At 42.0% G+C, this 113152-nt stretch carries 107 protein-coding genes; 43 read left to right on the forward strand and 64 right to left on the reverse strand.

All coding sequences use genetic code 11. From position 1 onward, the window contains the following. Positions 1-242 precede the first annotated feature (242 nt). The 4 genes from BLQ57_RS08950 to BLQ57_RS08965 all read left to right on the forward strand — a co-directional run bounded on the left by BLQ57_RS08950 (position 243) and on the right by BLQ57_RS08965 (position 4947). Entirely contained in the window at positions 243-1040 is a 798-nt protein-coding gene (locus tag BLQ57_RS08950) for a DUF6090 family protein (RefSeq protein WP_087938920.1), read from the forward strand. Positions 1041-1567: 527 nt separating this feature from the next. Next, positions 1568-2059 carry a CIA30 family protein gene (locus tag BLQ57_RS08955; RefSeq protein ID WP_240507774.1) on the forward strand — a complete coding sequence of 164 codons (492 nt, stop codon included), beginning with the start codon at positions 1568-1570 and terminating at the stop codon, positions 2057-2059. A 205-nt stretch (positions 2060-2264) separates the two neighbouring features. Next, the gene (locus BLQ57_RS08960) at positions 2265-3698 is read left to right on the forward strand and encodes an L-lactate permease (RefSeq protein ID WP_087938922.1); all 1434 of its coding nucleotides are present in this window, start codon (positions 2265-2267) and stop codon (positions 3696-3698) included. 145 nt (positions 3699-3843) lie between these two features. Next, complete coding sequence (locus BLQ57_RS08965) at positions 3844-4947, forward strand: hypothetical protein (protein ID WP_087938923.1); 1104 nt, start codon at positions 3844-3846, stop codon at positions 4945-4947. Between the two features lie 40 nt (positions 4948-4987). On the opposite strand, the gene BLQ57_RS08970 is transcribed toward BLQ57_RS08965, so the two are convergent. Then, positions 4988-5389, reverse strand: coding sequence for a hypothetical protein (locus tag BLQ57_RS08970; protein WP_087938924.1), 402 nt, complete (start codon positions 5387-5389; stop codon positions 4988-4990). 153 nt (positions 5390-5542) lie between these two features. Between BLQ57_RS08970 and BLQ57_RS08975 the strand changes: the two genes are divergently transcribed. Then, the gene (locus tag BLQ57_RS08975; RefSeq protein ID WP_175444658.1) at positions 5543-6430 is read left to right on the forward strand and encodes an ATP-grasp domain-containing protein; all 888 of its coding nucleotides are present in this window, start codon (positions 5543-5545) and stop codon (positions 6428-6430) included. Between the two features lie 34 nt (positions 6431-6464). Here BLQ57_RS08975 and BLQ57_RS08980 read toward each other — a convergent pair whose 3' ends face one another. Beyond that, complete coding sequence (locus BLQ57_RS08980; RefSeq protein WP_087938925.1) at positions 6465-7532, reverse strand: acyl-CoA dehydrogenase family protein; 1068 nt, start codon at positions 7530-7532, stop codon at positions 6465-6467. Positions 7533-7614: 82 nt separating this feature from the next. Here BLQ57_RS08980 and BLQ57_RS08985 point away from each other — a divergent pair, with 82 nt between their 5' ends. Next, a complete protein-coding gene (locus BLQ57_RS08985; RefSeq protein WP_087938926.1) occupies positions 7615-7968 on the forward strand; it encodes a DUF805 domain-containing protein in 354 nt (117 codons plus the stop codon). 54 nt (positions 7969-8022) lie between these two features. On the opposite strand, the gene BLQ57_RS08990 is transcribed toward BLQ57_RS08985, so the two are convergent. From BLQ57_RS08990 to lpxK, 6 genes are all read right to left on the reverse strand, one after another. Further along, the gene (locus tag BLQ57_RS08990) at positions 8023-9303 is read right to left on the reverse strand and encodes a prolyl oligopeptidase family serine peptidase (RefSeq protein ID WP_087938927.1); all 1281 of its coding nucleotides are present in this window, start codon (positions 9301-9303) and stop codon (positions 8023-8025) included. 100 nt (positions 9304-9403) lie between these two features. Continuing rightward, on the reverse strand, positions 9404-11095 hold the full coding sequence (locus BLQ57_RS08995; RefSeq protein WP_087938928.1) for a GMC oxidoreductase: 1692 nt from the start codon (positions 11093-11095) through the stop codon (positions 9404-9406). 151 nt (positions 11096-11246) lie between these two features. Next, entirely contained in the window at positions 11247-12491 is a 1245-nt protein-coding gene (locus tag BLQ57_RS09000) for an ABC transporter permease (RefSeq protein ID WP_087938929.1), read from the reverse strand. 128 nt (positions 12492-12619) lie between these two features. Then, the gene (gene miaE / locus BLQ57_RS09005; RefSeq protein ID WP_175444659.1) at positions 12620-13231 is read right to left on the reverse strand and encodes a MiaE family protein; all 612 of its coding nucleotides are present in this window, start codon (positions 13229-13231) and stop codon (positions 12620-12622) included. Between the two features lie 35 nt (positions 13232-13266). Continuing rightward, a complete protein-coding gene (locus BLQ57_RS09010) occupies positions 13267-15228 on the reverse strand; it encodes a putative porin (protein WP_244887417.1) in 1962 nt (653 codons plus the stop codon). Further along, entirely contained in the window at positions 15203-16264 is a 1062-nt protein-coding gene (lpxK, locus tag BLQ57_RS09015) for a tetraacyldisaccharide 4'-kinase (RefSeq protein ID WP_087938930.1), read from the reverse strand. The genes BLQ57_RS09010 and lpxK overlap by 26 nt, the downstream gene beginning before the upstream one ends. Before the next feature lie 41 nt (positions 16265-16305). Here lpxK and BLQ57_RS09020 point away from each other — a divergent pair, with 41 nt between their 5' ends. From BLQ57_RS09020 to BLQ57_RS09030, 3 genes are all read left to right on the forward strand, one after another. Then, on the forward strand, positions 16306-17406 hold the full coding sequence (locus tag BLQ57_RS09020) for a Nif3-like dinuclear metal center hexameric protein (RefSeq protein ID WP_087938931.1): 1101 nt from the start codon (positions 16306-16308) through the stop codon (positions 17404-17406). Between the two features lie 3 nt (positions 17407-17409). Then, on the forward strand, positions 17410-18180 hold the full coding sequence (locus BLQ57_RS09025; protein WP_087938932.1) for a zinc ribbon domain-containing protein: 771 nt from the start codon (positions 17410-17412) through the stop codon (positions 18178-18180). A 111-nt stretch (positions 18181-18291) separates the two neighbouring features. After that, positions 18292-18708 (forward strand): hypothetical protein, encoded by a 417-nt coding sequence (locus tag BLQ57_RS09030; RefSeq protein WP_087938933.1) that lies wholly within the window; start codon positions 18292-18294, stop codon positions 18706-18708. Here the strand turns inward: BLQ57_RS09030 and BLQ57_RS09035 are convergent. Next, entirely contained in the window at positions 18692-19315 is a 624-nt protein-coding gene (locus BLQ57_RS09035) for a histidine phosphatase family protein (protein ID WP_087939017.1), read from the reverse strand. The genes BLQ57_RS09030 and BLQ57_RS09035 overlap by 17 nt on opposite strands. A 51-nt stretch (positions 19316-19366) precedes the next feature. Here BLQ57_RS09035 and BLQ57_RS09040 point away from each other — a divergent pair, with 51 nt between their 5' ends. From BLQ57_RS09040 to menD, 3 genes are read left to right on the forward strand one after another with little or no spacing between them, the layout of a single operon-like run. Then, positions 19367-19789: a hotdog fold thioesterase gene (locus BLQ57_RS09040; RefSeq protein WP_087938934.1), complete on the forward strand. Its 423-nt coding sequence runs from the start codon at positions 19367-19369 to the stop codon at positions 19787-19789. Beyond that, positions 19786-20997, forward strand: coding sequence for a chorismate-binding protein (locus tag BLQ57_RS09045; protein ID WP_087938935.1), 1212 nt, complete (start codon positions 19786-19788; stop codon positions 20995-20997). The genes BLQ57_RS09040 and BLQ57_RS09045 overlap by 4 nt, the downstream gene beginning before the upstream one ends. Then, positions 20994-22700, forward strand: a complete 1707-nt coding sequence (gene menD / locus BLQ57_RS09050; RefSeq protein ID WP_087938936.1) for a 2-succinyl-5-enolpyruvyl-6-hydroxy-3-cyclohexene-1-carboxylic-acid synthase — start codon at positions 20994-20996, stop codon at positions 22698-22700. Before BLQ57_RS09045 ends, menD begins: the two co-directional genes overlap by 4 nt. Here the strand turns inward: menD and BLQ57_RS09055 are convergent. Continuing rightward, positions 22681-23985 carry an MFS transporter gene (locus tag BLQ57_RS09055; RefSeq protein ID WP_087938937.1) on the reverse strand — a complete coding sequence of 435 codons (1305 nt, stop codon included), beginning with the start codon at positions 23983-23985 and terminating at the stop codon, positions 22681-22683. The genes menD and BLQ57_RS09055 overlap by 20 nt on opposite strands. A 185-nt stretch (positions 23986-24170) precedes the next feature. Beyond that, complete coding sequence (locus BLQ57_RS09060; RefSeq protein WP_087938938.1) at positions 24171-25733, reverse strand: sugar porter family MFS transporter; 1563 nt, start codon at positions 25731-25733, stop codon at positions 24171-24173. 349 nt (positions 25734-26082) lie between these two features. On the opposite strand from BLQ57_RS09060, the gene BLQ57_RS09065 reads away from it, so the two are divergent. Next, positions 26083-28965 carry a ligand-binding sensor domain-containing protein gene (locus BLQ57_RS09065; RefSeq protein ID WP_087938939.1) on the forward strand — a complete coding sequence of 961 codons (2883 nt, stop codon included), beginning with the start codon at positions 26083-26085 and terminating at the stop codon, positions 28963-28965. On the opposite strand, the gene BLQ57_RS09070 is transcribed toward BLQ57_RS09065, so the two are convergent. After that, positions 28966-29757 (reverse strand): helix-turn-helix domain-containing protein, encoded by a 792-nt coding sequence (locus BLQ57_RS09070; protein ID WP_087939018.1) that lies wholly within the window; start codon positions 29755-29757, stop codon positions 28966-28968. It abuts the gene before it with no gap. 144 nt (positions 29758-29901) lie between these two features. Next, on the reverse strand, positions 29902-30768 hold the full coding sequence (locus BLQ57_RS09075) for a LysR family transcriptional regulator (protein WP_087938940.1): 867 nt from the start codon (positions 30766-30768) through the stop codon (positions 29902-29904). A gap of 192 nt (positions 30769-30960) precedes the next feature. Here BLQ57_RS09075 and hutH point away from each other — a divergent pair, with 192 nt between their 5' ends. The 3 genes from hutH to BLQ57_RS09090 all read left to right on the forward strand — a co-directional run bounded on the left by hutH (position 30961) and on the right by BLQ57_RS09090 (position 35944). Further along, complete coding sequence (gene hutH, locus BLQ57_RS09080; protein WP_087938941.1) at positions 30961-32526, forward strand: histidine ammonia-lyase; 1566 nt, start codon at positions 30961-30963, stop codon at positions 32524-32526. Between the two features lie 56 nt (positions 32527-32582). After that, positions 32583-33830: an imidazolonepropionase gene (gene hutI / locus BLQ57_RS09085; RefSeq protein WP_087938942.1), complete on the forward strand. Its 1248-nt coding sequence runs from the start codon at positions 32583-32585 to the stop codon at positions 33828-33830. A 110-nt stretch (positions 33831-33940) separates the two neighbouring features. Then, positions 33941-35944 (forward strand): urocanate hydratase, encoded by a 2004-nt coding sequence (locus BLQ57_RS09090; RefSeq protein ID WP_087939019.1) that lies wholly within the window; start codon positions 33941-33943, stop codon positions 35942-35944. A gap of 40 nt (positions 35945-35984) precedes the next feature. Here the strand turns inward: BLQ57_RS09090 and BLQ57_RS09095 are convergent, their stop codons facing one another. Continuing rightward, positions 35985-36602 carry a Uma2 family endonuclease gene (locus BLQ57_RS09095; protein WP_087939020.1) on the reverse strand — a complete coding sequence of 206 codons (618 nt, stop codon included), beginning with the start codon at positions 36600-36602 and terminating at the stop codon, positions 35985-35987. Between the two features lie 85 nt (positions 36603-36687). Here BLQ57_RS09095 and hutG point away from each other — a divergent pair, with 85 nt between their 5' ends. Further along, positions 36688-37644 (forward strand): formimidoylglutamase, encoded by a 957-nt coding sequence (gene hutG / locus BLQ57_RS09100; RefSeq protein ID WP_087938943.1) that lies wholly within the window; start codon positions 36688-36690, stop codon positions 37642-37644. 14 nt (positions 37645-37658) lie between these two features. Here the strand turns inward: hutG and BLQ57_RS09105 are convergent, their stop codons facing one another. From BLQ57_RS09105 to BLQ57_RS09120, 4 genes are all read right to left on the reverse strand, one after another. After that, the gene (locus tag BLQ57_RS09105; RefSeq protein ID WP_087938944.1) at positions 37659-39869 is read right to left on the reverse strand and encodes a tetratricopeptide repeat-containing sensor histidine kinase; all 2211 of its coding nucleotides are present in this window, start codon (positions 39867-39869) and stop codon (positions 37659-37661) included. Positions 39870-39941: 72 nt separating this feature from the next. After that, positions 39942-40361 carry an energy transducer TonB gene (locus tag BLQ57_RS09110; RefSeq protein WP_087938945.1) on the reverse strand — a complete coding sequence of 140 codons (420 nt, stop codon included), beginning with the start codon at positions 40359-40361 and terminating at the stop codon, positions 39942-39944. A gap of 134 nt (positions 40362-40495) precedes the next feature. Continuing rightward, on the reverse strand, positions 40496-41227 hold the full coding sequence (locus BLQ57_RS09115; protein ID WP_087938946.1) for a LytR/AlgR family response regulator transcription factor: 732 nt from the start codon (positions 41225-41227) through the stop codon (positions 40496-40498). A 166-nt stretch (positions 41228-41393) separates the two neighbouring features. Next, entirely contained in the window at positions 41394-44339 is a 2946-nt protein-coding gene (locus BLQ57_RS09120) for an FAD-binding and (Fe-S)-binding domain-containing protein (RefSeq protein ID WP_087938947.1), read from the reverse strand. A gap of 128 nt (positions 44340-44467) precedes the next feature. Here BLQ57_RS09120 and BLQ57_RS09125 point away from each other — a divergent pair, with 128 nt between their 5' ends. Continuing rightward, entirely contained in the window at positions 44468-44779 is a 312-nt protein-coding gene (locus tag BLQ57_RS09125) for a DUF3784 domain-containing protein (protein ID WP_087938948.1), read from the forward strand. On the opposite strand, the gene BLQ57_RS21665 is transcribed toward BLQ57_RS09125, so the two are convergent. After that, positions 44753-44965, reverse strand: coding sequence for a hypothetical protein (locus BLQ57_RS21665; protein ID WP_394331261.1), 213 nt, complete (start codon positions 44963-44965; stop codon positions 44753-44755). The two genes, BLQ57_RS09125 and BLQ57_RS21665, sit on opposite strands and share 27 nt — an antisense overlap. Here BLQ57_RS21665 and BLQ57_RS09135 point away from each other — a divergent pair. Next, positions 44876-45913, forward strand: a complete 1038-nt coding sequence (locus tag BLQ57_RS09135; protein ID WP_317042220.1) for a YdcF family protein — start codon at positions 44876-44878, stop codon at positions 45911-45913. The two genes, BLQ57_RS21665 and BLQ57_RS09135, sit on opposite strands and share 90 nt — an antisense overlap. A 55-nt stretch (positions 45914-45968) precedes the next feature. Here the strand turns inward: BLQ57_RS09135 and BLQ57_RS09140 are convergent, their stop codons facing one another. From BLQ57_RS09140 to tnpA, 5 genes are all read right to left on the reverse strand, one after another. Next, on the reverse strand, positions 45969-47270 hold the full coding sequence (locus tag BLQ57_RS09140; protein WP_087938950.1) for a type II toxin-antitoxin system HipA family toxin: 1302 nt from the start codon (positions 47268-47270) through the stop codon (positions 45969-45971). Beyond that, complete coding sequence (locus BLQ57_RS09145) at positions 47264-47602, reverse strand: helix-turn-helix domain-containing protein (RefSeq protein ID WP_087938951.1); 339 nt, start codon at positions 47600-47602, stop codon at positions 47264-47266. Before BLQ57_RS09145 ends, BLQ57_RS09140 begins: the two co-directional genes overlap by 7 nt. A gap of 323 nt (positions 47603-47925) precedes the next feature. Then, positions 47926-51798 (reverse strand): AAA domain-containing protein, encoded by a 3873-nt coding sequence (locus tag BLQ57_RS09150; protein ID WP_087938952.1) that lies wholly within the window; start codon positions 51796-51798, stop codon positions 47926-47928. 269 nt (positions 51799-52067) lie between these two features. Further along, positions 52068-52880: an SDR family oxidoreductase gene (locus tag BLQ57_RS09160; protein ID WP_087938954.1), complete on the reverse strand. Its 813-nt coding sequence runs from the start codon at positions 52878-52880 to the stop codon at positions 52068-52070. Between the two features lie 568 nt (positions 52881-53448). Next, the gene (gene tnpA / locus BLQ57_RS09165) at positions 53449-53913 is read right to left on the reverse strand and encodes an IS200/IS605 family transposase (RefSeq protein WP_092824061.1); all 465 of its coding nucleotides are present in this window, start codon (positions 53911-53913) and stop codon (positions 53449-53451) included. An 892-nt stretch (positions 53914-54805) separates the two neighbouring features. On the opposite strand from tnpA, the gene rlmD reads away from it, so the two are divergent. Further along, the gene (gene rlmD / locus BLQ57_RS09170) at positions 54806-56212 is read left to right on the forward strand and encodes a 23S rRNA (uracil(1939)-C(5))-methyltransferase RlmD (protein ID WP_087938957.1); all 1407 of its coding nucleotides are present in this window, start codon (positions 54806-54808) and stop codon (positions 56210-56212) included. Further along, positions 56209-56586, forward strand: a complete 378-nt coding sequence (locus tag BLQ57_RS09175) for a hypothetical protein (RefSeq protein WP_087938958.1) — start codon at positions 56209-56211, stop codon at positions 56584-56586. The genes rlmD and BLQ57_RS09175 overlap by 4 nt, the downstream gene beginning before the upstream one ends. 62 nt (positions 56587-56648) lie before the next feature. Here the strand turns inward: BLQ57_RS09175 and BLQ57_RS09180 are convergent, their stop codons facing one another. The 4 genes from BLQ57_RS09180 to mce all read right to left on the reverse strand — a co-directional run bounded on the left by BLQ57_RS09180 (position 56649) and on the right by mce (position 58987). Further along, entirely contained in the window at positions 56649-57023 is a 375-nt protein-coding gene (locus BLQ57_RS09180) for a type II toxin-antitoxin system HicB family antitoxin (protein WP_087938959.1), read from the reverse strand. Beyond that, positions 57020-57277 carry a type II toxin-antitoxin system HicA family toxin gene (locus BLQ57_RS09185; RefSeq protein ID WP_087938960.1) on the reverse strand — a complete coding sequence of 86 codons (258 nt, stop codon included), beginning with the start codon at positions 57275-57277 and terminating at the stop codon, positions 57020-57022. The genes BLQ57_RS09180 and BLQ57_RS09185 overlap by 4 nt, the downstream gene beginning before the upstream one ends. A 72-nt stretch (positions 57278-57349) precedes the next feature. Then, positions 57350-58378 carry a thiamine-phosphate kinase gene (gene thiL, locus BLQ57_RS09190; protein ID WP_087938961.1) on the reverse strand — a complete coding sequence of 343 codons (1029 nt, stop codon included), beginning with the start codon at positions 58376-58378 and terminating at the stop codon, positions 57350-57352. A gap of 207 nt (positions 58379-58585) precedes the next feature. Further along, positions 58586-58987, reverse strand: a complete 402-nt coding sequence (gene mce, locus BLQ57_RS09195) for a methylmalonyl-CoA epimerase (RefSeq protein WP_087938962.1) — start codon at positions 58985-58987, stop codon at positions 58586-58588. Positions 58988-59078: 91 nt separating this feature from the next. Here mce and BLQ57_RS09200 point away from each other — a divergent pair, with 91 nt between their 5' ends. From BLQ57_RS09200 to BLQ57_RS09215, 4 genes are all read left to right on the forward strand, one after another. After that, on the forward strand, positions 59079-59405 hold the full coding sequence (locus BLQ57_RS09200; protein WP_087938963.1) for a HesB/IscA family protein: 327 nt from the start codon (positions 59079-59081) through the stop codon (positions 59403-59405). A gap of 126 nt (positions 59406-59531) precedes the next feature. Continuing rightward, on the forward strand, positions 59532-60626 hold the full coding sequence (gene gcvT / locus BLQ57_RS09205; RefSeq protein ID WP_087938964.1) for a glycine cleavage system aminomethyltransferase GcvT: 1095 nt from the start codon (positions 59532-59534) through the stop codon (positions 60624-60626). Beyond that, entirely contained in the window at positions 60623-61327 is a 705-nt protein-coding gene (locus BLQ57_RS09210; RefSeq protein ID WP_087938965.1) for a 2-phosphosulfolactate phosphatase, read from the forward strand. The genes gcvT and BLQ57_RS09210 overlap by 4 nt, the downstream gene beginning before the upstream one ends. A 77-nt stretch (positions 61328-61404) precedes the next feature. After that, on the forward strand, positions 61405-62949 hold the full coding sequence (locus BLQ57_RS09215; protein ID WP_087938966.1) for a M81 family metallopeptidase: 1545 nt from the start codon (positions 61405-61407) through the stop codon (positions 62947-62949). 38 nt (positions 62950-62987) lie between these two features. Here the strand turns inward: BLQ57_RS09215 and BLQ57_RS09220 are convergent, their stop codons facing one another. Next, positions 62988-63335 (reverse strand): nucleotide pyrophosphohydrolase, encoded by a 348-nt coding sequence (locus tag BLQ57_RS09220; RefSeq protein ID WP_175444661.1) that lies wholly within the window; start codon positions 63333-63335, stop codon positions 62988-62990. Between the two features lie 77 nt (positions 63336-63412). On the opposite strand from BLQ57_RS09220, the gene BLQ57_RS09225 reads away from it, so the two are divergent. Further along, a complete protein-coding gene (locus BLQ57_RS09225) occupies positions 63413-64453 on the forward strand; it encodes a zinc-dependent alcohol dehydrogenase family protein (RefSeq protein ID WP_087938967.1) in 1041 nt (346 codons plus the stop codon). Positions 64454-64718: 265 nt separating this feature from the next. Then, positions 64719-64937 (forward strand): hypothetical protein, encoded by a 219-nt coding sequence (locus BLQ57_RS20895; protein ID WP_139162701.1) that lies wholly within the window; start codon positions 64719-64721, stop codon positions 64935-64937. Here BLQ57_RS20895 and BLQ57_RS09235 read toward each other — a convergent pair. The 8 genes from BLQ57_RS09235 to BLQ57_RS09270 all read right to left on the reverse strand — a co-directional run bounded on the left by BLQ57_RS09235 (position 64934) and on the right by BLQ57_RS09270 (position 72792). Next, positions 64934-67018, reverse strand: a complete 2085-nt coding sequence (locus BLQ57_RS09235; protein WP_087938969.1) for a site-specific recombinase — start codon at positions 67016-67018, stop codon at positions 64934-64936. The two genes, BLQ57_RS20895 and BLQ57_RS09235, sit on opposite strands and share 4 nt — an antisense overlap. Before the next feature lie 69 nt (positions 67019-67087). Next, on the reverse strand, positions 67088-68356 hold the full coding sequence (locus tag BLQ57_RS09240) for an aminotransferase class V-fold PLP-dependent enzyme (protein WP_087938970.1): 1269 nt from the start codon (positions 68354-68356) through the stop codon (positions 67088-67090). Positions 68357-68431: 75 nt separating this feature from the next. Further along, positions 68432-69934: an ATP-binding cassette domain-containing protein gene (locus BLQ57_RS09245; protein ID WP_087938971.1), complete on the reverse strand. Its 1503-nt coding sequence runs from the start codon at positions 69932-69934 to the stop codon at positions 68432-68434. A 71-nt stretch (positions 69935-70005) separates the two neighbouring features. Then, positions 70006-70458 (reverse strand): D-aminoacyl-tRNA deacylase, encoded by a 453-nt coding sequence (gene dtd / locus BLQ57_RS09250; RefSeq protein ID WP_087938972.1) that lies wholly within the window; start codon positions 70456-70458, stop codon positions 70006-70008. A 3-nt stretch (positions 70459-70461) separates the two neighbouring features. Beyond that, entirely contained in the window at positions 70462-71184 is a 723-nt protein-coding gene (locus tag BLQ57_RS09255; RefSeq protein WP_087938973.1) for a Rossmann-fold NAD(P)-binding domain-containing protein, read from the reverse strand. After that, complete coding sequence (locus tag BLQ57_RS09260) at positions 71181-71810, reverse strand: thioredoxin family protein (RefSeq protein ID WP_240507776.1); 630 nt, start codon at positions 71808-71810, stop codon at positions 71181-71183. Before BLQ57_RS09260 ends, BLQ57_RS09255 begins: the two co-directional genes overlap by 4 nt. 32 nt (positions 71811-71842) lie before the next feature. Beyond that, positions 71843-72256 carry a YkvA family protein gene (locus BLQ57_RS09265; RefSeq protein WP_087938974.1) on the reverse strand — a complete coding sequence of 138 codons (414 nt, stop codon included), beginning with the start codon at positions 72254-72256 and terminating at the stop codon, positions 71843-71845. Positions 72257-72267: 11 nt separating this feature from the next. Next, positions 72268-72792 carry a DUF7935 family protein gene (locus tag BLQ57_RS09270; RefSeq protein WP_317042221.1) on the reverse strand — a complete coding sequence of 175 codons (525 nt, stop codon included), beginning with the start codon at positions 72790-72792 and terminating at the stop codon, positions 72268-72270. A gap of 110 nt (positions 72793-72902) precedes the next feature. On the opposite strand from BLQ57_RS09270, the gene BLQ57_RS09275 reads away from it, so the two are divergent. The 3 genes from BLQ57_RS09275 to BLQ57_RS09285 all read left to right on the forward strand — a co-directional run bounded on the left by BLQ57_RS09275 (position 72903) and on the right by BLQ57_RS09285 (position 74401). Further along, positions 72903-73217: a HesB/IscA family protein gene (locus BLQ57_RS09275; RefSeq protein WP_087938975.1), complete on the forward strand. Its 315-nt coding sequence runs from the start codon at positions 72903-72905 to the stop codon at positions 73215-73217. Positions 73218-73248: 31 nt separating this feature from the next. Further along, positions 73249-73746 carry a DUF6265 family protein gene (locus BLQ57_RS09280; RefSeq protein WP_240507777.1) on the forward strand — a complete coding sequence of 166 codons (498 nt, stop codon included), beginning with the start codon at positions 73249-73251 and terminating at the stop codon, positions 73744-73746. A 121-nt stretch (positions 73747-73867) separates the two neighbouring features. Continuing rightward, complete coding sequence (locus BLQ57_RS09285) at positions 73868-74401, forward strand: DUF4136 domain-containing protein (RefSeq protein WP_087938977.1); 534 nt, start codon at positions 73868-73870, stop codon at positions 74399-74401. A 44-nt stretch (positions 74402-74445) separates the two neighbouring features. On the opposite strand, the gene BLQ57_RS09290 is transcribed toward BLQ57_RS09285, so the two are convergent. The 5 genes from BLQ57_RS09290 to BLQ57_RS09310 are packed head-to-tail and all read right to left on the reverse strand — an operon-like array spanning position 74446 to position 78044. Then, complete coding sequence (locus tag BLQ57_RS09290) at positions 74446-74904, reverse strand: DUF4268 domain-containing protein (protein ID WP_087938978.1); 459 nt, start codon at positions 74902-74904, stop codon at positions 74446-74448. Between the two features lie 3 nt (positions 74905-74907). Continuing rightward, on the reverse strand, positions 74908-75771 hold the full coding sequence (locus tag BLQ57_RS09295) for a ChaN family lipoprotein (protein ID WP_087938979.1): 864 nt from the start codon (positions 75769-75771) through the stop codon (positions 74908-74910). After that, on the reverse strand, positions 75764-76129 hold the full coding sequence (gene folB / locus BLQ57_RS09300; RefSeq protein ID WP_087938980.1) for a dihydroneopterin aldolase: 366 nt from the start codon (positions 76127-76129) through the stop codon (positions 75764-75766). The genes BLQ57_RS09295 and folB overlap by 8 nt, the downstream gene beginning before the upstream one ends. After that, positions 76129-77127, reverse strand: coding sequence for a DivIVA domain-containing protein (locus BLQ57_RS09305; RefSeq protein WP_087938981.1), 999 nt, complete (start codon positions 77125-77127; stop codon positions 76129-76131). The genes folB and BLQ57_RS09305 overlap by 1 nt, the downstream gene beginning before the upstream one ends. Continuing rightward, the gene (locus BLQ57_RS09310) at positions 77124-78044 is read right to left on the reverse strand and encodes a WD40 repeat domain-containing protein (protein WP_087938982.1); all 921 of its coding nucleotides are present in this window, start codon (positions 78042-78044) and stop codon (positions 77124-77126) included. Before BLQ57_RS09310 ends, BLQ57_RS09305 begins: the two co-directional genes overlap by 4 nt. Positions 78045-78080: 36 nt before the next feature. Here BLQ57_RS09310 and BLQ57_RS09315 point away from each other — a divergent pair, with 36 nt between their 5' ends. Together BLQ57_RS09315 and BLQ57_RS09320 are read left to right on the forward strand one after the other, a co-directional pair. Then, positions 78081-78710 carry a 4'-phosphopantetheinyl transferase family protein gene (locus BLQ57_RS09315; protein ID WP_087938983.1) on the forward strand — a complete coding sequence of 210 codons (630 nt, stop codon included), beginning with the start codon at positions 78081-78083 and terminating at the stop codon, positions 78708-78710. A gap of 52 nt (positions 78711-78762) precedes the next feature. Then, entirely contained in the window at positions 78763-79338 is a 576-nt protein-coding gene (locus tag BLQ57_RS09320; protein ID WP_087938984.1) for a redoxin domain-containing protein, read from the forward strand. Here BLQ57_RS09320 and BLQ57_RS09325 read toward each other — a convergent pair. The 3 genes from BLQ57_RS09325 to BLQ57_RS09335 form a co-directional block, all read right to left on the reverse strand. Beyond that, positions 79335-80177, reverse strand: coding sequence for a transglutaminase-like domain-containing protein (locus BLQ57_RS09325; protein ID WP_087938985.1), 843 nt, complete (start codon positions 80175-80177; stop codon positions 79335-79337). The genes BLQ57_RS09320 and BLQ57_RS09325 overlap by 4 nt on opposite strands. A gap of 40 nt (positions 80178-80217) precedes the next feature. Continuing rightward, on the reverse strand, positions 80218-81843 hold the full coding sequence (locus BLQ57_RS09330) for an acyl-CoA carboxylase subunit beta (protein ID WP_087938986.1): 1626 nt from the start codon (positions 81841-81843) through the stop codon (positions 80218-80220). A gap of 122 nt (positions 81844-81965) precedes the next feature. Further along, positions 81966-82766, reverse strand: coding sequence for an N-acetylmuramoyl-L-alanine amidase family protein (locus tag BLQ57_RS09335; RefSeq protein ID WP_087938987.1), 801 nt, complete (start codon positions 82764-82766; stop codon positions 81966-81968). Here BLQ57_RS09335 and BLQ57_RS09340 point away from each other — a divergent pair. Then, positions 82765-85551, forward strand: coding sequence for a putative LPS assembly protein LptD (locus tag BLQ57_RS09340; RefSeq protein WP_394331260.1), 2787 nt, complete (start codon positions 82765-82767; stop codon positions 85549-85551). The genes BLQ57_RS09335 and BLQ57_RS09340 overlap by 2 nt on opposite strands. Positions 85552-85583: 32 nt before the next feature. Here BLQ57_RS09340 and BLQ57_RS09345 read toward each other — a convergent pair whose 3' ends face one another. From BLQ57_RS09345 to guaA, 4 genes are all read right to left on the reverse strand, one after another. Further along, positions 85584-85934: a Spx/MgsR family RNA polymerase-binding regulatory protein gene (locus BLQ57_RS09345; protein ID WP_087938988.1), complete on the reverse strand. Its 351-nt coding sequence runs from the start codon at positions 85932-85934 to the stop codon at positions 85584-85586. Between the two features lie 13 nt (positions 85935-85947). Beyond that, complete coding sequence (gene hemL / locus BLQ57_RS09350) at positions 85948-87243, reverse strand: glutamate-1-semialdehyde 2,1-aminomutase (RefSeq protein WP_087938989.1); 1296 nt, start codon at positions 87241-87243, stop codon at positions 85948-85950. Between the two features lie 3 nt (positions 87244-87246). Then, the gene (locus BLQ57_RS09355; RefSeq protein ID WP_087938990.1) at positions 87247-88902 is read right to left on the reverse strand and encodes a type 1 periplasmic-binding domain-containing protein; all 1656 of its coding nucleotides are present in this window, start codon (positions 88900-88902) and stop codon (positions 87247-87249) included. Positions 88903-89039: 137 nt separating this feature from the next. Beyond that, on the reverse strand, positions 89040-90569 hold the full coding sequence (gene guaA / locus BLQ57_RS09360; protein WP_087938991.1) for a glutamine-hydrolyzing GMP synthase: 1530 nt from the start codon (positions 90567-90569) through the stop codon (positions 89040-89042). A 197-nt stretch (positions 90570-90766) separates the two neighbouring features. Here guaA and BLQ57_RS09365 point away from each other — a divergent pair, with 197 nt between their 5' ends. Beyond that, the gene (locus BLQ57_RS09365) at positions 90767-91372 is read left to right on the forward strand and encodes a hypothetical protein (protein WP_139162702.1); all 606 of its coding nucleotides are present in this window, start codon (positions 90767-90769) and stop codon (positions 91370-91372) included. Here BLQ57_RS09365 and BLQ57_RS09370 read toward each other — a convergent pair. The 9 genes from BLQ57_RS09370 to BLQ57_RS09410 all read right to left on the reverse strand — a co-directional run bounded on the left by BLQ57_RS09370 (position 91369) and on the right by BLQ57_RS09410 (position 97970). After that, positions 91369-92388: a phosphotriesterase family protein gene (locus BLQ57_RS09370; protein ID WP_087938993.1), complete on the reverse strand. Its 1020-nt coding sequence runs from the start codon at positions 92386-92388 to the stop codon at positions 91369-91371. The genes BLQ57_RS09365 and BLQ57_RS09370 overlap by 4 nt on opposite strands. Positions 92389-92443: 55 nt before the next feature. Next, positions 92444-93439, reverse strand: coding sequence for a ligase-associated DNA damage response exonuclease (locus tag BLQ57_RS09375; RefSeq protein ID WP_087938994.1), 996 nt, complete (start codon positions 93437-93439; stop codon positions 92444-92446). A gap of 42 nt (positions 93440-93481) precedes the next feature. Then, positions 93482-94618, reverse strand: a complete 1137-nt coding sequence (locus BLQ57_RS09380) for a hypothetical protein (protein ID WP_087938995.1) — start codon at positions 94616-94618, stop codon at positions 93482-93484. A gap of 66 nt (positions 94619-94684) precedes the next feature. After that, positions 94685-95314 carry a flavin reductase family protein gene (locus tag BLQ57_RS09385; RefSeq protein ID WP_087938996.1) on the reverse strand — a complete coding sequence of 210 codons (630 nt, stop codon included), beginning with the start codon at positions 95312-95314 and terminating at the stop codon, positions 94685-94687. Next, positions 95311-95754 (reverse strand): hypothetical protein, encoded by a 444-nt coding sequence (locus tag BLQ57_RS09390; RefSeq protein WP_087938997.1) that lies wholly within the window; start codon positions 95752-95754, stop codon positions 95311-95313. Before BLQ57_RS09390 ends, BLQ57_RS09385 begins: the two co-directional genes overlap by 4 nt. Positions 95755-95769: 15 nt before the next feature. Continuing rightward, complete coding sequence (locus tag BLQ57_RS09395) at positions 95770-96033, reverse strand: hypothetical protein (protein WP_087939026.1); 264 nt, start codon at positions 96031-96033, stop codon at positions 95770-95772. 71 nt (positions 96034-96104) lie between these two features. Continuing rightward, on the reverse strand, positions 96105-96785 hold the full coding sequence (locus tag BLQ57_RS09400; protein ID WP_087938998.1) for an SDR family NAD(P)-dependent oxidoreductase: 681 nt from the start codon (positions 96783-96785) through the stop codon (positions 96105-96107). A 110-nt stretch (positions 96786-96895) separates the two neighbouring features. Then, positions 96896-97600, reverse strand: coding sequence for a GTP cyclohydrolase I FolE (gene folE / locus BLQ57_RS09405; protein WP_087938999.1), 705 nt, complete (start codon positions 97598-97600; stop codon positions 96896-96898). Further along, positions 97560-97970 (reverse strand): 6-pyruvoyl trahydropterin synthase family protein, encoded by a 411-nt coding sequence (locus BLQ57_RS09410; RefSeq protein ID WP_087939027.1) that lies wholly within the window; start codon positions 97968-97970, stop codon positions 97560-97562. The genes folE and BLQ57_RS09410 overlap by 41 nt, the downstream gene beginning before the upstream one ends. A 233-nt stretch (positions 97971-98203) precedes the next feature. On the opposite strand from BLQ57_RS09410, the gene BLQ57_RS09415 reads away from it, so the two are divergent. Beyond that, entirely contained in the window at positions 98204-98899 is a 696-nt protein-coding gene (locus BLQ57_RS09415) for a murein L,D-transpeptidase catalytic domain family protein (protein WP_087939000.1), read from the forward strand. Here the strand turns inward: BLQ57_RS09415 and BLQ57_RS09420 are convergent, their stop codons facing one another. The 4 genes from BLQ57_RS09420 to BLQ57_RS09435 are packed head-to-tail and all read right to left on the reverse strand — an operon-like array spanning position 98900 to position 103451. Next, positions 98900-100501: a L,D-transpeptidase family protein gene (locus BLQ57_RS09420; RefSeq protein WP_087939001.1), complete on the reverse strand. Its 1602-nt coding sequence runs from the start codon at positions 100499-100501 to the stop codon at positions 98900-98902. Between the two features lie 3 nt (positions 100502-100504). Then, a complete protein-coding gene (gene kdsA / locus BLQ57_RS09425) occupies positions 100505-101353 on the reverse strand; it encodes a 3-deoxy-8-phosphooctulonate synthase (RefSeq protein WP_087939002.1) in 849 nt (282 codons plus the stop codon). Positions 101354-101361: 8 nt separating this feature from the next. Further along, positions 101362-101928: a KdsC family phosphatase gene (locus tag BLQ57_RS09430; protein ID WP_087939003.1), complete on the reverse strand. Its 567-nt coding sequence runs from the start codon at positions 101926-101928 to the stop codon at positions 101362-101364. Further along, positions 101910-103451 carry a bifunctional GNAT family N-acetyltransferase/carbon-nitrogen hydrolase family protein gene (locus tag BLQ57_RS09435; protein WP_087939004.1) on the reverse strand — a complete coding sequence of 514 codons (1542 nt, stop codon included), beginning with the start codon at positions 103449-103451 and terminating at the stop codon, positions 101910-101912. The genes BLQ57_RS09430 and BLQ57_RS09435 overlap by 19 nt, the downstream gene beginning before the upstream one ends. A gap of 236 nt (positions 103452-103687) precedes the next feature. On the opposite strand from BLQ57_RS09435, the gene BLQ57_RS09440 reads away from it, so the two are divergent. The 4 genes from BLQ57_RS09440 to BLQ57_RS09455 all read left to right on the forward strand — a co-directional run bounded on the left by BLQ57_RS09440 (position 103688) and on the right by BLQ57_RS09455 (position 109010). Beyond that, positions 103688-104530: a mechanosensitive ion channel family protein gene (locus tag BLQ57_RS09440; protein WP_394331262.1), complete on the forward strand. Its 843-nt coding sequence runs from the start codon at positions 103688-103690 to the stop codon at positions 104528-104530. Between the two features lie 2 nt (positions 104531-104532). After that, a complete protein-coding gene (locus tag BLQ57_RS09445; RefSeq protein WP_087939006.1) occupies positions 104533-105999 on the forward strand; it encodes a potassium/proton antiporter in 1467 nt (488 codons plus the stop codon). A gap of 64 nt (positions 106000-106063) precedes the next feature. After that, on the forward strand, positions 106064-106987 hold the full coding sequence (locus BLQ57_RS09450) for a hypothetical protein (RefSeq protein WP_087939007.1): 924 nt from the start codon (positions 106064-106066) through the stop codon (positions 106985-106987). 358 nt (positions 106988-107345) lie between these two features. Next, positions 107346-109010, forward strand: coding sequence for a Na/Pi cotransporter family protein (locus BLQ57_RS09455; protein ID WP_087939008.1), 1665 nt, complete (start codon positions 107346-107348; stop codon positions 109008-109010). On the opposite strand, the gene BLQ57_RS09460 is transcribed toward BLQ57_RS09455, so the two are convergent. Continuing rightward, positions 109007-109831, reverse strand: coding sequence for a universal stress protein (locus tag BLQ57_RS09460; RefSeq protein WP_087939009.1), 825 nt, complete (start codon positions 109829-109831; stop codon positions 109007-109009). The genes BLQ57_RS09455 and BLQ57_RS09460 overlap by 4 nt on opposite strands. A gap of 278 nt (positions 109832-110109) precedes the next feature. Here BLQ57_RS09460 and BLQ57_RS09465 point away from each other — a divergent pair, with 278 nt between their 5' ends. Both BLQ57_RS09465 and BLQ57_RS09470 read left to right on the forward strand, forming a co-directional pair. Continuing rightward, the gene (locus BLQ57_RS09465) at positions 110110-110760 is read left to right on the forward strand and encodes a glycosyltransferase family 2 protein (RefSeq protein ID WP_087939010.1); all 651 of its coding nucleotides are present in this window, start codon (positions 110110-110112) and stop codon (positions 110758-110760) included. A 2-nt stretch (positions 110761-110762) separates the two neighbouring features. Next, a complete protein-coding gene (locus BLQ57_RS09470) occupies positions 110763-111512 on the forward strand; it encodes a hypothetical protein (RefSeq protein WP_087939011.1) in 750 nt (249 codons plus the stop codon). Positions 111513-111568: 56 nt separating this feature from the next. Here the strand turns inward: BLQ57_RS09470 and BLQ57_RS09475 are convergent, their stop codons facing one another. Further along, positions 111569-112030 carry a GNAT family N-acetyltransferase gene (locus BLQ57_RS09475; RefSeq protein WP_087939012.1) on the reverse strand — a complete coding sequence of 154 codons (462 nt, stop codon included), beginning with the start codon at positions 112028-112030 and terminating at the stop codon, positions 111569-111571. Between the two features lie 70 nt (positions 112031-112100). On the opposite strand from BLQ57_RS09475, the gene BLQ57_RS09480 reads away from it, so the two are divergent. Beyond that, positions 112101-112607 (forward strand): RidA family protein, encoded by a 507-nt coding sequence (locus BLQ57_RS09480; RefSeq protein WP_087939013.1) that lies wholly within the window; start codon positions 112101-112103, stop codon positions 112605-112607. 280 nt (positions 112608-112887) lie between these two features. Further along, positions 112888-113152: transposase (locus BLQ57_RS09490; protein ID WP_092824065.1), on the forward strand; the 265-nt coding region annotated here is incomplete at its 3' end.

Here is a 113152-nt window from a genome sequence, read left to right on the forward strand (position 1 = left end):
ATGCTTCGAGGCGTTACCCCCGCACATAAGGGACTTTCACCCTCTGGAATAATTTGATATCTTCGATACCAGATGCCCATGCTGGGCACACACACGGGTTTGGCAAAAGTGGCGGTTCAGTGCTCCGCAGACACATTTGTGGTTAATCAAAGTTTGGTTCTCCGCATCAACATTTGTGGTGAAAATCGCCACCTTCGCCAAGCCCGAAACCGTTGTGCTTCATTATGACCAACCGCTAACCAATGATAAAATTCTTTAGAAAAATAAGACAAAATCTACTTTCAGAAGGAAACACTGGAAAGCCTGCCTACCGGACAGGCAAGTATTTGAAATATGCAATTGGTGAAATTGTGCTTGTGGTTATTGGAATTTTGATTGCCCTTCAGATTAATAATTGGAATAAGAATCGAAAATTACAAAAAATAGAAGTACAGATTTACACAGAACTAAAAAGTGATTTACTACAAACAAGAAATGATTTAAACGAAACAATTGCTAAACATAAAGAAATATTCAAGTCAAGTCAGCAGCTTATAACCGATATCTATAATAAGAAATCTAATTCTCGAATAATTTATAATTCATTGACCAACTCCAGTGCTGAATTTCAAATTATTCCTAAAACAAGTGCATTTGAAAATTTAAAAAACATTGGATTAAACACCTTATCTAATGATAGTTTACGTGTTGCTATAACCAATTTATTTCAATTAAATTTAAAGCGATTAGATGATGAACTTGGGATGAAACAAGCTGAAATGAATATGTCAAAGCTTATTCAGCCTTTTCTATTCAAATATTTGACTGCAGATTATAGTCAACCAATAAAATATGGGTTTATACATTCTGACTCTATATCTATTTTCAAATTAAAAATAAATAAGTACAATGAATTTTTAAATGACAATGATCTTATTAAGGCTTTGCAGTTAGCACTCTTCAATAGAGGTAAAATAATTGATGAAGAAATAGAAACTATGAAGTTAATAGATAGTGTGATTTACGGTATTGAAGAGGAACTTAAAAAATTGAAAAAATAACGAAAGCACAATATTGTATTCCATCAATGATACATAGTTTATTTTCTCGCTTTTTTTCTTTGTTTAGGCTGTATTTGGATTAATTGTCTGATATCTGGACTGATTGGAAGAAGTCAAGAATGGGCAAAGCGGTGCCTTGCGGGTGGGATGCCCACTCGCCTTGTTTTTAACCCCTGTCTAGGCGTAGGATTTACTCTGCATCAATGAAGTGCAATTGGAAAACATAAATTTTCGTGATTCAAAACGTCGATTTTCGAATGAAGCAATTAACAAATTTGTATTCATATGAAGGTAGGATCGCGCATATGAAAAGGCTTTTGTAAAGATTTTTAGGGAGTGGTCAGGTAGAAGGTAAGTTAAACTACACCTAAGTCGGATTGGATTAAAAGAATTCCAGTACCGAACCTACCAAGCGCAAACTATTTCTGACTCATCCTGTTCACTAAATAAACAAGGTTTGATCAGAACCCTGCAAACTAACCACAACCATGAAAACTTTTCTTTTATTCGCCTTAATCCCCTTTCTTATGAGCACGTTACTGGTTTTTGATTTTGGTTCTACTTCCGATTGGTCTGATTGGGAAATCGAAAACGACACCGTGATGGGCGGGGTATCCTCAAGCAAGCTTACACGAAGTGAAGGTGGGCACGCGGTATTTACCGGTGCTGTTTCCTTGGAAAATAACGGGGGCTTTGCTTCGATGCAATATCATTTTCCACCCAAAAATATCAGCGGCTATACCAAGGCTATTCTCCGTCTCAAGGGTGATGGCAAGGCATATCAATTTCGAATCAAAGCCAATCTCCGAGAGCGGGCAGCCTACATCTACACGTTTAAAACTACCGGAGAATGGCAAACTGTCGAAATCCCTCTGAACAAAATGGAGCCTTCCTTCCGCGGCAATAAACTGAACATTCCCAACTTCAATGCCGATCAGATACAAGAAGTCCGCTTTATGATCGGCAATGGCAAAAACGAAAATTTTCGATTGGAGGTGGAAAAAATCGAGTTGCAGTAGGCTAATTTGGAACTGCCCTTTCACTTCGACAGGATTGTATTACCCTCCTAAACCGTCGCGAAGTGTTCGAGACCTTAGTTTTAAGGTTTTTTGGCACAAAGCCCACTCCTAATTTTAAAAGCTAACATTGAATCTCTATTTTGGATGTAAAATCAAAAATCGATTAGCTCGATTAAGGATTCACCTTTCATTTTACCATCATTTTATGGAACTGTTTTCTACGCTAGGTTCATTAACTTTTCTACTGATTGGCGCTTTTTACCTGAGAAAACTCTGGCTAGGGGCCGTTTTAGCGCTGATCTTTTTGATCAGTTTCAAGCTATTTTCGAATGGGGATCTCGGCTATTTTTCTATTCCTGCCATCAATGGAATAGTCATCAGCATCGAACTCGCCCTATTGCTCTTTGGTGCCTACCTGCTATTCAAACTCCTGCAAGCAAACGACCACTTCAGGACACTCAATCAAATCACCTCGGCCTTTTCTTCCAGACTGACCGTGATTATCTTATTCGCCTATTTTTTGGGAAGCTTTATGGAAGGGGTAGCCGGCTTTGGGATTCCGGCCATGCTGATCACCCCGATGCTGTTTACCTTGGGGTTCAGACCACAAACCTGCATCATTATTCCTCTCGCAGCCAATACGACAGCGGTCACTTTTGGGGCGTTGGGTACACCCTTAAAAATAGGCTTAGGCATTCTCGAACCTGACGCAGCGGTACAGTTTACTGTTTTTCTCAATTTCATTCCCGCCATTTTACTTCCCTTTTTCCTAGCATTTCTCTTTGAAAAAACCGAACAAACCAAAATCAATTGGCGCGAAAACTGGAAAATGCTCTTAGGCGCCGGAGTAATATATGCGGTTTTGTACCTATCGACCGGCTTATTTACGATTGAATACGCCTCGGTCATTTCGGGAATCTTAGGAATGCTACTCTACACTTTCTTTTTTGTTTCCAAAGAAGAAAATCCACCCCTACGTTCCTGGTTCGACACGTTTTATCCCTATTTGATTTTTATCCTCTTGCTCCTTGTGTCCAAATATTTCCTCTCCGACCTGTCTTGGTCCATCGCTGCAGGTACCCGAGCGATATCCCTATATCAGCCCGGAATCATTTTTATCCTAGCAGCTTTGGTCTACCATCTTTACATCAAAGCTAAAGTCAGCTCCCCGCTTTCCTTTGACTATCATTTAAAAAGCACTAGCCAAGTCGTATCCAAGACTGTGCTTACGCTATTTGTATTGGTTAGCTACGCACAATTTATTCGGGTAGATATTGCGCTACTCACTCAAAACCACCTTTCCGATTTGGGTGAAGGGGCCAAACTGATTGTGAGTCCAATTTTAGGAATAGTGGGTACTTTTCTAAGTGGAAGTGCTACGATGAGCAATCTTATTTTTGGAAATACCATCCAATCCGCAGCATTTGCGGTCTCCAACGCATTTTTGCTCTCAGCCTTATTGAATACCGGTAGTGCCATAGGCAATTGTATTTCTTTACAAAATATCCTGATGGTCAAGTCTGTCATCAATGCTCCGGAGGTAAATTACTCAAACATTATGAAATTAAATCTGATTCTGATTGCTCTCTATCTAGTCCTTGTAGTCGGAATGTCCTTTCTGATTGCAGCATGGACTTAAATTCAGAGCAGGTTTCAGAAGGCTACCCCACTCCCATTTACCGCTGCGGTGATTCGCCTTTATTCAATAAGCTATTCTCTCTTTCCTTTGATTTTTTCATAATTTTCAAACCCAATAAGGCATCACATCTTTCTCCATTCTCATCATGAAGGCATTTCGGGTCCTAATCATACTTTTTATCAGTGTCGAAGCTTTTGGTCAAAACGTAAGCTACAATTACCTCCTTGATTCCAGTTCTTCAGAAACACGGGAAGTAATGCAACTTTTTGAAAATTACCTGGCATCCAACCCTCAAGATCAAGGGAAAAATACCTATTGGAGCGCCGAAGAACAGCAACAACACAAAAACTATGACTTTTTGGAAAGTGAGTTTCAGCCCTCACTCTACATGGGGTTTCCTACGCATGTTTTGAGTATCAAATTTCTAGAGGACCATTGCCAAATTAAGGTTCAGTTTTCCTATACCCAAGAAGACGGAAGCCCCTATGTCCTAGCCATCGTAAACTATATTGCCAAAAGAGAAAATGGAGCTTACAAATTGTTTAATGCACTTACAGTTAACCGACAAGAGTGGAATTGCACCACAGTGGGTTGGGTGGATTTTTACTATCCTCCCTACCATGTCTTCGACTATGAAAAGGCCCAAAAACTGAATGATTTTATCCATCAGATTTGTACTAATTTTGGGGTAGAACCGACCGTATTTGACTATTATTTGGCCGATGATTTCGATGAAATCCAACAATTAAAAGGACTTGATTATTACCTCGGGATGGGTGGCACTTCCAAACCTCGCGGTAAAGCAACTGATGACAAGGTGTATTGTGGGGGCTTGGGGGAATATTATCCACATGAAGTTTTTCACGTTCAGATTGATAAGCATTTTCCCAACAACCATTTTTGGGCCTCGGAAGGCATTGCTACTTTTTTAGGGGGTAGTCGAGGGGAAAGTTTGGATTGGCACATCGTAAGAACCAATGCGTATTTAAAAACCCATCCCGAACTCAATTTGAATGAGATGCTGAATTTGTCCAACCTGGATAGCGAAACGTCTTTTCATTACGTTTTAGGCGGGCTAATTGCAAAAAAGCTTTTTGAGAAAGGAGGCTGGAGTTTGCTGAAAGAATTATTAAACAGTGGAAAAAGCGCGGAAGACTACTACCAAGCGATAGAAAAGCACCTTGGAATTAAGCAAACGGAGTTGAATGAATACATAAGAGCTGAATTGGACAGGGAGACGATCAACTAGTAATTAGTGATTTGCTCCACTAGCCCAACTTTCTCTCAAATCATTTTTTAACCTCAATCAGATCCAAACTATCGACCCATCGCCTTGCAGCTTCTAAAGATTTGACCACTTGATAAGGTACGGGCTGATTTTGAAATGAAAAAATCATCGAAAGCACGGCTCGAATCACAGGATTGGGAATCACATAAGCTGTTCCTGCACAATACTTTAGCATCAAGTCTCGATTATCCTTCAGCCATTGAGCCTGCATTTTCTGATGAGAGAGCGCAGGAATACTAGCTTGGGAAGCATCAAAAATAATAGCCAACCGCTTCTCAGACCGATAGCAGGCTTTTGTCTCATCGAGATAGGCCCGAAAGTTTTGATCAGTGCTCTTATTTCCCGTAAACCGGATATGGATGAGGGGAAATTCTGATTCATCGATTATTGCATAGGATTTCATACATCAAAAACCTACAAATGCCGAAAGAGTTCAAATGGAAGCCACCGCCTCCCAAAGCCATAAAACCAGGCCACCATTTAACTTTAAATTGAAAAAATACCCGCTTAAAATTCCGTTCAAAATCTTATTTTCAGGTCTTCAAAACTGAATACAATGCCTCACTGTGCCTTTCTTTCCATTGCCAATACCGACGGCTGGTTTATCGACGATGATTTGGTTCATCCCCACCTCAGACGCTTAGGTTGGGAAGTCCAAAATATCCCATGGAATCAGCCTACGGATTGGAATACATTTGATCTCGTTATCATCCGAAGTCCTTGGGATTATCAGCAGCACCTGGAGGAGTTTCTGGAAGTCTTGGATCAGATCGAACAGTCCCAAGCCACCTTGCTCAATTCCCTTGATTTGGTTCGCTGGAATATCCACAAAGGCTATCTCTTTGAGCTGGAAAGTAAAGGAGTGGAGCTAGTTCCCACCCTTCGTTTTGAGCAATTGAATCAAAAAACACTGAAGGACGCTTTTACCCAGCTTAATTCAGATCAACTCATCGTCAAACCCCTCATCGGCGCCAATGCAGACGATACTTTTTGGATCAAAGAGAGAGAATCCAAGAACTGGGAAAAACCGCTGAAGATTTTTGAAAATAAGGAAGGGATGATTCAGCCCTTTATGAATGCTGTGGTTGAGGAAGGTGAGTTTTCTTTGATGTATTTTGAGGGAAAGCTCAGCCATAGTATTCTCAAAACCGTAGGCCAAGGGGATTTCCGGGTACAAGAGGAGCATGGCGGTGGAGTGATTGCTATCCCAAAGCCGGAAGATGCTCTTTTACAAGCTGCTGAAAAGGCCATGAAAGCACTTCCCGAATCACCTTGCTATGCGAGAGTGGATTTGATCCGAACGCTAGGCAATTCCTTTGCCCTGATGGAATTGGAGCTGATCGAACCCTGCCTTTATTTTCGTTTTGATGAAAATTCACCACGCGTTTTTGCGGAGCAATTGGATCGTTTTTGGAAACAAAAAATCAGCACATCCAGGACCTAAATGATGCTTTTAGAATTGAAAGTTGAGGCGCCTTTCAAAAGGGAAAAATCAACAGCGAATGCTGACTCACCGTATTGAAATCCCTCCATACCCGATTGAGCTCTGTTTCGGTTTTGGCGGCTTCCAAGCCTGCAAAAGGATACAATTCGGCATTCCACTTTCGACATCTTCCAGTCATTTTCCGACTGATTTTGCTGAGCGAATATTGAGTTTTGAAAGAAAGCTCCCGCTTTTCCTCCAGTTCCCTCCAAGCTTTCTCCACTTTTGAATAAAATGTAGCTCTCACCCCAGCCATTTTCTTATCGGATTTTCTGACCAGCTTCTCAAAAAAAGCGATCTGATCAGGAGAGAAGGCCTTTCGCTCTTGTCTTTTCCAAAAAGACTCCTTAATCAATTCCTGCAAATGCAGGCTAATACCCAAAATATTCACTGCCAAAGTAGCTTCTGCAAAAGGCAAAAAAGGGAATTGATAAATGGGATCGGGGAGTTTTGCTTTTGCGGGAAGTATTTCAAATGAACGATGGAGCGGTACTCGCAGCTTATCCGTTCTGAAGGCATGACTGCCCGTAGCGACCATCCCCATGTAATGCCAAGCGTCGAGGATTTGTACCTCTTCCCTTTTTAGGATAAAAGCTTTGATCAGCGGTTCACCGGATTCATTACGAACCAATTTACCATCCTCCCAAATTTCACAATTAGCCGTAAGATGGGTCGCATGAACCGCTCCCGAGGCATAGGTCCAATGCCCGGAAATCAAGTAGGAATCGCCCAAGATTTCGGCCTTCCCCCCTACAAAACCACTGCCTGCCAGACAAACCTTGGGATTAGAAAAAACCTCTTGGCGCAATCCTTCATCCAAAAAGCCCACAAACCAACCTGCACCAGCGCAAAGAGTGACGGTCCAACCCAGACTACCGTCCCATTTGGCTAGTTGCTCTTCCACCCTAAGCGCTTCGGGAAAAGGCAATTCAAGTCCTCCGAGCGCTTTAGGCACAAAAAGCTTGAACCAATTTTCGGAATATATTTTATCCAGCCAGTCCGGAATCAAGCTCCCCTTTTCTTCTGATTTTTTTGCGTTTGATGAAGAAAACAACTTATCCATAGCATTGAAAATGATTTAAGCTGCTAAATATCAGTTTATTGAATTTAGCTAAACAATTCAGGGTTTGCCTTGTTTAATAGTTATGAAATCAATATTTAAACCCGAAGGTAGAATTACAAGACGAAAATATTTGACACTTTTCATGTTTTTTTATTTCGTCAATCTCTTGTGTCTAATGAAAGCTTGGGAGGCCTATCAATTAGAAGCGTGGCCCTCATTCTTTTCCTTCTCGACAATCCTTATTGCATCCATCGTGCTACTAATGATTCAAGCCATACGACGTCTCCACGATATAGGTTTGGATTGGAAATACTCCTTGTATTTATTGATTCCACCACCGGTAAATTTCGTAGGATTCTTATGGCTAGCGTGGAAAGAGGGGGAAGAGGGACCTAATAAATATGGTTTAGATCCCAGAAAAACTGATTTAGTTTAGTTTTTGGTTAAAAGAAAAAGGACAAGCAGAATAATCAGCTTGTCCTTTTATTTTTTATCGTTTTTGCGTTGCTAGCCACTCCATGATAGTTACCGGTTTTCCATTAATCATCACAGGGGATCCATCAAAATCGGTTCGAGCTGTATTGGCATGAGAATAAATCCAAGACCAATGTCCCGGATAATGGTAGTTTTCACCTCCATAAAATCCCGTAATATCCGTCACATGCTCGTAATAGCTGAGAAAAACATTTTTGGCTCCCAATCCTTTTAATTGCTCATAGAGGGGTAGAACGGTATCCTCCGGCTTGGTAGTCGTATCATCGGCTGAGTGCACAAACCACATAGGGACATTTTTGATGGATTTGAGTTGCTCTTCTGATAAATACTCCGCATGATAGGCTAATGCACTGATGTATCCTGCTGCAAAGTAATCGGGATGCTCCAAAATCAATTTGAGAGACATGTATCCTCCGTTAGAGCAGCCTCCCACGTAGATTCTGTCTTGATCGATAGAGGGATTTTTTTGTACATAATCCTCTATCAGTGCAAATAATGCCTCATGATAGATGTCCTCTTGATCTCCTCTTGTATAAGATCCTTCCACGGATTCCATCCAAAAAGACGGCGCCTGAGGAACCAGTACATGAGCACCACCAAAAAGAACCTGTATCTCTTCAGCAGCATAATTTGCAGCTCTGTTCCCCAAAAGCGGAATGGTAGGATCCACTCCACCTTCACCTCCTTCATGTAGCCAGATAATCAATGGCTCTTTCTCCTTTGCTGAGGCTGTAGGTTTAAACGAAGCATAGGAAAGCGTGAGGTCTTCATGCATAAATTTAGGAGTCAAATCGAATTCATCCACCAACGGCATAATTCTACCAGTTTCTTGATTCCAGACTTGTGCAGAGGAAGTGTGAATCACGGTCATTTCATAATTGATCCAGAAATTACCTCCACGATTTCCTACTCTCATGTATTGAATAGGCGAACCCAAGGCTTGGGTCGGGTTGACTTCCAAAACCAAAGTGAGATAAGATCCTCCATCCTTTCGATTCCCATCCTGATCAGAAGGATACGTATAAATCACATCACGTTTACCAGCACGCTGAGTCTCGGGTATTTCTCCCTGATCTGCTGATCGCTTGACATATATCTCAAAATCAGCTGCCGCGGCTTTCTCTAGGGGTTGATCAAGTTCCAATACCACTTTATGAACTGCAGGCCCCCAATCAAAACCAGCGATAATTACTTTATAATTAGAGGGATTAGCTTCCGAAAAAGCGAAAAGTGGTAGAAAAGCCAGTAATAAGGAAAGTTTTAGGAGTGTTTTCATAGGTTAATAGGGTTTGAATGTAAGCCTATACTAGAAAAAATTTCGCAGATCTCTCCTATCAATTATTTCTATGGTTAAAAAGGGATAAGTTTTGAAGGGATTATCTGATTTCTCCTTTTTGAAGCTGCTTCACTGCATAATCTACAGCTCTTGCCGTAAGCGCCATGTAGGTAATCGAAGGGTTTTGAGTTCCCGTAGATGTCATGCAAGCCCCATCAGTAACGAATACGTTGGGAGCTAAATGCATCTGATTAAATCCATTCAAAAGGGAAGTTTTCGGATCTCTACCCATACGAACTCCGCCCATTTCATGAATATCCAGTCCCGGGGCTTGCTTATTGTCAGATTTGTAGATGCCTGTGACTCCTGCTTTGCTGAGCATTTCTTCCCCCTGCTCCAAAAAGTCCCGAAGCAGTTTTTCATCATTTTCATCGTAATCCACACTGACTCTCAGCAATGGAACCCCCCATTCATCCTTTTGATTAGGGTCCAAGCTCACGCTATTGCTTTCTTTGGGTATCGTTTCGCCCTGCATCATCATAAAGATATGCCAAGGTCCTGGCTTGCTGTTTGCCTCCTTGAAGGCCGCTCCAAAAGGCATATCCCGGTTTCCGCCCCATCCGCCACGATTAGCCGAATAAAAGGTCATGTAGCCACGGAGGAAATCCATCTCCTGTTTTTTGACATTCCTGAAATTAGGCAGCATGACTGCAGTAGGTCTACGTCCAAAGTGATTTTTATCCTCGAAACCTTCCACAGCTCCACCTAAGGTGCCTCGATAGTTATGGAAGGCAATGTATTTACCTAAAATCCCCTCATCATTTCCAAGTCCCTGCGGAAAACGAGAAGATTGACTATTGAGCAGGATAAGATTGGTATTCAAAGCGGAGGCATTTAAAAATATCACTGGAGCAAAATATTCTCTAGCTTCATGAGTCAACCGATCAATGACACGAACTCCTGTGACTTTTCCTTTTTCCTCATCCCAAATCACAGAATGCACCACCGAATCGGGACGGATAGTCAGATTTCCGGTTTTGGCCGCATGAGGTAAAGTGGACGAATTGGAACTGAAATAGCCTCCAAATGGGCAACCTCGGTAGCATTGATTTCTAGCCATGCACTGTCCCCTACCCTGTGCCAGATGCTCTTCTTTGGGTTGGGTCAAATGGGCACACCTACCAATAATAAAGCGTCGATCGGCGTAGGCTTTTTGGATTCGGTCACGAATTTCTTTTTCAACACAGTTCATCTCCCAAGCAGGCAAAAACTCCCCATCCGGCAAAGTATCCAACCCTTCATAGCTGCCGCTAATTCCCACAAATCGCTCCACATAACTATACCAGGGCGCAATATCTTCGTATCGAATCGGCCAATCCACTGCAAATCCATCTCTAGCAGGACCTTCAAAATCATATTTGCTCCAGCGTTGGGTTTGCCTCGCCCAAATCAGCGATTTACCTCCTACCTGATAGCCTCGTACCCAGTCAAAAGGCTTGTCCTGCAGGTAAGGGTGCTCTGAATCCTTGACAAAGAAATGTGCGGTATCTTCTTTGTACGCGTAGCATCGATTGACTACCGGATTTTCTAATTTGTCCTGAAGGGGAATTTGATTCCTATGGGGCATCTCCCATGGGTGGGAAGTCATGGTGGGGTAGTCTTTGAGGTGCTGTACATCTCTACCTCGCTCCAAAACCAAGGTTTTCAAGCCTTTTTCACACAGCTCTTTGGCAGCCCAGCCTCCAGAAATCCCTGAGCCTACTACTATGGCATCGAATTGATTGGTCTTCATTTTTGAAAATTAAATAAATGAGCGCAGACTTTTATAAAAATTTCGAATAATTAGAGCAGTATTTGAAGCAATGAAATTCACATCAGAATTTCAATTCAAAAAAAATGTCAAACCGAAATCGATTTGACATTTGATTATCTTTTTGAAATCCTTACTCATATCGAAGTGATTCGATGGGATCTAATTTACTCGCTTTGTACGCAGGAAAATAACCTGAAAGTAGACCCACGACCACACAAATCACAAAGGCTACCAACATCCATAGCCAAGGCACCAAAAATCCTCCCGGACCTATGAGATTGGCAATGACATTTCCTATGGCTATTCCAAGCATCATCCCCACGATACCACCCAAGATGCAAATCATAATTGCCTCCATCAAAAACTGCTGACGAATCCTCAATGGTGTGGCTCCTAAAGCTTTTCTAATTCCTATCTCTCGTGTTCTTTCGGTGACAGAAACCAACATAATATTCATCAGACCGATAGATGCCCCCAACAAAGTGATAAATCCGATCCCAAAGCCTCCTATTCTCAAGTATCCTGCTACCTCTTCCAGACTTTCGGCAACAGACCTACTTTTGGTAAGCTCAAATGAATCCTCCTCCACTACTTTATCTTGTCTGATTTTACGCATCATGCCTATGGCTTGCCCCATTTCATACTCGATCCGCTCGGGTGAAGAAGCCACAGCAGTGACGGTATAATTAAATACTCCCCTTTTATCTAGTCTCGCCGCATTCTCTACAGGGATGATAATCTGTCTGTCAGCGCCTTGGTCATTACCTACTCCGCCTTGTTTTTCAAGCACACCAATCACCGTATATGGTCTTCCGAAAATCGTGATTTTCTCATTGATAGGGTCTTCATTGGCTTCAAAAAGCGTGGTTTTTAATTCTTGACCAATAATCGCTACATTATTTCCATACCTGACTTCCAAATTGGAGAAATTTCTTCCACTTTCTACTTTGATCGCTTTGATACTGAGGTAGTTTTCATCTCCACCTCTCACACGGGTATTGGGATTGGTGGTCTTAGACCCTCTTTTCACTTCCACTGCTCCGGAGACGGAAACAAAAACAGTAGATATGCCGATAGAACTGTAGGTCTGTTTAAACTCCTGTACCTCTCTATAGGTCAATTTTGGATAAGATTTTTCCGTTTTCCCATCCGAAATAGCCCTTCCTCCGCTAAAACCTCGATTTCTCACATCAAAAGAGTTGGCACCCAACCCAGAAAAACTCTCAGATATTTGCGCCTTGATGCCATCAATAGCTGTCAGCATTCCTACCAAAGAAGAAATACCTATCGCAATGATCGCTCCTGTCAAAATGGTTCTTAGAATATTGACCTGAACTGACTTCAGGGCCTCGCGTATATTTTCGATCAGATTCATAAATTGTCCGTATTGGAACAGCTGGTTAAAAATCAACAACTAATGAGCCTCTAGTATACAGAAATCCTCTCAGAACCTCTGCCTATAGCCTCGCAAATCAATTTTATTTTATCTTAATTAACTTTTTATCAATGCATGCGATCCCCTCGAACCTCCAGGGACTTGATCACATCTGCCTCATAGTCTAACCACTCCTGCCATCGTTTGTTGACCAGATCCTCCTCATAGTAATTTCTGGCCAATTCGATGAAAGTCACGTAATGGCCCGCTTCAGAAATCATCAACTCGTAATAAAACTTCTTCAATTCCTCATCTAGAATATGCCTAGAAAGAAGTCTAAATCGCTCACAACTTCGCGCTTCAATCAAGGCGTTGAGCAGAAGGTGCTCAGTCAGTTGCTGCATACGACTGCCTCCCTTTTTGACAAATTCGTTGAGTTTGGCCACATATTCGTCTTTTCGGGGTTTGCCAAAATTCATGTTTCGCTTACGCAACTGCTCCAAAACTCGCTCAAAATGTCCCCACTCCTCTGCCACTATCGGGGTAAGTGTATCCACTAGCTCCGTCAACTCGTTAAATCGCAGAATCATACTGATGCAGGAGGAAGCTGCCTTTTGCTCACAGTAGGCATGGTCTACCAAAATATCCTCGATCTGCATTTCAGCTATTCCTACCCACCTTGGATCGGTGGGCAGTTTCAGATTGAGCATCTTTTCCTTAGTACTTTCTTGCCAACTCATTGATCATTCATTTTTTACTCCACATTGTCACCTGATCAGTCGAATAAATACCAAGTAATTCCTAAATCCAAAAATGATTTATAGCCCGTATAATCCGGTGTGACGAAATATCCCTCATTATTCATAAACCCTGCATTCAGGTGATTATATTTCAGCAGAACTCGAGTTCGATTGATTCGAAAATTCAGAAAAAAGTCAGCTACGGGATAAGCGTAGACATTAAAATCATTTTGCAGATGAAACTGCTGATGACCCGGAAAATAAGCATTGGCGAAATAACTCGACCTAAACCGAATATCTACCCCCAACTGTACAAAGACATTCTCGTCAAATGCCGGGCTATCAAAGTAAAACTTGGTATTGCCAAACCAAGCGGGAATTCTAAAAGCATCTGCTCCCCCTCCTCCCACAGAAGTATAGATCAATTCGGTATCCCAGCGAAATTTCTTACTGACCTGCACATGGGCTTTGATTCCAGGCATTAGCATAAAGACTTCAGCTGAAGATTGCTCAGGCACACGATCGGTATTGAAGAACACAAAATTGTTCACCCTATTGATGGTCAAGGAGGGCCGGAGCTTGACTCTGTCAAAGTCCAATTTTACTGTGCCTTTGACTTGATCGACCCCGATATTATCAAAGTCATTTTCCCATTGAAGATGATTCCCTGCATACAATTGCTGCATGGCAGTAGGTTGATAGAGTGCCTTGGTGTAGTCCACATCCAAAAATGGAGACTGAAAAAGTCCGTGAATTCTAAAAGCTCCCGGCAACAAATACTCACCGTCAGCCTGAAGAGACCATTTCTCCGATAGCTGACCTATCAATTCCCCTCCCAAATAGACTTCATTAAACGAAAAAGTCCGAGTAGCATTGGGATTTCTCAATCTACCATTCCGCAATTTCCCGAAGGCATTGTAGTAAAACCCTCCAAAGGTTCCTTTAAAACCTACCTCATTTCTCCATTCGGCAAAGTCATTATAATTGCGCGTGGTATCAGGATTGAAATTACGGTTGGAGAAAAAGAGGGAGTCTGTAGAACGAAGATTGGCTTCGAAGGTGAGGTCTTGATTTTTCCGGTCAAAAACATGATAGATCTGCAGTCCATCCCTGACTTTGTATTCGTGGTAGATATGATAGTCCTGCCTCAGGTCTCTTGCTTGAGAATTCCGCAGCCACACCTTGGCATCTTCATAGGTGAAATATACTGAAGTGGAGTCTACTTCCGGAGGAATGATCCCTCCTATTTCATTGACGATATGACGCATCCTGGAGAAATTCCCCAGAATCCAATAGCGGCCATTCTCTGAGCGATAATTGGAGTGAAAGGAATAGGAGGTCTGATTGACCATATTATCATCCCTACGCTGCGGGTTGAGTGTTTTTCTGGCACGGATAGTATGGAACTCAAAACCAATGTTCCACCGAGAGTTGACATTTCTAGCAAACTCAATGTCCAGCATATTTCTGCTTCCCCCTCCAAAAAAAGCGGACATATTGGTAAAAGGTGACTTGGTATCGAAATAGCGCCTTTCCTCCGGCTTACGATAATACAGATCGTAGGCATGAAAACCCGAAGTAGTACCGATTAGATCTGGAGTTTGATAGAATACAGGCTGAGCTGCACTTCCGATGTTTCCGAGATCTTGATATTTCCAGCCTCCCTTAGCGAGTGGATCATAATTGTGAAAATTATCCAAAAGGGTATCTTGTGGAAATAGTGTAAGACTATTTCTTTTGATGTCTCTTTCAAAATAAAAAAGTGCCGTCTCCGGTCCGAATACCATTTTGGTACTGTCATCTAGTAGCGTTCTTCGCCCACCTGTCTCCTCTTCTCCTTCTTGAAGGGCTTCTTGCTGTACCCGCTGATTGGGATTTTGTACTTGCCTCCCACGATTGGGAATAGGTCGCTGTGCAAAAAGCATCGACGTACTCATCAAAAACAACAGGAGGGCAATTCCAAAAAGAGATTTATTCACCGAAATGGTCCTTTTCAAAGACTTTTTGTTGGATAAGTTGATTTAACTGATTCGCATCTTCGGGGGAAAACTCCACCTGAATAGGGATGACAAAAATCGGAATTTCTCTGATAAATCCTTCGGGATAAAAGGATTTAACTTTTACAGCATCTTTTTCTGTAGTCAATACCACGGGTTTGGAGCGGGCATGTTTTGCCAGGAGCAGTCCCAACTGCTCAAAATCATCTTTTTTATACTGATGATGATCTGGAAAATACAAGCGGTCAAGCAATTGATAATTTTCCAGCACATAGTCCTCCAAAGCATCCACTTTAGCAATTCCCGTCATTAAAATAACCTGCTTTGTAAATCTCGCCCCTTTACCCCAGGCTTCCGGTTTTCCATAGCCGATGGATGAAAAGAAAATAGCCTGACTTTTCTTAAAGTATTTTGCTGTTTCCTTTTTGATCTGATTTTTTTCTTCAGTGCTGAGATGGGGAGGACATTTGGAAATGACGATGGCATCCGCACGCTTAGCATTGGAGCGAGATTCCCTCAATCGACCCATGGGAAGTAAATAATCCTTGTAAAATGGATCCTGATAGGTCGTCAGAAGGATATTCAAGTGCGACCTTACACTTCGATGCTGGAAAGCATCGTCAAGTAGAATTATCTCAGGTGTGTTTTTTTCATTCTTGATTTTTTGGATAGCAGAGGCTCGATCCTCTCCTACAAAAACCTGAATTTGATTTCCATATTTCTGATAAATCTGATAGGGCTCATCCCCTATACCCTCAGGGCTGACAATAGGATCTGCCTTGAGAAAACCTCTTGTCCTCCGGCCATAGCCCCTAGACAAAGTACCTAGGGCGTAATCTTTTTGGAGAAGGCGAATAAGGTACTCTACCATAGGTGTTTTCCCTGTTCCTCCAACCCGAAGGTTTCCTACAAGAATAGTGGGAAGAGCCGCCATTTGGGATTTTAAATACCCCTGATCATATAGAAAGTTTCTAATCCTGGTGATAAGATCATAAATCAGTGCAAAGGGAAATAAAAGAAAAGCCAAGCGCTGCATTCCTGAGAATTTGTATTTTTGATCAAATAAACCAAAAAAATATGGGATACAAGATTCATGAAGTGATTTCCTTTCTGGAACAAGTAGCGCCACCTTCCTATCAAGAGTCCTACGACAATGCCACTTTGATCACAGGAAATCCAGACGACTCTGTCAGCGGAATCCTCAGTACGCTGGACTGTATCGAAGAAGTCGTAGATGAAGCCATTGCCTTACAAGCCAATCTGATTATCGCGCATCATCCCATTGTTTTCAAGGGTTTGAAAAGTCTCACAGGCCGAAACTACGTAGAGCGAACTATCATCAAGGCCATTCAAAATAACATCGCTATCTACGCTATTCACACCAATCTGGACAATGTCGCACATGGAGTCAATAAAAGAATTTCAGACCGACTGGGCCTTCGCAATACCAAGATTCTAAAGCCCAAAAAAGAAATCCTTCAAAAGCTTGAGTTTTTTGTACCCAAAGATCAGAAAAACGAGGTAGTAGATGCTGTTTTCGCTGCCGGCGCAGGTCAGATCGGTGCCTATAAAAACTGTTCTTTTCAGACCGACGGCATGGGTACCTTTACCCCTTCAGAGGGGGCTAACCCTTTTACGGGGAAGGTAGGCGTACCGCAGTATGAAGCAGAGGTAAGAGTAGAAGTGATTTTGCCAAATCATAAAAGTCGGCAGATCATCCAAGCGATGAAAAAGGCACATCCCTACGAAGAAGTAGCCTACTACCTCAGCAGCATCGAAAATGAAAATCAAGAGGTAGGTTCAGGAATGATAGGAGATCTAGCTCAAGCGATGGAGCCTTTAGCATTTTTGGATTTTGTAAAAGAACGCATGGAACTGCAAGTCCTAAAGCACACTCAACTACTCGGACACAAAGTCGAAAAAATAGCCCTCTGTGGTGGAGCAGGAATATTTTTATTAGGAGATGCCAAAAAGGCAAAAGCAGACGTATTTATCACCTCTGATGTCAAGTATCATGAGTTTTTTGATGCGGATTCTCAAATAATTCTTTGTGATATCGGGCATTTTGAAAGTGAAATTTTTACAAAAGAATTACTTGTCGAACTATTGTCACAAAATTTTCCTAATATTGCACTCTATTTGACAAAAGTAGTTACCAATCCCACATCCTATCGATAGTACATGGAAAGTACAGTAGCACAACGACTAGAGGCAATTCACAACCTTCAACTTATAGATTCAAAACTCGACGCCATACTCAAAGTACGAGGCGCATTGCCTGAAGAAGTTCAGGATCTTGAAGATGAAATAGCCGGCTACGAGACCCGCCTACAGAAATTCAACAGCGAAATCGAATCTTTTGAGGATAACATCAAAGCTCTTAAAGAAAGCATTAAGGATTCTGAAAAACTGATAAAAAAATATCAGGAACAGCAGATGAATGTCCGTAACAACCGGGAATACGATGCCATCACCAAAGAGCTTGAACTTCAAGATCTTGAAATCCAAGTAGCCAAAAAGAAAATAGCTGAAGCAGGTCTGAAAATTGATCAGAAAAAGCATGATCTCAACGAATTGAACGAAATCATGAAAGATCGTCAAAAAGATCTTGATCAGAAAAAAGATGAGCTATCCACCATTGTAGCGGAGAGCGAAAGCGAAGAGGCTAAGCTTAACACAGAACGTGAAAAGGCGGTTAAGAAAATCGAAGAGAGACTTTTGAAGTCTTATGACAAAATTCGAAATAACGCGAAAAACGGTCTTGCAGTAGTAATGGTCAAAAGAGGCGCCTGCGGAGGCTGCTTCAATACGGTGCCACCGCAGAGACAAGCAGATATTCGTGAAAAGAAGAAACTGATTGTCTGTGAGCATTGTGGAAGAATCCTTGCCGGAGTAGAAGATGAGATCGAGGAGGAACCAACTCCAAAGAAAAAAAGAACTGCTAGGTCCTAATCGACCTAGTCTCTAATACATAGACCCCGAAGCATTTTGTTTCGGGGTTTTCTTTTTTTTAAATCCAAACAATCTTGCTTCTCCGTAGATTATTTCTGTATATTGGATGCTATGAGAAAGTACGTTTTACTATTCTTTTGTCTTTTCACCTTCTATTCTCTTGCCGAAGCTAGGCCTGAGACCAAAACTTTTTTGGTTTTATTCAAATCCAAAGAATTAAAAGCAAACGAAACCTCACTGAAATCCATCGAAGCCCAATTTTCTTCTTTTTCTACTCGTTCTTACTCTGGCAATTCAGAGCTTGCTCTGCTGATAGAGATTCCTTCCTGCGATTTTGATGAATGCTTTTTGGGGCAATTCTTAATTGATACGGGGAAAAAGAATAATATTCAACTTCAAGAAGTCGCTTTTCGGCTCTTTGACATGACCCAAAGTAAAAGGGAATTGGAAATGATGCTTCAGGCCTACGATTCGGAAAACTCAAAAAAATCCAAAAAATTAGCCTCAACTGCTATTCCAAGTCTTTGAGATGATCGATATCATTCCCTTTTTTTAAAGTAAAAGTCCCATTGGGTAGCTGCTCTAAAAGATACAGACATAGATTTTTATGTTCAAACTGATCCATGTATCTCAGATCATAATTGAAAATCAAACTCAAAAATATCCGCATTGCCCGACCGTGCATACATACAAGGATAGTTTCTCCCGGACCCTTTAGAATTTTTTCGATTCCTCTTGAAATCCGATCTGCTACCTGATTGGGGTTTTCTCCTCCAGCGATAGCATAGTCCAAATTTCCCTCCTGCCACTGATGAAGCATATGCTTGTAGTACTCGTTTTCCTCGGGGGTCATCGGAGTACCCTCATAATCTCCCCAGGAAATCTCATTCAGTTCAGGCAGAGCAGCGGTAGGCGTTCCTCTAGAAATAAATTCTGCGATCGACTGTTTCGTTCTGATCAGTGCCGTATGATAAATTTGGTCAAAATGGACCTGCTGATACGCATCAAAAAAAGCTTGGGCTTGGGCTCTACCGGTTTGATTGATGGGAGCGTCGATTCCACTTCCTTGCACTACTCCTTTCAGGTTAAAATCTGTCTGCCCATGTCTGACTAAATATATTTTTTTTCTGTTCATTTTAGCTATTTTTGCCCAAGGGTCAAAGAAAAACAAATCCATCCAAAATTCATGGTATTTCTCAAAAAGCCTACCTTAAATGAGCTGAATAACACAAGAAGTCAAACCCTAGTCGATCATCTCGGTATAGAGTTTACGGCTGTAGGAGATGATTTTTTAGAAGCAAAGATGCCTGTGGATCATCGAACCAAACAACCTATGGGCTTGTTACACGGGGGAGCAAACGTAGTACTTGCAGAAACCTTGGGTTCCGTAGCGGCTTCACTGACGATTGACCTTAAAAAATATACGTGCGTAGGGCTAGAGATCAATGCTAATCACCTTAAGGCTGTCCGAGAAGGTTATGTCACAGGAAAAACAAAGCCCATTCATATCGGCAAAAGCACTCAAGTCTGGGAAATAAAAGTTAAAAATGAAGCCGGGCAACTCTGCTGTATTAGTAGGATCACCCTAGCAATTTTGGAAAGAAAATGATCGATTCTCTCGTCACTTCTCAAGTCGCCACCAAAGATGCAATTCGCATGCTTTTGAACGCCGCCTTTTCTTCAGGTAGGCCTTTTGCATTATGGAGAAAACCAAAATCAAATGTTTTGGAGTTGGTTCTAGATGCCGAAGAGAAAATCCGAAAAGTGGGAATGGAAATAGAAGAATTACCCGCAGGATTTATCATTCACCCTTTTGAAGATCAAGAAGACAAAAAGGCTTATTTTATTAAAGCCTCAGAATACTTTAGTCTAGATTTAAGTTTAGAGCCGCAAGAGATTGACTTTCCCGACTGGGTCAAAAACCAGCCTCCCTCCAAAGGACCTTTAGAGCAATTTCTGACAAACAACAACCAATCTACCGAAGAAAGAAAAGTAAACGTCTCAGTCGGCAGCTCCAAAGCACATTTTTTGGAATTAGTTGAACAAAGTATCTCTTGGATCAAGGCTGGCAAACTAGAAAAAGTGGTACCCGCAAGAACCAAAACTATTCCGCTTTCATCCAATTTTGACTTGGTTCAGAGTATCTGGGAGCTCATGAACTCCTATCCTAACTCTTTCGTAAATTTCTTTCACCTGCCAGAAGTAGCCACTTGGCTGGGTGCCAGTCCCGAGACATTGATTGAAACCAAAGGAGATGAGTTTTATACCATGTCTCTGGCGGGTACTCAAAAGGCTCAAGGAGACAATCCGCTAAAGTCTGCAGCATGGACACAAAAAGAAATCGAAGAGCAAGCTCTAGTCAGTAGGTATATCGTGGATTGTTTCAAAAAAATCCGACTCAGGGAGTATGATGAGCATGGCCCAAAGACCGTTTTGGCAGGAGATCTTTTGCACCTAAGATCAGACTTCAGAGTGAATATGAAGAGCACGAATTTCCCTCAATTGGGATCAGTGATGCTTGGCCTCCTCCACCCTACTTCGGCAGTATGTGGTATGCCCAGAAAAGAAGCTCATGAATTTCTCAAGGAGCATGAAGGCTTTGAAAGATGCTTTTTTGCCGGTTTTATAGGACCTGTCAATATAAAAGAAAGTACCGCCATCTATGTCAATCTCCGAACAGCTTCCTTTGGGGATGGAGAGATCACACTTTACGCTGGAGCGGGAGTCACTGAAGATTCTGATCCTGAAAAAGAATGGGAAGAGACCGAAATGAAATGTAGGATTATTGGTAAATTCTTTCAATCAGAAGAATCGTGATCATCCAACCCATCATCGACCTAGTGGCGATCTGTGCCAAGAAAGGTATACATCATGCGATTCTTTCCCCCGGATCCAGATGCGCACCGCTGACCTTGGCATTTGCAAGGCATCCTGATATCCATGCTAGGACTATCTCTGATGAGCGCTCGGCAGCATTCATTGCTTTGGGAATGGCTCAGCAACTCGCCAAACCCGTGGTCTTGGTTTGCACCTCAGGCTCTGCAGCTCTCAATTATTATCCAGCGATAGCAGAAGCCTTTTTTCAGCAAGTACCTCTTGTCATTCTTACCGCTGATCGGCCCCCGGAATGGATAGATCAATGGGACGGACAGACCATCTATCAGCAGGAAGTTTACGGAAAACACGTCAAAAAAAGCTTCCAGTTCCCAGATGATTTTTCTGTTCCAGATAAATCTTGGCATGCCTCCCGCATGATCAACGAAGCCATTAACCTATCCCAGCAATATCCTGCCGGCCCAGTTCATATCAATATCCCTTTAAGAGAGCCATTTTATCCCAAAACTGGGGAGAATTTCCAGTTTCCAGAGGACCCTCCCCAATTTAGTCAATACCAAGGCAGCTTAACCCTTTCGGAAGAAAGTTTGAAAAAACTGAAAAATAGACTTCAGCAGGTTAATCGAATTCTTATCGTACCAGGACAGCAGCGACCAAATCCAAAAATTCAAACCTTGCTCGAAGCTCTTGCCAAGGAAAAAAAGGCAGTAATCGTCTCAGATGTCATCTCCAATTTACAATCTGAAAAAAGTGTTAATTTTCACGATCACTGGCTAGGCAATGAGACTTTGCACGATCAATTAAAGCCAGATTTAATCATCAGTTTTGGAATGTCTATCATCTCCAAATCACTCAAGCTTTTCCTTCGCAAATCAGGAGCTTCCCATTGGCATATTCAAGAGGGAGGAACTGTAAGAGATTCTTATCAACAGCTCTCCCGAATTCTAAACTGCTCACCCACCAACTTCCTTTCTTGGCTTACTCAAAACCTACCTGCTCAAAATCCAACATACCAGAATAAGTGGAATCAACTAGAAGAAAACCTGCGTACCAACCTCCCTTTGATTTTTGAGAACCAAAAGTTCGGTGAGTACCAAGCCCTTTATTTTCTACTAAAAAAGATACCTCCTTTTTCAAAAATTCATTTGGCCAACTCCATGGCGGTACGCTATGTCAATTTTCTAGGAAAGAGAAATCAGGAAATCGTATGCAACAGGGGCACAAGTGGTATCGATGGCTCCAACAGCACGGCAGTTGGATGTACTTTTACTACCAAAGAACCTGTCACGCTGATCACGGGTGACATGGCCTTTTTCTACGATCGAAATGCTTTTTGGCACAACTACTCGATGCCAAATCTCCGGATTATCATTCTAAATAATCACGCAGGAGGAATTTTCAGAATTATCGAAGGACCCTCTTCACAGCCTGAATTGGAGGAGTTTTTTGAGACTCGGCAAAAATTATCCGCCAGAAGTCTGGCAGCAGAATATGGTTTCACCTATTCCAAAGCAGAAAATAGAGCTGAGTTGGAAGAAGGAATGGAAAAATTTTATGCTCAAAGCGTACAACCTAAAATCCTGGAAATCTTCTCCGATAGCAGTTCCAATCTGTCCATCCTTCGCCAAGTCAAAAAAGAAATTCAGTCGCTCCACGCCACTACTTTTACACCTCCCGAAGCCTAGTCGACATCCAGGCTGCCACGAGTAAAAGCCCAGCAAAAAACAAGAGCATACCGTCAGACCCGATCCACTGAGCCAAACCGCCGAGCACAGCTGCTATCAATGTAAAAACGCCAATCATAGTATTGGAAAGGGACACATACAGAGGGCGCTCTTTTTCGGGTGCAAAATCCACCAAATAGGTCTTTCTGCTCAATCTTGCTCCCCCATAAATCATCACATGAAGCAAAAGGATAAATCCAAAACTGTAAATGCTCTGAAAGTTTTCCGACCAAAATGGAAAGGAAAACATCAATAAAATCGAGCCTACCGCCAAGAGCGATACAGTTTGCATCATTTTGCGAGAAGAGCGATCTGCAAACCTGCCCCAAAAAGGAGATGAGATTACCGCTCCTATACCAGCAGCCAAAATCAAAAAACCGAGATTCTTGACAGCTGATCCCAATTCCCTTTGAGCGATTACCACAAAAAAAGGCTGAGCAAGAGGCACAGACATCAAAAGTCCCCGTGTCATAATAAATCTCCTCAAATTAGCATCTGTTTTCCATAGCTGCCAGCCTTTCTTCAGCTCTTTTATAGGAGTTCTTCCTCCTTCAGTAGCTCCCGGCTGCTCAGAAATCCCCGCAAAAAAAGCGGCCGCTATCATCCAACAAGCCGCTCCTCCTATGACCAACCAGAAAAGATAATTTACATCCTCCGACTTCCCTTCTTGCTGAAGGAATAAAAATACTCCTGCCAAAACCGTAAAAACACCTCCTAAAGAACTCCTGAAAGCCAATAACTGACCTCGCTTTCCCTTCTCTACAGTCTTGGCAAGAACATCTTTAAAACTAATACTTGCTATGCCACTAGCCATGCTAAATAAGGCCAGCAAAATCAAAATCCAGAATCCTGCCCAAAACTCCTCAAGAGAATTCACTACCCAAGCCATACCCAGAAGGCACAACCCTTGAAAAACCGATGGAATCACCCAAAACCACTTTCGCCTTGAGTAACTTCGGATTTTTGCCGAAACAAATAGCTGAGGCAATAAAGAACCTGCATCCTTGATTGGAACCAAGGCTCCCACCAAAAAAGAGGGGACATTAAGCGCTGAAAAAATCCAAGGTAAGGTAGTTCCAGTGGAAAACAATTGATTAGCTAGTTTGGAAAACCCTCCACTAGCTACATTCTTTAAAAAATTTCCGGGAACTTCCTTGCAGGCGTTTTCTGAAATCTTCTCGCAAGCCCTTTGCTCTCCCTCATCGGTGATAAAATCATATACTTTTTCGGTCAAATCAGAATTCATGGACAATAGTTTCTCCTTAAAACATGGGATCTAGGGAACAAAAAACGTAGATAATAACATAAAAACATACCAAGGGAAGAAGAGTTTAGCCCATTAATCTGCACTAAAAAATCTTTCCTCAAGAATTTCATTTCTCTTAAACAACTTGAAGCAGCTAGCTGATCGCAATGCAAGGAATATACCCTTTACCTTTTAATTAGGATCGTTTCGAGCTCTTCCAGTGATTTATTCTTCGTCTCAGGAACTATAAACCACACAAATACGAGCCCTAATGCCGCAAATAAACCATAAATCAAAAAAGTGGTACTACTTCCTAAGGTCTCCAATTGCCATGGAAAAAACTGCTGAACAAGATAACTCACCAATGAATTTAGAAAGCCTACAAAAGAGATGGCAGCGCCCTTAATGCGAATAGGGAAAAGCTCAGAAAACAGCACCCACATCACGGGACCTATAGAAATCGCAAAAGAGGCAACAAAGCCAAGAATGCCGAATAATATCAAAGTAGGATTCATATTGATTGCTGCGGTGATCAAATTGGATTCAAAGGCAAGGGCATTTTTTTCACCTAAATTGTTACGTAATGCTTCCTTAAAACTTACATCATCCGCATACACTTGATCAATCATGGGGACTAGCCTATTCCGATCAATTTCTTCAGGAAGCATGTTCAGAGCGTCTTGTGTCAATTCATACCTTGCACTTCCAAACCCATAGGCCAACAAACTCATACAGATTGCAATCCCTGCAAGTCCTACCAACAGAAGAGGCCTTCTGCCCAGTCGGTCAATAAATAAGATAGCCAAAATGGTAAACACCAAATTAATGAGACCAACCAATATCGCTTGTATAAACGAAGCATCCGTTCCAATGCCAGATTGCTCGAAAATCATCGGAGCGTAGAAAAAAACCGAATTGATTCCCGTAATCTGCTGAAGGATCGCAATCACTACCCCTATCAGTAGCATCAATCTATAGGAAGGTTTAAAAAATTCGGTCAACATAATTTTTTCTTTGCCCTTCTCCTCGTGAATACTTCGGATGGCATCATTGATTTGTTTTTGGGCATTTTCCGTTTCGGTAAACTGACTCATGATCAGCAGCGCTTGATCTGTTTGCCCTTTCATGACCAACCACCTAGGGCTTTTAGGGACAAAGAATAAGCCTATAAAAAAGAGCATAGCTGGCAACAGCTCAAGTCCAAGCATCCATCGCCAATTCCATTTTTGAAAACCCAGGCTCAGCGCCCATTCAGATGAGGATTCGGCAAGTTGTAAGATTAGGTAATTAGTGAAAAAGGCTACCGAAATACCGATAACAATATTCAGTTGATTGAAAGAAACCAGCCTCCCTCTCATACTCGGAGGAGCGATTTCGGCAATATACATCGGTGCCAAAATCAGGGAAGCCCCTACTCCAAAACCACCGATCATCCTGGCAATTACCAAAGTCAAAAAATCCAGAGCTACTGCTGAACCAAGCGCACTTACTGCAAACAAAACCGCAGCCACTTGCAAAACCTTCCTTCTCCCAAAACGATCACTCAAGGGCCCTGAGACCATCATGGCCAAGGTAGCAGTTAATGTCAGGGAGGCAACAGACCAACCGAGTTGGAGTTTGGTCAAGTCAAATTCGGTCTCGATAAATTTAACCACACCCGAAATCACAGAAGCGTCAAATCCCATCAAAAATCCACCTAGGGCTACGATTAGCGAGATTCTAATGGTGTAAGAGTTGCTTTTTTCCATTCATTATGCAAGGCTACATGTAAAAAGACTGTGATTCAATACCTTAAGACTTCACAAAATAGCGTTAATCCTGAGGAAAAAATATTTCTGAAGAAAAATCTCTTCCTTTCAATAAAGGTCAAATATTCACACATTGCTTAATTAGAGCAATCTTTTCCACACTCCTTGATATGAAAAATCCCCACAAATGACCACATCAAGACAATTGGTTTTATTTCATAGCAACTCAGTAAAAGCTTATCCAAGAGCTCCATACCTTAATTTTTAGACTTTTTTTATTTCATCTTTTTAGTAAAGCATATACATCAAATTGTTTCTTATATTTAGAAACTAAACCCAAATTAATCCAATGAGGCACAGGCTTATACTATTGATTTTACTGGTCCACTCCTTTTACTCATTTGCCCAAAAACCAGGTCTTCCTTTTTCTAAATTCTATTCCACCAACGAATACCAAGGTGGCATTCAAAATTTCGCCTTTTCACAAAGCGAATCAGGTCTGATCTATGTGGCTAATAATTTTGGATTACTTGAGTATGACGGGACCACTTGGAGAAGGTATTCCCTTCCAAACAGCACCAAAATCAGGGACGTAGCAATCGGAAAGTCTGGGATAATTTATGTGTCTGGACAAGCTGAGTTTGGGTACTTCAAGCCGGATTCAAATGGAAGCCTTACTTATCACTCGCTTCTTGAGGAGCTACCCGAGTCGAAAAGAAACCTTGAAGAAATCTGGAATATTCTTTTCCTAAACGACCGAGTGATTTTCTGTACGTTCAATGAGCTTTTTATTTTCGATAAAGATCATAGGCTAGATTTAATTATTGATGCCAATCAGACATTCGAGAGTTTTCATTTTGCAAATAACACCACTATTGTCAATGACAGGGATCGAGGACTTTTACTCTTAGAAAACGAGGAGTTGATCCCTCTGAATTTCGGAGATTTTTTTTCAGAAAAAATTTTAACCGGTTTCATTCCCCTTTCAAACAACCGGCATCTTGTTTTCACCCGTGATGAAGGGATATTCGAAATTTCTCCTGTTGGAGTAAAACCTTTTGATTCTGATATCCCAGATGGAATCCAACTCAATAGGGCCAAAAGATTAAAGAACGGAACAATTGCTATTGGAAGCCAGCGTAATGGACTTTATGTTATTGACCAAAATGGAAAAATCATACTTCACCTAAACAAGGAAAATGGATTGAGGAATAGCTCGATTCTTTCACTTTTTGAGGACTTGGCAGGTAACCTTTGGGTAGGTCACAACAACGGAATTACGCTATTGGAATTAAGTCTCCCCTTTCGCTTGATTGATCAGTTTTCTGGGCTTCCAGGCACAGGGTATGACGCATATGCAAGAGGAGAAAATCTCATCTATGGGACAAACTATGGACTTTTCACTCAAAAATTTTTCAATGATGACCCTTCTGAAATCCTTCCCATCCCCGGCGGAATAGGACAAGTATACCAGATTACCCAAATCGAAAACCAACTGCTCTCGGCTCAAAATGATGGTGCTTTTGAAATCAAAAACAATCAAGCAAGTCGCATACAAGGAACCCAGGGGATCTGGAATTTTCAACAATTGAAAAACCATCCCAACTATCTGATCAGCGGAACATACAGTGGTCTGGCACTTTTTGAAAAAACGGATTCAGAAATCAAATTTCTAAGAAAGCTAAAAGGATTTGAAGAATCCTCAAGAATTTTGGAACAGGACAGTTACGGTGATATATGGATGGCGCACGGGTATAAGGGGGTCTATAGATTAAAATTAAGTGAAGATTTACAAGAAGTTGACGCGAAATTTTATGGAGTGGAGTCCGGACTTCCTACCAACCTCCTTAATAGCGTCTGGAAAATCAACAATCGATTGGTTTTTTCTACCGAATACGGGCTATATCAGCACAATGCTGAAACGGATCGCTTCGAAAAAGATCCCACTTTTGAGCCCTATTTCGAGCACAATTTTCTTACTACAAGCATGGTAGAGGACCCCTTGGGGAATATATTTTACATAGGAAATGATGAAGTCGGAGTATTAGAGAAAAAAATCAACGGAACTTACCAAAAAAACCATCAAGTCTTTAATAAAATCAAGGCCTTTTTGAATGATGACTTACAGAATATCTCACTGATAGGAGCGAATGAGGTTCTTTTTGCTGCCAATGAAGGGTTCATTTGGTACAAGCTCGACAAAAACTTCAATTCTTCCACTCCATATCCTACCCTAATCCGCTCTGTCTATCTCACAGGGCTTAGTGATTCCTTGATTTCGCAAGGCAATTATTGGGAAAATGAATCCTTAAGATATAGCCAATCGACGAAATCAATACCAAAAATCCCATACCATGCAGCCAATTTGAGGTTTGAGGCAAGTAATCCTATTCCTAACAATGAAAATACGACGCAATACCAGTTTTGGCTGGAAGGTCTAGAGCCTGACTATGGAGGGTGGAGTTTCCGAAAAGACAACGCTTACACTAATCTACGAGAAGGGAAATATACCTTTCACGTGAGAAGCAAAAATATCTATGACCAGATAGCCGAAGAAGACACCTTTTCTTTTGAAGTGCTACCACCCTGGTATAGAAGCGGTTTAGCTTATTTCATCTATGCTATTTTAGCCATTTTGCTACTTTACCTGCTTTTGAAATACTTGGATAGCAAAATGAAAAAAGAGGCAGAGCAAATTAAAGCTGCCCAATCCAAAGTAATACAGCAGAAAGAAACAGACCTAAGGCAATCCCAAGCAGAACTCGAAAAACTCAAAACTGAAAAACTCAAGTCAGAAATTAACAGTAAAAACAAAGAACTCGCATCAGCGACTATGCACCTGATCAATAAAAATGGCTTCATCGTGCACACCAAAACTCATCTGAATAGTATTATCAAAAAAAGTAAAAATCAGGAGGTCAAGAATGAAATCAAAAAAATCATTCAAAGCATAGAGAAAAACATTGCAGGAGATAAGGAATGGGAGCAGTTTGAAATGCATTTCGATCAAGTGCATGGGGATTTCATGACCCGGTTCAAAAACGCCTTCCCAGATCTGAGCCCTCAAGAGATAAAGTTGAGTGCTTATCTACGGATGAACCTCTCCTCCAAAGAAATTGCTAATCTCATGAATATCACCATCCGTGGTGTAGAAATCGCTCGCTATAGACTTCGTAAAAAGATAAAGCTGGAGCGATCTGAGAATCTTCAGGAATTCATTCTCAAATTTTAATCAGGGCTGCAAGGATAAATCGGGAGAATTTTCTCTCCCGATTTCATTAATGCCCCAGATCATCATAGCTAACTGACCCAACTCAAATAAGGTCAACGGAATCAAGCCCAACAGAACTCCGATTCCTGAAAAAATAAGAATACCACTGATCAGACCTAATCCCCCTACTACTTGAGGAATATGTGACCACATGGATTTGTATGCCAAAAATCCAGCTCCCATAAATGCGTAAGCCAATCCAAATACTGACAGCTTTACCAAATAGTAATCTTCTAGTGCCAACCTCTCCGAATAGATCGAAAATATATCTAGGGAATACATGATCAAATTGGCTAAAATCATCACCCAAAGGGCAATTTTTAGAATTGCGTTAGGATAAAATTTGACCCATTCTACCCATCCATAAATAAATATAACGTAGGTGAGAAAAGTAAATACTTTGATCAAGACATAATTCTGAGGATTGGACAATATCCCCTCCTTCAAATAATTTACTTCCATATCAATTTCGAAAAATGCCAAAAAGAAATAGATCAAGCCCATGGCAAAGGCTACGTACAAAATTACCGGTGGCTTTTTTGGAAGATCCTGTACCTTCTCTTCCTCCATCCACTGATAATCCAAAGCCTCAAAAAGCGCCTTTACAGTATAACTTCTCGGAGTCACCTCTCCAGCTTCGATGCGCTGTATAGTACGCACATTGAGATTACATTTTTCCACCAATTCTTCTTGAGTTAGTCCTTTGGACTTTCTCAATGCTGAGATTTTTTTGCCTAGTTCTGGTTGTCGCATTATGATTGTAGATTTTGATTTAACCATGGCAAGATCTTTCTAAAGGATGAAAATTTGAGTGAAAAAGAGGCGGAATTGACCCGACACTTACCCGACATTTCTCAAAAATAGAGCTTCTACCCATTAGATTATCAATTTTGTCCTTCAAATCAACCTTAAAGCTTTTCCCAAAACCGGATTTCTATTTTCAGACTTCCAGATGACCGAAAGTTCCGTGAACTGAGAAATAGCAGGAATTTCCATAAACCGAACCTTCAAATCGTACCCTACCCCCAAGGAAGTGGGAATAATCGCCACACCCAAGCCATTTTCTACTAAGCGAAAAATAGTCAAGGCATGAACAGATTTATGCCGGACTTGCGGCTGAAAACCAGCGTCCCTGCACATGCCTAAGATTTGATCGTAGTAAAAATTGGAATAGTCTGATGAAAAAAGAATAAAGGACTCCTCGGAGAACTGGCCTAAAGAGTTGAAATATTCAGGGCGAATCGGGTGAGAATCTGGTACTACCAATGAAAACGTATCTCTAAGTACCGCCCTCTTCTCCAAACCTACGGGCACGGTCGCTAATCGAACAAAACCTAAATCCAACTCATCTTTAAGAATCATTTCTACTTGATGTTGATTGCTCAATTCCTCCAAACTAGTCACGATTTTGGGAAAGGCAGTATTGAGACGATTGAGCAAATCGGGGAGGATTTGATTGGAAGCAGAGCCTAAGAAACCAACTCTCAACTCCCCCTCTCGCCCTTCAGCTATTTCCCTTAATTGGCTCTTGGTCGTCTCGAGATGATTTAGAATAAAATCGACCTCTCCTTTGAGATACGTTCCTGCAGCTGTTAGGGAGACGTGTTTCTTATCCCTTTCAAAAAGCTGCACACCCAACTCTTCCTCTAGCTGCTTGATCTGTCGACTTAATCCAGGTTGAGAGATAAATAGCCGTTCAGCAGCTTTCCTAAAGTTCAACTCCTCCGCCACCGCTTTGAAATAATTCAAATGTCTAAGCTCCATTGATACCCATAAGTTATTAACTAATCATAAAAATAGTATCAAAAAGCATCAAAAGAAAGGGCTATTTTTGTTCAATAGGAACGATGTACTATTGAAAACCATATTAGTCAATCACTTCCGGCTCTATCTCAGAGACCAGAATCTATAAATTTATTTAGTCAATCCTTGAAATTTATAAAAGGAAACCGCACTATGAAAACCTTCCACTACGGACAAGACAGGCTCACTGCTTCAATAGCGCTCAGACTGGCGAGGAAAGAGATTAAAGGTCAATTAAGCCCCGAAACCATCCATAAAATTCGGGATTCAGCAAAAGCTGTAGAAAAAATAGCAGAGGGAGACAAAGTAGTATATGGAATCAATACAGGTTTTGGTCCGCTTTGTACCAGCAAAATATCCGCTGCTGACACCAAAACCCTTCAGGAAAACTTACTGAAGAGTCATGCTGTAGGAGTGGGAGAACCTGTGGATCTAGAGATTTCCAAACTGATGATGGTACTGAAAATCCACGCATTGGCACAAGGTTTTTCAGGGATACGATTGGAAACTTTAGAAAGAATCCTATGGATGCTAGAAAGGGAGATCATCCCTCTCGTGCCCATTCAGGGCTCAGTTGGTGCTTCAGGAGATTTGGCTCCGCTATCCCACTTATTTTTGCCTTTGATCGGATTGGGAAAGGTGAATTTTGAAGGCAAAACCGAGAAAATGGCAACTGTCTTGGAGAAAACCGGTTTGAATCCGCTCCATTTGGGTCCAAAGGAAGGCTTAGCACTTATCAATGGAACGCAGTTTATGGCCGCCCATGGTGTAATTGTGGTCGCTAAACTTCACAACTTACTCACTCATGCAAGTATAAGCGGTGCAATGATGATCGAAGGGCTAATGGGTTCTGTCAAGCCTTTTTCGGCAGAACTGCATCAGCTTCGCCCCTATTCCGGCAATCAACATGTCGCCCAAACCATACTTAATCTCCTCCATGAATCTGAAATAGTCGCATCTCATCTGCATTGTGCCCGTGTACAGGATCCTTATTCGCTGCGCTGCATGCCTCAGGTCCATGGTGCGAGTTGGAATGCGTTTCTTCATATCAAACAAAGCATCGAAACCGAAATCAATTCGGTTACGGATAATCCGGTGATTTTTGATGAAAATCACAGCATTTCGGGAGGACACTTTCATGGACAGCCCATCGCGTTGCCACTGGACTACGCAACGCTTGCCGCTTCGGAAATCGGAAATATCGCCGATCGCAGGATTTACCTTTCCATCGAAGGGGATACGCCGGGTGTACCCAAATTACTCCTCACAGAAACCGGACTAAACTCAGGACTGATGATTCCCCAATACACCACAGCGGCTTTGGCTTCAGAAAATAAAGGGCTTTGTTTTCCGGCCTCAGCGGATTCTATCCCGACTTCATTAGGCCAGGAGGACCATGTCAGCATGGGAAGCATCGGGGCTAGAAAGGCGCTGCGGGTAATTGATAATGTAGAAAAAATATTGGGAATCGAGCTTTTCTATGCCGCACAAGCCATGGACTACCATGCTCCTTTGAAATCAGGAAAAATCATGACAGCTATTTATCAGCATATTCGAGATAAAATCAATCCAGTAGTTTCTGACCGGATTCTTTACGAAGATATGGAGACAGCCATTGACTTGGTGAAAAGTGGAGAATTGGTCATACTAGCCAAGAAAGTAGCCAATCGGGAAGGATTGGCTTTCGAAACCGAATGGAGTGAAATGTTTGACTATTAAAATCACCCCAAGATCTTCGCGGATTTAACAGCGATGATCAGTGGGAAACAACAAAAATGAAAAAACTAATCGGCCCAATTTCCCAAGTCCTGACATTGGATAAACTTTTCCTAAAAGGAGCCCTGAAAGACGAGCAACTTGAAATCATAGAAGAAGCAGGAATACTCATCAATGGTGATAAAATCCTCGACGTAAAGCCTTGGAAAAAGTTATTGAAAACGGTTCCAGAAGCGGAAAAAATTGAATTAGGTGGGAAGCTTGTAGCTATTCCAGGCTTTGTAGATTGCCATACCCATATCTGTTTTGGAGGTTTGAGAGCAAAAGATTTTGCCCTTCGAAACGCCGGTAAAACCTACTTAGAAATAGCAGAATCGGGAGGAGGAATCTGGGATACAGTTTCAAAAACACGGAAATTGACTCAAAGAGAATTAGCTCAAATCACAGCCAATCACGCAAATAGGCACCTCTCCGATGGAGTAACCACCATCGAAGTAAAAAGTGGCTATGGGCTTTCTGTGGAGGAGGAATTGAAAATGCTCCGTGCCATACAGCAAGCCAACTCAATGACTCACGCTGATCTAATTCCGACCTGCTTGGCTGCTCATTTGAAGCCGAGAGATTTTTTAGGCTCTTCCTCAGACTATCTGAAACTGATAGTAGAAAACCTTTTTCCTGTCCTAAAAGAGGAAAAGCTCAGCAATCGCATAGATGCCTTTGTTGAGAAAAGTGCCTTTTCTCCAGAAGAGATCGATCCTTATTTTAAAAAAGCAAAAGACTTAGGTTTTGATTTGACTGTACATGCGGATCAATTTTCGGTTGGAGGATCAAAAGTAGCAGTAGCTTTTGGTGCGCTATCGGCAGATCATTTGGAGGTTTCAGGTGAAAAAGAAATTTCCCTCCTGTCAAAGTCAAACACCATCGCCGTAGCCTTACCCGGGGCATCCCTAGGACTTGGAGTTGGTTTTACTCCCGGGCGAAAAATCTTGGACCAAGGCGGCAGCTTGGCCATCGCTTCTGATTGGAACCCAGGTTCTGCTCCTATGGGTGATTTGCTTGCTCAGGCATCAATTTTAGCCACGTTTGAGAAATTGAGCACTGCAGAGGTTTTGGCAGGGATTACTTACCGAGCAGCTGCAGCTTTGGGGCTTAAAGATCGTGGGAAATTAGTACAAGGTCAGTTAGCTGATTTTATCCTTTTTCCTACTTCAGACTACCGGGAAATTCTCTACCATCAAGGCAGATTGAAACCTGCGGAAGTGTGGAAGTCTGGGAGCAAGGAGGTTTGGAAGTCCGATGTCAGGTGACCGATGTTCGATGAATATTTACAATCTAGAGCATGAGCAAAAGACCTTCAAAGTCTGGTAAACCTGTGCTTGGCACAGTTGAAGAATTACAATTCAAAATCGTAAATCAAATGAGCTTTCAAGATCAAATCATACAAGGTATCCCTTCCACATTGCCAGCAAAAAAGAAGCGAACCCTTTCCATTTCACATGCCCCAAAGCGAAAAGACATTCTTTCGCTAGAAGAAAAAAAGCTCGCTTTGAAGAATGCATTACGCTATTTTCCCAAAGAGTGGCATAAAGAATTAGCTCTTGAATTTTTGGAAGAATTAAAAGACTATGGTCGGATTTATATGTACCGATTTATGCCGGATTACGCCATGTATGCTCGGCCCATTTCAGAATATCCCGCCCATTCAAAAGCTGCCGCTGCAATCATGCTGATGATCCAAAATAACCTCGATCCGGCAGTCGCACAGCATCCCGAGGAACTCATCACCTACGGTGGAAATGGCGCTGTATTTCAAAATTGGGCGCAATACCTGTTGACCATGAAGTACCTTTCTGAGATGACGGATGAGCAGACTCTCCATATCTACTCCGGTCATCCCATGGGACTTTTTCCTTCTTCTCAAGAGGCTCCTCGGGTCATCGTCACTAATGGCATGATGATCCCCAACTACTCCAAACCGGACGATTGGGAGCGGTTTAATGCGCTTGGTGTCACCCAGTACGGACAAATGACCGCAGGATCCTACATGTACATCGGCCCTCAAGGAATCGTACACGGCACCACCATCACAGTAATGAATGCCTTTAGAAAGAAATTAAAGCCAGAAGAAAGCCCAAAAGGAAAAATCTTCCTCACGGCCGGATTGGGAGGTATGAGCGGTGCACAACCCAAAGCAGGGAATATTGCAGGATGTGTGACTGTCTGTGCAGAGGTCAATCCTGCCGCTGCCCGAAAGCGACACGAGCAAGGATGGGTAGATGAGCTGATCGAGGAAATGGATGAATTAGTGGAAAGGATAAAAAATGCAAAAAAATATAAAGAGATCGTTTCCATAGCCTTTTTAGGTAATGTGGTGGATGTTTGGGAGCGATTTGACCAAGAAGATATCTTCGTGGAACTTGGTTCAGACCAGACTTCTCTCCATAATCCCTGGGCTGGCGGCTATTATCCTGTGGGACTTTCTTTTGAGGAATCCAATCGATTAATGGCTGAAAATCCAGAAGCATTCAAAGCAAAAGTCCAAGAATCCCTCCGCCGTCAAGCTGCCGCCATCAATCGACACGCTGCTAGAGGAACTTACTTTTTTGACTACGGTAATGCCTTTTTGCTCGAGGCTTCACGCGCTGGTGCGGAGGTAATGGCTGAGAATGGAATCGATTTTCGCTATCCAAGTTATGTCCAAGATATTTTGGGTCCCATGTGCTTTGATTATGGTTTTGGTCCGTTTAGATGGGTTTGCACTTCAGGCAAAGCGGAAGATCTGCGAAAAACCGATCGAATCGCTACTCGGGTGTTGAAAGAAATCATGAACAATGCACCCGGATCCGTTTCACAACAAATGCAGGATAACATTAAATGGATCGAGGAAGCTGAGAAAAATAACTTAGTAGTCGGTTCCCAAGCTAGAATTCTATATGCTGATGCGGAAGGCCGATCTAAAATTGCAGCCGCTTTCAATCAAAGTATCTCGAATGGTGAAATTTCCGCTCCGATTGTGCTAGGCAGAGATCACCACGATGTGAGTGGGACTGACTCACCCTATAGAGAAACAAGTAATATCTACGATGGAAGCCGGTATACTGCAGATATGGCTATTCATAATGTAATCGGAGATAGTTTTCGCGGAGCGACCTGGGTTTCGATCCACAATGGTGGTGGCGTTGGCTGGGGTGAAGTGATCAACGGTGGTTTTGGCTTGGTTTTAGACGGAAGCGAAAAGGCAGAAAAAAGTCTTAAATCCATGCTTTTCTATGATGTCAACAATGGCATCGCGCGGAGAGCATGGGCGAGAAACCCCGGTTCTATCGAAGCCATCCAAAGGGAAATGAAGCGAACTCCCGGTTTGAAGGTCAGTGTTCCGAACTTGGTGGATGAGGAGGTTTTAAGAAATATTTTACCTTAAAGGCCAAGATTTCGAACTTTGGAAATGCTTTTAATTCAATTCAACTTTCCTCAAAAACCTCCACCAAGTCCAATTCAAATCCGGGAAGTACAGTAGATGTTACTTTTTGACCCGTAGTAAAAAGCCGAGATGGCTGATAGACCCCGTCCACTAGCACATTTATCTGTAGCGTACTTTCTTCAGGATGAATGATCCAATATTCCTTCACTCCATTCTCTTGATAGAGGTCGTATTTGTTTTGAAGTTCTACTTGGCTATTGCTTGGAGAAAGAATTTCCACAATCAAGTCTGGGGCGCCTAAACAGCCTTTTTCGTCCAATTTGGATTGATCACAGATGACTGAAATATCTGGCTGGACTACGGAATCAATGATTTTAAAATCAGGATCTTTTGAAAATCTGACATCAAAAGGAGCTGCATAAACTTTGCATTTTTGACCAATAAAATAATTACTCAAAATTCGAGATAAAGTCATAGAAACGGCCTGATGTCTCCTATTTGGAGCAGCAGCTTTAGCAAATATCTTTCCCTTGATCAGCTCTACGATTTCCTCAAAATCCCACTTCAAATAATCTGCGTAAGTGTAGCCTGAAAAGGAAGCGTCAGACTCTCGAAAGGTGGTTTGATCAATTTTTTCTTTCTGGGGTATTCGATACATTATCATTCTTATCTCCAAATTGTTGAGATATTCATCAAATTTTGAACAGTAAGTTAGTAATTTGACTTGATAAATCGAAAGTAAAATGGCAATCCATAGCAATCCAAATCCTGAAAACTGGACGGGTAGAAAATCTGAGCATCCTGAATATTGGCATCAGTTTGTCCACTGTGTTTCTGACTTAAACTTTTCCCATAAGGATGGTCGGAAAATCGGGATTTTGGGTTATCCTGTAGAGGAAGGAGTCCGAAGAAATCAAGGAAGGCCAGGCACTAAAGCGGCTCCAACTATCATCCGAAACCTCCTTGCAAGCACTGCTTTTCACCTCGGAGAAAATGTGTCCATTTATGACTATGGCGATATTTCAATCAGAGAAAAGGACTTGGAAGGGACACAGCTAAAAGTCTCTGAAATACTTCAGAAATTAATCCTAAGCAAGCATTTTCCGGTATTGCTTGGCGGGGGGCATGATTTAGCCTATGCTCATGGAAAAGGCCTTATCAGTCATTTCAAATCTAAGGGAGAAAAGCTCGGAATTATCAATTTGGATGCTCATTTTGACCTTCGCCCTTTGGTGAATGGAAAAGGTCATTCGGGTTCACCATTTTATCAACTTTCAGAGGAATTTCCAAACGACTTTCACTATCTCGCTCTTGGCATCCAACGTGCGGCAAACCCCCTTTCACTTTTTCAAAAGGCAAAAGAAGTCAAGGCAAAACACCTAGTAATGGAGCAGTTTCGACTGCAGAATTGGGAGTATATCGAAGAACAAATCATTTGGTTTTTGGACTCAGTCAATAAAATTTACCTGAGCATTGATTTGGATGGATTTTCTTCGGCCTTTGCACCGGGGGTATCGGCGCCATCTCCCATGGGATTTAGCCCGCAAATTGCCTTTAAAGTTTTTGAATTAATTGCAAAAAGCAAAAAGCTAATCAGCTTGGATGTGGTGGAGTTAAATCCACGATTTGATCAGGATCAGGCAACTGCTAGACTTGCCGCTAGGTGTGTAGAGTATGTTTTGAGAAAAGTTCATGCCTGAAAAATCAAAACCTCTTAAGCCGCCAAACTTGACTCCTTGAAATGAATCAAGAAAGTTGTACCTCCCTGACTCTCCACATTCATGGTTCCATTGATTTGACGAGTAAGGCTATTGACCAGCCTCAATCCTAAAGTAGGCGAGCGCTCGATATCAATGTCTTGATCCAAGCCTTTACCCGTATCCGCCACCAAAAGTTCAAACTCGCCAGGCCCCGTCTCTTTCAGTTTAATTTTTATCGTTCCAGTCTCAGCATCTTCAAAGGCATATTTCAAGGCATTACTCAGCAGCTCATTGGTAATCAAACCTAGAGGAATCGCTGTATCGATATCCAGATTGATCTCCTCGCTTTCGATTTCTACTTCAATTTTTTTGTCAGACCGGTAGGTTTGGGTTAGAAAATCACTCAATTGAACCAAGTATTCTCGCATGTTAATCGCTGAAAGATTATCGTATTGGTAGAGTTTCTCATGAATTAAAGCCATGGTTTTGACCCGGCTTTGACTTTCTTTCATCGCATCGATCATCTTCAGGTCATTCATTCTCCTAGTCTGCATACTGAGCAAACTCGATATAATTTGAAGATTATTTTTCACCCGATGATGGATTTCCTTTAAGAGCATTTCCCGCTCTTGATTTTGCTTTTCGATCTTTTGATTCTTTTGGGTCAAAAGTTCATTGGCTTTTTGTTTTACTCGAGAGCGATTGTAGAAAAGGGCCGCTACAACCAGAAACATAAAAATTCCTCCTATTGCCAAGTAAATCTGGGCTTGTTGCCGCTCCGCTTTTAACCCTTGCACTTGACTCTGCTGATTCAATAGCTCGATTTCCTGATCTTTTTTCTCAGTTTCAAAGGCAGTCTGAGTTTCCAAAAGTTGCTTGGTCCTGTTTTCATTTAAGACACTATCACTGTATTGTTTGTAAGCGATCTGTGATTCATAGGCATTCCTGTAATCCCCCTTTCTCTGATACAGGTCTGCCAATGCAAAATACACATCTCTCAGGCCATTAGGCTGACCAAATTCGGTCCGCAGAATCAGCGCTTTTTTTAGAAAATCCTCTGCCAAATCAAACTCTCCTGTTCGCGCATAGGAGGTGCCCAGGTTATGATAAATCGATGCGATTTCTCGGCTTTTATCTGAATTCATTACCGCTAAAGCTTCCTCGTAATCAGCGATGGCACCAGCGAAATTTTCCTGTCTGAAATTTATCCTTCCCCTCAAAATACGACCTCGAGTACCACCCTCCGACTGCTTGCTCTCATCAAAAAAAGCTAAGCCTTTGTCCACATAGAATCGGGCTGAGTCAAATCGCTCCTGATCCAAAAAATAATCAGCCAATTCAAAATCCAACTCAGCTAAAATCAACCGATTTTCTTTCTCAGTCGCAAAATCCCGGGCTTTGTCCAGATAGAGTCGCCAATTATCCCAATCCTCCAAGCGCTCGTAGATTTTGGTCAGATAAAGATGGCCTGCATTGGCCTGACTCCAATCTTCATTTTTTTCTGAAATCCTAAGCCCTTTCAAAACGAAGTGGAGAGCGCTGTCCAAATTCCCAATATTGAGATGAACATTGCTTTTGTTGTAAAACAAATTCGTCCATCTGCTGTCTTCAGGATCGGTTCGGATCGTCAAAACTGAATCTGTTTGGCTTAAATATTCCAAAGCTTTCCTGTACTCCCCTTGATAACTATAGGCCAATCCCAGATTTTCTAAAGCTACTGCCAAACCCGCCAAATCATCCGCCTTAGAAAAAATGGGAATTGCTACCAAATAGCTTTCTATGGCTCCCTCGTAATCCGATTGCCTCTCCTTGATAATACCCAAGTTCATAGCCATCCCCGCAGCATCTTTCTCCCTCCCCCCTTCATCATAATAGACCAAAGCTTGCTCAAAGTTGGATTTGGCGGCATCAGTTTGTCCCCGATAAAACTCCAGATTACCCAAATAATGATAGGCAGTACCCAAGACATCCTGTTTATTTTCGAGTCGAGGATCTTCAATCAAGTCCAAAAAGAAATCAAAAATTTCTGGAGCTAGCGTCTTTGAGCCTTGATCATATACCAGTTGAATCAGCGTGATCGCCTCACTTCTATTGTCTGACTGAATTCGTTTTTCGACCCCCTCAATATAAAGTTGTAAAGAGTCCTGAACCCAGCTATCCTTCTCAGTTTGTGAGAAGGATAGCTGGGAAATCAAACAAAGAAGAAAGGTTAGTATTCGACGCATGGAAGTCTAAACATCAGAAAAAGAATGGTTTAATTTACCTGAAATAGCCAGAAGAAAAAAACATCCTAAAACTCAATTCAATTCGAAGCGAATAGGAAGTTGATATTTTGTCTTCATCGGCATGCCATTTTGAGCGGCAGGAATCCAATCTGGCATTTTGTTGATTAGCTTCAAGGCCTCCTTGTCCAACGTTTCACAAACTGATTTTTTGATCACAGGCTGGCTGATTTTTCCTGATTTTTCTATTAAAAACTCCACGATTACCGTTCCCTCGTGTCCTTTAACTTTGGCTTGCGATGGATAATGAAAGTTTTCTGTCATAAATTTAATCAAAGCATCATGACCACCCTCAAAAGCAGGCTGGGAGGCTGACATCATGCTTACTATGGAGGCCTCTGAATATTCCGTAAAAGCCAATTGATCTTGAGCAAACAAGGAATGAGTAGAGAATAAAAAACAAACTGCGAAGAGATTAATAAATAAAGCTTTCATGATTAAAGGAGTTTAAATTTTGAATAACTGAAACTACCTCAAATCACTACTCACCTAATTCAGACAGGTAAGAACTGCGTCAAAAAATAAAAGAAGTGCGGGAAAATGTAATTCTTTCCTTCAAAAGACAGGAATTACAAGGTTTTGATGTGATTGATCAACCAAGAATACTGATTTCTGCTCAATGGAATACGTTTTCCAGCAATATGCACTTCATTGGAATCGATGGCCTCGATGTAGGTCAAATTGATCAGATAAGACTTATGGATTCGGGCAAATTGCTTTTCATCCAACTTCCTTTCTAAGTCCTTCAAAATAGCACGGATCACAAACTTCTTATCCTGGGTGAAAACCTTAGTATAGTTCCCATCAGATTCGAAATAGAGAATGTCTTTGAAAAAAACCTTTACCAACAAGCCATTATGCCTCACAAAGAGACAGTCATTGAGCACAAATTCCTCAGGTGAATCTTCCTGATTTTTGACTTGCTCCGACTGAAAATTGGACAAAGCCATCTGCAAGGTGGCATTTATTTCCTTTTCAGAAAAAGGTTTAACTAAATAGCCATAGGGCCGTACTTCCTTCGCTCGCTCCAGTGTATTGCTGTCCGCATGAGAGGTCAAAAAGACAAAAGGAATTTTGAAGTTTTCATTAATATCAGCTGCAAGATCTATCCCGTCCTTCCCTCCTTTGATACGAATATCCAATAAAACCAAATCCACCTCCTCCGAACCCAATACTTGCATGGCTTCTCGTGCAGACATCACCACATCTACTACCACATACCCCATGGACTCCAAAATATCACGTAGGTCCTCGGCAATAATTACCTCATCTTCAACAATTAAAATTTTATGCTTTTCCAAAAGTCTTTTTAAATGTACTTACCAATTCAATACTACCTAAAATCAAATTAGTATTTGATTTATTTTTTTAATTTTTGAGGTGATTGGTCTTGAAATCTAAGACAAACGCTCTTTCTGTGATCTAAGTCCTCTGCAAAGAAAACTTCTTCTAAGAAAAACACTACCTCTAAATCGCCAAAGCATCCCAAAGAATTTCCACAGGGTGCTGAGCTTTACGACCAGTGCCATCCGCAATCTGATGACGACAAGAAGTACCTGGAGCAGCGATGAGCGTAGTTTCTTCTGTATTTCTAAGGGTAGGAAACAAAACCAACTCCCCTATTTGCTGAGAAACTTCAAAATGCTCTGCTTCATAGCCAAAGCTACCTGCCATGCCACAGCAGCCGCTCGGGATCGTTTCTACAGAATAGTTTGATGGAAGAGAAAGGATCTTCTGCGTCCAATTCAAGGAGGAAAGGGCTTTTTGATGACAATGACCATGCAACTTTATTTTTTGAGTTTTATCCGTAAAGGATTCCGCTTTGATATTCCCCGCAGCGATTTCCTGCCCGAGAAACTCATCTATTAATTTGACATGAAATTTCAATTTCTTGGCACTTTCTATCCACTCTTTTCCCACAATCCTAGGGTATTCATCCCGGAAACTCAAAATAGCCGAAGGTTCCAATCCAATTAAAGGCGTATTGCCATCGATTAGCTTTTCAAAAATCCTGACATTGCCCTCTGCATGCTTTTTGGCTTTGAGTAAAAGTCCTTTTGAAAGCGCAGATCGCCCGCTCTCCTCATGATCTACAATCTTGACTTCATAGCCCAATTTCTTCAAAAGCGAAATTGCCTTTATACCAATTGCCGTGTCATTGTGGTTGGTAAATTCATCTACAAAGAAGTATAGCGACTTGATCGTTTTGGCAGGCCCTGGTATTGAAGCGTAATGCTTTTTGTACCACTTCCGAAGACTGATTGAACTAATTTCAGGCAAATTTCGACTCGGAGCTACACCCAAAACAGATTTCATCAGGCCTCCAGTAAGAGAGTTTTTTAAGAAGAAATTAGCAATACCGGGAACCATCGAGCCTAATTCATTCAACTCATTGATGTAGGCAAAAGCTTTAGAGCGAAGGGGAACTCCATGGGTTTTTTGGTATTGGTAAAGAAACTCCGCCTTCATGCTGGACATATCCACATTGGATGGACACTCTGCAGTACAGCCCTTACAACTCAAGCAAAGGTCCAGTGCCTCTTTGATCTCGGGATGGTCAAAAGCGTTTTCCTTTTTATCCAAAGTCAAAAATTCCCGAAGCGTATTTGCTCTGCCTCTAACGGTATCTTTTTCATTTCGAGTGGCCATGAAACTGGGACACATGGTCCCCCCCGAACCTAAAAGTTTTCGACAATCCCCAGAGCCGTTGCATTTCTCAGCCAGTCGAAGGATTCCACCAACATTCGTAAAATCAATCACCGTATCATGCATAGGAGTCTGCATCCCCGGCTCATAGCGGAGAAATTGATTCATCGGAGCTGCATCCACGATTTTGCCCGGATTGAAGATGTTTTTCGGATCCCATTTGAATTTGATCCTTCGGAAAAGTTCGTAATTTTTTTCGCCCACCATCAGCGGAATAAAGGCTGCACGAACTCTACCATCTCCATGCTCACCAGATAGTGAACCCTGATATTTTTTCACCAACTCTGCCGATGCTCGGGAGATTTTATAAAAGTCATCTACTCCCTCCTGCGTTTTCAAATCCAAAACTGGTCGAAGGTGAATTTCTCCTGCCCCAGCATGGGCATAATGAACCGGCTTCTGGTTAAAGGCTTCCATCATCTGATCAAACTCAGCGATGTAATTGGCCAAATCATCAATATCAACTGCTGTATCTTCGATGCAGGCCACTGCCTTGGGATCACCTGGAATATTGGCCAACAAGCCCAGACCTGCTGCCCGAAGCGCCCAAGCAGAGGCTACTTTCTCAGGTTCGATGATGGGATAGGCAAAGCCGAGATTAGCTTTTTTCAAGTCTGCTACCAAAAGCTCTCCTTTAGCAATCGCTTCCTCTAGAGTTTTTCCCCTAAACTCGATCATTAAAATGGCCTCAGGATCACCTTCGACGAAATAGCGGTTTTTAGAGTATTCGATGCTTTCTTTGGTGCAGTCAAGTATAATTTTATCCATCAGTTCCACAGCAGTCGCCGGATGCTTCATGGCCACTTGGGCGGATTTCATACTTTCGTGGATGCTTTCAAAATGTGCTGCTACGACGATTTCTACAGGATCGGGAAGTGGGTCGAGGCTGATTTTAATTTCGGTAGTGAAAGCCAAGGTCCCCTCCGATCCCGTCAACAACTTACAGAAATTAAATCTCTCCTTGCCTTCGAAAAGCTCCGCCTTCAGCAATTCATCTACTGCATACCCTGTGTTTCGGCGATGGATGGACTTTTTGGGGAATTGGGCGTGGATTTCTTCCCGAATTTCAGGATTGTTAAGTTCATCAAAAATCTGCCGGTGAAGTTGTCCTTCCAGATCGTTTTGACCGCACTTTCTATCAAAATCATCCTGAGATATTTCTCCAAAAACAACTTTTTTTCCATCACTGAGAATCGTATTCAAAGAAATCACTTTATCCCGTGTCACCCCATAGACAATGGAAGTAGTTCCAGAGGAATTATTTCCCACCATCCCCCCGATCATCGCCCGATTGGCGGTAGAAGTAATCGGGCTAAAAAATAGACCATGCGGTTTCAAAAAGCGGTTCAGCTCATCCCGAACGACCCCCGGTTGCACCCGAACCCAGCGTTCTTCTTGATTGAATTCAATGATTTTGGTAAAATGCTTCGAAACATCCACTACAATGCCATTACCCACACATTGCCCGGCGAGGGAAGTACCAGCCGTCCGCGGAATCAGGGAAGTACCGTGTTCGGTGGCAAAGTGAATGAGTTTTTGGATATCCGACTCCAACTTGGGAAAAGCAACTGCCAGTGGCATCTCCCGATAAACCGAGGCGTCGGTAGCGTACAGGGTACGTGTAAGTCGATCAAACTGCAAGCTGCCCTCCAGTTGGGTGGCGAGTTTTTCTAAATGAGACACTAGATTCGGTTGGTCTGAAAGCATGGGTTAAAAATACAGATAAGCAAATAAAATATAGGAGGTAATAATAAATTAGTAGGAAACTTGTTTTTCAAAGCTCTATAACTATTTTAGAAGTATAATTTCAAAAAACATTTTAAAGTTAGAAGATCATGGGATCAATTATCTCAGGTGTTATTTTTTTGACAGTTGGACTCATCATCAGAGTTTATCCAAATATCCTTGCCGGCTACAATAGTCTTTCTCAAAAAGAGCGAGAAAACGCAGAGATGAATAGATTACCATTTTATGGCTTCCTTTTGTTTACCGTTATGGGGGTGATTTCCCTTCTTTCCTATGTCCTTTCTATTTGGCTTGAGAACCCCAAATTGAGTTCAGGAATTACCCTGATAGTCACTTTGACAGGATTGATTTTCGCTGTTGTAGGAGGGAATTTGCTAATAAGCAACAGATTCACGAAATAAGCTAAACCTTGGTTTTCTGACGAGATTTGAATAAAACACCTTTCCAACTCGGCGAATGTGTTCTTTCAATTTTTCATTTTTGATATCCTTCCAAACTTGAAGATCCACTTTCAGTGGAAAATCGCTAGAATTGATCTCCATCCAAATCTCACCCAAAACTTTTCGCTCAATCTCATCAAAGATCATCAAATCCAAATCACTGTGTTTGCTGTAAGTTCCTTTGGCACGCGAACCATAGAGTTTTTAAATGCCAATTATACAGGTTCAAACTCTATGACAAAGGACTTGAAAATTGGTCCTTACCTATTGAATTTGAAAATTCCATCCTTCCCACCTTTATTTACATCCAAAATCAATCGCTTCATGTTCTTCTACCTCTCCCAGTTTCTCAGTTTTCTAGCTATGCCGCTGACAATTGTGCTAATCCTAATTGTTGGAGGAGCAGTATTTATCAAGAGAAAATGGGGTAAGAAGCTGCTTTGGACAGGTATAGGTTTGCTTCTCTTTTTCACCAATCCATTCCTTTCCAATTTGGCTTTATTGGCCTGGGAACCTGATTTCAAGTCTTTTGAGCAAATCGAAAACCATGAAATCGGCATTGTCCTCACTGGAGTAACCAATCTCAGTAAAACGGCAAACGACCGCACCTTTTTCAACAAAGGCGCCGACCGCATCACTCATGCACTTCAACTTTACCGCATGGGAAAAATCAAAAAGATACTAATCACCGGTGGTCAAGGCCTCAATCCAGTCAATCCCCAATCAGAGGCTGAATTATTGCAGCGATTCCTAGTGATGACCGGAGTCCCGGAATCGGATATTCTCATCGAAGACCAAGCCAAAAATACGGCTCAAAATGCCCAGTTTACCAAGACTTTATTAGAGCAAAAAGGCATTTCCACCGAACAAGAGTTTATACTCATCACTTCTGCTTTTCATATGTATCGGGCCAAAGGTTGCTTTGACAAGGTGGGCTTGAATACGGTCACTTTTCCTACTGATTACTATTCCCATGATGTCAAATATGACATTCCTTCTCTCATTTTTCCTGACCCTTTTTCGATGGAGTATTGGACCAAGCTAGTGAAAGAATGGATTGGGATAGTCGTTTACACAATGGTGGGCTATATGTAAAAAGTTTGAAGCTGATGAGGTTCTGAATATCTAATAGCCACCTTGAAATCAGACATTAGACCAAAAGTGTTTTCTGAATCGAGTCGCGCAACCTCTTTTCTACTTGGACCTGATCGGCAAATTGATTCCATTTCTTAATTGCCATTTTCACCCGCTCGATCTTTTCTTTTGGTTTTTTGATGTTCATCTTTTGAGCGACCTCCAAAAAATCATCCTCAGTAATTCCCTCTCTTTTTCCATTGACCTGAAGAGACTGACTACTTACCCAAATGCTTCCAGGTCGATAAGCATGGCAAATATCATAGGCAGGTGAGAGGGTCCACTTTCCCCTCTGATCCATGAGAAAAGCAAAGTTTTTGGTATGATCATCGCAGTTTCGGGCCACGACATTGAAGACCATCCTGAGAAACATTTGCTCCGCTTCCGGATAGCTTAATCGAAGCATTCGCATCGTCTCAAATACCTGCTCGTAGCTGTAAACGCCCACCTGATTGAAGTCAAAATGCCGAATCCCACACAAACTCTGCATGTGGATTTTTTCGCCTGTATCAGTTCGGTCAAAGCGCTTGGTCATAAAATGAGCCCGACCATTTTCTTCCAGCAATCGGCATTCATTCATTTCTATTCCTGCTCCCTTAGCCATAAGATAATAGGCCATCTCTACTCTTCCATAGCCTGCTGTAGACCCAAACTGAGAATCATGTACTCCGTCAAACTTGAGGATCCAATGCGAAAATCCTTTTGGCGCCTTCACCTGCCCACTCTTCACTTCTCCAGTTTTGGGATTAAAGGCAATAACCGCCTTCGCTCTCGCTCCACCTGCCGAAGTACCGATTTTCAAAATATCTGCCAAAGCCGCTTCTTCTTCCTGAGAAATGTCAGATTGAAAATGCTCTTTAGCATTCAACACTTTTTGGGCAATGGCTACCAAACTATTAATTTCCAAAGCATTTGTCCGGGCGCTTTCATTTCGCAGAGCAGGTTTGATTTCCAAGGCACCTACTCCTCTTTTTCCGATGAAGCAAAGTAACTCGACGGGATTCAAACTATCCGTTGGACGTCCGTTTTGCATTAGCCAAGCATTAATAAGCTGATTTCCATATTTATCCGGAAGCATGTCTGCCAAAAGCCCCGGTAGTCCTCTGAACGTGTCAAAGCTATCACCTCGAGAACTGCGCGTCTCGGGAAAAGTATAAAGACGATTTCCTTGAGACAAAGGCATCAAAATAGGCGAAATATCCCAGCCAGATCGCAAAAAACTGCGGTCAAACTCAAAGCTTGCTAACTGTCGGTCCGCATCCCAAAGAACCGCACCTGCCAACCGGTCCCAAATCCAAATTTCTGCGGCTACTACCATTCTGAAGGGCGATCATCCTCAGCCGCAATATCCGGGTGCCTGACCCGCTGACGCTGATTTTTCTTTTGAAGCTTGATGTATTCGAGTGGACTGATCTGCTGCCTTGTCTCAAAAACCTCCAATAGCTGCAACTCCCCCAAGACCCGCAAAACCTGAATCAAGGTGATTAGATTTACCTTTTCGCCACGCTCAAGTAGACTAAGCGTAGAGCGGCTCATCCCCGCCTCGGTAGCCAACTCATCCTGGGTTTTATTGATGCCTATCCGCTTCTTTTTGATGAAATCTCCGATCATCTGCAAAATGGCCATGTCTGAAAGCTGCTCGATTTTCATGACTGATTTATCATACTTTATAACCAAATTTACTATTTTATGAATGATAAATCAAATAAAAATGAAAAAAAGATAGAGCTAAGAAAGCGATATAAAAAGACAAGGATATTTAATGAATTATATCTTATTTATTAAATCATTAATATTGATTTAATGAATTATTTATCATTCAATATATAAAATGATGGCAAGAGAATACTGCTGATTTGAACCAGTTTTATTTCAAAAATTACATTCATTTTCACTCTTAACCTTTAGGCTATCTATTTAATCATTCCTGCCTTTTGAACCCCGCCAACTGCTAACTTATCAGACTTCTAACTTCATTTTTCTGAGTTCCAAAACCTACTCCACTTCCATTCCCATTTCCAACCTTTTTCCTCAAGCAAAATAGGATGATAAACCATCGCAGCCTTTGCAGTAGGAGCATCAAAAAATCGCTGATCATCAGTCAAAATGGCCTTTTTGTTTCCTTCCAAATCTGAAAAAATCAGATCCATCACAGTCGAAGGAATTTGCTTGGAAAAAGATATATCCGCATCCATAAGCCTATTTTTCAAACTCCAATTGATCTCAAAACCTGAAGTTTTCACTTCCGGAGGGGGAAGGTCTAACGAAATACTCTGAAGCTTAACCCAGGCCAAAAACTCTCGAAGCAAAGCTAAACCAGGGTTAGCCAGCTGAGAAGGACGGAAATCCTCCGCCTCGATCGAACTGATCACATGCATCACCCTTCTTGCCCGGGTGATAGCTACATTAAGTCGGTTTTGAGAACCCGATTTACCCAGCAAACCAAAGTTGGTCACTAGCTTTCCTTCACGGTTTGGGGCATAGCCCAAAGACAAAATCACTTGATCAAACTCATCACCCTGCACATTTTCAATATTTCGAACCTTAATAGCAGCATCTTGAAATCCAGCTTTCCATAGCAATTCCCGGATCAATTCCATCTGAAAATAATTCCCCGTCACTATCCCAATAGAATCTTGAGGGCTCAATTCTTTAATTCTCTGAACTCGATCCACAACCGCATCAGCTTCCATTCGGTTAACCTGATTTTCCCAGATTCCCTCAATCTTTTCCCAAGAAAATGGAGTTTTTCCCGCTTTGACTGTGGCATAATCCGGCAGCGTCTCCAATCGACCCCCATAAAAATGCGCGTTAGAAAAATGAATCAAACCCGGATCAGCCGAGCGATAATGCCCTCTCAATTGCATATTCTCAAAAAAGTGAGCGGACAATTCGAGCAAAGACTCTGCTTCATAGGCCATTCCTTCATCCTCTGATTCCCACTTCACTTGATAAAAGGCCGAAGGCTGAAGCTGCTTGGAGTCTCCAGCTACCAAGACCTGCTTTCCTCTCAGCATAGCAGGCAAGCCCCGCTCTACGGGACACTGAGAAGCCTCATCGAAAATCACCAAATCAAATATCTGATCAGTCGGAAATACCGCCGAAACCGTTTCAGGACTACCCAACCAGCAAGGCAAGAGTCTAAGGATTTCCACTCTAAATTCGGTAATTAATTTACGAATGGGCCATTTCTGACGCTTTTTGCTTACTTGATGAAGCAGATCCCTATAAGTCAGTCGATTACCCAACCGATTGTATTCCAGAAACTCAGAGACTTGCTCACGAAGCCGAAGCAAAGCCAAATGCTTAGATTTTTTTCGTTTCTCGAGAATAGCTTTTTTGAGTTCTTCCATTTCATGAACCAAATGAAGAGAGCCTAAATCGCTCAACATCGGGGATCGCCGCTCGATCTCCCCTATCCAAGTCAGTCTCCATCCATTCCAAAAAGCGGAAATTTGCTCTTCCAAATCAGCTTTTGGAAAATCCACTTCTAGCCGCTGACCCAATTCCCTGAATTTCCAATTTTCAAGAAACTGATCAAAGGTTTTCAACTCGGCAAAAACAGCAGGCCAATTCAAGGGATTTTCGGGAAAAACACGCTCCAAACTCTTTGAATTCAAGGCTAAAAACTGTTCCTCCGAAAACCAAAGTCGATAGGAAACCAAGTGAGCTGAAACTCCTTCCATCCATCGTTCAATCTCTCTCAAAGCATCGAAAAAGGCTGAATAGGAAAGCATTTCCCAATCCATCAAACCATGAATTTCGGGTAGCTCATCCCAATTATCCTTCCAAGCCAATAGCTTTTCGACCACATTCAGATCCTCTGCAAATTGTCCGGATGATTTAAAAAAAGGAGATAAACCCAATTTCTTTTCCTCTGCCAAAACTTGACGTTTCGACTCACATTCCTGCCGAAGAGCAAGTAGGTTTTTAGGGTCAAAGGACAGATTATTTTTGACTAGAGCTTGAAAAGCGAGCGGAAATTTTGATTTGGAAAACTTGACCTTAATCCTGCCGAAAAAATTTTGAAAAAGCGGAATCAATTGGTCTAGCTCCTCACTCAAAAGCTCCAAATTTTCGTCCAATTCAAACTTCCAGCCTCCTGAAATCTCAATTGTCTGATTCAGAAAACGGTGAATCTTGGCAATCACTTTTTTTTCTTTAGGATAAAAAATAAATGCAAAGTCCTTTTCAGGTTCTGAAAGGACCTCCAAGGAAAGTCGAAGCTTTTTGACCTTCTGCAAAAAATCCAAATCTAGCCAAACTGCACGCAAAACAGCCTTGCCTTTCTCATCCAAAAATATTTCAGGAAGCTGTTTTCGATGATCTTCTATACTATTCAGTGCAGAGGAGATTTGCACAAAGTCTGAGGGCTGAATGTTCGAAAATGATTTTCTGTTTCCCCAAAAACTTTCCGAAAAGCGATCTTGGTAAGCCTTGAAAATCACATAATCCCTTTCGAATTGTATTGCCTGCTCCAGATCCAGCTGAAGCAAGGTAGCTTCATTCAATGCTGATTTATTCAAATTTGCCTGCAGATACAGCGCCTTGATGGGAATACCTGCCGGCTCTTCATCAAATAATGCTGTCCGGAGTTCTTCAAATTTTCCTGACAGTCTAGAAATGGTTTTGGAAAGCAAGCTAAGTTCACGCTCCAACTGTATTGCATCAATCCCCCGATTTTGAACTTGATACGCTTCAATGGCTTCAATCTGAGTCTTGATTTTTTCAAAAAGGACTTTTTGATCTCCACGAAAATCATGGACCAATCCCAAAAATGGTGAGAACCCTACTTTTTCTAATCGCTCATAAACCACATCAAGCGCAGCACGCTTTTGGGAAACGACTAGTACTTTTTTACCTCTAGCAATATAGTCAGTGATCAAATTGGCAATCAATTGAGACTTGCCTGTACCTGGCGGACCTTGGATGACCAAGCTATTCCCCTGACGGACTTTGATCAGCGCACTTTCTTGAGAGGCATCGAGTGGAAAAACAGGGAATAAATTTTCTTCTCGGATGGAAGTTTCCTTTTTCTCCGAAACAAATAGCTGCTCAAAAAGATCTTCCAAGGAGGCTTGAGGAAGTTTCTTCATTAACACCTCGTAATCAGAAAACAGAAAACTCCCCTTTTGGGCAAATTGACCCAAAAGGGCATAGGGCTTCAGGCTTACTTTTCCTTCAGAAAATCGCTCCTGATCTAGGGAAATCTGGGAATTGGGAAAAGGAATAATCTGATCTTCCAGTATATTGGATTGGATCTGAATGGTAAAATACTCAGGAATCAATTTGGATAAAGCTGTCCGAAAGGCAAGCGGATCTTTGGGGAGATTTTCCAGGAGTTCGTCAGAAAAAGATTCGGGCAGAGCATGACCTGTCGCATGCCTCCAAGCCAACAAGAATGTGGGATTCAATTGCCAATTTTCTTCTGAAATCAAATTCCAATTACCATTTTCCTTACTAAGCTGAACCGGTTTTAAAAGTAAGGGACTGCGAATCAATTGCCCGTTCATCAGTTTCCCTTCTACAAAAAGCCAGGCCAGATACAAGCTTTGATCACCCGTTTCTTCTTGGGTCAATTGATCCCGAAAAGCCAATCGAGCAAGAGCTTTGGAAACTTGATTAGCCTCACTTGACCTAGGGTCGATTTCTGGAGCGATAGTGATTTTCTTTTTCCCTGAAATGAATTTTCTAAGGATCTCAAAGGCCGGTTCTCCATTCAAAAAATCCAATTCCCTTAGGTCCAGCATTCCATATCCCTCCAGTTTCGGCAAATACAAAGATCTGTTTTTGGTGGACAGGTCAGTGAGTCGATGAAGGTAGGTTTGGAAGATGGATTTGGGCATTTACTTAGGGCTTTCTGAAAAACGCTATAACAGATAAAAAGGTATCATGGGTAACGATGAGTTCATTTTTTCTTGAGGATATTTTTTCGGCTAGGGTAAGGAAATATGAGTAAAGTAGCCAATTTTCAGGTACCAAAAATTTCGATTTTGAAATTTTTAAGCTAACCTCAGGCATACCCTCTTCCTCCTTGGCCATCATTTGAAGTATAGGCATACATCTACACTCGACCACCTTGAAGCTGGCATACTTGAAACTTTTTCAGCAAGCCCTATTTAAAAGGCGAGTCTTTTTCTTTGGCCATCTGATTATACACAATTCCATCGAGAATTCCCGGCATCCATTTATTGAGAAACACGGCCAATTTCCCTTGCCCGGTGAGCACGATATCCCGCTTTCGTTTTACTATAGCTTTCAAAATATGCTGGGCCACCTCTTCCGAAGTCATCATTTTCTGCTCATCCCTTGGAGATTCCCCCTGAGAAGAACCATCAGCAGTGAGCGCTGTATTTCTAATATTGGAGGCGGTAAAACCGGGTGCCACTACCAAAACATGCACTCCTTTCTTCATCACTTCGGTACGCAAGGCTTCAAAAAAACCATTCATGGCATATTTACTGGCAGTGTAGGCCGTACGTGCGGGAGTTCCCCGGTAGCCGTTGATGGAGGAAATGCCAATGATAGAGCCTTTGGATTTAAGAATAGCGGGCAGACAAAATTTGGTCGCATAGACTGTTCCCCAAAAATTGGTATCCATGACCTTCCGAAAAACCTCCAAATCCAAGTCCTCGAAAAGCGCCCGCATGGAGATTCCGGCATTGTTAATCAAAATGTCAATTTGGCCGTAATGGGAAAGGGTTTCCTCGGCCATTTTTTGATTATCAGTTTCCGAAGCTGCATCTGCCAAAATGGGGAGAATTTCTATGTTTTTTGACCTGAGTTTGTTGGTCGTTTGTTCCAGTTTATGTGGGTTTCTACCTGTGATCGCAATTTTGGCACCTTCCCGGCCAAAAACTTCCGCACAGGCCTCTCCGATTCCTGAGGTGGCTCCGGTGATTAGGACGACTTTGTCTTTGAATTTCATAGATAAAATTTGGTGGTAAAGATAGGGATTAGAGAGGAAATGAGAAGGTTAAATCAAATCGCCCCGCTGGGGCTCTGATCTTTCTAACTAATCCTCGATTCTACAATTAAAACGCACCGCTGGCGCTTGAATCGAAGGCAGCTAAATTCAATATCTTCAGTAAAGCACTATTAGCAAGAAAAAACTGCTCCTAAAAGCCTCAGAGAGGCGTGTTGATTGTGAAATTTAACCGACATAGTAGATTCAGAGCTTCGGAGAAGCGATTTGATAAAAGCCATAAGTCATATTGTTAATTCGGAATCATGGTAGAGATCAATCAAACCGCCCCGCTGGGGCTCTGATCTTTCTAACTAATCCTCGATTCTACAATTAAAACGCGCCGCTGGCGCTTAAATCGAAGGCAGCTAAATTCAATATTCTTCAGTAAAGCACTATTAGCAAGAAAAAACTGCTCCTAAAAGCCTCAGAGAGGCGTGTTGATTGTAAAATTTAACCGACATAGTAGATTCAGAGCTTCGGAGAAGCGATTTGATCATTGAAAAATTAAATCTAAAAACCGTTCAAATTGCTATTCATCCTGAATGAATTCAAATACATATTCTTCTTTGAACTCAATCTCATATTTTTTCAAAAACCCCAAATACTCCTCCTTAAAAGTTCTTTTTCGATGGTATTCTTGATTAAGAATATATTCATAAACATTATTCAAATGTGATCTTGAATAAGAAAAAACACCATATCCATTTTGCCATTTAAAACTTCCTGGCACCCATTTCTTATCCTTTAAAAAATGACTGGAATTAGTTTTTAGGTCTTTTACTAAATCTGATATTTTTTTATCAGGATTCAATCCTACTAAACAGTGGACATGATCGGACATTCCATTGACTATTATTGGAAAATGACCAAGCTCCTTAATCATAGATGATATTACTTTGAAAAAATCTTGTCTAAATTCTTTTTTTAAGAGACTATGTCTTCCTTGTACAGCGAAAATTAGTTGGATATAAATCTGATGGTATGTATTTGCCATGTCTGATAAAGTAAAATTTAAAATACGAAAAACTGACAAATTGTAAAAACTGAAACCTTCTGATTTCTTTCCATATTAAAATCAAATCGGCCCACTGGGGCTCTGATCTTTCTAACTAATCCTCGATTCTACAATTAAAACGCACCGCTGGCGCTTTTTTTAGATATAGAGGAATTTCTTTATCCTTCAAGAAAAAAATATTTACTACAACATATCCCGATTTAATAGCCTCAGAGAGGCGTGTTGATTGTAAAATTTAATCGACACGGTAGATTCAGAGCTTCGGAGAAGCGATTTGATAAAAGCCATAAGTCATATTGTTAATTCGGAATCATGGTAGAGATCAATCAAATCGCCCCGCTGGGGCTCTGAAATTCGCTAATTCAATTTATTTACAATTAAAACCCGCCGCTGGCGCTTAAATCGAAGGGAGCTAAATCCAATATTCTTCAGTAAAGCACTATTAGCAAGAAAAAAACTGCTCCTAAAAGCCTCAGAGAGGCGTGTTGATTGTAAAATTTAATCGACACGGTAGATTCAGAGCTTCGGAGAAGCGATTTGATAAAAGCCATAAGTCATATTGTTAATTCGGAATCATGGTAGAGATCAATCAAATCGCCCCGCTGGGGCTCTGATCTTTCTAACTAATCCTCGATTCTACAATTAAAACGCACCGCTGGCACTTGAATCGAAGACAGCTAAATCCAATATTCTTCAGTAAAGCACTATTAGCAAGAAAAAAACTGCTCCTAAAAGTCTCAGAGATGCGTGTTGATTGTAAATTTAATCGACATGGTAGGTTCAGAGCTTCGGAGAAGCGATTTGATTAATAGCCTGAGAGCTTTTAAAAAGTCCAAAGGTCTTCTCCTCCTTTTTCCCTAATTTTGCGCCCATGTCGAGAAAAATGAAAAATAAGGTCATCACCAACCTCGAAATCGAGCGCATCGCTTCTGAGGGCAAATGTGTAGGGCATCATGAAGGCAAAGTGGTTTTTGTCAACCAAGTGGCCCCAGGTGATGTGGTGGATGTACGGATCACCCGAGGTAAAAGCTCCTTTATGGAAGGAGAAGCCGTTCATTTTCATGAATACTCCAAAGACCGAATCGAACCGTTTTGTTCTCATTTTGGGACTTGCGGGGGTTGCAAATGGCAGCACATCAATTATGATTTACAAAAAAACTACAAGCGGCAGCAAGTCGTGGATCAATTTGAGCGAATAGCCAAAGTTCCCATTCCGGAGGTCCTTCCCATTTTAGGCTCCGGAAAGACCCAATACTACCGTAATAAACTCGACTTTACTTTTTCCAATAAAAAATGGTTGACGCTGGATCAAATTCGATCGGGTGAAGAGTTTGACCGCAATGCTTTGGGCTTTCATATCCCAAAGATGTTTGATAAAATCATCGACATCGAACATTGCTATCTGCAAGGCGGGATTTCCAACGAAGTCAGAAATGAACTCAGAGCTTTCGCTCTAGAAAATAAACTAAGCTTCTACGACATCAGGGAACAAGTAGGATTATTGAGAAATTTGATCATCCGAACTACCTCCACAGACCAAGTCATGGTGATCGTCCAATTTGGAGAAAACGATTCGGCAGGGATCGAATTGGTGATGGAATTCTTGAACAATAAATTCCCTGACATTACATCCCTCCTTTATGTGATTAACACCAAAGGAAACGAGACTTTCCATGATTTAGAATTGGTGACGTTCGCCGGGCAGGATTACATCGAGGAAGAGATGGAAGGCCTAAAATTCCGTATCGGACCGAAATCCTTTTACCAAACTAACTCCGAACAGGCCTACGAATTGTACAAAGTAGCCCGTGAATTTGCGCAGCTCAAAGGAGATGAAGTGGTTTATGATCTTTATACCGGTACCGGCACCATTGCCAACTTTGTGGCGAAAAAGGCCAAGCAAGTGATCGGAGTCGAATACGTCGAAGCTGCTATAGAAGATGCCAAACTCAATTCCCAAATCAACGGAATTGACAATACCCTTTTCTATGCAGGAGACATGAAGGATGTCTTGAATGAGGAGTTTATCGAAAAGCATGCAGCTCCAGATGTGATCATCACCGATCCACCTCGAGCCGGTATGCATGAGGATGTGATCAATATGCTGCTAAGGCTTGCTGCTCCCACGATCGTCTATGTGTCCTGCAACCCTGCTACACAAGCAAGGGACATCGCGCTTTTGGGAGAAAAATACCAAGTGGAACGAATTCAGCCTGTGGATATGTTTCCCCAAACCTATCACGTAGAAAATGTTGTACGACTAACACTCAAATCATGATTTCAGATTTCAACGATCCCGAACTCAGTGGGAAATACCTAGGAACGATCACCAGTGATTTCATAAAAATCTCGGATGTGCTAAAAGAAGCTTCTTATCAGGTGCGCTCTCGCGGTTTTTCGGATTATCCGATTTTTCCGATCTCAAAGGAAATGCAACCCATCGGAAAAATTTTCTTGGGAAAAGCAGAGAAAAACCTCGACTGGAACTATTTCATCACCTACGTGGACGAGTTTGTACAGCGAAAATTAATTGCCGAAGAGTCTCTGCCTGAGTTTCAGAAAGCCTACAAAGACCCGGATGAATTTTGTTGTCTATTTGTAATTGATGGGGCCTTTACCAGCTTTGTTTATGTGCCTTATCCGGAAGAATAGACGTAATCAGCATCCATGCAATTAAACCCTCCAAGTGTTTTGAATCAATTGGAGGGTTATTTTTAAATCCTATTTTTTGACTTGGAATAGTTTGCTGCAGGTTCTTTTACCAAAAAATCTTCCAAGGCTTTTTCTATTAATTGATTCAAAGAAAAACCATATCGAGTGGCGGTTCTTGCAGCTGCTTTATGGGTTTCAGGCTTTACGCGAACATTAAAAGTGCCTTTATATGTTTTCTCAGGATTTTTCCCAAGCTGCTTACACAAATCAAGATAATCCTCTACCGCCTCTTCAAATGCGGCTTTTAACTCTTTTACTGAACTACCTTCGAATGTGATCAAATCATCAATCCCTTCGATTTTCCCATAAAAAAGCTCATCTTCTGCCGAAAAAGAAACCGAGCCAATAAAATTTTTATAATTCAAGACATCCTTCATAGCAAGTTTACTTTTTTTAATTGCTGAATCACCTCCTTGATGAGGTAAGATTTCAAAACTGGAATTGGGTGCGGTTTATGCAACCTGATCAACAAGTCAAGCTCTTGGTGATAAAACGCTTTTCTCGAACCAGCAGTTTTACCCAATTTTAACTCATCAAAGCCCAATTGAGACAGCAGCTTTTCCAATTCACTGAAGGTAAAATCCTTCGGATAAGAAAGTAGTCTTATTTTGAGCTTTTCCAGCTTTGTCATTTAATAGCAACTATTTTTCAGTTGCAAAATAATTAAAAAAATAACCAGATTAAAATCTGGCTATTCCAATGGTCAAAAATGCTTCCAACCCTGAGCTTTCAATTGCACGGCTGTACCACTTTTGGTCACCAAAAACTTACCTTCTTCAGCTTTGGTGATATGCCCAATGAAGTGGATATCAGGATGCTTTTCTAGTTTTTTGAAATCCTTTTGGTCAATCGTAAAAAGCAATTCGTAATCCTCTCCCCCATTGAGCACGCAGGTGATCGGATCCAAATTCAATTCCACGGCGGTATCAAAGGTCTGCTTATCTATGGGTAATTTATCCTCGTAAATCGTCGCTCCAACATTCGAAGCTTTGCAGATGTGAAAAATCTCAGACGCTAAACCATCCGAAATGTCCATCATGGAGGTGGGCACTACATCCAATTCCCGCAATTCATGAATGATGTCCATCCGTGCATCCGGTTTAAGTTGTCTAGCAGTGACGATTCCATATTTTTCCAAATCAGGCTTCATATCCGGATTGGCCAAGTATACCTGCTTTTCTCGCTCAAGGATTTGTAAACCGACCAAAGCTCCTCCCAAGTCACCGGTAGCACAAAGAATATCATTTGCTTTAGCTCCGTTGCGATAGGCGATTTGATCTTTTTGAGCTTCGCCAACAGCTGTAATCGAAATCACCAAACCACTTCTTGAAGCCGTAGTATCACCACCAATTAAATCCACACCGTAGTGTTCACAGGCAGCATGAATTCCAGCATACAAAGCATCTACCGCCTCCACAGAAAAACGATTAGACAAGGCAATGGAAACAGTGATTTGCTTAGGAATCGCATTCATCGCTGCGACATCCGAAACATTGACTGCGACAGCCTTGAATCCTACATGAGGAAGCGGAGCATAGGCCAAATCAAAATGAACACCTTCGAGCAATAAGTCCGTAGTGATCACCTTCACATGGTCTCCGGCATCGATCACTGCTGCATCATCGCCAATACCTTTGATGGAAGAAGGGTTTTTGACGACTACTTTTTCATTCAAATGATCAATAAGACCAAACTCACCGATTTCACGTATTTCTGTTCTCTTTTCTGACATTTCTTGGTATGTGATTCGTTGTTAAATTATTGGTTATTGGGTTTTTGAGTTACAGGGAATTAGGATTTAAGGTAATGTATGAAGTTCCAAACTAATACAACAGCTAAGAGAGCCTCGGGTTGGCAATGCTGCCTACTGCAAACTTTTCAGATTTCTGACTTTCCTAATAGCTTCGACTCCGCTCAGGCTGACAATACTGCTAACTGCCTACTTTCTTTCCTGACATAATTCCACCAACACCCCATTCGTACTTCGGGGATGCAAAAATACGACTAATTTATTGTCTGCTCCTTCCTTTGGCGTTTCATTTAAGATTTCGAAGCCCTCGCCTTTCAATCGCGTTACTTCTGAATGGATATCTTCCACATCAAAGGCGATATGATGCACTCCAGGTTTTTTTTTCTCCAAATACTTAGCGATGGCGCTCTCGGGTTTTGTTGCTTGAAGCAATTCCACCTTGGTTTCGCCAACTTGAAAAAAAGAGGTCTCCACTGCTTCTCCCTCCACGGTTTCAGTTTTAAAATGGACTTTCCCCAAGAGTTTGGCAAAAAGTGCATTGGACTCTTCCAAGTCAGCCACAGCGATACCGATATGTTCTATTTTCTTCATATTAATAATTCGTATATTTGTGAGTGAATCTTTTCAGGTGAGGGAATGTTTACCCCCTGAAATCATTAAGTAGACGTAAAGATAAAAATATATGATCATCGTTTCTGACAAGGCCAAAGAACGAATTTTGGAACTAAAAAAAGAGGAAGGCCGAGCTGAGCACGAAAATATCCGCGTATCTGTCAAAGGTGGTGGATGCTCCGGGCTGATGTACGATTTGGGTTTTGATGGTGACACGGTAGAAACAGACCATGTTTTTGAAGACAAAGGAGTCAAAATCATTGTAGACCGGAAAAGCCTATTGTACCTCGCAGGTACTACTTTGGAGTTTTCCGATGGGCTGAATGGCAAAGGCTTTCAATTCGTCAATCCCAATGCGAGCCGTACCTGCGGATGTGGGGAAAGTTTCTCGATATAAGCCTCACTCGTCATTTCAAAATTACAAAGGCGATCCGTTTTGGGTTGCCTTTTCTTTTTATGTAAATCTCTGTCTCAAAATTAGCTTCATTCCTTACCTTTGCCTCCAATAAAAAACGAACCCAAAATGGAAACACCCATCAAAAACATTCCTCTAAATGATCTTCATGTAGCTCTTGGCGGCAAAATGGTGCCTTTTGCAGGCTACAATATGCCTGTACGGTATAGCTCGGACAATGAGGAGCACCTTTGTGTCCGTAATGGAGTCGGGGTTTTTGATGTTTCTCACATGGGCGAGTTTTTTGTAGAAGGCCCACAAGCCTTGGATTTGATCCAGAAAGTCACCTCCAATGATGCTTCGAAACTTGTCATTGGCCAAGCTCAATATTCTTGTTTTCCCAATGTAAAGGGCGGAATCGTGGACGACTTGATCGTTTACAAATTTGAAGAAGAGAAGTACATGCTCGTCGTCAATGCTTCCAATATAGATAAGGACTGGGCTTGGATAAATAAGCATAACACTATGGAAGCCAAATTAACCAATGCTTCCGATGAATATTGTCTTTTTGCTGTGCAAGGACCCAAAGCCATCGAGGCTGTCCAACCCCTTACTCCAGTCAATCTTTCAGAAGTAAAATTCTATCACTTCACCATGGGAGAATTTGCCGGAGTTCCGGAAGTAATCATCTCAGGTACAGGATATACCGGTGCGGGTGGTTTTGAGATTTATGTGAAAAATGCAGATGCTGAGAAGGTCTGGAATGCGATTTTTGAAGCCGGAAAAGATTTTGATATCAAACCCATTGGCTTAGGTGCAAGAGATACCCTGAGAATGGAAATGGGCTATTGCCTTTACGGAAATGACATCAATGATGAGACTTCCCCTATCGAAGCAGGATTGGGATGGATCACCAAATTCACCAAAGACTTCATCAATTCTGAAGCTTTAAAAGCACAAAAAGAAGCAGGTGTGGAAAAAAAATTAGTAGGCTTTGTGATGCAGGAAAGAGGAATTCCAAGAGGGCATTATCCCATTGTGGATGAAGCCGGCAATTCTATTGGTGAGGTGACCTCCGGAACTCAATCTCCCTCCATGGGCGTAGGAATAGGCTTAGGCTATGTGAAAATAGAATTTAGCAAACCTGGAACAGAAATCTTTATCCAGGTAAGAAATAAAAATCTGAAAGCTCAGGTTGAAAAACTACCCTTGTTGAAAGGATGAGAAACATCGAAGTCTGCTTCAGTCCGGAATTAATCCATTTGCATGAACTGCAGGGAAAAATCGTGGTGGTAGTCGATATTTTTCGGGCTACCTCCACGATGATTGCCGCTTTAGCCAACGGAATTGAAGAAATCAGTACTTTTTCGGACCTAGAGGAATGTCGTGAAATGAAAGATCAGGGCTATTTGATCGCAGGAGAGCGAAACGGTCAAACTGTAGAAGGTTTTGACTTAGGCAACTCCCCTGTGGCATTTTTGAAAAAGGACTACTCCGGTCAAAAACTTGCCATGACGACCACCAACGGCACCTTGGCAATCTCCAAATCCAGTGCGGCAGATGAGATTTTGATTGGAGCTTTCCCCAACCTGTCTGCCACCATCACTTACCTCCAAAAGCAGAAAAAGGATGTACTCATTCATTGTGCTGGATGGAAAGGTCGATTCAATTTGGAAGATTCACTCTATGCTGGCGCCTTAGTCAAGTCTCTGGAATCGAGCCATGAAGCTGATGAGGATGGGGCTTTGGCGATGAAGTCGCTCTTTGAAAAAGAAGGCCATCAGATGAAAGCCTACTTGAGCAAAGCTTCTCATGCCAAAAGACTACAAAACCACGGAATTGAGGCCGATATTGATTTTTGCCTAACCTTGGACCTGTATGAGCTAGTGGGAAAAGTCGAAAATGAAAAAGTGAGAGCAATTTAAGCTAAACTCATTACCTTTTCTCTGAGAATTTTCCAAAAAATGCTGGTAATTTACCCCTTCAATCAAACCAGCCATCAATGAAGAATCTCCTCGGCTTCGCCCTGATCCTCCTTTTCGTTTCCTGTCAAAAAGAAAAAGAACTTCCCAGAATTGCCATAGCAGGCTTGGCCATTGAGTCCAGCACCTTTTCTCCAGCTCGATCTACAGCAGAATCCTTCAAAGCCAGAATTGGCGAAGACGTATTTAATTACTACCCTTTTTTGGCTGACAGCTCTGAAAATAAAGCACGAGCTCAATGGTTTCCAACCTTGCGAGGCCATGCGATTCCGGGGGGAATGGTCACCCGAGATGCTTATGATTCTCTAGTGAATGTTACGCTAGAGATGCTAAAAGAAAATCTTCCTTACGATGGACTATTCTTTGACATTCATGGTGCCATGAGTGTAGAAGGATTGGATGATCCCGAGGGGGATTTCATCATCAAGGTGAGAGAAGTAGTGGGTGAGGAAACCCTGATCTCCACTTCAATGGATTTGCATGGAAATGTTTCTCAAACTTTGGCCGAAAACACCGATCTAATCACCTGCTACCGAATGGCCCCTCACGAGGACGCGCTAGAATCCAAACAGCGGGCTGTTGAAAACCTTTTGGATCGACTAGAATCGGGAAAAGGAAAACCTGCCTACAAAGCCTGGATTCCTGTCCCTATTTTACTCCCCGGAGAAAAAACAAGTACCCGTATCGAACCCGGGAAATCACTATACGCTAAAGTGGATCCCGAAACCCAAAAAGAGGGCGTAATCGATGCAGCGATCTGGATTGGTTATGCCTGGGCCGACGAACCCCGAAATCATGCCGTGGTGATGGTCACAGGAGATGATGAAAATCAAGTCAAAGAAAGTGCGGAATATTTGGCAAAAAGTTTATGGGAGGTGAGAAATGACTTCGAATTTGTGGCTCCGGTAGCTTATCTGGATGAAAGTCTGGAAATGGCTCTAAACAGTGAGAATAAGCCTTTTGTGATTTCTGATATGGGAGACAATCCTACTGCAGGTGGGGCCGGCGATGTGACTTGGACTTTAAACGAAATCCTAAAACGACCTGAATTCCAATCCGAAAATGGTCCAGAATTAATTTATGCATCGATCCCAGGGCCGGATTTGATAGAAAAAGCTAAAAATGCTCAAATCGGTGAGGAAATCTCCGGACTGGTAGGTGCTATAGTGGATGATCGCTTTGCTCCGCCGCTGAACCTTAAAGGCAAGCTACTTTCCTTAGAAATAGGTGATCAAGATGCCAAAACAGAAGCAGTGGTCCAGGTTGGCTCAATCAAAATCATCGTCACGGAAAAACGAAAACCTTATCATCGCGAAAGCGACTTTACCAACCTTGGGCTGAATCCAAGGGAAACCGATATACTGGTAGTCAAAATCGGCTATTTGGTACCAGAATTATATGACTTGCGAGGAGACTGGATCATGGCCTTGACACCGGGAGGTGTGGATCAGGATTTGGAGCGATTGGGCTATCAACGCATTCAGCGACCAATGTTTCCGCTTGATCCGGACATGCCCGATCCTGACTTGTCAGCAAGATGGATCAAGGCATCCAATAACTTATAAAAAAAAGCTGTCTCAAGATAAAACCTGAGACAGCTTTTTTATTTAAGCTTTTTATTCTCCTTATGTCGGGTGGCATCTCGGATATTTTTCTTTTCCAGATTTTTATAAAATGCAGCAGTCAAATCCACTCCTGTTTGATTAGCCAAACAAATCAAAACCCACAGAATATCAGCCATTTCATCCCCAAGCTCTTTTCCTTTATCGGACTCTTTAAAGGATTGCTCTCCATAAGTACGAGACATTAGACGCGCCAATTCCCCTACTTCCTCCATCAAGATGGTCATATTAGTAAGTTCATTAAAATAGCGGACACCTACCGTTTTGATCCACTGATCCACTTGGTTCTGAGCTTCAGAAATGGTCAGCTCCTTATTTTCGCCATTCATCATCTTTCAATTAAATAAGAGACCAAGTAACTAATAAAAAATGGAAGGTATTGGGTAATTTTCACAAAAAAGAACTGATGAAGGCATTGATTTACGAAGGATTTCAATCCACGCCCAGTATTCAAACTGTAGCTGATCCCGCTCCACTCGAAACGGAGGTAATCATAAAAGTAAAAGCCACTGGCCTTTGTCGATCGGATTGGCACGGTTGGATGGGGCATGATGAAGATATTGAGCTACCTCATGTCCCCGGACATGAATTTGCAGGAGTGATAGCTGCTGTAGGCTCAGGAGTGAAAAAGTGGAACATCGGAGATCGGGTCACCGTTCCCTTTGTCTGCGCCTGTGGAGTTTGCCCTACCTGCCATTCCGGAAACCAACAGATCTGTGATGACCAATTTCAGCCGGGCTTTACCCATTGGGGTTCCTTTGCTGAGTACGTAAAAATAGGGAGAGCAGACACTAATTTGGTGACTTTGCCTGAAGACATGAGTTTTGACACAGCGGCGAGTTTGGGCTGTAGATTTGCCACATCTTTTCGCGCAGTCGTGGATCAGGGGAAAGTGGGCGGAGGTCAATGGGTTGTAGTTTTTGGATGCGGAGGTGTAGGGCTTTCAGCAATTATGATAGCTAAAGCACAAGGTGCCCAAGTCATCGCAATTGATATTTCAGATAAACAGCTGCAAAGGGCCAGAACACTAGGAGCTGATTTTTGCCTCAATTCCAAAAATCATCATGCTATTGCTGAAGAAATCATGGAAATCACCAAAGGTGGAGCACAAGTATCGATTGACGCCTTGGGAAATAGCCAAGTGGCTTATCAATCCGTTTGTTCCCTCCGAAAAAGAGGAAAGCATATTCAGGTGGGATTACTTCTGGATAAAGAAAAGAATACTGCTCTACCAATGAATTTAGTAATTGCCAAAGAGTTGGAAATTTTGGGAAGTCATGGCATGCAGGCTTGGAGATATCCTGAAATGATCCAACTTATCCAAACTGGCAAACTGGCTCCAGAAAAGCTGATAGGAAAAAGAATCACTTTAGCAGATGCCGTAAAGGAACTTCCCGCTATGAATCGATTTGAAAATGAAGGAATCACAATCATCAATCGGGTGTAGCCATGCAATTTAAGTTGTTTTCTCTTATTTTATTTTTGCTTAAAGTCAGTACTGCAGAGGCTTGTAAATGTGCTGTTACCCTTGATTTTTCTGTCAAAGAGATCGAAAAATACGCCTATATCGCAGTGGTGAAAATTGGTCAAAAAACGCCAATGGACAGCTCTGCGTTAACTCAGCGAGGACTACCGTATTACTTTACAGCCGAAATTGAGAAATTACTGTCTTTAAGGGAAATCCTCGTCAATCGCTCAAAATCCAAGGTGGAATGCGCGAATTTGGTTATTATTCCTCCTGTGATTACGGCATAGGTGAAGGAGAAACTTGGCTTATTTTTGCGAGTAAAGTCGGTGGAGAAATTGAATCAACACCCTGCACAAGGACCATAGAAATCGACTCACTTCAACCAGACCTAAAATGGAGAAATGAGGAAGCTAATTCCCGAGTTAGACTGCTGGAAAAATGGCGAATTGAAGAAAGAGATTAATCTTTGGTAGGTCTTACCTTTTCACTTTCATCAGAGGAATTTTGCTGATCATTTTCATCCTTATCTAGAAGTTCATTTTCTGGCTTTTTTTTCAATTTACTTACTCGCGGTGGGAAAAAGAATTCAGAGGGCCTATAGACAAACCAAACCAAAATTGTCCGAATCAATTTTCTGGTCTCTTTGAAATTCACTCCCCTTGACTTGATCGCTACAAAAATAGCCAGTGAGAAACTCACCAGAAAATTCATCAAACCTATCAGGATGATACCCAAAATAGACATGAAAACCTGGTAGTCGTTAAGCTTATGCCCTATGGAAGCCACTGCCAGCCCGAAGTTGCCAGAGGAAAAGGTAATGTGTCTGATATCAAGAGGAAGCCCCAATATATAGCCTATAGTGCCTGTAGAGCCTAAGAAAATCCCTAGGAAAAAATTACCTGCCAAACTGCCCAAGTTTTGATCAATGTAATTCCCAAAATTGACCATACGGGTTTTTCCAAAAATCTTCACCAAAAGCTTATGTTGCTGAATTCGCTGAGGAATTTTATTGTAGACACTTTTATTGTCATAGTACCCTGAAATCAACCCTGACAAAAACAAGAAAACACCAGCTATCCCTGCATGGAAGATCGCATAACTGTTAAATGGATGCAATTCATTGATCAATGCGATCGCCTTGTCTGAACCAGCCACATGTTCTCCATAGTACCAATGATACCCGTAGGCTAGTAAAAATGCCACAGGAAAAGCGGCAAAAACATTGCCCACAAAGGCGATAAACTGGCTTCTGGAGAGCCTTAAGATTACCTCTGCAAGATTTTCAATTGCTTTATCTTTAGGCTTAGTCACTTCATCCAGCGCAGCGGCGAGTTTGGAAGCAGTCATGGCCGGCTGCTTGGTGGCTAGTGTCGAATGAGAAACATGAATCCCTATAAAGCCCAAGGAATAATTCATGCTATATAGAAATGCTTCACCAAAGGGTGAGGCCTTCATATAATAGATAAAAACCTTAAATATGGATAAAAACCCGACGATCAAGCCACCTCCCATGGCCTTATAGAGCATTTTCATCCATTCCGACCCCGTATTTGCGATGTAGTGTTCTCCTGTTCTTCCGGCATGCTCAGTAACCTGAAAGGCCAGCAATCGCACATTGGTATCAAAATGATCCTGAAGGGAGTTTTTCTTATTTTCAGAATAAACCAATGCTTTGAGTAGTTCGATCTCAGATTCAAAAGGAGCCGCACCCTTGATCTTCACTGCCAATCTCATGAGCGTCCGGAGACGATTGATATTCTGATTGATTCGATTGAGCAAATAGGTCAAGCTGATATCTGCCCCAAAACGCCGCTTGTTTTTACGAATGAGGTTAACATAATCTACACACTGACTGAGCATTACCAAAATCTGCTTGTAATCTGCATTTTGATCTGATCGGTCAAAATCTTTTGAATTCTGATAAGCATCCAAGTAGCTAAAGATCTCTTTATTTTGGACGACAAAAGGGGAATCAAACTCCTCCAGTTCAGGCAGCTTTGCTAGAATTTCAGGTTCTAGTCCCATCGCTGCTACTCGCTGTGAGACCACCAAAATACTGTTGAGAAGATGTGTCGTCATACGAGCATCTAAGTCCAAGCGCTCAAATTCTTCAAATTCAAACTCTAGAAATAGAGTGACCCAAGCCTCTCTAGAAATAAGCTGAACCCACTTATGATCCCAAGTTTCATGAAAAATCTCATTGAAGGTCGCCGTATGGTCTGTCTCTCCATACAAGCGAGGTAAAAACCAAGAGTTGATTCGGTCAAAAGCCTCCGTAAAAAACCCCTTACCCGTAGGCATACCGGAATCCGTAAAAAGCTGAACACTCTGCCTCGAACAAATAAAGCTTTTCAAATATTTGATAAAATCGCGCTTTGCTTCAGGAAACTGTCTGATCTCGGCCAAAAGTACCGCCAATTTTTCTTCCGCTAGTTCCGGCTTTTTCTTAGGTGGACGGATACGATCTACCAACCGAACCAATCCAATTGGCGAACCTGCATTCTCCAGTACATTTACATCTCGAACCAACTGTGGAAAGGTCATAAATTAAAAGCTTAAGCTTCTTTAAAGAATTCAAATTTAATTTTTTCTTTTTATTCTCTCTTCTCTTTTTTAAGTACTCGCAAAATCTCCAAGAGCTTTAAGGAGTTCATCAATTTCACTTTTGCTATTATAAATATGCGTGGAAATCCTAATCGCATTTAATTTAGCCTCGTGCACACCTCTGACCCTAAAACCCCTTTGAACTAAAAACTTTGATACCTTTGTGTAGGGTACCTGCGAGAACCTAAAGGTAGCCACACTGATTCTAGATTTTGACTCCTGTGGAGTCAAAATCTCCAAGCTAGGAATCTCTTTAAGCCCATCCATCAGATAAGAGTTCAATTCCCTGACTCGCTTCTCTATCTTTTCTTTTCCCAGCTTTTGATGAAAATCAATCGCTGCCAGCACACCAAGGTGTATTGGAGTACTCTGTGTACCATAATCATAGCGATGCGCTGTTGGCACATAGCCTCCAAAGGAAACTGATTGTGAACTTAACTCCCAACTTTTATCAGAATAGGCCCCGACGTGATAAGCCTGAAGCACATCGAGCAGCTCTTGTCTGACGTATAAAAATCCAGATCCATTGGGACCACACATCCATTTATGAAAACAGCCAGCATAAAAATCTACTCCCAAGTCGGCCAGGTTCAAGTCAAATGTGCCCGCCCCATGTGCTCCGTCTATTGCAGTAAAGATTTGATTTTTCTGCGCTAAAGCCGCTATCTCTTTAATCGGGTATACTAATCCCGTGGTACAAGTCACATGGGGAATAGCAATCACCCTAGTTTTGGATGTGATGGCCTCTTCAACCGCTCGTACATTTTCCATCTGGGTAGGTTTTGGCTCGATAACCTTAAGTACAATGCCATGAAGCCTAGCTCTATTGAGCCAGGGAATCGCTCCTCCAGCATGCTCATGTGAAGTCAGGATGACCTCATCCCCTTTTTCTAAGGGAACTCCCCATGCCATGATATTAATCCCCTCGGTGGTATTATGGGTAAGGCTAATTTCAGAAGTTTTAACCCCAAAAAACTCAGCAATTTTAGCTCTCCCTTGACTAGGATTTCCATAATCTCCAGTTCTATTTGTCTGATCCAAACTCTCCTTTACTGCAGCAATCACAACATAAGGAGACGGTCCAAAAGTGCCATTGTTAAAATAGCTCCGGGTGCTTTCCAAGGGGAATTCCTGCCTTACTTCTTCCCAAACATCCTTCACAGCTCTTTTTTGAAAAGCTTTCTCTTTGGCGAAAGCACTTGGAGGTATACCCAGAAAGGCACTGAGTGAGACAATCTTTTGAAGAAAATCCCTTCGGTTATTTGCTGAATTTTGCATTTGGATGACTATTTACGGCTTAAAAACTAGAGAATGTTGGAGATTTCCAAATACTATTATTTATACGACTCCAGCCTAGGTTTTTGAAGAAAGGACTCCCTTCCCAGCTTGGAGTTCGAGTGTTTGATTGACTATGGAGGGCACATCTTCTTCATAGTGACTTACAAAGATCACTGCTAGGGAATAAGTTTTCGATAGCTCCGAGATAGTTTCTTTGAAGAGCTGACGCTGCATGCTGTCGAGGCCCTGAGATGCTTCATCTAAAATTAGAAGGTCGGGCTTTTTGATCAATGCCCTTGCGAGTAATGCCCATCGCATCTTTTCAAGTGACAAACTTTTAAAAAGTAGGGTTGCCTCCTCCTCCAAATCAAAGAATTGCATCCACTTGCTGGCCAAGTTTTTTTGTTGTTCTGTAGGTTTTTTAAAAAGTCCCATGGTATCAAAAAAGCCGGAGAGGATGACCTTTTCACAAGTTTGATTAGCAGGAAAAAACCTTGCAAGCTCGGGTGCCACAAAGCCTATTGGGCGCTTGATATCCCAGATGCTCTCGCCTGTCCCCCGTTTTCTTCCAAACAAATAAATGGATTGGGAATAGGCTTGGGGGTTTTCACCAATCAGGATAGAAATCAAAGTGGATTTTCCCGAACCGTTTGGACCTTTGAGTTGCCATTTTTCTCCAGGATTGATTTTCCAATTGATGCGATCTAAGACCTTTTTTCCCCCATAGCTAATCGAAACTTGCCTGAGGTCCACTAGTACTTGATGATCGCTTGGAGAGGGAGGAAGAAGCTCATTTAGAAGGGACCAATCCCAGGATTTTTTCACCTGATAGGCAGGCTCTTGGGGAAATTCATTGGAAAGCCAAATCTGACTTACCCCTCTTGAATCCAATTCTGCAATATGACTGACCCCATCGGGAATATCCTCTGCAGAGGTTGTCAGTAAAACATGAACTCCAGCCTCTTGTATTTTCTTGATAAGCCCTCCAAAATTATTCCTTGTCGTCTTATCCAATCCTGTCATAGGGTAATCCATGAGGAAAATCTTAGGCTGCTTTAAAAGCCCTCCAGCCAAATTTAATCGGCGACTTTCACCATTGGATAGTTTTAATAGTGATTCATCTTTTAGCGCTTTTAAATCCAGTAGTTCCATCACTGAAGCCAAGGTCCAAACCCCTTTTTTTTCTCCCAAACAATCTTCTAAATATTCCTTGACTGTGGACGCCTCATCGGATTCAGAGGAATTAAACCGCTGCTGAAAATAAAAATTTTGAAGATTCGATTTATTCTTGAAGGTGTAAGCTTGAGAGACATAGGCCATCAAATCTCTAAAGCTATTGACTTCCTTTTTTTGGCTCTTTTCTTCAAGGTAGTCCATTGCAAAAGGTCTCGAAATCTGACCACTGAAAACGACCGAATTTCCTCTTAAGGTCTCTATAAAAGCCGTTTGCAGCCAGCCAGAAGCTGAGATAATTGCCCAACATTGACCTCTTTCCCAGGAAAATGATAATTGGTCAAAAGCTTGTTTTCCCTTGTAGGCAATTTTACATTGGCGAATTTCAAGTAGGTTTTGAGACATCCCCTAAATTAGAGATTTGGTTTAAAAAACTACCTGATCAATTTTTAAAAAGTGCCTTGGGAGTAAAAAAACTATGCTTTGTTTTTCGAATCCACTACGATCGTCACAGGACCATCATTGACCAAAGCTACCTTCATATCCGCACCAAATTCGCCTGTGCCGATCTTCTTGCCCAACTCTCTTTCCAGGCTTTGAATCATGGACTCATAAAGCGGAATAGCCACATCCGGCTTGGCGGCTTTGATATAGGAGGGTCTATTGCCTTTTTTGGTACTGGCATGAAGGGTAAACTGAGAAATAAGCAAAATTTCCCCATTGATGTCGAGTAAACTTCTATTCATCACGCCCGCTTCATCCGGGAATATCCTCATATTCACGATCTTCTTGCTCAGCCAATCAATATCTTCTTGCCCATCAGCATCTTCTATTCCCAATAATAACATCAAGCCTACACCTATTTCAGCCTTGATTTTTCCATCAATTTTTACCGAAGACTCCGAAACGCGCTGGATTACTACAATCATGTTTTACTTCTTACTTAAATCCTGCATATCGCCCGAACTATAGATTTCAAACTTGGAATTCTTCTCTCCCAATGCCACCTTCACCATTGACTTGGCTACTTGATGATCATAAATGGGTCTGAAATTTTTAAACAAGCTAAGCCAAACCAAAGGCTTCATCAGAATGCTTGCCACTTGCTCTCCAAACCTGAACTCCGACCGGTTTCCAAGCAGCAAAGAGGGACGAAAGATATGGAGCTGCTCTAAGCCCACCTCCTGAAGATCATTTTCAGTCTTTCCTTTGACCTGATTGTAAAAAATGGAAGATGTAGCATCTGCACCCATGGCCGAAACTACCATAAACTTAGAACATCCCAGCTTTTTGAGCCACTTGGCAAAGAATAAGACAAGGTCATGGTCCACGGCATAAAAAGCTTCTTTCGAACCGGCATTTTTGATCGTGGTACCCAAGGAGCAAAAACCCAAAATGGCTGCTTCTCCTGATTCAATCGCCGAAACCAAAGCTTGATATTCACCTCCCAAAGATTGCGAGTTGATTTGATCCTGCCAGTCCCAAAACTCCAAGTCGGTCATATTCCCTTCCAGCTGAATCAATTTTTGATGCTTAAGGGCAAGTTTCCGCCTACCCACACTCAAAACATAGTCGACTTTACTGTTTTTCAAAAGTTGATGCAAAAGCTGCATCCCGATCAAACCGGAAGTACCGGAGAGTATTGCTATTTTCATAAATCAAAGGCTTGATCAAAGCAAGCTGTGAGTTCTTTTCCCAAGGTATGGTTTTTATCTCTAGCATACCAAAGGTGAACCTCCTGTACGAATTCCTTAAATGTTTTCCCCTTAGGGTCTGATTTAAATTCACGCTGCTTCTCCATCAGGATGGCAGGCTTTGGACCCCATGTAAAATAATTTTTTTGTAGTCCAGGGCTGAGTGAAACCAACTTTGGAATCGAACGGGCTCCATTAGTAAGGTAAAGATCCATAATCTCGGGATACTCATCTCGAAGAATAAATCGAAGCTGTATATCCGGATTGAATTCTGCCAACTTGACCATGTAAGGGATTGTCTGAGCAGCGTCTCCACACCAAGCCTCCGTAATCACCATCCACACCTGAGGAGGAAGCTGCTTTACTTTATCCGCTATCTCAGAATCGATTTTGATGGTCTTATCCCAGCGTTTCATTCGCTGTATAGCCATTTGGGTATACTCCAAATAAGCCTCAGACTGATTTGGCCCGGTGGTTTTGCCCTGCGAAAAAAGTGTATCGACAAGGTCTTTGTATTCGATATAAGTCATGGCCTCAGCGACCACTTCCGGCATAATCTTATGTACTTGCACTACTTGATCCAACATCTACTTTAGATTTTGGAGATAAACAGCCATGATCAAATCTGAGTTCGCTCCCAATCCAAAAATTGATCTATTTCATCTTTTACCTTGGCATAAACTGCCAAAATAACAGAAAGATCATCGGCATAACCGAAAAAACCCAAAAAGTCGGGGATAATATCCACCGGTGAAAGGAAATATACCAAGGCCAAGATAATCAGACCCAATGTGGTAGACGATAATTTATGATGTCCGGCAAAGTGGGCCTTGATCATCCGAATAAATACAGCAACAGGCTCAATAAGTTTCTTGATCCGAGGGTTGTTTTTAATGCCCGCTAGTTTGTTGGCCACATTAGCAATCAATTCTCTAACTTTCCCCTCCTGTCTGGCAAGGGCTTCCACTTGTTTTCCATAAAGGGATTTGGCTTTATCGAGCATTTGGCCGGCTTTTGATGTGAGTTCACTCATAAGTTATAGAATTAAAAATAAATATTGATTTCTGACTTGACCTGCTTGAGGGCATAGGCAATCGCATCGTTTTTTCGCTCGAGCGACTGTGCAAATATAGCTTTTGCCAAGTCCATTCCACTTGCTTCCTTGTCTAAGCTCTGTCGACTCAAGTTAATGATGGTCGTCACTTCCTCCACTGCTCTTTTGACTGCCTCCCAAGTCTCTTCGGAAAAATATACCTGCTGAGAAAAATTGTGGCTAAACTCCTCTCTGACCTCGCTTAATAAAACAGTGTGCAACTCAGCTGCAGTCATTCCTCCTGAATTGATTCTTCTTACGAGATGGTTGGGGGTGATTCGCTCGAGCAGTAAGCTCAAGCGTTCAGCAGCTTGAAGTCGGACGGGAAGGACAACTTGGGTATTTTGTGTCTTTAGATCGATTAACATTTTTTCGCGATCCTTGGCGATAAAAGATACGATCACCAGATACATCCCATAGAGCACTACGCCTGCGGGAAGCAAAATTTTCAATAAATCAATCAAGTATTCCATCATTGGGTTAATTAAGTTCGAATATCCAAAATTTATCCCGTCCTAAAAACGGAAGTCTGTGTAAATTTGATTCCCATTGCGAACCAATTTCTTGCCAAAATCATTCGAATAGCATGCTCGTACCGATTACCATCACCGAAAAAGCAGAAGCTGAGATCAAAAATATCATGGCCCACAAAAATATTCCTGCAGAATACCATCTCCGAGTAGGAGTCAAAGGCGGAGGATGTGGCGGAATGGCCTATGCCTTAGGATTTGATAAAGTCAAAGAGGACGATCAGCAATTTGAAATCAAAGGGATTCCGGTATTGATCGAAAAAAAACACTACATGTTTTTGATGGGCATGCAGATTGATTTTTTTGAAGGTGATGAAGCTCGTGGGTTTACTTTTGTCAATCCAGATATTCCCAAGCGACACGATCAGTGATTTTTTGTAGATTCGGTGAAAATTGGATCAGATGAAATCTATATTCCCTTTTGTTTTCTTTCTCTCAATGGCCTTAATCTGCCAAGGCCAAGAGGTCAAAACAGCTTCCGAGCACCAAATCCCTGGAAAAGGAAAAATTAGCAAACTTCAATGGCTCGTTGGCTATTGGGCTGGCACAGGGCTGGGAGGTGAGTGTGAGGAAGTCTGGATGCCTGCAGTGGATGGACAGATGATTGGAACCTTTCGATTTTGGAAAGAGGGAAAATTGGTTTTCTCTGAGTTCATGCATTTGATTCAAGAGGAAGAAAGCATCACTTTAAAACTCAAACACTTTAATCCCGATCTGAGCGGCTGGGAGGAAAAAGAAGAATGGACGACATTTTCACTTATCGAGCTTGGTGAGGAAAAAGCTTGGTTTGAAGGATTGACCATGGAGCGAAAAGGCGAGAAATTACTTATCTCCGTAGAATTGGGTGAAAAAGGAGTAAGCCGCATAGAAAAGTTTAGCTACAGCAAAAAAACGCTTTAGGTCGCATTATCAAAAACACTCGTAAAGGCAAGTTCAAACCCTTGAAAATAAACTGGTTTTAGTAACCAAAAAGTTAAAAAGAGCGTATTAAATCTTATTATTTAGCCTGATCCCGTTGACCATGAAAAACCTTCTCCTTCTTGCCCTTGTCCTTTTTGTTTTTGCCTCTTGCAAAGTCACCGACTCCATTACTGCCGATAGCAGTAAAAACTCCCCTGATCAATTGGAGTACGATCTTGTCAGCAAACCTATTGATCTATCCAATAAGAAGACCTTTAAGGTTATAACCAAATCAGACGCTTCTAAGGATATCGTGCAGCTGAATAAATATTTTGAGAAGAAATTGCTGGAAAATGGATTACTCGAAGTTGAGGAGCATCCTGAACTTTTGGTTCAAAGCGTAATCGCCTCCATCAATTACGAAAAAGAAGAACTGGGCTATAGTGGCGGTGTGGGGTTAACGGGTAACAGTCCTTACTCCCCACCTTATCAGGTACCAGGAAAATACGGAAAAGTGATTTTCCTCATCCAAGACGCAAAAACTAATGAAGTATTATGGATGGGAACAGGAACGGGTATCTTAACGGCCAATGGAGTGCTCAATACCAAGGTCCTAAAAACCACCCTTGATGAATTGATCGCTGGATTGAGGTAAGTACTTGAGAAAAATTAATCTATAAAAGTTGGGCTTGATTTTCACTAATAATTTTCAAATCCCGGCTTGACCAAATCCCAAAATTCATCCAAGGCGATAATTCTTGGTTTGAGAAAAGAAATTATCTCCGGCCAATCCTTTTCCTCCATAACATTCAGCCCCTCTTTCACCTTTTCGACTTTTGAGATGAATTGTCCAAATTCATTTTCCTGATGCAGCTTCCAAGTCCACTCCTCCCCAACTTGGTTTTCCAAAATTCGCTTAAACTGCATAAACTGATCATAAAAAAGCTCCTGCAATTCTGTGTCGGAATGGGTGATTTCTATACCGATTGAAGCAAAATCCCGCTCCGCTCTCATCCGAAAATAAATGTCCTTTACTCCGGTTTTGTAGTTAGGCCAGTTGATACGGCGTCCCGCTGCATTGGGCACGGGTTTCATGTATTGACCAAATCGTATCCAAAATTCCTTACGGATTCGGGAAGTTTCGGCTTTGGAATACATGTGTCAATAAGATTTATGGGAGTCTTTAGGAAGAACCAAAATAAATTCACCTCCATTCGTATTTTGGTCATCCAAGTGCTCCAGCTGATCCTGCTCTACGGTGTGAATATTGATTATTTTGATGGTGGGAAGCTCTCTTTTCAAATACCACAGTATCCCCTCTCCTTCCTTGCTATGGTAGGAGCCATTGACGTGAAATACTTGTTTTTGATCCCTCAAATAGGCAAAAAGCGACTCTGCCATGGTTGCGTCTTTCAGGGCTTGCGCCTGTATCATATAGTCGGAGTTACCCGGAGCGCCATGCATCATTCCTTTCATGGCTGCATAGCCGGGCAGGTTCATATCTACCTCAATGGGAAGCTTCGCAAAATAGGCCTTTGCCGAATCGCTGAGGGAATCTAAAGCTAATAAACCAGACCTGCTCACTAGAGAAGCGTATCGGCGGGGAACATTGGCTGCTATAAATGGAATCTGATTTTCTTTGGCAAATAGCATGAGCGGCTTGTAGTCAGTGGAGTAATTATTCCACAACTTGGCCTCCACTTCAAAGTTTTTATCTGTGATTTTGCCTGCCATCCATTCCTCTATGATCAGCTGATCATCCCGCTCAAAAAACTCTGATGCAAAAACCAGATCGGGATTTGCTTTGGAAAGCTCCTTCAACACTTGCAGCTGAAGCCAGTGTGCGAGACTATTGTCATGAAGTTCTCCAAAGAAAATGACATCAGCTTGTTTCACTTCAGCCATCATTTTGGCGAAGGTAATTTTATTGCCAGAGGGATCAAATACCTGATAGGCGAGCCCTTGACTCAGGGCAGAGGAAACAGCGAAAGAAAAACTCAGCAAAAGCAATAAAAAACTACGCATAGTCTTCGGGGTATTGAATCTGAACAGCAGAGTACTTTACCAAGCCTCCTAAAGCAGGTCCGTGCTTTTTCAGGGTCAGTCGGACTTGCTTAGTCTTGGGATAGGCCTCCAAAATATCACTTACTATCATATGGCCTAAATGTTCCAAAAGCTTGACTTTGACGTCCATTCTGGCTTTGATTAATTTATACAGTTTTGAATAATCCACCGTGGCACTAAGCTCATCGTGAAGCATGGCTTCCTTGAAATCAGTCTCAAGTTCTAAGTCCAAGGTGAAGCGATTTCCTAAGATGGATTCTTCGGGGTAAGCTCCATGATAGGCATGAAACTCTATTCCTTCAAGCGCTACTTTTCCCATTAGTCAAATTGGTCAAAAAATGAACCGGATTGCTTCTTGGGATCTTCCTCTTTTTCTTCAGGTTCAGCTTTGGATTCAGCCGCTGGAGTTTTACTTTTTTCCTGATTTTTTGTCAGTTCATCTTCTTCTGCTTTTTCTTGCTTTTCTTCACTTTGATCAGATTCAGATATACTCACTTCTTCTTCAGAGCTACTCGCCACTGACTGCTGATCCTCTAAGGACTCTTCCTCATCAGGCTTGACGTCAGGCGAAGCATCATGAAGTTCGATTTCCAATTCCTCTTCGATTATTTCCATTTCGGCGATGGGATCCTCCGTATTGACTTCAGGAGCGTACTCCACATGCTGATTGATTTGGGAGGTGAGGTGATCCAAATTAGCAAAAGTAAAAGCTTGAGAACGACTCAATTCGTCTATAGCTCTCTGATGGGCTTTGGCATCGATTCTGGAGAAATGCGCCTCGGAAAGGTCGATTTGATTGAGGGTATCTTGAGATATTCGCTTCAAGCTTTTTACCAAGGCTTCTCTTTGCTCAGCAAGTCCTTCATAAGATCTCACTAGCCCTTGCATACTTTCTCTCAGCTCCACGATTGTTTCCTTGGCTTTGAGTTCGGCCGCAGCAAGAATAGTGGCAGCCTGCTCTTCCACCTTTTTCTTTGCTTCTGCCATCATTTGGTTGACATGCTGGGTGGAATTGGTAGCTGTTTCATTGGCTTCAGCTATGATTTGATCTGCTGCCTCATTGGCCTCTTGAATGATTTCGGCTCCGGTATCTTCTGCTGTTTTCAGAGTTCTAAAAAGCGAATCTTCCACATCTTTGAGTCGCTTTGCCTCAGACTCGACTTGCTGCAACTTGCTTTTCAGCTCCAAGTTTTCCTGATGAAGTTGTTCTACTACTTGGCTTATTTCATCCAGAAAGGAACTGACTTCTTTTTTTTCATAACCTCGAAAAGCGGTTTCAAATGATTGCTGTCGTATAGCGGCGGGTGTGATTTTCATGGATTAGGGGATTCAATGTTCCAAATGGATATGGTACGGTCATCGGAGATAGCGATTACCTGCTGTGAATAACTACTCCAGACTACTTTATTTATTGAGGTGCCGTGTCCGGCATTTCTTGCTCTATCGATGACTTTGAGAAGTTTTCGCTCTTCTACATCCCATACCTTGATGGATTTATCCATAGAGCAGGTGACGAGGTATTTGCCATCTTCTCTGAAGGATAAATAATTAATGGCAAACATGTGAGCAATGATATTTTCGTCGAGTTGGTACTCCTGAGTATCCCAAAATTTCAAATGCGCATCCCGGGCCCCACTGATTAAGGTCTTTTCGTCGGGCGAGTAGCCCAGCGCAAAAACTGAATTGCTATGACCGATAAGGTTGCTGATCGGTTGATATTCTTTGGACTGATCGAGGATTTTTATGGTATGATCGGACAGCCCAAGCGCTAAGTGCTTTTTATCCTGGGCAAAAGCCATGACACGGATACTTTTTGAGCTGAGTTTGATATGTCTTTTGATTGCTTTGGTCTCCATATCTACCAAAATCAAAACCCCGTCTCCCGTGCCTACCAGTATTTCGTCTCCGATTACCTTGATGTCAAAAATCGCCTGATCGGTTATTTTCAGGGACCATATTTCTTTGTTTTCCTCTAGATCTATGATGTGGATCCCTTCGAAATTATGCCCTACAACCAGCCAATTTCTGACCCTATCAATGCCCAAGGCATAGACGGAATGGGGAAGCTTGGCAATGAGTTTTCCGTCTTCAGGATCGTCTAGGTCCCATTCGACCACCATTCCATCCCCTGAACCTGTATAGAAAAAACGAGGATCACTGCCCTCCACAAGTGCATAGATGCAATCATTGTGTCCAGTCAGTGTTCGAGATTTATTTACCAGAATTTTTCCCATATATTGGCTTCTACAAAAGCATCACCCTTTTGAGCTATGCAAACAAAAATAGAAAAAATAGATTCTTCTTCAGCCTTGGCTATCAAGATAATTGAAGAACAAGCCATAGAACACTTGGAATTTCTGAGTTTTAGGGAGAAACTTTCCCTAGCTAATATTTCTCATGAAGAAAAAAGAAAGGAATGGGCCACTGCTAGAATAGCTATAAAAGATACTTTAGATACTTTTCATTTGCCTTATCCGGGCTTTTTCAAAGACGAACATGGAAAGTCCTTAGCGATGAATGGAAATGGGTTTGTCTCGCTTACTCACACTGAGGGCATGGCTGCGGCGATTTTCCATCAAGATACTCCTGTGGGAATTGATATGGACTTGGTTCGTGAGAAAATCCTGAAAATAGGATACCGATTCTTGGACCCTGCCGAGGTAGATTTTCTGGAAAAAGATCCCGTTCATTATACCTTAGCTTGGTCTGCTAAGGAGTCCATCTTCAAATGTCAAGGGAAACGTGGGATTTCATTTCGGGAAAATATTCTTCTTGAACCCTTTGATAAAAAGAGCAACGCTATTTGGGGTAAAATCTACGGTACTGATCATGATGACCATCATTTTCAAGTGCGTGCCCGAGTGCTGGATCAGACTGTGCTCACTTACACCATTTGGTAAATGATGGTAAAATCGAGCATGATGTGGCCATTAAAGAAAAAATTATATAAGTATGAAATATCTTATTGCTGTACTCTTACTCGCCTCGTTTCAATTTTCTAGCTGGGGCCAGAATATAGGCTCCACTGAGCGAATCGACGCGATAAGTGGGAAGTCTATTTCCATTGAAAGCCTCTTAAAACAAAAGGCCTTGGTATTGATATTTCACAGTTTGGATTGTCCTTTTGCGAAAATGTATGAAGGAAGGATCAAAGCTCTCAGAAGCACTTTTCAAAATCAGGGAATTGATTTTGCGTTGATCAACCCAACTGCTGAAAGCAATTATCAACTGGAGCAAACACTTAAAAATTATATCGATGAGTCTGGTATCAATATGAACTACCTGATCGATGAGGAACTGAAGCTAGTTAAGCATTGGGAGATTACCAAGGTACCCGAAGTCATCGTCCTTGTAAAAAATGAAGAGGGGCTGGAGATTTTCTACAGAGGAGCTATTGACAATAATCCTCAAGCGGAAGCCGCGGTATCCGATAAATACCTGGAGAGAGCCCTTAACCAATTGCTAAAGGGCGAAAAACCCAGTCCCTCACAGGTACGCCCGACAGGCTGTAATGTCAAAAGTTTTTAGGATTCCAGAATCTGGATCATTGCTTTGATTTCCTCTACTTTTTCCACTTCACCTAGTTTTTCGAAAGAATGACTGAGATTTCGCAGTGACCTCAGGATAATCTGATAGGAATCCGTAGGCTCGAAAAACACGTCTTTCGGTTCTATTTTAAGGTGCTCCAGATAATTGTAGATATCCTGTCGTCTGAAAATCAAACCCTTGTTAAATGCATTGATATAGAACGTAATATCCTCAGACTTGTAGGTAAGCACAAAGAGATTAGGCAGGTTGACTCCGTAGATTGGAAGACCGAGTTTTTGAGCAACGAGGAGATAAATGGCACATAGGGAAATGGGATTTCCTTTTTTAGTATCCAATACTGACGCTAGCATGCTATTGGATGGAGAATGAAAATTTTTGGTATTCGCAGAAAATCTCAGCGTATTGAAGAGGACATTGTTGATAATTCGAATCTGATCGTAGGGTCCCAAGTCATTTTTGAATGCTGTCCATACCTCAAAATAAATTTGATGCATTTCGGCATTGAGCTTTTCAAATTCCAAATCAGGGTACTGATAGGTGTTAATGATCCAAAGGCCAGTGAGGAGGTCACGATCCTCACTGCTTTTCCAGTTTTCGAGTCTGGTCCGGAGTAGTGAAAATTGGAGCTCATGAACGAGCGTTTCGATTTCCTTTTGGATCTCTGGATTAAAGCTCTTCTCCCAAGACTCTTCCAGAAAAGGAATAATCTCCGTGCCCAAGGAGAAGATTTTATCTCTTACATGATTACGTACCTCTGCATCTGTATCATCCAAAAGGGATACTAAGGCATGCAATTCATTTGTATTCAGATCACTCATCAAATCTCAAATTAGACCAACTTAAATTACTGATTTTTGATTAGGTTTGGATCACTCCTACATTAAATCGCTCGGTGATCGGGGAATGATTAGCAGCTGCTATCCCCATACTGATGACCTTTCTGGTTTCTCTAGGATCTATCACTCCATCTACCCATAAACGGGCAGCAGCATAATAAGGACTCAACTCCTCATTGTACTTATCGGTAATTTCTTTAAGCAGTTGTTTCTCTTCTTCTGGTGTAATTTCTTGTTTACCTGCCTTTTTTAGTGAAGACACTTTGATTTGAAGCAGTGTTTTTGCGGCAGAGGCACCCGACATGACAGCCATTTGAGCTGTGGGCCAGGAGTAGATCAAGCGCGGATCGTAGGCTTTGCCACACATGGCATAGTTACCCGCCCCGTAAGAATTGCCTACGATTATTGTGAATTTTGGGACCACCGAGTTGGCCATGGCATTGACCATCTTGGCTCCGTCTTTGATAATTCCTCCATGTTCCGCCTTACTTCCTACCATGAATCCACTGACATCTTGAAGGAACACAAGAGGAATTTTCCGTTGATTACAATTCATGATAAAACGGGCAGCTTTATCAGCCGAGTCTGAATAAATCACTCCTCCCATCTGCATTTCACCTTTGGCCGTTTTAACAATTTTCCGCTGATTGGCTACGATTCCCACAGCCCAGCCATCTATTCTTGCCGTAGCACAGATGAGGGTCTTGCCATAGTCTTTTTTGTATTCGTCCAGTTCTCCTCCATCGACCAATCCACGAATAATTTCGAGCATATCGTATGGCTTTACACGATCCAATGGAAATTTTTGCAAAAGCTCATCCGCTGAATAAGCTGGCTTCTGAGATTCTGTCCTATCAAACCCTGCTTTTTCACTAGCGCCCAGTTTATCGAAAATTCGCTTGATGGCATTCAGACAATCTTGGTCTGTGTCGTATTTGTTGTCGGTTACACCGGAAATTTCGGAGTGGGTAGTAGCACCTCCTAGAGTTTCATTATCGACCGTCTCTCCAATAGCCGCCTTGACTAGATAAGACCCTGCAAGAAAAATCGAGCCTGTCTTATCCACAATCATAGCCTCATCAGACATGATGGGGAGGTAGGCGCCTCCCGCCACGCAGCTGCCCATGATAGCGGCTACTTGGATAATTCCGAGGGAGGACATTTTTGCATTATTTCTAAACTGTCTACCAAAATGCTCCTTATCCGGAAAAATTTCATTTTGCATAGGCAGAAATACCCCTGCACTATCGACGAGGTAAATGATAGGTAATTTATTTTCCATGGCCACTTCTTGGGCTCGGAGGTTCTTTTTGGCAGTCATGGGAAACCAAGCTCCCGCCTTCACTGTAGCGTCATTTGCTACGATGACTACCATTCTACCACTGACATACCCTATCCCGGTGACTACCCCGGCAGAAGGGCAGCCTCCCTCCTCTTCATACATACCATCGGCGGCAAATTCTCCGATTTCTAAAAACTCAGACTCCTTATCGATTAAATAAGCGATTCGTTCTCTTGCCGTCAATTTTCCTTTTTCATGTTCTTTGGCAATCCGCTTGGGACCACCTCCTTGACTGACTCGTTTTGATTTTTCTTGGAGAGTGGTCAAAAGAGCATCAAATGACACTGAAGTAGCTGTTTGGCTCATAATTACTATTTGGGTTTATTTATTTCAAACTCCAATCTACAAAAGGAAGTTTGGTTTATGCTAAACAACAAAGCCCTTTCCTACACTAGAAAAGGGCTAAAAGTCTGACTTTCAAAATAAAATCATTTTCCTTCGATTTGATTTTTATAGTCTCGGATAGATCGGAAAATTGCCGAGGCCATGTATTCCTGCCCGGTCTTACTCATCAGAAAGCGTTCTTCATTTGAATTGGAAAGGAATCCCAACTCCACCAAAACAGAAGGCATGGATGGGGTCCATAGCACATAAAATGGTCCCTGCTTGACTCCTCGGCTCTTACGACCTACTCTATTTTTGAATTGGGTTTCGATTTGATCGGCCAGTGTCACTGAATTTTCAAAATAAACCTTTGACATCAAATTAAACATCATGTAGGATTCAGGAGAAGTGGGATCAAAACCTTCGTAGTTTTCCTCATAATTATCCTCCAAAAGAATTACCGAATTTTCTCTTTTGACTATGTCAAAATTAGCTTCGAAATGCTTGGTACCCATCACAAAGGTCTCCGTCCCAAAAGCAGATTTATTCGCGGCCGAGTTGCTATGAATGGATACAAAGAGATCTGCTTTATTATTATTGGCGATTTGGGGTCTTTCTTTCAAAGTTGGGAAGCTGTCATCTTTTCGCGTGTACACGACCTCCACATCAGGCAAGTTTTCCTCGATATACTTCCCTACCAGTAGCGTTACAGCAAGGTTGATGTCTTTCTCTCGAGACCTAGATCCCAGATTACCAGGATCTTTGCCTCCATGACCTGCATCTAATACGATTTTTTTCATCCTAAAAGCAGGCATCATCGTTTCATTAGGAATAAAACCTCCAAAGACAAATGGAATTAATAAAATCAGACTTAGAATAAATTTTTTGTTTTTGGGCCGTTCCATGAGGGCAATAAAATTAACTTTACGCGAAATTTCACTCAAATTATCTAAAGCGCAAGCAACAGTGCAGGGATTTAGGCTCCTTTTATTTTGTTTTTTATCCTTACTCATTTTGCCAGAGCAGGTACTTGCTCAGCGAAGTGGTCGGGCTTTGGAAAAACCCCTCAGGGCTCCCGATACCTTGGGACTACCTCGTGTAGAAATACCGGATACACTTTCAATTGCTGCAGATACGCTTGCATTAACTGATTCGGCAAAAATTGTGCCTAGGAGTAGCATCACCTCAGAAATTACCTATCATGCGGAAGATAGTATCATTGCTGATTTTTTGACCAATAAGCTCTACCTATACAAGGAAGCATGGTTTGAATACGGTCAGATGAGACTCGATGCAGATGTGATAGTCATCGATTGGGAAAAATCAGAGCTTTATGCAAGTGGAGTCACGGATAGTTTGGGAAATATCAATGGCAACCCTTTCTTCAAAGACGGCAATCAGGTCTATGAAATCAGAAAGGAGATGCGCTATAATTTCAAAACTCAAAAGGCCATCATCAAAGATGTCGTCACCGAGCAGCAGGATGGAATCCTGAGAGGAGAAACCATCAAAAAAACCGATGATGGAAGTATCTACCTTGACCATGGCTATTATACTACCTGCAAGCTGACCGAGCCGCACTGGCATATCTCCTCTAACAAACTCAAATCAATCGAAGGAAAGCAGATCGTATCCGGACCATTCAATCTGTACTTTAACGGCATCCCTACACCGCTGGGACTGCCCTTTGGTATCATCCCGAATACGCCTGAAGAAAAAGCTTCTGGAATTATTTTCCCTAGCTACGGGGAAGAACAAGTCCGAGGCTTATTTCTGAGGGATTTTGGATACTATTTTGCTTTCAATGACTTTATCCACGCGAGAGTTACAGGGGATATCTATTCCAAAGGAAGCTGGGGAGTCAAATCTCAATCGGTTTACAAGAAAAGATATCGCTACAGTGGGGGATTCAATCTAGACTATCAAATCATCAAGTCCGCAGAAACTGATGAAAACCCTCTGGATACCCGAACCTTTCGTGTGACTTGGAATCATACTCCTGAGAGCCGGGGAACAGGTAGATTTTCAGCATCTGTCAATGCAGGAAGCACCAGCTACTTTAACAATGTGGTAAATCCCACCAACTTTCAAAATAATATTCAGTCGGATCTCCAATCGTCTGTCAACTATACCAAACAGTTTGCCGGTACCCCATTTTCGCTCTCCTCAAGTATGCAGCATTCCCAATCTGTCAGTACAGGAGAAGTCAGGCTTCGATTACCGACGCTCAATGTGAGTATGAACAGGCAGAACCCTTTTCAGAACGTGAAATTTGAGCCGCTCAAAACCCTTAACATTGCCTGGAATTTTGATTTCCAAAACTCAATTTCTAACAGAATTCAACCCCCCTCGCCCATTGATCCAGAGCTTGGCGGAAATAATACACCTCAGTTAATTCCATTCACGCCTGACAACTTTGGCCTATTATTGCGAAATGCAAATAACGGTGCACAGCACCGAATCCCAGTTCAGTCGACCTTCAACCTCTTCAAATATTTCACTGCAGCCGCATCGGCTAACATCACCGAACTTTGGTATTTGCAAAGGTTAAGCTACTTCTACAACCCTGCCTCCGAGAGGGTCGATCAAATCGTCGAAAACGGCTTTAATCGAGTGACTTTTTATACCAGCTCATTCAATTTGAATACCAATGTCTATGGATTTTTCAATTTCAAAAAGGGCAAAATACAAACCATAAGACAGCATTTGCAGCCTACTTTTGGCTTTAGCTACACTCCCGATTTTACAGATGAATCCTTTGGATACTTCCAACGCGTCCAGAATAATGCAAACGGCGACACAAGGCTATACAATAGACATCAAGGGTTTATTTTCGGAGGTGCACCTCAGGGTGAAGCCAGGTCTCTGACAATGTCCTTGAGAAGTGTATTGGAGGCCAAAATCAAAACCGACGAGGATAGCACTGCAGAAGCAAGTACCAAAAAAATACCATTACTGGAAAACCTGAGTATTAATTCATCCTACAATTTTGCAGCGGATTCTTTCCAGCTTTCTAATTTCAATATCAGTGCTAGAACCAGCTTTTTCGATCGAAAATTATCCATCAACCTTAGTAGTAATTTAGACCCCTATGCTACACGAACCTTCACCAATACTTCGGGTAATGAAATAGTTCGTCGGGTCAATCAATTTGCCTGGAAAAGCGGACAAGGGCTTGGTACGATCCGAAATGCCTCACTTAATATGAATGCATCGATCAATCCCGGAAATACCCAAAACCCCAATGAAGTTCGGGATGAATTGACCAATCAGTTTCTCCAACAAGGGGGTCAGATGAATGAATTTGTGGAGAGTCAAATCAATCAAATAGTCAATGACCCCAGTCAATACATCGACTGGAATATTCCTTGGAACCTGACAGTAGGCTACAACCTTGCCTACAGTAGACAGACCAATGGAAACACCAACATAACACAAGCGATGAACCTGTCAGGCGATGTTTCTTTGTCTGAAAAATGGAAAATCAACTTCAGCACAGGAGTGGATATTCAAGCTAAAAATATCACCCAATCTATGATTGGAATCGCTCGAGACTTGCATTGCTGGCAGATGAATGTCAATTGGGTTCCTTTCGGTCGATTTACCTCCTACAACATCGATATTCGAGTCAAGTCCAGTATCCTACAGGACCTCAAAGTATCAAGAAGGAGGTCGTTCTTTGATCGATAAGATCATCAACACGACCTCCTTAAAAACTCTTTTTAAAGCTTACTCGCTATCTCTTCCTCATTGAATCCCAAAGTAAGGCTGCCATCCGGATAAGTGATCACAGGCCGCTTAATCATACTGCTATGATCTACCAAAATCGGTAAAGCCGTTTCAGTAGATTCAAGAGCAGTTTTTTGATCCTCAGTCATTTTTCGATAGGTCATCCCTTTCTTGTTGACAAGGCTGGACAATTCGGTCTTCTCTAGAAATCCTGCAAGTAACTCTTGACTTGGTTGTTGTTTTTTGTAATCAATGAAATCATAACCTGCTCCCTTCGAATCTAAAAATTCAAAGGTTTTCTTCATGGTATTACAATTCTTGATTCCGTAAACTTTAATAGACATAGTAAATTTTTATTTAAGCTGAATGGATCTCTATCATACTTTCACGGTGCGCTTGAAGTATTTGTGTAATCAAATCATCTCTCAAAGCTGTGGATAAGAAAAGGCTTTCAAACTGAGAAGGCGCCAAATAAATACCTCGCTTCAACATGGCTTGGAAGTATTTTCCAAACAGCACGGTATCTGATTTTTTGGCCGATTCAAAATCCACCACAGGATCATTACTAAAAAACAAACTATACATACTTCCCAGATGGTTTACCGTATAGTTGTAGCCGAGCTCTAAGTTGATCTTCATGATTCCTTCGGCTATTTTTCGCCCTATGGTCAAAAGCTCACCGTAGAGTTCACGATGGTCATTAAGATGGTGAAGCATAGCAAGACCCGCTGCCATGGCGATGGGATTTCCTGATAGGGTTCCCGCTTGGTAAACTGGCCCGGCAGGAGATACATGTTCCATGATTTCCTTTTTTCCTCCGTAGGCCCCTACGGGCATTCCTCCTCCTATAATCTTACCCAGAGTAGTCATATCAGGAGTCACTCCGAAAAGTTCCTGTGCCCCGCCTGGAGCCAAGCGAAAACCAGTCATCACTTCATCAAAAATCAACACAATACCTTCACGCGTACAAATCTCTCTCAAGCCCTCCAAATAACCTGGCATCGGCGTCACTAATCCCATATTACCAGGGACTGGTTCCAAGATCAAAGCGGCAATTTCCCCCTTGTTGGCATCGACTAATTTCTCAATAGCCTCCAAGGAGTTATATGGAGCCAAAAGTGTATCCTTTGCCGTCCCTTTGGTCACTCCCGGTGAATCGGGATTCCCCATGGTAATGGCGCCCGATCCTGCAGAGATCAAAAATGAATCTCCATGCCCGTGGTAATGGCCCTCCATTTTAATGAATTTGTCACGTCCTGTATATCCGCGGGCCACTCGAATAGCTGACATGGTGGCTTCGGTACCGGAGTTGACCATCCGAACCTTCTCTACAGAGGGAACCATACTGACAATGAGTTCCGCTATTTCAATTTCCTTTGCCGTAGGTGCACCAAAGGAGGTTCCGCTATCCATCGCATCAATGACCGCCTCTCTGATGAGGTGATGATTATGCCCCAGAATCATCGGGCCCCAAGAATTGATCAGCTCAATGTATCCGTTGTCATTTTCGTCGAAAATAAATGCACCATCTGCTCGCTTGATGAAAATCGGATCACCGCCAACTGCTCGAAACGCACGAACTGGAGAATTGACTCCTCCTGGAATAAAATTCTGAGCATGGGCAAAAAGCCGCTTGCTTTCTGAAATATTCATGAATTAATTTATGGGTTTTAATTCTCCTGCTTCCAAACCGAAAACAGGAACGTATTGATTGGAATTGCTGTCTTTGTAATCAAAGCCCCAGGTTAGTCTACCAGGCAAAAAGTCTTTTTGTTTTAAATTTTCTCTTAATTCCCAGCCTGAACTAGCAGAGGAAAAGGAATCCAACCAATAAATCAACTCTGTGCCTAAAACTGAATTGACAGAAGGGAATACTAAATAGCGATCGTAAAACGCCCTTCTGTAGACCTCCATCTCCTCGGTACCAAAGTGGGGAGAATTGTTGGAAATAAAGTAGAAGTTTGGAAACTCGAGCATTTCATAATTGGCAAAATTAAATCCAAGCCAAGAATCCATCACTAAAATGGGAACCTCTGCCGTCACCGATTCGATATAGGACAAGGTCGGCTGCGCAATAGCAGGATCGTCCGAAAGCAAAATGACTTGATCTACCAAAACTTTAGCGCTATCCCTACTCGGCAAAATCCTTAAATCATTCAAAAAACTCGAAGCATTTCTCGGATTTAAAGAAGATTTCTGAATCAAATTAAATCCTTCGGCAGCTAGCTTTGCTTCTAAAAACTGGCTCAACTGCTCATCACGACTACTGTTTGAAAAACCTAAGGCCACTCGATTTCCCCAATTTCTCGCCTTTAGATTGCTGACGATTCCATTTGCTAAATCCTCTACAGATGGCCGGAAAAGGTAACTGAACGCCCTATCACTGAAGCGGTCTCCCAGATTGGAAAGGGGGTGAACGAAAGGAATTTTAGCATTTTCAGCAAAAGCACTGACTAAATCCGCCTCATCCGGATAGATGGGACCAATAATAAGGTCTGCATTGGCGATCGCAGGATCTTTGAGAATATTTCGAAGATGAGCCAAATCTCTTTTGGAGTCGAAGCTGACCAAATTTACTTTTTTTCCTTCCTTGACAAGCTGCCTTACTCCAAAGCGAATACCTTGAAATAATTCATAGGTAAAGGATCCCGGGTCCAATTTGCCAAATCGAGGATCTTTAGCATCTGTAAAAGGCAGAATGACCACTATGTCCAACACATCATTTTTTTTGCCTTGGCTGATACCTTCGATTCCCATTCCCTGCATCTCGTAGAAAAGTGAACGCTCGTCCGAAGAAAGTATATTTTTCTGGCTCAACACATTGCTCAATGCTGCCCGGTAAGCAGGCAAATCTTGGAACTCACGGATGTTTTGAGTGAGAAAAGTGGTACTGCTCTGAATTAAAAAATCGTACACCATATCCTGCATGGACTCATTCAGATCTGTTGATTGCAAATCCATGGCTATACGCAAAGCCTCAGTTCGCTGCTCATTTTGGAAGTAAGCCTTGGCCAAAAGGTACTTTGACTGATTTTGGTTGGACCAAGACTGAGAGGCGAGTGGCTGAAGCCAACCAATAGCCCTGTCGATTTGATTTAATTCCAAAGCCGCTGATGCGGAGTAAAAAGCAGCATACCGAGATAAATTCCCATATTCTTCAGGGTTTAAAAACTCCTGAAAAGCTTGAATCGCTTCAGTATAGCTTTGTGAGTTGAGTAATACTTTGGCCCGCTCAAATCCCTCAGGTAGGTTTTGAGATTGGAGCTGAAGGGAAAACAAAAAAAACGCTAGTAAAAAGAAGATCTTTTGCATGTATATGGGATATAGCTAGACGGTGGGACAAATTTAAACCATTATTTCCAAACCCAAAGTTCGGGCCGAAATACCCCTACCATGAAAAAACCCGAAGAATGCTCTCCGGGTTTCTATTTTTTTGAAATAAAGGATAATTACTCCCATTCGATCGTCGCTGGCGGCTTAGAAGAAATGTCATACACCACTCGGTTGACACCTTTTACCTTATTGATGATTTCATTGGACATTTTTCCAAGAAATTCATAAGGTAAATGAATCCAATCGGCAGTCATTCCATCTACTGAGCCAACCGCCCTCAAGGCTACAACACGCTCGTAAGTTCGCTCATCTCCCATCACTCCTACGGATTGGATAGGAAGCAAAATCGCTCCTGCCTGCCACACTTGATCATAGAGCCCGTGATTTTTTAATCCCTGAATGAAAATATGGTCCACTTCCTGTAGCGTAGCAACTTTCTCAGGAGTGATATCTCCCAAAATACGGATGGCTAATCCTGGGCCGGGGAATGGGTGTCTCCCGACGATAGCCTCCGGAATCTCCAAAGCTCTCCCCACTTCTCTTACTTCGTCTTTGAAAAGCGTATTCAAGGGCTCCACCACAGACAATTTCATGAAATCAGGCAGACCTCCCACATTATGATGGGATTTGATAGTGGCTGATGGACCTTTAACTGATACCGATTCGATCACATCCGGATAGATGGTTCCTTGCCCTAGCCATTTGACACCGTCGATTTTATGTGCTTCATCATCAAAAACCTCGATAAATGCTCTGCCGATTGCCTTTCGCTTGGCCTCAGGGTCAGAGATTCCTGCTAAGGCATCGTAAAACCGCTGCTTGGCATCTACTCCGATCACATTAAGCCCCATATCCTTATAGGAATGAAGGACTTCTTCAAATTCATTTTTGCGCAGCAGGCCATTATCTACAAACACACAGGTCAATTGATCTCCGATAGCCCTGTGAATCAACGTAGCAGCCACAGAAGAGTCCACTCCTCCGGAGAGCCCCATGACCACTTTGTCCGAACCGATTTTTTCTTTCAGTTCTGCCACACTAGCATCAATAAATACATCCGAAGTCCAATCTTGCGAACAGCCAGAAATAGAAACTACAAAATTCCTCAGGAGATTCTTTCCTTCGGTAGAATGGGTCACCTCAGGGTGAAACTGAATTCCGTAGGTTTTTTCTCCTTCGATCTTAAATGCTGCCACTTCTACCGATGAGGTACTGGCGATGACCTCAAATCCTTCCGGCAATTTCTTGATGGTATCGCCATGCGACATCCACACTTGAGAACCGTGAGTCATCTCTTTCAATAGGTCATGATGCAAATCAATGTGATCGAGGTTAGCTCGTCCATATTCTCTGATCGTAGAAGGCAATACTTCACCTCCGTATTTGTGGGCTAAAAGTTGTGAACCGTAGCATACACCCAAAATCGGAAGCTTCCCACGAAGGCTATCCAAATCTAAATCTGGTGCTCCTTCATCACGCACACTACAGGGAGAGCCTGAAAGGATGATGCCTTTGATGTCTTCCGTGATTTCAGGAACATTGTTATAAGGGTGGATTTCACAATACACATTCAGTTCTCTGACTCTTCGGGCGATGAGTTGGGTGTACTGAGAACCAAAATCGAGGATCAAAATTTGTTCTGCCATGCGCAAAGGTAAGCAGGACGAGTGGTTTGGTAAAGGTTGGCAAAGAAAATTTGGTGCAGTTTCAGATTTTTGAGAGTCAAAACATCAAAACTCGCTGATTTTCAATTATTAAGATTTTTTATGTTAATAAAACTAAATCATAATTCAATATTTATCCTTTAGGCCACATCTTTACTGCGAACCAAAAAACTTTTACAATGAAAACAAAAACTACTATTCTGCTAATGTTTCTTGCGATATTTCTTCATTTCGGGCTTCAAGCTCAAGAAAAAGAAAAAATAAGGTACACTTTCGGTGCAGGTGCTACCCATGATGGAAATTTACTCCTTTGGGGGCTCAATTTTGTCAATGAGGTGGACATTCCGATCAGTAAGCGTTTCACTTTCACGCCATCGCTTACATTTTATCATTCCATCGGTACAACTGAGCCTAATGGCCGTTTTGCCTCACAAAAAAGTGAAGACTTTTCCTCTGGTATTTTCTTCAATCCCAAGCTCAAATACGACATCCTTCAAAAGAATAATGGATTCAAGCTTTCCCTCTCTGCGGGACCATCACTAAATATTGGCAGCCAGTCTTTTGTCAGCCCATTTTTGTTTTCGGACCCCGATGAACCAGAACTTATCCTTTCTTCCAGAAGCTTTGTCAGATTGGGCTTATGGATGGAGCTAGAGGCTGAGTGGAACACCAAAAACCCCAACATCAAAAATGGAGTTGGACTATCGGTTTCGGGATATGAAAAATACATGCCTTGGTACATCAATGCCACCTACAAAATCAAGTTTAAATCCTTTGGAAACTAGCGGAATATTTGATCAATTGGCCTAAAAAAAGCTAAAACTGGATTTTCTACTAAAAGCTGATTCCAGTCCTCGTCTTGGAATCCCATTTCATTGAGGATCGGGATCAGCTCTTCGAAAATCGAGGTGAAAGGTTGGAAATCCCCGCCTTCAGGCTTGGCAGGATCATACCATCCTGCATCATGAGAAATCAAAACACGGTCTAAAAATCCGTTTTCCTTAGCATAAAGTAAGCGCTCCACATAAGGATCAATTCCCCATCCTATTCCATCCAAACTGATCCAAACGCCCAATTCGGCAGCTTTTTGGTAGTTTTCAAAATCTTCCTCAGCTTGAGCATGAACCCATACAAAAGCCGAAGGATCTATTCCCATTTCCTGAAGAATCGCCACTTCTTGCGATGCTGTCATCCAAGTTCCTGTGTGAGAAGCGATTGTCAGGCCAGTATTCTGATAAGTCAGCCCTGCTGCCCTGACCAGTTTTTGGTCTACGGAGGAAAGGGGTTCCGATTCATTGACCGAGATTTTGATAAAAGTAGGTTTGATTCCGGTTTCCTCAATACCATTTTCAAATTCAGCAGTCCAGCGATTGGATAGCTCCTCAGCAGATTCTGTCAATGCGTGTGCCGGTAAATATTTCCCCTCCACGGCTCCATAGTATCCCGTATTGGTGAGAATTTGAATTCCGGATTTCTCGCTGAGTTGCTGTAGCAAAACAGGGTCTTTTCCCAAATAAGAAGGAGTACATTCCAAAATCGTCTTTACCCCGTACTTTTTTACCTCCATCAAATAAGGAAGTACTTTTTGCACCACAGAGTCCCTATCCCATCGGTCCAAACTCACGGAGTCGGCTCCGATAAAATCCACGAGCATGTGCTCATGAATCAGGATTAAACCCAGAGAATCAATGGAAATATCTCCTGTCACAGAATGAATCAAGACAGGATCCTCTTGCTCATTCTTGGATTGGCAGGCGACAAAAATGAAAAGTATCAGGATGGCTTTTAGGTTTTTCTTCATCTTCCGGGCATGTTTATCACGAATGAAGATACCAGAAAAGCACTAAAATTACGATTTACTCTTCCTCTTCTGTTCCAAAAAGCGTCTGCAACTCTACCGCATCGATTCCTTTCTCCTCTTGAAGAAAGCGTACAAAAGAGGCTGTACTGCCGTGAGTCAGGTACACTTTCTCGGCTTCTGTGGACTCTATTGCCTGAATTAATCCCTCCCAATCTGCATGATCAGAAAGTACAAATCCCCGATCGGCAGCTCGTCTCCTCCTCGTTCCGCGAACTGCCATCCAACCCGAACATATCCCTGTTCGATAAGGTGAAAACCGCCTCATCCATGGTGTACCAAAGGCAGAGGGAGGTGCTATAATCATCGCTCCTTTGAATTCACTTTTTGGAGTTTCTTGGGTGACTTTTGGGACATCGGGAATTGCTGTTCCATGAGCCAGCAAAGCTTGGTTAGTATTCCAGACCGCCCCATGGACAAAAATTTTCCCAATACTTGGATCGAGATGCTTTAGGATTCGCTGAGCCTTGCCCAAAGAGTAAGCGAAAAGCACCGAATTGCGTCCTTCTTGAGCATTGGTTTTCCACCAAGAATTGACCTGACTAAAAATTTCCTGTTGAGGTTCCCACTTGTAGATCGGCAAACCAAAGGTGCATTCGGATACAAATTCATGGCACTTTACCGGCTCGAAAGGAGCAGATAAGCCGTCATCTTCTACTTTGTAATCTCCGCTGACTACGGCTATTTTACCCTTGTGTTCCAATCTGATCTGGGATGAACCCGGAATATGACCGGCAGGATGAAGGGAGATTTTCACCCCGTTCATTTCGATCGTCTGAGCATAATCTACTGTTTCCAAACTGATCTCAGCACCAAGCCGAAGCTTCATCACCTCGGCAGAGTCATGATGGGCCAAGTAATGCTTCATCCCCCATCGGGAATGATCCGAATGTGCATGCGTAATAACTGCCCGATCTACCGGTCGCCATGGATCGATAAAAACCCCTGCAGGAGGGCAAAAAAGTCCAGAATCGGTAAGCTCAAGTAGTTTCATTTTAGTCGAGTTTCTATCATCACTCACCTGAGTCAAAAATGTTTATCGGAGTTCATAAAAATATAAGGTCTGTGCATCTCGTTCGACAGCATTTGGGTCCTCCCCCGGCTTGGCATTTACGGAATACAACAGGTCTTTTTTTACATTAAGTTTGATGGGCCATTCTCCTTCCCAGATTTTATCCTTTCCTTTGAAAATCTGGTAAACGGGTGTCTTATACTTCTTCTTTAAGGCCTGATATTTTTCATCACCTACTACCCGACGATCTAAAGCATCCACTTCCTCTGCTGGTGCAGCCCTCAAATACCAGGTAAGCAAATGATCATTGGAAAAGACAAAGTTTTCATAGCGAGAGCCCTTGAGCTCTTCAAAGAATAACCCAAAATTATCCCCTGGGCTAGGATTTGTATTTTTAAAATCCTGCCTGGGATTTAAATGCAAAGAATCTATTAGCACCAATTCCGGAAATTTGTATTCATACAAATAGGGGGTCATAAAAAACTGAAGGTAAAGTTTATCATCTCGAATCAGGGCATTAGCATCGTAGGAAAAATATTCTCCGGGATCATTAAGATAATTTAATGATTGGGGAACGGGCGCTGAAAACAATTCATTCGACTCGTGATCTGAGACTTTCAAAAAATCATAGACATCCATTTTCCATTGATCATCAACTCGGATTTGATCAATATCTGATTCCAAAAATCCAAATTTGAATTGATAATTTTTGTCAACCACAAAACCAGGGGTATCTCCACTCATTCTACTTAAAATCCGTACATGGGCCATTTTAAAATCCTTTAGAGTAAATTTTAAATCATATAGGTAAGTACCCGAGAATGTTTCTACTAGGATTTGATCATCTCCCACAAATCTACACGCTGAAAAATAGCCTGATTTATAGCTATTTGGACCATCTCCTGTACGGTTGGCAGTGATTAGTATTTGTCCTGAGGGATCAGTTAAAATCAATTCATTGCTTTGAAAATCGAAAAACAAAAAATGCTTTCCATCCTCACTGTAGTCGAGCAGCGTAGGGACAACCAAGCGATCAATTTGCATGCTGTCTACCAAGGTTAATTCGGGAATTTGACCTAATTTTTCTTCTGCATTCTGATTGGAAGTTTCGCAAGAAAACAAACAAAAAGTAATCAATGCCAAAAGGAGATAGGTTTTCATGTTTCTAAAATTTTCTTCAAAAAACGAAAACTTAATTTAATTTCAAAATAGACTACTTCAGAAAAATCAAATTTCTTCTACCTCACGATCTGATTTTGCATAGCTTAATCTCCCTAGTTTTTGCCCTACATGATATTCGTCCAGACCGGAAACTGTCACTGTTTCAAGAATATTCAAATCCAATGAACCATCAGCTCTCAGCCCTTTTTCATCTACAAAAATATGATCTATACTGCCTATCACCAGTATAGTCTGATTGACCTGAAGTGTCTGAGTTTCTACCAAACTACAACCTAGCCGAACAGGGCTTCCTTTGACAAAGGGTGCGGGAAATTCTTCAAAATACTCAGGATCGATCCCTGTACCTTCAAATTCGCTTCCATCCCATCTAGCAGAAGTCCAATGGGCTTCCTTGTAAAATTCCGGACTGACTTGATTCAATGTAAAATACCCTGTATCCAAGATATTTTCCAGAGTATCTCTTTTGACTGTGTGTGGACGCACCAAAATCCCCACCAAAGGAGGGGATGCACCGATGTGGAATACTTGAGAAAAAGGAGCGAGATTCGTTTGACCTTGTTTGTTTTGAGTCCCAATCAAATTCAAACTTTTATATCCTGAAAGGCAATTGATTAGGTTTCTTCTGAAAAAAGAATCCGATTCCAGAATACTCTCCTTGGAAAAATACTTCATCATCGCTGTATGGCTTCCTCGATCGAATCGCAGTATTTGATATCCAATTGATCAATGATGTTGTCAGGATAGGTTTCCAAGATTTGTTTTTTTGCGATTTGAACCATTTTCTCAAACCACTTCTCATCAGGAAGAATTTTTCTGTGAGTTTTCACCCCGTACTGAAGCATTTCTTTTTTCCAGTGGATGAAATACCATTCCATCGTAGGCTGATGGAAAGCGCGTAGAGAGCGCTTATCGAATATAAATTTTTCGAAATTACCCGCTTTGACTATATCCCCAATCTTATGAAAAGCTTCTTTGAAGTCATCTATAGGAATGTAATCCGCTAGTAACTCACAGATGACGATTTTTTTGTCAGTGTTGACAAAAACACGTGTATATCTCTCTTCAAAAGCCAGTTCAAAATCTCGCGTTTCGGATGTAAATAAGGTGTCGTTCATAGCAAGATGATGGAATTAGTATAAGGTTTTTTTACGCTGATTTTCAGAACGATTCACTTCATCTTTGAATTGCTCCAGTCGAACCTCGAGATTAGAAGCATACTCCAAAGTAGTACGCATCATGTCCTGTTGCGATCTGATTTGCTCTTTCAATCTGGCAAGTTCTTGGTTCACGTCAGCCAATTTATTTTCATATTCTTTCTTCAGCCTTTCTTTTTCAAGTTGGGCTTTCCTCAACTCTTCCTTAAACAAAAGGAATGATTCAGGTGGAGTCTTCATATTCACAGCTCTATCTCTTCGGGACCATACCCATGGTTAGTACAATATTTTAATAGGAATTGTTTAATCATTTATTTCAAATTGGACATTCCCCCATCCAAATGAATGATCTGACCCGTCATCCAAGATGAGGATTCTGAAAGCAAAAAGACGGTAGCATTGGCGATATCCTCAGGACTTCCTATTCGGCCTAGGGGATGTCGCTTATTGCTTGCCTCTTTTTTATCTTCTGTAGAAAGCAGCGTAGATGCAAGCGGCGTATCCGTCAAGGATGGTGCAATAGCATTAACACGGATTTTGGCAGGTGCCCATTCAGCAGCTAATGAGCGAGTCAGTCCCTCTATGGCTCCCTTGGCTGCTGCTATTCCCGCATGAAAACCCATTCCCGTCTGCACTGCAACTGTACTGTACAATACGACGGAAGGGGAAGTCGATTTTTTTAATGCTTTCATACAAGCCTGAAGCACCCTGACAGCACCCAAAAAATTAATATCTAATTCTTGCTGAAAATCAGCTATCGAAATTCTATGAAAGGGTTTAAGATTGATCGTACCAGGTAAATATACTAATCCATCGATCGTATCAGGAAGATTCGGAATCTCATCAAAATCTGAGGCGGTGTCCAACTCGGTTGTTCCATCACCACTTTTAGAATATAAAAAAAGACGGGCTCCCTGAGCTTCCAATTGCTCGACGACAGCCTTACCTATTCCAGAATTCCCTCCGATTATTACAATATTTTTTTCTTGCATTATTTCTTGTTTTGATACTCTATAAATCAATTTGAGAAGCTTTTTGTTTGGACAAAAACAAAAAAACCGGAAACAAGCTCCGGTTTTTAAGTTGGTTTAGCTTATTTAAATTATTTCTCCATACTGATGTATTTCAGAAATTCATTTCTTGATTGCTCATCCCTTTCAAACTTACCTGAATAGAAAGAAGTGACCGTGGAACTGTTGGTATCATTGACACCTCTTGAGCTTACACACATGTGATAAGCATCCATGATGACCGCTACATCTTCAGTCCCCAATACTTCTTTGAGTTCGTTTCCGATTTGCACGGTCAATCTCTCCTGTACTTGTGGACGCTTAGAGTAATATTGTACTATCCGATTGATTTTAGACAGTCCGATTACGTTACCATTTGAAATGTAAGCGACATGTGCTTTTCCGTAGATAGGCACAAAATGATGTTCGCAATGAGAATGAAAAGTGATATCCTTTTCCACTAGCATTTCGCTATACTTATATTTATTTTCAAAAAGCTTTGCAGCCGGTTTGTTTTTGGGGTTGAGTCCCGCAAAAACTTCTTTGACATACATCTTTGCGACACGATGTGGTGTACCCTTCAAGCTGTCATCTGTCAGATCCAGCCCGAGAATATTCATGATCTCGCGAAAGTGTTTTTCAATTAGCTCAACCTTAAGATTATCATCCATCTCAAAAGCATCTTCTCTGAGTGGGGTCTCAAGGGAGGTTCCAACATGCTCCTCTCCGATTTCCTCGAAGGCAGCTCGGGCTAAATCAATTCCCATCGTATTCAACATAGTTTCTTTCTGTTTCATAAAGTCGAATTATTAATTCGAATTTCCGATCAATTTTTTCCCTCAAAATATTCCAAATAACCACTGCAATATTTTCAGCAGAGGGGTTGAGTTCTTTGAATTCATCGGTATCCAAGTTTAGGTTTTTGTGGTCAAATTTATTTAATACATGCTCCTTGATAAGATCACTGAGCTTTTTCATGTCATACACATATCCCGTGACAGGGTCTATTTCGCCTCGAAGCTGTACGATCAAATCATAATTGTGGCCATGATAATTAGCATTATTACATTTACCAAAAATTGACTCGTTTTCTTCAGCGCTTAGCGTAGGATTATTGAGGCGATGCGCTGCATTGAAATGTTCTTTACGGAATACGGATACTTTCATCATCATAGGAAACAGCAGTATTTTCTATTTTGTTTAATTATTTTCTTTTTTCTTTAAACAAATTATTCAACCTACTGCTATTCAATTATTTATTTACTTAAAATTTTCTTCAAAATTAGTACATCATCCTAGATCTTCAAGGATTTTATTTTTACCAATTAATGAACGATTTCTAGTACTTTGATAGTTCATTAAACGGCTACAGATTATTTCACCCAAATCACCCCAGTCCTATGCCCATCATTCAATTGACTTCATTGTTGCTATTGCTGTCCCTACTCAGCCCAAGGATTGACGGTAGGCTCAATCCGGAAATTCCCGCAGTAGAAATCCTTCCCGAAAAAGACAAATCCCTTTATGAGGTATTAAAAGCAAATAGCGCTGATGTCCCCGATCCACAAATTTTAGAGCTGGCACTCGAAGGATATGAAAAGCTGGAAAACCAATTGTCCAATCCTAATTTGACGATTATTGATTTTACACGGCCCTCTACCGAGAAGCGCATGTGGATTATCAACCCCAAAGAAGGCAAGGTACTCCTACAGTCTGTCGTGGCGCATGGAAGAAATTCAGGTCAGTTGATGGCTACTCAATTTTCTAATCGTCCGGAGTCCTATCAGAGCAGTATTGGATTTTATAAGACAGCAGAGACTTATCAGGGAAAACACGGCTATTCTCTTCGATTGGATGGATTAGAGAAAGGCATCAACGATCAAGCTAGAAATCGAGCCATTGTAATCCATGGAGCCGCCTATGCCACGGAGGAGTTTGCCAAAAATACGGGTCGACTCGGGCGAAGTTTGGGCTGTCCTGCCTTGCCCTCTCAGCTTTCTGCACAAGCTATCGATTTAATCAAAGAGGGTTCCTTGATGCTGATCTATGGCAATGACGAGGCTTATATTCAAAACCCTCCCCTTCTGCAGCCTTGATTATTCCTGCAGTTTTTGCCAGAGCTGCTCATCAAGCCCATAGATGTCATTTTTAAAAAGCGCTTTACCCTGATCATCTGACCAATAGGTAAAATACATGATCCAAACCGGTATTTTTTGACTTAATCTTACTTCCGTTTCCACCGTCTGAGTCATTGCCGTTCTCACTTTTTCTTCCGTCCACTCCGGCTGCTCTCTTAGTAGAAACAATGCAAATTCGAGAGGCTTCTTCATCCGAATACATCCATGACTAAAGGCCCTATTTTGCCTAAAAAACAACTGCTTTGCAGGTGTGTCATGCAGGTAAATATGATGAGAATTTGGAAACATAAACTTCACCAAACCCAGCGAATTGTGAGGCCCCGGTTGCTGCCGTATCCAATAGGGGAAGGACCTCGAATTCCAATCTACAGCGGAAGGGTTTACGACTCTGCCAGCGGAAATTATTTCCATCCTGTTTCGCGTCAGATAAGAGGGGTCTCTACGCACTGCCGGTACGATTTCATTTCTAGTAATAGAGTTTGGCACATTCCAATACGGGCTGAAAATCAAATGACTCAATTCAGCACTGAAAATTGGGGTTTTATTTCTCACTGTCCCTACAATCACATCAGATGAAAACAGCGTATCTGCTCCATCAAGATAGGCCATTTTAAAATCCGGAATATTTACCAATACTTTTTCCCCTTCAAGCATACCTTCTGGAATCCAGCGCATACGCTCCAGGTTGACAGCTAGCTGTTGCATTTTTGTTTTTGGAGAGGCATTAAGCGCTGTCAGCGTATTTTTCCCAATGATTCCATCATCCTCAAGTCCAAAGTCAACTTGAAGCCTACGAACCGCCTGCCACATACTGGAGTCGTACAAATCAGGAATTGAATCCAGCCAAGAATAAAAACCGAAACCCAATTTCCTTAATCGCTGATCGATGAGCGGGACCTTTGGATGCCTGTCGCCCAGTTTGAGGACTTTATCAAGCCTAATCTCATCCCATTCCTCAGCAGCATGAAGCAGTTCCAGCTCTAGCTCCATCATGGTCTTTCTGCCCGCAGCATAAGCACTCAGGGATGGTCTTGCCTCTTCCAGAAGATTGGACAAGTACCAAAAACCAGTCACTCGCTTCAAAAAATCCAGAATTACTGCAGGCTCTCTTTGCTTTTTTAAATCCCAAATCCCAGAAAGTTCGGCCGGATCCACCTTGCCAAACTTCAAGTGATCGATCAATCGATAAAATGAAAGCGTCAAGAGCCCTTCCAACTCCAGCAAGTCTTTTTGGTTCGGAGGAGTTTTACGATCCAAAAATTGCTGGAAAAGTCGATCGATCTCAGATAATTCGTATTCTTCGGGATTCAATCCATCAAACCGAATCTGTGCGATGGACTCCTTGAGGTCAAAAGCCAGCTGATTGGGCTGAGTATCAGTGATCCAAATCAGTTGAAAATTTCTCTCCTCATAGAAAGAGTAAACCAAAGCATGCTCCTTAGGAGATAGGGTTTGTTTTTTTCTTTCTAGAAAATGAGTCAAACCTTCCTTTTCTGTCTGGGAAAACGAAAAAGTAGCCAAAAGGCTAAATCCTATACAAAAGAGGAGGAAGAGGCGCATGACCTATTCGACCTGAAAATTCTGATATTTTCTTCCCAAGGTCCAAGCATCTTTGAGCATGGATAGAAAGTCCCCCATTCGATGCAGCGGAATAAGATTAGGACCGTCACTGAGTGCTTTACTGGGTTCCGGGTGAGTCTCAATGAAAAATCCATCGATACCTGTAGCCGCTGCAGCTCTTGCCAAAACAGGAGCAAATTCACGCTGTCCTCCACTACTTCCTCCTTGACCCCCGGGCTGCTGTACAGAATGTGTAATATCAAAAACTACCGGAGCAAACTGTCTCATAATCGGAAGTCCTCGCATATCCACCACTAGATTATGATATCCCAAAGAAAAACCCCGCTCTGTCAAGCATACATTTTCATTTCCGCCTTCTCGAACTTTTTTCACAGCGTATTGCATGTCTTCAGGAGCCATAAACTGCCCTCTTTTGATTTTTACGGCTTTCCCCGTCGCCGCAGCTGCCAAAAGCAGATCCGTCTGACGGCACAAAAAGGCAGGAATCTGTAGTACATCTACCACCTCTGCTACTTCCGCCGCTTGATAACTCTCATGGATATCCGTGACTAGTGGAACATCCAGTGCCTTGCCTACACGCTGAAGTACTTCTAAACTTTTATCCATCCCTATACTTCGGAAGGAGCCAGAAGAAGTCCTGTTAGCTTTATCAAAGGAGGCTTTAAACACATAATCAAATCCATTTTCGGCAGCCCATGCTTTTACTTTGGTGCCAATTTCCAGGCAGATATCAAAACTCTCAACGGCACAGGGGCCTGAAAAAAGAACCGGACGCTCGCTACCCAAAATCACAGAATCAGTGATCTTCATGGGGCTGGTATTTATATTCATCATTGGTGTTAATCTAAGTAAGACTGAATAATTGAGGGGAATTTCCCCTGCGAAAAAAGAATCAAATCGGCAGTTTCTCGGAATACTCCTTTCCCTCCCTCAAATCTTGAGATATAATGCGCCATAGGCTTAACATAGGTGAGCGCATCTAATGGAGCGACCGAAAGTCCGACCTGCTTCATGATAGGAATATCGATAAGATCATCTCCAATATACGCAACTTCTCTCAGCTCTATTTCTAAAGTCTCCAAAAGCTCTTCCAATTTCTTGCCTTTGTCCTTGATTCCATGATAATGAAAATCAAATTTAAGCTCTTCGCAGCGATTCTCTACCACAGGCGAGGATCTGCCAGTAATAGCCCCGACCATGATTCGATTTTTTCGGAGGTGCTTTACGATCAATCCGTCTTTTACATTGTACTTTTTATACTCGGTGCGGTGGTCATCATAGATGATTCCTCCATCGGTCAGGACTCCATCTACATCAGTGATTAGGAGTTTGATTTGGGAAGCTTTCGCTATGACCTCCTCGGAAATATCCTCGAAATAGGCTTGGATTATTTTTTCTGCTTCCATTGGATCGAATATAGGTCTAATCTTCTTTGCTCTAGATTTCTTACACTTCCCGCTTTACGCTGCTTGGTCAACAAGTCCAAGTCCACGTCCGCCACTATGGTAGTTTCGGCATTTTCAGAGGCTTGGGCCACGATAGAATCATGGGGAAAAGAAAAATCAGAAGGGCTATAAATAGCAGCCTGAGAATACTGAATATCCATATTCTCTACTTTGGGTAGGTTTCCCACCGAACCTGTGATAGCTACATAGCACTCATTTTCTATTGCCCTGGCTTTTGCACAGGTATTGACACGCAGAAAGGCGTTTTTGGTATCTGTCCAATAAGGCACAAATAAAATATCCATATCCTGCTCGGCTAGAATTCTACCCAATTCGGGGAATTCGACATCATAACAAATCAAGATACCTACCCTACCGGCATCGGTGTCAAATACATGGATACCATTTCCTCCCTGCAGTCCCCAATAGGATGCTTCATCAGGTGTGATGTGAAGCTTGTATTGCTTGGCCTGTGTACCATCTCTGCGACAGAGATAGGAAACGTTTCTGAGTTTTTTACCATCGTACTCGGGCATGGACCCCGCTATGATGTTGACATTATACGAGACTGCCAAATCACTCATTCTACTCACAATCTCATCCGTATAATCGGCAAGATTCCGGATGGCTTCTGAAGCATCCATGTCGTTAAACTCTGACAGAAGTGGCGCATTGAAAAATTCGGGAAGCAAACAAAAATCCGACTTGTATCCCGAGACGGTATCCACGAAAAACTCCACCTGCTGCATCAAGTCGTCCACATTGGAGAAGCGACGCATTTTCCACTGCACCAAACCCAACCTCACGATCGACTTTTTATTACCGATCAGCTTTTCATCCTTCTCATAGTAAATATTGATCCACTCGAGCAAGGTTGCGTAAGCCCGCGAATCCTTATCCTCAGGTAGGTATTTGGTGATTACCTTTCTTACGTGAAATTCATTGGCCAATTGAAACGAAAGTACCGGATCAAAAACCTCGCGATTTTTGACCAAATCGATGTACTTCCTTGGAGTCATTTCATCGGCGTAGTTGGTGTATCCAGGAATCCGTCCACCCGCGATGATAGACCGAAGGTTGAGATTTTCACAAAGCTCTTTTCGGGTATCGTACAAACGCCTGCCGAGACGCATTCCTCTGTACTCCTGATGGACAAAAACATCCGTCCCATACAAGGTATCTCCCTCTGGATCATGGGTGTCAAACTTCCCATATCCCGTAATCTGATCGTAGGTATGATTGTCCCCAAACTGGGCATAATCCACAATGATACTAAAAGCGGATGCTACTACTTTTCCATTATCTTCGATACAGATTTGTCCTTCCGGAAAGGCTTTGATCTGATTTTTAAGTTCCTGTCGTGTCCAAGCCATCCCTTTATCCTGATAGATGGACATCATGATTTCTCGAATATCTTCGTAATCTCCAGGCTTAATATTTCGGAGTTTGAGACGATGCTCTAATTCTTCTCTTTTCTGACTCATTTTACAAAATTAACTAAATTCAATCAAAAATTTCAAAAGCGATAGTTTGAGCATTGGAAAACAAAATAATATACCGAATACCAAAACTATTTGAAATTTGATAGGGTTAGGCTGTACTTTTTTAAGTATTATTAGGATCAAATTTCGATAATGTCCTGCGATATTTCATGCAAAACGATTCAATAAATAATTCAAGTGACAATTCCTCAAGTTTGATCCAGTGGCTGGAAGATGTCATGAATATCAGTTTATTTCATCTTGGCGATTCTCATCTGACTTTGGGTTTGTTACTGGCTTTGATATTTTCATTTGCCGCCCTATTTATCATTTCAGAATGGATCAGAAAATTAATGGTCCACCGGATTCTCTCCCGATACGATTTGGCTACCGGAACCAAGCAATCCATTGGGACCATGGTCAAATACGTGCTGATCATCATCGGTGTTTTTACCATTTTACAGACCAATGGGATTGACTTGAGTGCTCTCGGGGTTTTGGCAGGTGCCATCGGGGTCGGAATCGGGTTTGGTCTTCAAAATATCACTAATAATTTTATTAGCGGATTAATTATCCTTTTCGAGCAGCCGATCAAAGTCGGCGACCGAATCGAAGTTGGTGATGTGACCGGAGATGTGATCAAAATCTCCGCCCGGGCTACAATGGTCGTGACCAATGACAACATCACGATTATTGTCCCAAATAGTCAGTTTATTGATTCCCAAGTGATCAACTGGTCGCACAGTGATCGGATGGTTCGGTTTAATTTTCCGGTGGGTGTGGCCTACAAAGAGGAACCACAGCGAATCCGAACACTTCTGCTCGAGGTCGCTAAAGAAAATGACGGAGTGCTGACCAAACCGGAGCCCGACGTATTGCTTACAGAATACGGTGACAGCAGTATCAATTTTATTTTGAGGGTGTGGACTTCGGAATACATCAACAAACCGGTGGTGCTAAAAAGTCAGCTTTATTACGCTATTTTTCAAAAGTTTAAAGATGCGGGAGTAGAGATCCCATTTCCACAGCGTGATATTTACATTAAGTCTGCTCCTACGGATCATTCCTTATCAGAAAAATAATCATGAATCTGACGAGTGAAAATATTCTTTTAATAGGTTCTAGTCTATTGATCATAAGTATATTGATTGGTAAGTCCTCCTCAAAATTTGGCGTTCCGATTCTCGTCCTTTTTCTAGCACTTGGCATGATTGCCGGGTCAGACGGAATTATCGGGATTCATTTTGACAACCCCACTATTGCTCAATTTATCGGGGTGGTTTCGCTTAATTTTATCCTTTTCTCGGGAGGATTGGAGACTGACTGGAAAACAGTTAGACCAGTCCTTTGGGAAGGAATCTCACTATCCACGGTTGGCGTTTTAGCCACAGCGCTTTCCTTGGGTCTATTTATCCATTTGGTAACTGATTTTACTCTTTATGAAGGATTACTGCTCGGCGCTATCGTGTCTTCTACAGATGCAGCAGCGGTTTTTTCGATATTGAGATCGAAAAGTATTGCCTTAAAGTCGAATCTACGCCCAACTCTTGAACTCGAGAGTGGCTCCAATGATCCCATGGCCTATGTATTGACGATTTCATTTCTTTCTCTGGTAATCAATCCCGAAAAATCAATATGGGAAATTATACCGGTATTTTTAAGTCAAATGATCATTGGAGGTTTGATAGGTTTATTGTTTGGAAGGCTAAGCAAAAGCATCATTAATATGATAAAGCTAGGCTTCGAAGGACTCTACCCAGTCATGATGATTGGAATCATGTTTTTTGTTTTTTCGTTTGCGGATTTTTTAGGGGGAAACGGATTTTTGGCAATTTACATTGCAGCAGTGTACATTGGCAATCAAGAATTAATCCATAAGAAATCCATACTTAAATTTTTTGACGGAGTCGCTTGGTTGATGCAAATCGTCCTCTTTCTGACCTTAGGACTTTTGGTTTTCCCTTCCCAACTACTCCCTTATTTGGGCATAGGGATTTTAATTGCACTATTTCAGATCATTTTTGCAAGACCCATTGGAGTTTACCTTAGCTTATTTCCATTCAAAATGAAAAATAGACGAAGGTTATTCATTTCATGGGTTGGGTTGAGAGGAGCTGTTCCGATTGTATTTGCTACATACCCTTTGATCGCAGGGATAGATAAAGCCCCAGCAATCTTCAATATCGTCTTTTTCATTTCTTTATTATCTGTCCTTCTCCAAGGAACTACTCTTGGACTTTTTGCCAAATGGCTCCATGTAGCACTCCCCGAAAAAGCAAAACCAAAACTTCCTATAGACCAAATTTTTGAAGAGAGTACCAAAACAAGGATGGAAGAAATCGAAATCAAAGAGGGCGATTATCCCGTAGAGAAGCGTATTGTAGATTTGGGTTTCCCCAAAGGAGCAATCATTGCAATGATCAAACGAGGGGAAAACTACATCACTCCAAATGGATACACAGAAATTAAAGCTGGGGATATACTTATTGTACTATCTAGTGATGACAAAGTGATAAAAGATGTTTATAAATCTCTATCTTTCAAGATATAATACTTTTGAAATTGATATATAAGCAGTATTTTTCGAAAAATCAGCCCTAGCTGAAAATAAGTCCATGCGTGTATTTCTATTCTTGGTAGTTTTTTTTATCATTCAAAGTGGCTTTTCCCAAAGCTTCTACCGCTACCGTTTTGAGGAGCCTTGGTCATTTTCTGCCAGCTTGGGTCCTACACAGTATTTTGGTGAGCTTTATTCCTTCTGGAAATACAATGAAGGCGTACAGCCCGACTGGAATGCCAACGTCGCCTTTCACTACACCTTTGGCACACACTTAAGAGCTCGGGGAGAATTTTCTTACATCAAAATGTCCGGACAGGATCCCCCTTCCGATCCTAGAGCCTTCCGTACGCCAAGGGATCTTCATTTTCGTGCTAGAAACTGGGAAATGACTGGAATAGTCGAGTACTATTGGTATCCGGTCAAAGTACCTAACATCCACCGTCCACTCTGGAATCCCTACATTTTCTTTGGCATCGGCATGTCGACCAATAATCCCGAAGCGCAACTCGATGGGGTCTGGAGGGACTTGCGTCCGCTACAATTAGAAAACAACCCTTACGAGCGATACATCACGGTATTCCCTATGGGATTAGGCTTGAAATACAAGCTCAATGTTTACATGGATCTGATCATTGAGGGCAACTACCGCTTTACCCTCACCGATTACATGGATGATATTTCAGCCTATAATGTGAGTGAGTTTTATTTGGATTTGGTGGATGATTACGTCAGTGGTAATAATCCGGACAGGCTTAGGCTAGCCATTCGGAATCCTGATTTTTTGGATGACAATGGAATGCCCGATGTGGCTAAAATCCTGAGAAATAACGGGCGAGTTCGCAGAGGATCAGGGCTACGTCATCGCTATGATGGCTACATGACAGTCAATGTGGGACTGGAGATTCACTTCTCGAGAGACATCTTCCAAAACTGGATCTTCCGAGACAGAATCAATGAAAAAAGATTCCGTTTCTGGTAATTTTTGGATGGAGATTAAAGACCGAAGACAGGAGATAGAGGACCCAGCTACGGCTGACGGCTGAAGTTTTCTTTAAATGGATTTACAAGCTGATTTTAGGCGGTTTAATATCTTTATATGCAAAGAAGCTGACGATCATAATTTTTTATATATATATCCGCTTTCTTACCAGTAAGAAGACTGAACGGCCTAAAACAAGGCTGGAAGTTCAATTTCAGGGAACTTCGGTCTTCCAACCTAATAAGCAAAGGAAATAAGGTTACTGGTGTTATTACGGATAATCATGATTTTTTATTATTCCTTTAAAAAACCTATTTTTCATTTGCTGTACCCACGCTATCATCTAGGGCAATAACAAATGAGCGACTTTAATTATTGGGAGTTTCTGGCGGGTTTGGGAATCTTCCTCCTTGGCATGGGCCAAATGGAAGGAGCACTCAAGGAGCTCGCCGGGAAATCATTTAGAAATCTACTTCAAAAATTTACCAATAAACCTTGGAAAGGCATATTGGTGGGTACTGGGATTACGGCTATTTTACAAAGTAGCTCTTTGGTCACTTTGATGGTTTTGGCCTTTTTGGGAGCGGGTATTTTAAACCTTCATCATGCCATGGGCGTGATTTTAGGCGCCAATCTCGGCACAACGATCACCGCTTGGATTGTGGCCACCTTCGGATTCAAAATCAGCATTGCGGCCATTTCATTTCCTTTTATTGGATTTGGATCATTGATGACTGTCTTTTTTGCGCAGCGGACCATCCTCAGAAACCTCGGTTTGTTTATGCTTGGTTTTGGTTTTCTGTTTTTCGGAATAGAATTGATGAAAGGATCGATTGAGGAAATCGCCAATCAAGTAGCTATAGAGCGATTCAGAGAAGTGTCTCTTATCGTTTTTTTAATCATCGGTATCCTGCTTACTGCTTTGATTCAGTCGAGTTCGGCCACGCTAGTCATACTGCTTTCTGCGATTAATGCTCAAGTGATAGGATTGGAACAGGCCGCGGCAGCGACCATAGGCGCAAATATCGGCACGACCATCACCGTGGTATTAGGGGCCTTAGCAGGAACCCCTGACAAAAAGCGCTTGGCCCTTTTGCATTCCTTATTTAATGTCATTTCCGGACTCTTGGTGTTCATCTTCCTCCATCAGATTATGGATTGGATCCTGAGTCAGGAAATAGGAAAAGATCCCTTAATCGATCTGGTACTATTTAACACCTTTTTGAATCTTTTTGGAATACTGCTCTTCTACCCATTCCTCCGTCCTCTGGAAAAATGGCTTAAACATCGATTTGTAGAAGAAACACAAGCAGTGACCTCTTACATTCAGAATGTCGATATCGAGATCCCCGAGGTAGCCATCAAAGCATTGGAGAAAGAACTGGATCAGTTATACCAAAAAACCAGGTTGTATATCAAGCTAAACTTAGGCCTGGAAAAACCTGATCACAAGGACAGCTTCTGGTCCAAGGTCCTCGGGAAACCCTTTGAGCAGATAGGGCTTTATAATAATATGAAAGCCATAGAGGATGAAATCACAGCTTACCATCTAAAATTACAAGCGAGTAGCATCAAAGAGGAAGAAGCAAAGCAACTCACCTCCATTATGCTTTCATTGCGGTTGATGATTTTTGCGGCCAAAGACTTCAAGGATATCTCTCATAATTTGGCCGAACTTCAAAACGCCTCCCGCAACCTGCCCAAAAATTTCCTGAAAAAAGTCCAAAGGATCAGTACCGAAGTTCTACAAAATATCGAGCAGATCAATCAAAACACCAATACCGTATTGGAAGTGCCTCAGTGGCTGAGTGGACTCGAGTCCATGGCGGACCAATTAATTGAGGAAACCTATGAGGAGGCAAGAACGCATAAAACCGATGTGCCTTTTTCTACGCTTACCAATGTGACGAAAGAGTTTCTCAGAGGGCTATACAATTTGGGTGCTGCCGTATTGCACCGACAGCACCCAATCAATGAGGTCATAGATCAAGAAACACTTGCCAAAGCACCTCCTAAGGATTAAACCTTCACACTCAATATTCCCAAGTCACCCTTGAACAAGATGGTCTCAGTGGTACTGATTTGATAGGTCGGGCTCTTATCATGCTTGCCTGTGACTACGGCAAGCCACTTGATGCCGGACTCTTGGCAGAAGCCTAGGATACCTTTTTCAACTTCACCGTCATTGTAAGTATGCTGATGAAAGACAATCTCCTCATTTCCGGATTGGAAAAGATCCATTCCTTTTTTAACCTCATCCGAGGAGGTGAATTTGTCAGGCGTATTGACAAACAGCAGGTGGACACTGGATTTGAAAGCCTTCACCAAGGATTTGATTTTTGCAAAAGCTTGTTTGGAATCAGGATGGAAAGTAGATGCAAAGGCTATTTTTCTGAAATCATTACCATCCAACGCTTCTTTCACTGCCAAAACAGGGACAGTTGATTTTCTGAGAACTTTTTGCAGGGTAGAACCGATAAATTTACCCTGACTGTAGCCCTTACCGTAAGCCCCCATCACGATGAGATCTGCAGAAAACTCCTCCGCTACTCTCAGGATCAGCTCATTGGGTACTCCGATGCGAACCTCCTGCACGATGTCAGCCTTAGCTGGAGCGACTTCATGAATATAATCCGGCAAAATTCGCTCAGCCTCTTCCTTCTCCTCCCGGAGTTCGGTGTATTTCAGCTTTGCCTCATCGGAAAGCTTGTCATAATCCACTTCAGAAGGAATGACGGTGACACAAATTATTTTAGCCCCTGATTTTACGCTTACTTTTTGGGCCGTTTTCAGAGCCGCTAGAGAATAGGGGGAAAAATCGAAAGGAATGACTATCGTTTTCATGGCTAGGTTGTTTTTGATTCATAGCAAATCTCTCAAAATTCACGGCCTATTCTGGTGAGGGATATCACTGGGAAAAATGATAAAAATCAGCAACTTAGAAAATCGATTTCCAACCCAATGATCCTATCGCCTTTAAAAAAAAAGTAATTTATCCTGTTTAAAACAACACAAACAGGTGATTTCCAAAGATAATTTCGGCACCAATAGTCCATTACTAATCAAAAAAGCAGAACTTGCAATGCTATTTCAGCCCCTACTAAATTCTCCGCTATACCAAAATGAGCCCTAAAGTGACAATCAGTGTATTGATGGCGGTGTACAATACGCCCTATGAGTTGGTGAAAAGAGCACTCGACTCTGTCATGAATCAGGATTTTAAGGATTTCGAACTCCTCGTCATCGATGATGGCAGCGCACTGGACCTGAGCCAAAAACTGATTCAGTATGGCATGGCTTACGAAGATAAAATCAGCTATATCCGAAGCCAAAACGTAGGACAGTCCATCGCGGTCAATCGTGCCGTTCACTTTGCCAAAGGAGAATACATCACCATCATCGATTCGGATGACGAATACAAGTCCAATCACCTCTCCTCCTGTCTTCTAGAAATGAAACATGCGGATCTTATTTCCTCCCTGACAGAAACAGTGGTCTCCAGTTCGGAAGATTACTACGTAGTCGATAAGCACGATTTGCAAAAAAACATCCACGTAGATGACTGTATTCTTTTTGCTACTCTTTTTGGAAAAAGAGAGGTCTTCAAAACCATCCATTTCGAAAACCGCTATTCTGCCGATTCTTACTTTTACGAGCAAGCCTCCAAAAAATACAAAGTCAAAAAATCCCCCAGCAGAACCTACATTTATTACAGAAACATCGCCTCCAGCATCACCGCGCTCCACAAGCAAAGTAGATCGCTACAGCCTTAATCATGGATAAAATTTATGGGAATTTAATTTGTGCCTCATTATTTACCGGCGCCTACGATGTCAATCGCAACGAGATACTGCCCAATGATGATTTTCGAATCATCGAAAAATGGTGTCAATCCATCCAAGCTCTCGGTTTGAAAGGCCTCGTTTTCCACAATCATTTTACTGAGAAAACCCTTTCTTCCGCTAATCCGGACTTTATCCAATTTATAAGGGTGGACTTTGAAGGTCCACTCAGCGCAAATGCATTTAGGTACCTGGTGTATGCTGATTTTTTGAAAAAACACTACACTCAAATCAAAAACATATTTTTCACAGATATTGCGGATGTGGAAGTAGTAAAAAATCCTTTTGAAGATTCCTTTTACACCGAAAACCCCATGAGTATTTTCTGCGGAGATGAGGAAGAAACCTTGGATAATCCCTGGATGAAGGCGCACAGTACCCACCTTCGAAATCAGATTCCTGATTTCACCTCCTATGAACAGGCCAATAGCCATCAGCAGCTGCTCAACTGTGGCATCATCGGAGGAAAAATAAGCCATATCCTCCCCCTGATGCAGCAGCTCAGCTACATTCACCGGACCTACACCATTACCAATCAAACACCCTATACCTTGGATATGGGCGCATTTAATTATGTAATGAGAACAGCTTTCGAGAATCAAATCAAGCATGGGCCGCCCGTCAATACCCGATTCAAAAGCTATGAGTCAGCCCGAACCGATTGCTGGTTTAGGCATAAATAATCCTCGGAAAAAACAGCCGACCTTCGCCTTGCGGCTGAACCTACTTCAAAGAAGACTTAGAGCGTCAACTCCATTTTCAAGTCACAGCGACAGTACTTGTCCTGCCCTTCTTTAGAATCGACAAAACCCAGCTTCCGGTAGATTTTCAGCGCCGCCTCCAGTTTGGTATGGGTATATAGCTCCACCTTTTTGGCTCCCAATTCCCTAGCTTTCTCCAAAATCGCCTTTCCCAAAGCCAATCCTATCCCCTTTCCCTGTGCAGATTTTTTCACCCCCATCTTGATCAACTCATAGCGTTGCTCATCCACTTTGGACAGGCCGACGGTCCCCACGATTTCTCCGGCCCACTCGGCAAAAAGGATACATCCCCCCTGATCTAAAATCGTAGCTTGAGGATTTTCCAGTTGTGCCCTGTCAAAGGGCTCGACCGAAAAAAGCGCTTCTACCCACTCTTGGTTGATGGACTTAAATTCATTTTTAAGTTCCTCCCGGAAGGGAATGATATTGATTGCCGACATAATTTTGGAAGGTTTGAGAAAGCGAATTAGAAAATTTCTGCTAGATTAGTTTTCATAAAGCAAAAATCCTATGAAGAAATTTATTTTAATCGCAATGGTACTTTTTGGTTATTCCCATTTTAGTCAAGCCCAAAGTCCCGAAGAAAAATTGAAAGCACTAGGGCTGGAACTGCCCGAAGTCAGTCAACCCATGGCCAATTATGTCAAATGGAAGCAGGTAGGCAATGTACTTTACCTAGCGGGCAACGGTCCCGATGTCTATGGAAAAGTCGGTGCCGACCTGACACCCGAGCAGGGCTATCAGGCAGCCCGGGAAACCGGACTCGAGATCCTCGCCGTACTCAAAGCCGCTACGGGAGATTTGTCCCGCATCAAGCAATTCGTCAAGGTCCTGGGAATGGTCAATTCAGCCCCCGATTTTACGGGACATCCTGCGGTGATCAACGGCTTCTCCGATCTGATGGTAGAGGTCTTTGGCGAAAAGGGCAAACATGCCCGCTCTGCAGTGGGAGTTGCGGCTTTGCCCAATGACATCGCTGTAGAGATAGAAGTCATCGTCGAATTGGAAGATCAATAATCAGCGTATTCCCTCTTTTGATTTTGCTACTCAATAGAAAATGTGAATTGAATTTCGCTAGTGGAACGTCAATTGAAACTAAGAGAAGGTGTATTTATCCCCCGTATTTGGGGGGTTGATTGGATAAAAGGTGAATTAAAAAGTAAGTTGTTCTTCATGCAAAAAGGCCAAGGTGCAAATAGGCACATTTGGTTTTTGCCGACCCACACTTGCCTTGTGAGCATACCCCAAAAATTGGGGCAGTAAATTAAGTTAAAAATTAACCTTTAAATTTACTGCGATGACCACAAGAAGAAAATTTACCTCGAAGTTCAAGACCAAGGTGGTTTTGGAACTGTTGAAAGAGCGCTCCTCACTTGCCGAGCTTGCTCAGAAGTATGAACTGGCACCCCAGCAGCTCAGCAACTGGAAACGTGAGTTTCTCAACGGCGCCGAAGAGGTCTTTGAAAAAGGCGGCAAAAACAAGAAAGATCCGGCCGATGAAGAGAAAGACCAATTGCTCAAAACCATTGGCAAGCTTAAAGTTGAGGTTGATTTTTTAAAAG

It is taken from the genome of Algoriphagus faecimaris (genome assembly GCF_900101705.1).
GTDB classification, from domain to species: Bacteria; Bacteroidota; Bacteroidia; order Cytophagales; family Cyclobacteriaceae; genus Algoriphagus; species Algoriphagus faecimaris.

Excerpts from the sequence above, each read along its gene's own strand:
- BLQ57_RS08965 (WP_087938923.1), top strand. The coding sequence starts at position 3,844 with ATGAAGGCATTTCGGGTCCTAATCATACTTTTTATCAGTGTCGAAGCT.
- guaA (WP_087938991.1), bottom strand. The coding sequence starts at position 90,569 with ATGGCAGAACAAATTTTGATCCTCGATTTTGGTTCTCAGTACACCCAA.
- BLQ57_RS08975 (WP_175444658.1), top strand. The coding sequence starts at position 5,543 with ATGCCTCACTGTGCCTTTCTTTCCATTGCCAATACCGACGGCTGGTTT.
- folE (WP_087938999.1), bottom strand. The coding sequence starts at position 97,600 with ATGAAACAGAAAGAAACTATGTTGAATACGATGGGAATTGATTTAGCC.
- BLQ57_RS09105 (WP_087938944.1), bottom strand. The coding sequence starts at position 39,869 with ATGCGTCGAATACTAACCTTTCTTCTTTGTTTGATTTCCCAGCTATCC.
- BLQ57_RS09440 (WP_394331262.1), top strand. The coding sequence starts at position 103,688 with ATGAATATCAGTTTATTTCATCTTGGCGATTCTCATCTGACTTTGGGT.
- BLQ57_RS09210 (WP_087938965.1), top strand. The coding sequence starts at position 60,623 with ATGAGAAACATCGAAGTCTGCTTCAGTCCGGAATTAATCCATTTGCAT.
- BLQ57_RS09445 (WP_087939006.1), top strand. The coding sequence starts at position 104,533 with ATGAATCTGACGAGTGAAAATATTCTTTTAATAGGTTCTAGTCTATTG.
- lpxK (WP_087938930.1), bottom strand. The coding sequence starts at position 16,264 with ATGCAGCGCTTGGCTTTTCTTTTATTTCCCTTTGCACTGATTTATGAT.
- BLQ57_RS09055 (WP_087938937.1), bottom strand. The coding sequence starts at position 23,985 with ATGAATTCTGATTTGACCGAAAAAGTATATGATTTTATCACCGATGAG.
- BLQ57_RS09110 (WP_087938945.1), bottom strand. The coding sequence starts at position 40,361 with ATGAAAGCTTTATTTATTAATCTCTTCGCAGTTTGTTTTTTATTCTCT.
- kdsA (WP_087939002.1), bottom strand. The coding sequence starts at position 101,353 with ATGAATATAAATACCAGCCCCATGAAGATCACTGATTCTGTGATTTTG.
- BLQ57_RS09290 (WP_087938978.1), bottom strand. The coding sequence starts at position 74,904 with ATGTATTCCAAAGCCGAAACTTCCCGAATCCGTAAGGAATTTTGGATA.
- BLQ57_RS09260 (WP_240507776.1), bottom strand. The coding sequence starts at position 71,810 with ATGTTGGATCAAGTAGTGCAAGTACATAAGATTATGCCGGAAGTGGTC.
- BLQ57_RS09390 (WP_087938997.1), bottom strand. The coding sequence starts at position 95,754 with ATGAACGACACCTTATTTACATCCGAAACGCGAGATTTTGAACTGGCT.
- BLQ57_RS09140 (WP_087938950.1), bottom strand. The coding sequence starts at position 47,270 with ATGGTAGTAGCCGCAGAAATTTGGATTTGGGACCGGTTGGCAGGTGCG.
- tnpA (WP_092824061.1), bottom strand. The coding sequence starts at position 53,913 with ATGGCAAATACATACCATCAGATTTATATCCAACTAATTTTCGCTGTA.
- BLQ57_RS09225 (WP_087938967.1), top strand. The coding sequence starts at position 63,413 with ATGAAGGCATTGATTTACGAAGGATTTCAATCCACGCCCAGTATTCAA.
- BLQ57_RS08950 (WP_087938920.1), top strand. The coding sequence starts at position 243 with ATGATAAAATTCTTTAGAAAAATAAGACAAAATCTACTTTCAGAAGGA.
- BLQ57_RS09280 (WP_240507777.1), top strand. The coding sequence starts at position 73,249 with ATGAAATCTATATTCCCTTTTGTTTTCTTTCTCTCAATGGCCTTAATC.
- BLQ57_RS09090 (WP_087939019.1), top strand. The coding sequence starts at position 33,941 with ATGAGCTTTCAAGATCAAATCATACAAGGTATCCCTTCCACATTGCCA.
- BLQ57_RS09025 (WP_087938932.1), top strand. The coding sequence starts at position 17,410 with ATGGAAAGTACAGTAGCACAACGACTAGAGGCAATTCACAACCTTCAA.
- BLQ57_RS08955 (WP_240507774.1), top strand. The coding sequence starts at position 1,568 with ATGAGCACGTTACTGGTTTTTGATTTTGGTTCTACTTCCGATTGGTCT.
- BLQ57_RS08980 (WP_087938925.1), bottom strand. The coding sequence starts at position 7,532 with ATGGATAAGTTGTTTTCTTCATCAAACGCAAAAAAATCAGAAGAAAAG.
- BLQ57_RS09335 (WP_087938987.1), bottom strand. The coding sequence starts at position 82,766 with ATGGAACGGCCCAAAAACAAAAAATTTATTCTAAGTCTGATTTTATTA.
- BLQ57_RS09375 (WP_087938994.1), bottom strand. The coding sequence starts at position 93,439 with ATGAAACTACTTGAGCTTACCGATTCTGGACTTTTTTGCCCTCCTGCA.
- BLQ57_RS09345 (WP_087938988.1), bottom strand. The coding sequence starts at position 85,934 with ATGTCTATTAAAGTTTACGGAATCAAGAATTGTAATACCATGAAGAAA.
- BLQ57_RS09470 (WP_087939011.1), top strand. The coding sequence starts at position 110,763 with ATGGATAAAATTTATGGGAATTTAATTTGTGCCTCATTATTTACCGGC.
- BLQ57_RS09180 (WP_087938959.1), bottom strand. The coding sequence starts at position 57,023 with ATGAAGGATGTCTTGAATTATAAAAATTTTATTGGCTCGGTTTCTTTT.
- BLQ57_RS09295 (WP_087938979.1), bottom strand. The coding sequence starts at position 75,771 with ATGCGTAGTTTTTTATTGCTTTTGCTGAGTTTTTCTTTCGCTGTTTCC.
- BLQ57_RS09320 (WP_087938984.1), top strand. The coding sequence starts at position 78,763 with ATGAAATATCTTATTGCTGTACTCTTACTCGCCTCGTTTCAATTTTCT.
- BLQ57_RS09475 (WP_087939012.1), bottom strand. The coding sequence starts at position 112,030 with ATGTCGGCAATCAATATCATTCCCTTCCGGGAGGAACTTAAAAATGAA.
- BLQ57_RS08970 (WP_087938924.1), bottom strand. The coding sequence starts at position 5,389 with ATGAAATCCTATGCAATAATCGATGAATCAGAATTTCCCCTCATCCAT.
- BLQ57_RS09450 (WP_087939007.1), top strand. The coding sequence starts at position 106,064 with ATGCGTGTATTTCTATTCTTGGTAGTTTTTTTTATCATTCAAAGTGGC.
- miaE (WP_175444659.1), bottom strand. The coding sequence starts at position 13,231 with ATGAGTTGGCAAGAAAGTACTAAGGAAAAGATGCTCAATCTGAAACTG.
- BLQ57_RS09355 (WP_087938990.1), bottom strand. The coding sequence starts at position 88,902 with ATGCAAAAGATCTTCTTTTTACTAGCGTTTTTTTTGTTTTCCCTTCAG.
- BLQ57_RS09125 (WP_087938948.1), top strand. The coding sequence starts at position 44,468 with ATGGGATCAATTATCTCAGGTGTTATTTTTTTGACAGTTGGACTCATC.
- BLQ57_RS21665 (WP_394331261.1), bottom strand. The coding sequence starts at position 44,965 with ATGATCTTTGATGAGATTGAGCGAAAAGTTTTGGGTGAGATTTGGATG.
- folB (WP_087938980.1), bottom strand. The coding sequence starts at position 76,129 with ATGGGAAAAGTAGCGCTTGAAGGAATAGAGTTTCATGCCTATCATGGA.
- BLQ57_RS09415 (WP_087939000.1), top strand. The coding sequence starts at position 98,204 with ATGCCCATCATTCAATTGACTTCATTGTTGCTATTGCTGTCCCTACTC.
- BLQ57_RS09400 (WP_087938998.1), bottom strand. The coding sequence starts at position 96,785 with ATGCAAGAAAAAAATATTGTAATAATCGGAGGGAATTCTGGAATAGGT.
- rlmD (WP_087938957.1), top strand. The coding sequence starts at position 54,806 with ATGTCGAGAAAAATGAAAAATAAGGTCATCACCAACCTCGAAATCGAG.
- BLQ57_RS09385 (WP_087938996.1), bottom strand. The coding sequence starts at position 95,314 with ATGATGAAGTATTTTTCCAAGGAGAGTATTCTGGAATCGGATTCTTTT.
- BLQ57_RS08990 (WP_087938927.1), bottom strand. The coding sequence starts at position 9,303 with ATGAAAACACTCCTAAAACTTTCCTTATTACTGGCTTTTCTACCACTT.
- BLQ57_RS09145 (WP_087938951.1), bottom strand. The coding sequence starts at position 47,602 with ATGAAAATCGAGCAGCTTTCAGACATGGCCATTTTGCAGATGATCGGA.
- BLQ57_RS09380 (WP_087938995.1), bottom strand. The coding sequence starts at position 94,618 with ATGAAAACCTATCTCCTTTTGGCATTGATTACTTTTTGTTTGTTTTCT.
- BLQ57_RS09365 (WP_139162702.1), top strand. The coding sequence starts at position 90,767 with ATGAAAACAAAAACTACTATTCTGCTAATGTTTCTTGCGATATTTCTT.
- BLQ57_RS09370 (WP_087938993.1), bottom strand. The coding sequence starts at position 92,388 with ATGAAGAAAAACCTAAAAGCCATCCTGATACTTTTCATTTTTGTCGCC.
- gcvT (WP_087938964.1), top strand. The coding sequence starts at position 59,532 with ATGGAAACACCCATCAAAAACATTCCTCTAAATGATCTTCATGTAGCT.
- BLQ57_RS09265 (WP_087938974.1), bottom strand. The coding sequence starts at position 72,256 with ATGAGTGAACTCACATCAAAAGCCGGCCAAATGCTCGATAAAGCCAAA.
- BLQ57_RS09420 (WP_087939001.1), bottom strand. The coding sequence starts at position 100,501 with ATGCGCCTCTTCCTCCTCTTTTGTATAGGATTTAGCCTTTTGGCTACT.
- BLQ57_RS09095 (WP_087939020.1), bottom strand. The coding sequence starts at position 36,602 with ATGTATCGAATACCCCAGAAAGAAAAAATTGATCAAACCACCTTTCGA.
- BLQ57_RS09035 (WP_087939017.1), bottom strand. The coding sequence starts at position 19,315 with ATGAACAGAAAAAAAATATATTTAGTCAGACATGGGCAGACAGATTTT.
- BLQ57_RS08960 (WP_087938922.1), top strand. The coding sequence starts at position 2,265 with ATGGAACTGTTTTCTACGCTAGGTTCATTAACTTTTCTACTGATTGGC.
- BLQ57_RS08985 (WP_087938926.1), top strand. The coding sequence starts at position 7,615 with ATGAAATCAATATTTAAACCCGAAGGTAGAATTACAAGACGAAAATAT.
- BLQ57_RS09245 (WP_087938971.1), bottom strand. The coding sequence starts at position 69,934 with ATGTCTCAAAACCTACTTGAAATTCGCCAATGTAAAATTGCCTACAAG.
- BLQ57_RS09045 (WP_087938935.1), top strand. The coding sequence starts at position 19,786 with ATGATCGATTCTCTCGTCACTTCTCAAGTCGCCACCAAAGATGCAATT.
- mce (WP_087938962.1), bottom strand. The coding sequence starts at position 58,987 with ATGAAGAAAATAGAACATATCGGTATCGCTGTGGCTGACTTGGAAGAG.
- BLQ57_RS09310 (WP_087938982.1), bottom strand. The coding sequence starts at position 78,044 with ATGGGAAAAATTCTGGTAAATAAATCTCGAACACTGACTGGACACAAT.
- BLQ57_RS09150 (WP_087938952.1), bottom strand. The coding sequence starts at position 51,798 with ATGCCCAAATCCATCTTCCAAACCTACCTTCATCGACTCACTGACCTG.
- BLQ57_RS09305 (WP_087938981.1), bottom strand. The coding sequence starts at position 77,127 with ATGAAAATCACACCCGCCGCTATACGACAGCAATCATTTGAAACCGCT.
- BLQ57_RS20895 (WP_139162701.1), top strand. The coding sequence starts at position 64,719 with ATGCGCGAATTTGGTTATTATTCCTCCTGTGATTACGGCATAGGTGAA.
- BLQ57_RS09275 (WP_087938975.1), top strand. The coding sequence starts at position 72,903 with ATGCTCGTACCGATTACCATCACCGAAAAAGCAGAAGCTGAGATCAAA.
- BLQ57_RS09270 (WP_317042221.1), bottom strand. The coding sequence starts at position 72,792 with ATGATGGAATACTTGATTGATTTATTGAAAATTTTGCTTCCCGCAGGC.
- BLQ57_RS09315 (WP_087938983.1), top strand. The coding sequence starts at position 78,081 with ATGCAAACAAAAATAGAAAAAATAGATTCTTCTTCAGCCTTGGCTATC.
- BLQ57_RS09175 (WP_087938958.1), top strand. The coding sequence starts at position 56,209 with ATGATTTCAGATTTCAACGATCCCGAACTCAGTGGGAAATACCTAGGA.
- BLQ57_RS09235 (WP_087938969.1), bottom strand. The coding sequence starts at position 67,018 with ATGACCTTTCCACAGTTGGTTCGAGATGTAAATGTACTGGAGAATGCA.
- BLQ57_RS09395 (WP_087939026.1), bottom strand. The coding sequence starts at position 96,033 with ATGAAGACTCCACCTGAATCATTCCTTTTGTTTAAGGAAGAGTTGAGG.
- BLQ57_RS09215 (WP_087938966.1), top strand. The coding sequence starts at position 61,405 with ATGAAGAATCTCCTCGGCTTCGCCCTGATCCTCCTTTTCGTTTCCTGT.
- BLQ57_RS09435 (WP_087939004.1), bottom strand. The coding sequence starts at position 103,451 with ATGAGTCAGAAAAGAGAAGAATTAGAGCATCGTCTCAAACTCCGAAAT.
- BLQ57_RS09220 (WP_175444661.1), bottom strand. The coding sequence starts at position 63,335 with ATGAATGGCGAAAATAAGGAGCTGACCATTTCTGAAGCTCAGAACCAA.
- BLQ57_RS09285 (WP_087938977.1), top strand. The coding sequence starts at position 73,868 with ATGAAAAACCTTCTCCTTCTTGCCCTTGTCCTTTTTGTTTTTGCCTCT.
- BLQ57_RS09480 (WP_087939013.1), top strand. The coding sequence starts at position 112,101 with ATGAAGAAATTTATTTTAATCGCAATGGTACTTTTTGGTTATTCCCAT.
- BLQ57_RS09185 (WP_087938960.1), bottom strand. The coding sequence starts at position 57,277 with ATGACAAAGCTGGAAAAGCTCAAAATAAGACTACTTTCTTATCCGAAG.
- BLQ57_RS09065 (WP_087938939.1), top strand. The coding sequence starts at position 26,083 with ATGAGGCACAGGCTTATACTATTGATTTTACTGGTCCACTCCTTTTAC.
- BLQ57_RS08995 (WP_087938928.1), bottom strand. The coding sequence starts at position 11,095 with ATGAAGACCAATCAATTCGATGCCATAGTAGTAGGCTCAGGGATTTCT.
- BLQ57_RS09000 (WP_087938929.1), bottom strand. The coding sequence starts at position 12,491 with ATGAATCTGATCGAAAATATACGCGAGGCCCTGAAGTCAGTTCAGGTC.
- BLQ57_RS09255 (WP_087938973.1), bottom strand. The coding sequence starts at position 71,184 with ATGAAAATAGCAATACTCTCCGGTACTTCCGGTTTGATCGGGATGCAG.
- hutG (WP_087938943.1), top strand. The coding sequence starts at position 36,688 with ATGGCAATCCATAGCAATCCAAATCCTGAAAACTGGACGGGTAGAAAA.
- BLQ57_RS09465 (WP_087939010.1), top strand. The coding sequence starts at position 110,110 with ATGAGCCCTAAAGTGACAATCAGTGTATTGATGGCGGTGTACAATACG.
- BLQ57_RS09455 (WP_087939008.1), top strand. The coding sequence starts at position 107,346 with ATGAGCGACTTTAATTATTGGGAGTTTCTGGCGGGTTTGGGAATCTTC.
- BLQ57_RS09120 (WP_087938947.1), bottom strand. The coding sequence starts at position 44,339 with ATGCTTTCAGACCAACCGAATCTAGTGTCTCATTTAGAAAAACTCGCC.
- BLQ57_RS09240 (WP_087938970.1), bottom strand. The coding sequence starts at position 68,356 with ATGCAAAATTCAGCAAATAACCGAAGGGATTTTCTTCAAAAGATTGTC.
- BLQ57_RS09430 (WP_087939003.1), bottom strand. The coding sequence starts at position 101,928 with ATGGAAGCAGAAAAAATAATCCAAGCCTATTTCGAGGATATTTCCGAG.
- BLQ57_RS09030 (WP_087938933.1), top strand. The coding sequence starts at position 18,292 with ATGAGAAAGTACGTTTTACTATTCTTTTGTCTTTTCACCTTCTATTCT.
- thiL (WP_087938961.1), bottom strand. The coding sequence starts at position 58,378 with ATGTCAGAAAAGAGAACAGAAATACGTGAAATCGGTGAGTTTGGTCTT.
- BLQ57_RS09325 (WP_087938985.1), bottom strand. The coding sequence starts at position 80,177 with ATGAGTGATCTGAATACAAATGAATTGCATGCCTTAGTATCCCTTTTG.
- BLQ57_RS09330 (WP_087938986.1), bottom strand. The coding sequence starts at position 81,843 with ATGAGCCAAACAGCTACTTCAGTGTCATTTGATGCTCTTTTGACCACT.
- hutH (WP_087938941.1), top strand. The coding sequence starts at position 30,961 with ATGAAAACCTTCCACTACGGACAAGACAGGCTCACTGCTTCAATAGCG.
- BLQ57_RS09460 (WP_087939009.1), bottom strand. The coding sequence starts at position 109,831 with ATGAAAACGATAGTCATTCCTTTCGATTTTTCCCCCTATTCTCTAGCG.
- BLQ57_RS09040 (WP_087938934.1), top strand. The coding sequence starts at position 19,367 with ATGGTATTTCTCAAAAAGCCTACCTTAAATGAGCTGAATAACACAAGA.
- BLQ57_RS09075 (WP_087938940.1), bottom strand. The coding sequence starts at position 30,768 with ATGGAGCTTAGACATTTGAATTATTTCAAAGCGGTGGCGGAGGAGTTG.
- BLQ57_RS09070 (WP_087939018.1), bottom strand. The coding sequence starts at position 29,757 with ATGCGACAACCAGAACTAGGCAAAAAAATCTCAGCATTGAGAAAGTCC.
- BLQ57_RS09160 (WP_087938954.1), bottom strand. The coding sequence starts at position 52,880 with ATGAAATTCAAAGACAAAGTCGTCCTAATCACCGGAGCCACCTCAGGA.
- dtd (WP_087938972.1), bottom strand. The coding sequence starts at position 70,458 with ATGATTGTAGTAATCCAGCGCGTTTCGGAGTCTTCGGTAAAAATTGAT.
- BLQ57_RS09410 (WP_087939027.1), bottom strand. The coding sequence starts at position 97,970 with ATGAAAGTATCCGTATTCCGTAAAGAACATTTCAATGCAGCGCATCGC.
- hemL (WP_087938989.1), bottom strand. The coding sequence starts at position 87,243 with ATGAATATTTCAGAAAGCAAGCGGCTTTTTGCCCATGCTCAGAATTTT.
- BLQ57_RS09200 (WP_087938963.1), top strand. The coding sequence starts at position 59,079 with ATGATCATCGTTTCTGACAAGGCCAAAGAACGAATTTTGGAACTAAAA.
- BLQ57_RS09020 (WP_087938931.1), top strand. The coding sequence starts at position 16,306 with ATGGGATACAAGATTCATGAAGTGATTTCCTTTCTGGAACAAGTAGCG.
- BLQ57_RS09340 (WP_394331260.1), top strand. The coding sequence starts at position 82,765 with ATGAGGGCAATAAAATTAACTTTACGCGAAATTTCACTCAAATTATCT.
- BLQ57_RS09060 (WP_087938938.1), bottom strand. The coding sequence starts at position 25,733 with ATGGAAAAAAGCAACTCTTACACCATTAGAATCTCGCTAATCGTAGCC.
- hutI (WP_087938942.1), top strand. The coding sequence starts at position 32,583 with ATGAAAAAACTAATCGGCCCAATTTCCCAAGTCCTGACATTGGATAAA.